Origin of the sequence: Nocardia sp. CA-120079, assembly GCF_050955745.1 — a bacterium.
GTDB lineage: Bacteria > Actinomycetota > Actinomycetes > Mycobacteriales > Mycobacteriaceae > Nocardia.
In genome coordinates, this window is record NZ_CP192088.1 from 457,816 (window position 1) to 573,158 (window position 115,343).

At 64.9% G+C, this 115,343-nt stretch carries 98 protein-coding genes, 2 tRNA genes and 1 riboswitch (2 of these 101 only partly in view); of the genes, 55 read left to right on the forward strand and 45 right to left on the reverse strand.

Annotated elements, in window-relative coordinates; genetic code table 11:
• Positions 1–640, forward strand: partial view of an alpha/beta fold hydrolase gene (locus ACQPYR_RS02155; RefSeq protein ID WP_433626975.1) — the 3' portion only. Its footprint begins 326 nt before the window's first position; only the last 640 of its 966 coding nucleotides appear in the window; the start codon falls outside the window, past its left edge; its stop codon occupies positions 638–640.
• A 107-nt stretch (positions 641–747) separates the two neighbouring features.
• On the opposite strand, the gene ACQPYR_RS02160 is transcribed toward ACQPYR_RS02155, so the two are convergent.
• Complete coding sequence (locus ACQPYR_RS02160; RefSeq protein ID WP_433626978.1) at positions 748–1,302, reverse strand: TetR/AcrR family transcriptional regulator; 555 nt, start codon at positions 1,300–1,302, stop codon at positions 748–750.
• 94 nt (positions 1,303–1,396) lie between these two features.
• Here ACQPYR_RS02160 and ACQPYR_RS02165 point away from each other — a divergent pair, with 94 nt between their 5' ends.
• The 3 genes from ACQPYR_RS02165 to ACQPYR_RS02175 all read left to right on the forward strand — a co-directional run bounded on the left by ACQPYR_RS02165 (position 1,397) and on the right by ACQPYR_RS02175 (position 3,005).
• Positions 1,397–1,816: a nuclear transport factor 2 family protein gene (locus tag ACQPYR_RS02165; protein ID WP_433626981.1), complete on the forward strand. Its 420-nt coding sequence runs from the start codon at positions 1,397–1,399 to the stop codon at positions 1,814–1,816.
• A gap of 67 nt (positions 1,817–1,883) precedes the next feature.
• On the forward strand, positions 1,884–2,795 hold the full coding sequence (locus ACQPYR_RS02170; protein ID WP_433626984.1) for an aminotransferase class IV: 912 nt from the start codon (positions 1,884–1,886) through the stop codon (positions 2,793–2,795).
• A 36-nt stretch (positions 2,796–2,831) separates the two neighbouring features.
• On the forward strand, positions 2,832–3,005 hold the full coding sequence (locus tag ACQPYR_RS02175; protein WP_433626987.1) for a hypothetical protein: 174 nt from the start codon (positions 2,832–2,834) through the stop codon (positions 3,003–3,005).
• Between the two features lies 1 nt (position 3,006).
• Here the strand turns inward: ACQPYR_RS02175 and ACQPYR_RS02180 are convergent, their stop codons facing one another.
• Positions 3,007–4,356, reverse strand: coding sequence for a serine hydrolase domain-containing protein (locus ACQPYR_RS02180; protein WP_433626990.1), 1,350 nt, complete (start codon positions 4,354–4,356; stop codon positions 3,007–3,009).
• Positions 4,357–4,415: 59 nt separating this feature from the next.
• A complete protein-coding gene (locus ACQPYR_RS02185; RefSeq protein WP_433626992.1) occupies positions 4,416–5,546 on the reverse strand; it encodes an APC family permease in 1,131 nt (376 codons plus the stop codon).
• Positions 5,547–6,246: 700 nt separating this feature from the next.
• Here ACQPYR_RS02185 and ACQPYR_RS02190 point away from each other — a divergent pair.
• From ACQPYR_RS02190 to ACQPYR_RS02200, 3 genes are all read left to right on the forward strand, one after another.
• Complete coding sequence (locus ACQPYR_RS02190; RefSeq protein ID WP_433634979.1) at positions 6,247–7,623, forward strand: AAA family ATPase; 1,377 nt, start codon at positions 6,247–6,249, stop codon at positions 7,621–7,623.
• Between the two features lie 474 nt (positions 7,624–8,097).
• Positions 8,098–8,589, forward strand: coding sequence for a Fur family transcriptional regulator (locus ACQPYR_RS02195; protein WP_433626994.1), 492 nt, complete (start codon positions 8,098–8,100; stop codon positions 8,587–8,589).
• The gene (locus ACQPYR_RS02200) at positions 8,540–10,003 is read left to right on the forward strand and encodes a catalase (protein WP_433626996.1); all 1,464 of its coding nucleotides are present in this window, start codon (positions 8,540–8,542) and stop codon (positions 10,001–10,003) included. The genes ACQPYR_RS02195 and ACQPYR_RS02200 overlap by 50 nt, the downstream gene beginning before the upstream one ends.
• A 497-nt stretch (positions 10,004–10,500) precedes the next feature.
• Here ACQPYR_RS02200 and ACQPYR_RS02205 read toward each other — a convergent pair whose 3' ends face one another.
• From ACQPYR_RS02205 to ACQPYR_RS02235, 7 genes are all read right to left on the reverse strand, one after another.
• Positions 10,501–11,853, reverse strand: coding sequence for an FAD-dependent monooxygenase (locus ACQPYR_RS02205; protein ID WP_433626998.1), 1,353 nt, complete (start codon positions 11,851–11,853; stop codon positions 10,501–10,503).
• Positions 11,854–11,950: 97 nt separating this feature from the next.
• A complete protein-coding gene (atzF, locus tag ACQPYR_RS02210) occupies positions 11,951–13,684 on the reverse strand; it encodes an allophanate hydrolase (RefSeq protein ID WP_433627001.1) in 1,734 nt (577 codons plus the stop codon).
• Complete coding sequence (gene uca / locus ACQPYR_RS02215; RefSeq protein WP_433627004.1) at positions 13,681–17,331, reverse strand: urea carboxylase; 3,651 nt, start codon at positions 17,329–17,331, stop codon at positions 13,681–13,683. Before uca ends, atzF begins: the two co-directional genes overlap by 4 nt.
• An 11-nt stretch (positions 17,332–17,342) precedes the next feature.
• On the reverse strand, positions 17,343–18,050 hold the full coding sequence (locus ACQPYR_RS02220; protein ID WP_433627007.1) for a GntR family transcriptional regulator: 708 nt from the start codon (positions 18,048–18,050) through the stop codon (positions 17,343–17,345).
• Between the two features lie 483 nt (positions 18,051–18,533).
• Positions 18,534–18,607: transfer RNA gene (locus ACQPYR_RS02225), tRNA-Pro, on the reverse strand.
• A 60-nt stretch (positions 18,608–18,667) separates the two neighbouring features.
• On the reverse strand, positions 18,668–19,909 hold the full coding sequence (locus ACQPYR_RS02230) for a hypothetical protein (RefSeq protein WP_433627009.1): 1,242 nt from the start codon (positions 19,907–19,909) through the stop codon (positions 18,668–18,670).
• Between the two features lie 282 nt (positions 19,910–20,191).
• Positions 20,192–21,154, reverse strand: a complete 963-nt coding sequence (locus ACQPYR_RS02235) for a metallophosphoesterase (RefSeq protein WP_387294162.1) — start codon at positions 21,152–21,154, stop codon at positions 20,192–20,194.
• A gap of 133 nt (positions 21,155–21,287) precedes the next feature.
• On the opposite strand from ACQPYR_RS02235, the gene ACQPYR_RS02240 reads away from it, so the two are divergent.
• The gene (locus ACQPYR_RS02240; RefSeq protein ID WP_063046865.1) at positions 21,288–21,752 is read left to right on the forward strand and encodes a GatB/YqeY domain-containing protein; all 465 of its coding nucleotides are present in this window, start codon (positions 21,288–21,290) and stop codon (positions 21,750–21,752) included.
• A gap of 61 nt (positions 21,753–21,813) precedes the next feature.
• Here ACQPYR_RS02240 and ACQPYR_RS02245 read toward each other — a convergent pair whose 3' ends face one another.
• Positions 21,814–24,186 (reverse strand): penicillin-binding protein, encoded by a 2,373-nt coding sequence (locus tag ACQPYR_RS02245; protein ID WP_433627012.1) that lies wholly within the window; start codon positions 24,184–24,186, stop codon positions 21,814–21,816.
• Positions 24,187–24,554: 368 nt separating this feature from the next.
• On the opposite strand from ACQPYR_RS02245, the gene ACQPYR_RS02250 reads away from it, so the two are divergent.
• The gene (locus ACQPYR_RS02250) at positions 24,555–24,878 is read left to right on the forward strand and encodes a WhiB family transcriptional regulator (RefSeq protein ID WP_040686051.1); all 324 of its coding nucleotides are present in this window, start codon (positions 24,555–24,557) and stop codon (positions 24,876–24,878) included.
• Positions 24,879–24,991: 113 nt separating this feature from the next.
• Here the strand turns inward: ACQPYR_RS02250 and ACQPYR_RS02255 are convergent, their stop codons facing one another.
• Both ACQPYR_RS02255 and ACQPYR_RS02260 read right to left on the reverse strand, forming a co-directional pair.
• Positions 24,992–26,131, reverse strand: a complete 1,140-nt coding sequence (locus tag ACQPYR_RS02255) for an ArsA family ATPase (protein WP_433627014.1) — start codon at positions 26,129–26,131, stop codon at positions 24,992–24,994.
• On the reverse strand, positions 26,128–27,147 hold the full coding sequence (locus ACQPYR_RS02260; protein ID WP_433634980.1) for an ArsA-related P-loop ATPase: 1,020 nt from the start codon (positions 27,145–27,147) through the stop codon (positions 26,128–26,130). Before ACQPYR_RS02260 ends, ACQPYR_RS02255 begins: the two co-directional genes overlap by 4 nt.
• Positions 27,148–27,710: 563 nt before the next feature.
• Here ACQPYR_RS02260 and ACQPYR_RS02265 point away from each other — a divergent pair.
• The 3 genes from ACQPYR_RS02265 to ACQPYR_RS02275 are packed head-to-tail and all read left to right on the forward strand — an operon-like array spanning position 27,711 to position 29,153.
• Entirely contained in the window at positions 27,711–27,872 is a 162-nt protein-coding gene (locus ACQPYR_RS02265) for a DUF4177 domain-containing protein (RefSeq protein WP_085998464.1), read from the forward strand.
• 18 nt (positions 27,873–27,890) lie between these two features.
• Positions 27,891–28,349 carry a RidA family protein gene (locus tag ACQPYR_RS02270; RefSeq protein ID WP_433600752.1) on the forward strand — a complete coding sequence of 153 codons (459 nt, stop codon included), beginning with the start codon at positions 27,891–27,893 and terminating at the stop codon, positions 28,347–28,349.
• A gap of 9 nt (positions 28,350–28,358) precedes the next feature.
• Positions 28,359–29,153, forward strand: coding sequence for an MBL fold metallo-hydrolase (locus tag ACQPYR_RS02275; RefSeq protein WP_433627017.1), 795 nt, complete (start codon positions 28,359–28,361; stop codon positions 29,151–29,153).
• Between the two features lie 65 nt (positions 29,154–29,218).
• On the opposite strand, the gene ACQPYR_RS02280 is transcribed toward ACQPYR_RS02275, so the two are convergent.
• Positions 29,219–29,893: a Crp/Fnr family transcriptional regulator gene (locus ACQPYR_RS02280; protein WP_011206875.1), complete on the reverse strand. Its 675-nt coding sequence runs from the start codon at positions 29,891–29,893 to the stop codon at positions 29,219–29,221.
• A 148-nt stretch (positions 29,894–30,041) separates the two neighbouring features.
• Entirely contained in the window at positions 30,042–30,284 is a 243-nt protein-coding gene (locus tag ACQPYR_RS02285; protein WP_040686056.1) for a hypothetical protein, read from the reverse strand.
• Between the two features lie 91 nt (positions 30,285–30,375).
• Here ACQPYR_RS02285 and nth point away from each other — a divergent pair, with 91 nt between their 5' ends.
• The 4 genes from nth to ACQPYR_RS02305 are packed head-to-tail and all read left to right on the forward strand — an operon-like array spanning position 30,376 to position 33,747.
• On the forward strand, positions 30,376–31,209 hold the full coding sequence (nth, locus tag ACQPYR_RS02290) for an endonuclease III (RefSeq protein WP_433627020.1): 834 nt from the start codon (positions 30,376–30,378) through the stop codon (positions 31,207–31,209).
• Positions 31,206–31,841, forward strand: coding sequence for a TlpA family protein disulfide reductase (locus ACQPYR_RS02295; protein WP_433627023.1), 636 nt, complete (start codon positions 31,206–31,208; stop codon positions 31,839–31,841). Before nth ends, ACQPYR_RS02295 begins: the two co-directional genes overlap by 4 nt.
• On the forward strand, positions 31,838–32,557 hold the full coding sequence (locus ACQPYR_RS02300) for an NUDIX hydrolase (RefSeq protein WP_433627026.1): 720 nt from the start codon (positions 31,838–31,840) through the stop codon (positions 32,555–32,557). The genes ACQPYR_RS02295 and ACQPYR_RS02300 overlap by 4 nt, the downstream gene beginning before the upstream one ends.
• Positions 32,554–33,747 (forward strand): MarP family serine protease, encoded by a 1,194-nt coding sequence (locus ACQPYR_RS02305; RefSeq protein WP_433627029.1) that lies wholly within the window; start codon positions 32,554–32,556, stop codon positions 33,745–33,747. Before ACQPYR_RS02300 ends, ACQPYR_RS02305 begins: the two co-directional genes overlap by 4 nt.
• A 298-nt stretch (positions 33,748–34,045) precedes the next feature.
• Here the strand turns inward: ACQPYR_RS02305 and ACQPYR_RS02310 are convergent, their stop codons facing one another.
• The 4 genes from ACQPYR_RS02310 to acs form a co-directional block, all read right to left on the reverse strand.
• Entirely contained in the window at positions 34,046–34,981 is a 936-nt protein-coding gene (locus ACQPYR_RS02310) for an alpha/beta fold hydrolase (RefSeq protein WP_084509564.1), read from the reverse strand.
• Between the two features lie 64 nt (positions 34,982–35,045).
• Complete coding sequence (locus tag ACQPYR_RS02315; protein ID WP_433627033.1) at positions 35,046–35,579, reverse strand: phage holin family protein; 534 nt, start codon at positions 35,577–35,579, stop codon at positions 35,046–35,048.
• Complete coding sequence (nhaA, locus tag ACQPYR_RS02320) at positions 35,576–36,835, reverse strand: Na+/H+ antiporter NhaA (protein ID WP_433634981.1); 1,260 nt, start codon at positions 36,833–36,835, stop codon at positions 35,576–35,578. Before nhaA ends, ACQPYR_RS02315 begins: the two co-directional genes overlap by 4 nt.
• 168 nt (positions 36,836–37,003) lie before the next feature.
• Positions 37,004–38,956: an acetate--CoA ligase gene (gene acs, locus ACQPYR_RS02325; protein ID WP_433627036.1), complete on the reverse strand. Its 1,953-nt coding sequence runs from the start codon at positions 38,954–38,956 to the stop codon at positions 37,004–37,006.
• Between the two features lie 458 nt (positions 38,957–39,414).
• Between acs and ACQPYR_RS02330 the strand changes: the two genes are divergently transcribed.
• The 5 genes from ACQPYR_RS02330 (at position 39,415) to ACQPYR_RS02350 (ending at position 45,560) form a co-directional block, all read left to right on the forward strand.
• A complete protein-coding gene (locus ACQPYR_RS02330) occupies positions 39,415–40,989 on the forward strand; it encodes a peptide ABC transporter substrate-binding protein (protein ID WP_433627039.1) in 1,575 nt (524 codons plus the stop codon).
• A gap of 64 nt (positions 40,990–41,053) precedes the next feature.
• Positions 41,054–41,980 carry an ABC transporter permease gene (locus ACQPYR_RS02335; protein WP_433627042.1) on the forward strand — a complete coding sequence of 309 codons (927 nt, stop codon included), beginning with the start codon at positions 41,054–41,056 and terminating at the stop codon, positions 41,978–41,980.
• The gene (locus ACQPYR_RS02340; protein ID WP_433627045.1) at positions 41,973–42,926 is read left to right on the forward strand and encodes an ABC transporter permease; all 954 of its coding nucleotides are present in this window, start codon (positions 41,973–41,975) and stop codon (positions 42,924–42,926) included. Before ACQPYR_RS02335 ends, ACQPYR_RS02340 begins: the two co-directional genes overlap by 8 nt.
• Before the next feature lie 8 nt (positions 42,927–42,934).
• Positions 42,935–44,626: a dipeptide ABC transporter ATP-binding protein gene (locus ACQPYR_RS02345; RefSeq protein WP_433627047.1), complete on the forward strand. Its 1,692-nt coding sequence runs from the start codon at positions 42,935–42,937 to the stop codon at positions 44,624–44,626.
• 187 nt (positions 44,627–44,813) lie between these two features.
• Complete coding sequence (locus ACQPYR_RS02350; protein WP_433627050.1) at positions 44,814–45,560, forward strand: oxidoreductase; 747 nt, start codon at positions 44,814–44,816, stop codon at positions 45,558–45,560.
• 494 nt (positions 45,561–46,054) lie between these two features.
• Here the strand turns inward: ACQPYR_RS02350 and ACQPYR_RS02355 are convergent, their stop codons facing one another.
• Positions 46,055–46,924 (reverse strand): HAD family hydrolase, encoded by an 870-nt coding sequence (locus ACQPYR_RS02355; protein ID WP_433524202.1) that lies wholly within the window; start codon positions 46,922–46,924, stop codon positions 46,055–46,057.
• Positions 46,925–47,291: 367 nt separating this feature from the next.
• Here ACQPYR_RS02355 and ssd point away from each other — a divergent pair, with 367 nt between their 5' ends.
• From ssd to ACQPYR_RS02395, 8 genes are all read left to right on the forward strand, one after another.
• Entirely contained in the window at positions 47,292–48,401 is a 1,110-nt protein-coding gene (gene ssd / locus ACQPYR_RS02360) for a septum site-determining protein Ssd (RefSeq protein ID WP_433627054.1), read from the forward strand.
• The gene (locus ACQPYR_RS02365) at positions 48,398–49,585 is read left to right on the forward strand and encodes a TadA family conjugal transfer-associated ATPase (RefSeq protein ID WP_433627056.1); all 1,188 of its coding nucleotides are present in this window, start codon (positions 48,398–48,400) and stop codon (positions 49,583–49,585) included. Before ssd ends, ACQPYR_RS02365 begins: the two co-directional genes overlap by 4 nt.
• A gap of 8 nt (positions 49,586–49,593) precedes the next feature.
• Positions 49,594–49,797, forward strand: a complete 204-nt coding sequence (locus ACQPYR_RS02370; RefSeq protein WP_433627058.1) for a hypothetical protein — start codon at positions 49,594–49,596, stop codon at positions 49,795–49,797.
• A 191-nt stretch (positions 49,798–49,988) separates the two neighbouring features.
• Positions 49,989–50,585: a type II secretion system F family protein gene (locus ACQPYR_RS02375; RefSeq protein WP_433627061.1), complete on the forward strand. Its 597-nt coding sequence runs from the start codon at positions 49,989–49,991 to the stop codon at positions 50,583–50,585.
• A gap of 41 nt (positions 50,586–50,626) precedes the next feature.
• Positions 50,627–51,244, forward strand: coding sequence for a type II secretion system F family protein (locus ACQPYR_RS02380; protein WP_433627064.1), 618 nt, complete (start codon positions 50,627–50,629; stop codon positions 51,242–51,244).
• 588 nt (positions 51,245–51,832) lie between these two features.
• Positions 51,833–52,018, forward strand: coding sequence for a DUF4244 domain-containing protein (locus tag ACQPYR_RS02385; protein WP_387294274.1), 186 nt, complete (start codon positions 51,833–51,835; stop codon positions 52,016–52,018).
• 62 nt (positions 52,019–52,080) lie between these two features.
• On the forward strand, positions 52,081–52,395 hold the full coding sequence (locus ACQPYR_RS02390; RefSeq protein WP_364479634.1) for a TadE family type IV pilus minor pilin: 315 nt from the start codon (positions 52,081–52,083) through the stop codon (positions 52,393–52,395).
• Between the two features lie 29 nt (positions 52,396–52,424).
• Positions 52,425–53,105, forward strand: coding sequence for an Rv3654c family TadE-like protein (locus ACQPYR_RS02395; protein WP_433627067.1), 681 nt, complete (start codon positions 52,425–52,427; stop codon positions 53,103–53,105).
• Positions 53,106–53,437: 332 nt separating this feature from the next.
• Here the strand turns inward: ACQPYR_RS02395 and ACQPYR_RS02400 are convergent, their stop codons facing one another.
• Positions 53,438–55,756, reverse strand: coding sequence for a DEAD/DEAH box helicase (locus ACQPYR_RS02400; protein WP_433627069.1), 2,319 nt, complete (start codon positions 55,754–55,756; stop codon positions 53,438–53,440).
• A 499-nt stretch (positions 55,757–56,255) separates the two neighbouring features.
• Between ACQPYR_RS02400 and ACQPYR_RS02405 the strand changes: the two genes are divergently transcribed.
• From ACQPYR_RS02405 to ACQPYR_RS02430, 6 genes are all read left to right on the forward strand, one after another.
• On the forward strand, positions 56,256–56,462 hold the full coding sequence (locus ACQPYR_RS02405) for a cold-shock protein (protein ID WP_011206895.1): 207 nt from the start codon (positions 56,256–56,258) through the stop codon (positions 56,460–56,462).
• Positions 56,463–56,815: 353 nt separating this feature from the next.
• The gene (topA, locus tag ACQPYR_RS02410) at positions 56,816–59,614 is read left to right on the forward strand and encodes a type I DNA topoisomerase (RefSeq protein ID WP_433634982.1); all 2,799 of its coding nucleotides are present in this window, start codon (positions 56,816–56,818) and stop codon (positions 59,612–59,614) included.
• Positions 59,615–59,681: 67 nt separating this feature from the next.
• Complete coding sequence (locus tag ACQPYR_RS02415) at positions 59,682–60,185, forward strand: DinB family protein (RefSeq protein WP_433627071.1); 504 nt, start codon at positions 59,682–59,684, stop codon at positions 60,183–60,185.
• 59 nt (positions 60,186–60,244) lie between these two features.
• On the forward strand, positions 60,245–61,450 hold the full coding sequence (locus tag ACQPYR_RS02420) for a DNA polymerase III subunit delta' (RefSeq protein WP_433627074.1): 1,206 nt from the start codon (positions 60,245–60,247) through the stop codon (positions 61,448–61,450).
• Positions 61,451–61,767: 317 nt separating this feature from the next.
• Positions 61,768–65,010 (forward strand): protein kinase domain-containing protein, encoded by a 3,243-nt coding sequence (locus ACQPYR_RS02425; protein ID WP_433627076.1) that lies wholly within the window; start codon positions 61,768–61,770, stop codon positions 65,008–65,010.
• A gap of 404 nt (positions 65,011–65,414) precedes the next feature.
• Positions 65,415–65,490 (forward strand) — tRNA-Thr (locus ACQPYR_RS02430).
• A gap of 100 nt (positions 65,491–65,590) precedes the next feature.
• Here the strand turns inward: ACQPYR_RS02430 and ACQPYR_RS02435 are convergent.
• The 10 genes from ACQPYR_RS02435 to ACQPYR_RS02480 form a co-directional block, all read right to left on the reverse strand.
• Positions 65,591–66,880: a site-specific integrase gene (locus ACQPYR_RS02435; protein ID WP_433627079.1), complete on the reverse strand. Its 1,290-nt coding sequence runs from the start codon at positions 66,878–66,880 to the stop codon at positions 65,591–65,593.
• Positions 66,881–67,183: 303 nt separating this feature from the next.
• Positions 67,184–68,881: a replication initiator gene (locus tag ACQPYR_RS02440; protein WP_433627082.1), complete on the reverse strand. Its 1,698-nt coding sequence runs from the start codon at positions 68,879–68,881 to the stop codon at positions 67,184–67,186.
• A complete protein-coding gene (locus tag ACQPYR_RS02445; RefSeq protein ID WP_433627085.1) occupies positions 68,878–69,105 on the reverse strand; it encodes a hypothetical protein in 228 nt (75 codons plus the stop codon). The genes ACQPYR_RS02440 and ACQPYR_RS02445 overlap by 4 nt, the downstream gene beginning before the upstream one ends.
• Positions 69,102–70,568, reverse strand: coding sequence for an FtsK/SpoIIIE domain-containing protein (locus ACQPYR_RS02450; RefSeq protein WP_433627087.1), 1,467 nt, complete (start codon positions 70,566–70,568; stop codon positions 69,102–69,104). The genes ACQPYR_RS02445 and ACQPYR_RS02450 overlap by 4 nt, the downstream gene beginning before the upstream one ends.
• Positions 70,569–70,713: 145 nt before the next feature.
• Entirely contained in the window at positions 70,714–71,154 is a 441-nt protein-coding gene (locus ACQPYR_RS02455) for a hypothetical protein (protein WP_433627090.1), read from the reverse strand.
• A 990-nt stretch (positions 71,155–72,144) separates the two neighbouring features.
• Positions 72,145–73,332, reverse strand: coding sequence for a hypothetical protein (locus ACQPYR_RS02460; RefSeq protein ID WP_433627092.1), 1,188 nt, complete (start codon positions 73,330–73,332; stop codon positions 72,145–72,147).
• 59 nt (positions 73,333–73,391) lie between these two features.
• A complete protein-coding gene (locus tag ACQPYR_RS02465; protein ID WP_433627095.1) occupies positions 73,392–73,898 on the reverse strand; it encodes a hypothetical protein in 507 nt (168 codons plus the stop codon).
• Between the two features lie 94 nt (positions 73,899–73,992).
• Positions 73,993–74,211, reverse strand: a complete 219-nt coding sequence (locus ACQPYR_RS02470; RefSeq protein WP_433627098.1) for a hypothetical protein — start codon at positions 74,209–74,211, stop codon at positions 73,993–73,995.
• Positions 74,204–74,539 carry a hypothetical protein gene (locus tag ACQPYR_RS02475; protein ID WP_433627100.1) on the reverse strand — a complete coding sequence of 112 codons (336 nt, stop codon included), beginning with the start codon at positions 74,537–74,539 and terminating at the stop codon, positions 74,204–74,206. The genes ACQPYR_RS02470 and ACQPYR_RS02475 overlap by 8 nt, the downstream gene beginning before the upstream one ends.
• Positions 74,540–74,617: 78 nt before the next feature.
• Entirely contained in the window at positions 74,618–75,046 is a 429-nt protein-coding gene (locus ACQPYR_RS02480) for a DNA-directed RNA polymerase subunit beta (protein WP_433627103.1), read from the reverse strand.
• A 394-nt stretch (positions 75,047–75,440) separates the two neighbouring features.
• Between ACQPYR_RS02480 and ACQPYR_RS02485 the strand changes: the two genes are divergently transcribed.
• The 3 genes from ACQPYR_RS02485 to ACQPYR_RS02495 all read left to right on the forward strand — a co-directional run bounded on the left by ACQPYR_RS02485 (position 75,441) and on the right by ACQPYR_RS02495 (position 79,051).
• Positions 75,441–76,712, forward strand: a complete 1,272-nt coding sequence (locus ACQPYR_RS02485) for a helix-turn-helix domain-containing protein (protein WP_433627105.1) — start codon at positions 75,441–75,443, stop codon at positions 76,710–76,712.
• 12 nt (positions 76,713–76,724) lie between these two features.
• A complete protein-coding gene (locus ACQPYR_RS02490; RefSeq protein ID WP_433627108.1) occupies positions 76,725–77,195 on the forward strand; it encodes an SAM-dependent methyltransferase in 471 nt (156 codons plus the stop codon).
• A 710-nt stretch (positions 77,196–77,905) separates the two neighbouring features.
• Positions 77,906–79,051 carry a hypothetical protein gene (locus ACQPYR_RS02495; protein WP_433627111.1) on the forward strand — a complete coding sequence of 382 codons (1,146 nt, stop codon included), beginning with the start codon at positions 77,906–77,908 and terminating at the stop codon, positions 79,049–79,051.
• A gap of 259 nt (positions 79,052–79,310) precedes the next feature.
• Here ACQPYR_RS02495 and ACQPYR_RS02500 read toward each other — a convergent pair whose 3' ends face one another.
• The 5 genes from ACQPYR_RS02500 to ACQPYR_RS02520 form a co-directional block, all read right to left on the reverse strand.
• Positions 79,311–80,264 carry a DUF2971 domain-containing protein gene (locus ACQPYR_RS02500; RefSeq protein ID WP_433627114.1) on the reverse strand — a complete coding sequence of 318 codons (954 nt, stop codon included), beginning with the start codon at positions 80,262–80,264 and terminating at the stop codon, positions 79,311–79,313.
• 1,082 nt (positions 80,265–81,346) lie between these two features.
• The gene (locus tag ACQPYR_RS02505; protein ID WP_433627117.1) at positions 81,347–82,015 is read right to left on the reverse strand and encodes an MspA family porin; all 669 of its coding nucleotides are present in this window, start codon (positions 82,013–82,015) and stop codon (positions 81,347–81,349) included.
• A gap of 310 nt (positions 82,016–82,325) precedes the next feature.
• A complete protein-coding gene (locus ACQPYR_RS02510; RefSeq protein WP_433627120.1) occupies positions 82,326–84,752 on the reverse strand; it encodes a LuxR C-terminal-related transcriptional regulator in 2,427 nt (808 codons plus the stop codon).
• Positions 84,753–84,871: 119 nt separating this feature from the next.
• Positions 84,872–85,654, reverse strand: a complete 783-nt coding sequence (locus tag ACQPYR_RS02515) for a Zn-ribbon domain-containing OB-fold protein (RefSeq protein WP_433627123.1) — start codon at positions 85,652–85,654, stop codon at positions 84,872–84,874.
• A gap of 138 nt (positions 85,655–85,792) precedes the next feature.
• Positions 85,793–88,108 carry an ATP-binding protein gene (locus ACQPYR_RS02520; protein ID WP_433627126.1) on the reverse strand — a complete coding sequence of 772 codons (2,316 nt, stop codon included), beginning with the start codon at positions 88,106–88,108 and terminating at the stop codon, positions 85,793–85,795.
• A gap of 247 nt (positions 88,109–88,355) precedes the next feature.
• On the opposite strand from ACQPYR_RS02520, the gene ACQPYR_RS02525 reads away from it, so the two are divergent.
• The 3 genes from ACQPYR_RS02525 to ACQPYR_RS02535 all read left to right on the forward strand — a co-directional run bounded on the left by ACQPYR_RS02525 (position 88,356) and on the right by ACQPYR_RS02535 (position 91,033).
• Positions 88,356–88,673, forward strand: coding sequence for a hypothetical protein (locus tag ACQPYR_RS02525; RefSeq protein ID WP_433627129.1), 318 nt, complete (start codon positions 88,356–88,358; stop codon positions 88,671–88,673).
• Positions 88,664–89,668 (forward strand): alpha/beta hydrolase, encoded by a 1,005-nt coding sequence (locus ACQPYR_RS02530; RefSeq protein ID WP_433634983.1) that lies wholly within the window; start codon positions 88,664–88,666, stop codon positions 89,666–89,668. Before ACQPYR_RS02525 ends, ACQPYR_RS02530 begins: the two co-directional genes overlap by 10 nt.
• Positions 89,669–89,734: 66 nt before the next feature.
• Positions 89,735–91,033 carry a YhgE/Pip domain-containing protein gene (locus ACQPYR_RS02535; RefSeq protein WP_433627130.1) on the forward strand — a complete coding sequence of 433 codons (1,299 nt, stop codon included), beginning with the start codon at positions 89,735–89,737 and terminating at the stop codon, positions 91,031–91,033.
• Positions 91,034–91,039: 6 nt separating this feature from the next.
• Here ACQPYR_RS02535 and ACQPYR_RS02540 read toward each other — a convergent pair whose 3' ends face one another.
• The 3 genes from ACQPYR_RS02540 to ACQPYR_RS02550 all read right to left on the reverse strand — a co-directional run bounded on the left by ACQPYR_RS02540 (position 91,040) and on the right by ACQPYR_RS02550 (position 94,495).
• On the reverse strand, positions 91,040–91,852 hold the full coding sequence (locus ACQPYR_RS02540) for a transglycosylase SLT domain-containing protein (RefSeq protein ID WP_433627132.1): 813 nt from the start codon (positions 91,850–91,852) through the stop codon (positions 91,040–91,042).
• 60 nt (positions 91,853–91,912) lie between these two features.
• Positions 91,913–93,226, reverse strand: a complete 1,314-nt coding sequence (locus ACQPYR_RS02545; protein WP_433627135.1) for a S1 family peptidase — start codon at positions 93,224–93,226, stop codon at positions 91,913–91,915.
• A 276-nt stretch (positions 93,227–93,502) separates the two neighbouring features.
• Positions 93,503–94,495, reverse strand: coding sequence for an alpha/beta hydrolase (locus ACQPYR_RS02550; protein WP_433627138.1), 993 nt, complete (start codon positions 94,493–94,495; stop codon positions 93,503–93,505).
• Positions 94,496–94,816: 321 nt separating this feature from the next.
• On the opposite strand from ACQPYR_RS02550, the gene ACQPYR_RS02555 reads away from it, so the two are divergent.
• Both ACQPYR_RS02555 and ACQPYR_RS02560 read left to right on the forward strand, forming a co-directional pair.
• Positions 94,817–96,214, forward strand: a complete 1,398-nt coding sequence (locus tag ACQPYR_RS02555; RefSeq protein ID WP_433627141.1) for an FAD-binding oxidoreductase — start codon at positions 94,817–94,819, stop codon at positions 96,212–96,214.
• Between the two features lie 14 nt (positions 96,215–96,228).
• On the forward strand, positions 96,229–97,038 hold the full coding sequence (locus ACQPYR_RS02560; protein WP_433627143.1) for an alpha/beta fold hydrolase: 810 nt from the start codon (positions 96,229–96,231) through the stop codon (positions 97,036–97,038).
• Positions 97,039–97,163: 125 nt separating this feature from the next.
• Here the strand turns inward: ACQPYR_RS02560 and ACQPYR_RS02565 are convergent, their stop codons facing one another.
• Together ACQPYR_RS02565 and ACQPYR_RS02570 are read right to left on the reverse strand one after the other, a co-directional pair.
• Complete coding sequence (locus tag ACQPYR_RS02565; protein ID WP_433627145.1) at positions 97,164–98,219, reverse strand: alpha/beta fold hydrolase; 1,056 nt, start codon at positions 98,217–98,219, stop codon at positions 97,164–97,166.
• 306 nt (positions 98,220–98,525) lie between these two features.
• Positions 98,526–98,795, reverse strand: coding sequence for a hypothetical protein (locus ACQPYR_RS02570; protein ID WP_433627147.1), 270 nt, complete (start codon positions 98,793–98,795; stop codon positions 98,526–98,528).
• Positions 98,796–98,971: 176 nt separating this feature from the next.
• Between ACQPYR_RS02570 and ACQPYR_RS02575 the strand changes: the two genes are divergently transcribed.
• Both ACQPYR_RS02575 and ACQPYR_RS02580 read left to right on the forward strand, forming a co-directional pair.
• Positions 98,972–99,430, forward strand: coding sequence for a DUF2752 domain-containing protein (locus ACQPYR_RS02575; RefSeq protein WP_433634984.1), 459 nt, complete (start codon positions 98,972–98,974; stop codon positions 99,428–99,430).
• Between the two features lie 23 nt (positions 99,431–99,453).
• Positions 99,454–99,642: a hypothetical protein gene (locus ACQPYR_RS02580; protein WP_433627149.1), complete on the forward strand. Its 189-nt coding sequence runs from the start codon at positions 99,454–99,456 to the stop codon at positions 99,640–99,642.
• A gap of 7 nt (positions 99,643–99,649) precedes the next feature.
• Here ACQPYR_RS02580 and ACQPYR_RS02585 read toward each other — a convergent pair whose 3' ends face one another.
• The 3 genes from ACQPYR_RS02585 to ACQPYR_RS02595 form a co-directional block, all read right to left on the reverse strand.
• Positions 99,650–101,005: a M1 family metallopeptidase gene (locus tag ACQPYR_RS02585; RefSeq protein WP_433627151.1), complete on the reverse strand. Its 1,356-nt coding sequence runs from the start codon at positions 101,003–101,005 to the stop codon at positions 99,650–99,652.
• Positions 101,005–105,060 carry a Pls/PosA family non-ribosomal peptide synthetase gene (locus ACQPYR_RS02590; protein ID WP_433634985.1) on the reverse strand — a complete coding sequence of 1,352 codons (4,056 nt, stop codon included), beginning with the start codon at positions 105,058–105,060 and terminating at the stop codon, positions 101,005–101,007. Before ACQPYR_RS02590 ends, ACQPYR_RS02585 begins: the two co-directional genes overlap by 1 nt.
• A 117-nt stretch (positions 105,061–105,177) precedes the next feature.
• Positions 105,178–105,600, reverse strand: coding sequence for a MarR family winged helix-turn-helix transcriptional regulator (locus ACQPYR_RS02595; RefSeq protein WP_433627153.1), 423 nt, complete (start codon positions 105,598–105,600; stop codon positions 105,178–105,180).
• Positions 105,601–105,682: 82 nt separating this feature from the next.
• Between ACQPYR_RS02595 and ACQPYR_RS02600 the strand changes: the two genes are divergently transcribed.
• The gene (locus tag ACQPYR_RS02600) at positions 105,683–107,104 is read left to right on the forward strand and encodes a DHA2 family efflux MFS transporter permease subunit (RefSeq protein ID WP_433627155.1); all 1,422 of its coding nucleotides are present in this window, start codon (positions 105,683–105,685) and stop codon (positions 107,102–107,104) included.
• Positions 107,105–107,148: 44 nt separating this feature from the next.
• Here ACQPYR_RS02600 and ACQPYR_RS02605 read toward each other — a convergent pair whose 3' ends face one another.
• Positions 107,149–107,784 carry a LysE family translocator gene (locus tag ACQPYR_RS02605; RefSeq protein ID WP_433627158.1) on the reverse strand — a complete coding sequence of 212 codons (636 nt, stop codon included), beginning with the start codon at positions 107,782–107,784 and terminating at the stop codon, positions 107,149–107,151.
• A 113-nt stretch (positions 107,785–107,897) separates the two neighbouring features.
• Positions 107,898–108,011: riboswitch (SAM riboswitch) on the forward strand.
• A 46-nt stretch (positions 108,012–108,057) separates the two neighbouring features.
• Here ACQPYR_RS02605 and ACQPYR_RS02610 point away from each other — a divergent pair.
• The 9 genes from ACQPYR_RS02610 to ACQPYR_RS02650 all read left to right on the forward strand — a co-directional run.
• Positions 108,058–109,410: an aminotransferase class V-fold PLP-dependent enzyme gene (locus ACQPYR_RS02610; protein ID WP_433627161.1), complete on the forward strand. Its 1,353-nt coding sequence runs from the start codon at positions 108,058–108,060 to the stop codon at positions 109,408–109,410.
• 265 nt (positions 109,411–109,675) lie between these two features.
• A complete protein-coding gene (locus ACQPYR_RS02615; RefSeq protein ID WP_433627164.1) occupies positions 109,676–110,188 on the forward strand; it encodes a YbaB/EbfC family nucleoid-associated protein in 513 nt (170 codons plus the stop codon).
• 3 nt (positions 110,189–110,191) lie between these two features.
• A complete protein-coding gene (locus tag ACQPYR_RS02620) occupies positions 110,192–110,536 on the forward strand; it encodes a hypothetical protein (protein WP_433627167.1) in 345 nt (114 codons plus the stop codon).
• Between the two features lie 4 nt (positions 110,537–110,540).
• On the forward strand, positions 110,541–111,662 hold the full coding sequence (locus tag ACQPYR_RS02625; protein WP_433627170.1) for a hypothetical protein: 1,122 nt from the start codon (positions 110,541–110,543) through the stop codon (positions 111,660–111,662).
• A 140-nt stretch (positions 111,663–111,802) separates the two neighbouring features.
• Positions 111,803–112,606, forward strand: coding sequence for an ESX secretion-associated protein EspG (locus ACQPYR_RS02630; RefSeq protein WP_433627172.1), 804 nt, complete (start codon positions 111,803–111,805; stop codon positions 112,604–112,606).
• 521 nt (positions 112,607–113,127) lie between these two features.
• Positions 113,128–113,700 (forward strand): hypothetical protein, encoded by a 573-nt coding sequence (locus tag ACQPYR_RS02635; protein WP_433627175.1) that lies wholly within the window; start codon positions 113,128–113,130, stop codon positions 113,698–113,700.
• On the forward strand, positions 113,700–114,014 hold the full coding sequence (locus tag ACQPYR_RS02640) for a hypothetical protein (RefSeq protein ID WP_433627177.1): 315 nt from the start codon (positions 113,700–113,702) through the stop codon (positions 114,012–114,014). The genes ACQPYR_RS02635 and ACQPYR_RS02640 overlap by 1 nt, the downstream gene beginning before the upstream one ends.
• A complete protein-coding gene (locus ACQPYR_RS02645) occupies positions 114,014–114,868 on the forward strand; it encodes a hypothetical protein (protein WP_433627179.1) in 855 nt (284 codons plus the stop codon). Before ACQPYR_RS02640 ends, ACQPYR_RS02645 begins: the two co-directional genes overlap by 1 nt.
• Before the next feature lie 119 nt (positions 114,869–114,987).
• A protein-coding gene (locus ACQPYR_RS02650) for a hypothetical protein (RefSeq protein WP_433627181.1) crosses the window boundary here: on the forward strand, positions 114,988–115,343 show its 5' portion. Its footprint extends 79 nt past the window's final position; the window shows 356 of its 435 coding nt (coding positions 1–356); the start codon lies at positions 114,988–114,990; its stop codon lies beyond the right edge, outside the window.

Sequence of the window (115,343 nt, forward strand, 5' to 3'; positions counted from 1 at the left end):
CGGCGCTGTCGTTCCGGCGGAGGTCGTGGTCCCGATCTATCCGCTGATCCCACACGGCAGCGCCGCGGAGATGGTCGCCACCACCGCCGCGATACTCGCCCGCACGATCGAGCAGCGTGGCTCCGGCAGGACCGTGGTGATGGGCAACTCGGCAGGCGGTCTGCTGGCACTGGCGGCAGCACATGTCCTGCGCGATCAGGGTGGGCCGCAACCATCTCGGGTCGTGCTGATCTCCGCATGGCTCGACGCCACCCTGTCCGACCCGTCACTGCCCGAGCTCGAAAAGGTCGATCCGTTGCATCAGCGGCCCGGAATGGCCGAGGTGGCGCGGATCTACGCGGGTGGCCTCGACCTGCGCGACCCGCGCGTCAGCCCGCTGTTCGGCGCTATCGAAGGACTGCCGCCCCTGACCATCTTTTCCGGCACCCACGAAATGGTCCTGCCCGACGCGCGAACCCTCACTCGCCGCGCCGAAGCCGCCGGGGTACCGGTCGACTACAACGAGGGCCCCCGGCTGCCGCACAACTACGCGCTCATGCCCAGCCCCGAAGGTCGTGCGGCTCGCAAGATCATCGTCGACGCCTGCCGCGCGCCACGTCACGATCTGTCGGCAGTCGATCGGGACAGCGCGAGTCGATAACGGTCCTGCTCACGGCGGCATGCTCGCCCGCTTCGACCATGCCGGGCACTCGAAAGCGGCGAGAGCATCGACGAACACGCGACCGGTGCGGGCTAGCCGGGAACCGCTCAGTGAGGTCGTAGTCCGTCGAACATGATCGCGAACGTGCGGCGGCGTTGGTCGGGGGTGGTGTTGGTGGAGTTGGCGGCCAAGAAGGTGCCCTTCACGACGCGCATGAGATCGTCGATATCGATATCGCGTCGTACGTTCCCGGATTGTTGTGCGCGGGTGAGTAATTGGGCGATGGCCGCCCTCAGCTCGTGGGCGGGTTTGTGGCTTTCGGCGCCTACGGCTTCGGCTAGGTCCCGTTTGACGCTGCCCTCGGCGACCATGCGGTCGAGGAAGTCGAAGAAGGCTTTGCCCGGTTCGGGGGCGGTGGCGAGTTCGCGGGCGTAGGTGATCATGCGCTCGACGCTGTCTACGATCGCGGCTGCGAAAAGGGCTTCCTTGGTGGGGAAGTGGCGGTAGACGGTGCCTGCGCCGACGCCGGCGCGGCGGGCGATTTCATCGAGCGGGACCGAAATGCCCTCGGCGGCGAAGGCCGCCTGGGCGGCGGCGAGTACGCGGTCGCGATTGCGGCGCGCGTCGGCGCGCAGCGGGCGCGGTCCCTCGCGATCGGTCATGAGGGCTGAGTTTACTGGAGGCATTGACAAGCGGGGCGACCGTTCCGGATGATAAGCGGGGTCAACGTTCCGCTTAATTGAAGCAGGTGTTTTCATGATGGAGACTTCGGTGGAAAGCCCTCGTGAACTGGTAGAACGGCTGTTTCGGGAGCTGCCCGCTCGCGATGCCGACGCATTTGTCGAGTTGCTCGCCCCGGATGCGGTGTTCGAGATCCCCTTCGTCATTCCCGGAATGCCGACCCGGCTGGTCGGGCGCGAGGAGATACGCGCGCATCTCGCGCAGCGCTGGTCCGGAATTTCGCGAATCGAGGTGCACGGGATCTATCCACAGGTGTACGAAACAGCCGATCCCGAGGTGGTTTTCGTGGAGAACGAGGTGGATATGACGGTGCCCGGCGCCGAGCGGGCGCGAGTTCGCACCTCCGTCAATGTCGTTCGAGTTCGCGACGGCAAGGTCACGCTGTTCCGCGACTACATGGATACGGCGCGCTTCGCCCGGCTTGTGGAGAACTGACCCAGCAGGCCCGGGCGGGGCCGAAATTCCCTCGCTCCGCTCGGGTGCCCACTGCTAGCCTGCGCCGATGGCGAATCCTTATCCACAGGTGTATTTCGGGGACCGGCTGATCGACGCGGAACAGGCGTCGGTCGCGGTCGCATCGTCGGCAGTGCTGTACGGGCTCAGTGTGTACACAGTGTTCCCAGTACTTGTGGATGGATCGGCACGCACCGCATTTCGGCTCGACGACCATTTCCGGCGACTCGAGGAATCCTGCAAGATCATCGGCATCGACCGGTTCGCCGTCGAATGGGACTTCGCCCGATTCCGCACGGCGATCATCGACTTGGTCGCGGCCAATACGCCGAGCGAGGACGTATTCGTCCGCGCGACAGTGCATGTCGTCGAATCGATTCCGGGCACCCGGGTACGGGGCTGTGCCATCCAAGTCAGCATTTTCGTCTACGACGCGGTGCCGATCGTGCCCCAGGACGGCATGCGACTGAAATCCAGTCCATGGCGGCGCATTCCGGATAATGCGATTCCCTCGCGGGCGAAAGTCAATGGCGCGTACGTCAATTCGGTACTCGCCAAACAGGATGCCATCGACAGCGGCTACGACGACTGCATCTTCCTCGACGGCAACGGCCACGTCTGCGAACTCAGCGCCGCCAATATCTTCCTCGTCCGCAACGGCACCCTGATCACCCCGGATGTGTCCTGCGACATCCTCGACGGCATCAACCGCCGCACCATCCTCACCCTCGCCGCCGAAGACGGCATTCCGAACGTCGAACGCACCATCGACCTCACCGAGCTCTACATCGCCGACGAAGTCTTCGTCACCGGCACCTCATCCGGGACCTCGCCTGTCACCGAAGTCGACGGCCGCCTGATCGCCGGCGGCCACCCCGGCCCCCTTACCCAAGCCCTCCGCAAACGCCACACCGCCGCCCTCCGCACCGACACCAACCACAACTGGCTCACGCCCCTCTGACCGCTCCAGCGCAAGTCGTCACTACTGTGCCCCGGCGTGACCGTGATCCTCGATCGGCGCGAAGGCGAGTGCAAACTGCATATCCACGCCCGCCTCGAACACGACGGTGAACTCGTCGCCGAGGGCAATGCACTGTTCATCGCGGTCTCGCCGGATCACTTCTTCGCACAGGGCGCGAAGGAAGGCGATATCCCTTTCTTCGGTGTGTGATTCAACGGATGCCCGGTGTGCGCGGATCCGGACCGAGGCAGACCAGAATGGCGCAGCCGGGTGGGGTATCGGCGAACGGCGGCGCCAACGGATAGTTCAGGCAGGTGAAGACATCGCAGCCCGGATAGGCCGCGGGTCCGATGCCGAAGACCGCGAGCAGCAGATTCGTATCCACGAACCGCCTCGGATCCAGCCGCAGCGGCGGCTCCACATACGGACCCGGATCGGGCACCGGACGGACTTCGAAGGCCGCGAACAGGCGACGGAAGAATTCGTACGGCAGCTCCGCGGTGTTCTGCACAATCCCGGAAATGCCCTCGTTGCTGACATTTCCGAAGACTCCGGTCCACACCACCGTCAAATCCAGGCTCGGCATGATGAAGACGTTCTGCATGCCGAGTCCCGACATCGAGTAAATGTCGGCGGGTAGGTAGTCGGGGGTCTCGGCACATCCCGGTCCGATCCAGAACAGATAGCCGTAGCACGCGTTCTGCGCTGACGGCTGGCGTGCTTTGTACAGATACGTCCGGGAGACGATTTGCTGCCCGCCCCAGCTCCCGTTATTGCTCACCAGCAGGCCGAGCTTGGCGAAATTGTTCGGTGGGATCATCAGATGGGCGTATCCGTAGGTGTGCCCGGCGCGGTCGCGCGCCCAGTAGTAATCGCCGCGTTCGATGCCGAGCGGATCGAAAAGCTCACGCTGCGCGAACTGCTGCAGCGGTTCCCCGACGGCCAATTCGATGACATAGGCGAGCAGATCGACATTGCGCTGGCTGTAGCTGAATGCCACGCCCGGCGGATTGTCCAACGGCACCCCGAGCGCCTGTACCGCACTATTCGGATCGAGTGGAATCACCCCGGTGACGCCCTCCGTGAGCACGCCCACCTTCATGCCGGAGGTTTCGGTCAGCAGATTCTCCACGGTGATCGACCGATGCTGCGCATCACCGAGTCCGGGCGGCAGGTACCGGTCGATCGGCGCTTCGATATCGAGTTTCCCCTGATCCCACGCTATTCCGGCGAGCAGGGAAACCACGCTCTTCGTCGCACTCCAGATATTCCAGGCGACATTTCCGGTCTGGTCGTTCGTCGGCCCCTCGCCGATCAGGCAATTGTGCCGGAACACCTGCACATTCAACCGATTACGCCCGCCGGCGAACTCCAATGCCTCCGCGAGTCGCCCCGAATCCAGTCCAACCTGTTCCGGCGCCGCCCGTTCCGGCTCTCGCCCGGACGACACCCCACATGACAGCTGCTCGGTATGCGTGGCCTGCGCACTTCCGGCGAAAACGCTTCCCGCAACCAGCGATACCGCGGCGATTCCGGCCAGGAATCCGTAGATGCGCCCCATGCGCAAAGGCTATCGCGACCGACCTCGCCAGACGGGGCAACAGGCTGAATGCGTCTCGGTCAATTGCCGACTCGGCGCGCCGCTCGACGACGTAATGCATCCGCGGCGCACCGCTCACTCAAATCGGTCCGCACTTCGGACGACATCAGCGGCGCGAACGTACCGCGAACCAGCCAGCGCCCACGGCTGGGACGGTGAGTCCGGTCAGCACTGAACACCGCACCGACCGCCGACTCCGCCCGATGCGGCACACCGAATCGCGCATGCACGGCGGCCAGCGAACCCGGCAGATATCTGTCGCGTGCCATTGCAAGTACCGTGCGCGAAACCCCGAGTATCAGCGCGAGCAGCGATCCGGCCGCCGCGAGCACCGCACCGACCCGGACCACCGGGGCAAGCCCGGACACCCCGGCCGTCGAGACGACCCGGGCCAGCGGATCGATCGCATGCGGGAGCCCCGCCGACCCGAGCACCTCCAACGCGGCCACTGCCACCAGTGCATAGACCGCCAGCGCGATCCCGAGCGCGATCATGATGGCCCGGGGAATCGTGCGTCGCGGATCGCGCACCTCCTCGCCGAGGGTGGCGATACGGGCATATCCCGCGAAGGCGAAGAACAGCAATCCCGCGGCCTGTAAGATGCCGCGCGGTCCGATCCGGTCCGGCAGAGTCGTTGCAGCGGAATGTTTTCCGAACAATCCCACCCCGACGACCAGCACCAGCACAGCCAGTACCGCCGCCACGATGATCCGGGTGGCCAGCGCCGATTTCTGCACGCCGGTGTAGTTGATCGCGGTGATCGCGACAACCGCCGCGACCGCGACGATCCGCGAATGTTCCGGCCACGCGTAGCCGCCCACTGTCAGGGCCATCGCCGCACACGATGCGGTCTTCCCCGCGACGAATCCCCACCCGGCCAGATATCCCCAGAACGCACCCAGACGCTCGCGTCCATACACATACGTCCCGCCCGATACCGGATACCGCGCCGCCAGCCGCGCCGAGGACGTCGCATTGCAGTACGCGAGCAGTGCGGCCACCGCAAGGGCAAGCAGCAGCCAACTGCCCGCCGCGCCCGCTGCGGGAGTAAGCGCGGCGAAAATGCCCGCGCCGACCATGGACCCGAGCCCGATCACCACGGAGTCGGTGAGTCCGAGCCTGCGTCGCAGTGCGTCGCCGCGCGTTGCCATGGCTGCATCATCGACCACACCGCGGTCGTTGACGAGTCGAGCCGCTCGGAAATACCAAACGCCGCCAGGTTGGTAAACCTGGCGGCGCTGAGTCGCCGGACGCCACGCCAACGTCACGACTCGAGTGCCGACGTCCCACAAGCGCCTCTCGGCGAGTGGTCGCTCGTAGCGACGAATGAGGTGAGGCCCGGGGCTGTCCGGACGCCGACAGAGGTGATCAACGGTCCGCCGGCCGGATCTATTCCACGAATCGCGATGTGATGCGCACAACGAAAATCGCCGGGTCGGATCCCGCCGCGCCGTCCGATAGCTTTCCGCTGCCTGGGCGGCGCGGACCTGTCTGTGCAGCACGGACGGATGCTGCGGCCCCGGTCACTAAACCGACCGATTGGTATCTATCGAGCTATTCGCCATCAGCGGTGTCTGTCGCCCGGTCTTTGCGATCACGGCAGAAGCCGACGTCCTCTCACCCGAGACCGGATATGCACCGGCAGATTTGTGGGCGGCATGCCGCCGCACGGCGCACCCGGCGACCGTGATCAGATGCGGCACGGCCGCTCGACGGGCAGGTCCCTGGCACTGTCGGCTACCGCGGGTGGTGGTTCGGGCCGCTACGGACTCGCGTGCCGCAATCTAGAATCAACGGGCTCACGAGGTGAAGAGGGGGATCGGCGTGTCCGATGATCTGGTACTGGCCGAAATGCTGGCAGCGTTGGAGCGCAGTCCGGAGGTGCTCGCGCTGCGGGTGCGGGTGATCGAGTTGCTGATCGATCGTGGCCGCCATGCCGAGGCGCTGGCGCAGTGTGCGACCGCGCTCGGTCAGGAACCGGGACATCCGCGAGTGCTGGAGTTGTTGCAGCAGTGCACAATCGCGCTCGCAAGTGGTGCGGTTCCCCCCGCTGCACCGACCCGGCCGACGTCGAGCGAGCCGATGCTCAGCCAGCCATCGCCGACAGAGCCTACGCTGAGTGACCCATCGCCGAGCCAGCCCGCGTCGGCCCACCCATCGCCGACCGAGTCGACGCTGAGTCAGCCCGCGCCGAGCAACACCACGTCAAACGGGTCGGCCCCGGATGAGGCGAAAGGCGATCCGTCGCAATATGATTGGGCGGCCGCCGAAGAACAGGTCGGCGATATCATCGCCCCCGCATTCATCGACGGGGGCTCGCGCGAATTCGTCACCGACTCCGATGTCGGCGTATTCGAGAAGCCCACCGTCAAGCTGGCCGATGTCGGCGGCATGCAGGATGTGAAGCGTCAGCTCGAACTCACGCTGCTCGGTCCGATTCGAAATCCCGGATTCGCCAAGGCTTTCGGCACTTCCGCGCGTGGCGGACTGCTGCTATACGGGCCGCCCGGCTGCGGTAAGACCTTCATCGCCGCGGCGGTTGCCGGTGAACTCGGTGCGAACTTCTACCCGATCGAGATCGCCGACATCCTCGATATCTATCACGGTTCCGGCGAGCGCAATCTGCACGAGGTCTTCGAAATGGCCCGCCGCAATGCGCCCTGCGTGCTATTCCTCGACGAGGTCGACGCACTCGGGCACAAGCGCAGTCAGATGTCGGGTTCGGCCTGGATGCGCAATGTGGTGAATCAGCTGCTCAACGAGATGGATTCGGCCACCCACAGCAACGACGGCGTCTACATCCTCGGCGCCACCAACCATCCGTGGGACCTCGATGTCGCCCTGCGTCGCCCCGGCCGGTTCGACCGCATGATCCTGGTCGGCCTGCCGGATTCGGACGCGCGCCGGGCGATCCTGCACTACCACCTGAAGGGTCGTCCGGTCGCGGGCATCGATCTCCCGGCGATCGTGCGGCGCACCGACGGCTTCTCCGGTGCGGACCTGGCCCACATCTGTACCTCGGCAACACAATTGGCGATGGCCGACTCGATCAGCACCGGCACCGTGCGCCCGGTCGGCATGGCCGATATCGAAGTCGCGCTGAGCCAGATCAAGCCGAGCGCGGGCCCCTGGTTCGAATCCGCCCGCAACGTAATCGAATTCGCCAATAACGACGGAACGTACGACGAACTCGCGAAGTACATGCGAGCCAAGAAGTTCCGCTCCTGAAACAGGCCCGCCCGCCCCGCGAGTCATCTACGTAGGGGTGCGTGGTGTCTGCGTCCTGGGGTGCGGCATCTCCGTCCCGGGCGGTGCGCGTCAGTGGGCGTCCCGGGAGCTGCGCGTCGTCTGCGTCGTGGGTCTGTGTTCAGGGTGTGCGCGTCACCGGTGTCCGTGGAGCCGTGGGTCATCTGCGCCCCGGGGTGTGCGGCATCTCCGTCACCAGATGTGCGCGTGACCGGCGTCCCCGGGAGCTGCGCGTCGTCTGCGCCCCGGGTGTGCGGCATCTGGGTTCTGTAGGCGTGCGGCATCTCCGCGCGGAGGGTGCGCGGCATCGGCATCCCGCTTGCGTTTCGATGCGCCCGACCGCCCAGGTCTTCCATGACCGCCGCCACATCCGCTGGCTGACCGGCGCGATAAAACCATTTTCTAGATCTATCCAAATTCTTGACTAATTCTAGAAAAGGCGTAACCATCGGATGCATGCACACCAACCTCACCGATCCGGGCGAACGACTGCGTGCGGCCGGTCTGCGGGTTACCGCCCCGCGGGTCGCGGTGCTGGCTGCGGTGGCGGCCCGACCGCATTCGGATGCCGATCGGGTGGCCGCCGCCGTCCGCGAAACTCTGGGCTCGGTATCCACGCAGGCCGTCTATGACGTGCTCCGGGCCTGCGTGAACGCCGGAATTCTGCGGCGCATCGAACCCGCCGGTTCGCCCGCGCTGTACGAGGCCAGGGTCGCGGACAACCATCACCATCTGGTGTGCCGAAGCTGCGACACGGTCGTCGATATCGACTGTGTCGTGGGCACAGCACCCTGCCTGGAACCCGAGGACGCGCACGGGTTCGTGATCGACGAGGCCGAGGTCGTCTTCTGGGGTCTGTGCCCGACCTGCCGTACACATTCAGCGAAGGAGGCTGCCGATGACCAAGCCGACCACCACCAACACCGGAACGCCGGTATCGAGCGATAACGAATCGCTCACCGCGGGCACCCAGGGTCCGATCCTGCTGCACGACCACTACCTCATCGAAAAGCTCGCCCAGTTCAACCGGGAGCGGGTGCCGGAGCGGATCGTGCACGCCAAGGGTGCGGGCGCATACGGCGAGCTGGTGGTGACCAATGACGTGAGCCGCTACACCAAGGCCGAACTCTTCCAGCCGGGCGCGCGGACCGAGTCGCTGGCGCGGTTCTCCACCGTCGCGGGCGAACAGGGCAGCCCCGACACCTGGCGCGACCCACGGGGTTTCGCGGTGAAGTTCTACACCGAGGACGGCAACTACGACCTCGTCGGCAACAACACCCCGATCTTTTTCATCAAGGATCCGATCAAGTTTCCGGACTTCATCCGTTCGCAGAAGCGCCTGCCCGGTAGCGGCCTGCGCGATCACAATATGCAGTGGGACTTCTGGACCCTGCGGCCGGAAACCGCCCACCAGGTCACCTGGCTGATGGGCGACCGCGGCATCCCGAAGACCTACCGTCATATGAACGGCTACGGCTCGCACTCCTACCAGTGGATCAATGCCGTGGGCGAGCGCTTCTGGGTGAAATACCACTTCAAGACCGATCAGGGCATCGACTACCTGCCCCAGGCCGAGGCCGACCGCCTCGCGGGTGCGGACGCCGACTATCACCGCCGCGATCTCTACGAGGCGATCGAGCGTGGCGAGTTCCCGAGCTGGACCCTGTACGTGCAGGTCATGCCGGTCGTCGAGGCCGATGGCTACCGCTTCAACCCGTTCGATCTGACCAAAGTATGGTCGCATCGGGACTACCCGCTGATCGAGGTCGGCAAGTGGACCCTGAACCGCAATCCGGCCAACTACTTCGTCGATATCGAGCAGGCCGCCTTCGAACCCTCGAATATCGTTCCCGGCATAGGCTTTTCGCCCGACAAAATGTTGCTCGGCCGGGTATTCGCCTTCGCTGACGCGCACCGCTACCGCATCGGCACCAACTACGCGCAGCTGCCGCCGAACCGCGCACGCGCCGCGGAGGTGAACTCCTACTCCAAGGAGGGCGCGATGCGCTACGACTACAACGACGCGAATGTGCCTGTCTACGCACCGAATTCGTTCGGTGGCCCGCATGCGGATCCGGAGCGGGCGCCCGATGGCGGCGTCTGGGAGTTCGATCCGACCGTGGTACGCGCCGGCTACATCGAGCATGCCGAGGACGGCGACTTCACCCAGGCGGGCACTCTGGTCCGTGAGGTCTTCGACGACGCGCAGCGAGATCGTCTGGTGGACAATATCGTCGGCCATGTGCTCGGCGGTGTGCGCGAGCCGGTGCTGTCTCGGGTCTTCGAATACTGGAAGAACGTGGACGCCGAACTCGGCAAGCGTGTCGAGGAAGGTGTCCGCGCCGGACTGGACGGCTGCTAGCTGAGGTCCGAAAACAGCTCCGCCCCTGACCATTTCGGTCGGAGGCGGAGCTTTTCGTTATGGGGGAATCCACGGACCCCAGGGCTCGGAACTACAACAGGCCCCACCAATAGAGCAGTGTGGCCAGCACCCAGACAACCACGGTTTCCATCGCCGCTCCCATTCTCCTTGGCGCCTCATCCTCCATCATCCGCCGATTCGTGCCACCGCGCCGCAAACTTGTCGGGATCTTCCGCAAATAATGCGACTACCTGTGGTTTTGTTCCTGCAAGGTCTTCTTAAGTGCCCAACAAGCCCGCGACGGCATTGTTTGTGTCAACACCGCAACACAAGCCACCACCGGGGGTGGGGAACCGGACTCGACCTGTTTACGAGGGGTAGCAGGTCGCGTCACGGGGGTAGTGCCAGCCGGGCCGGTCCACGAGGGGTGACCGGCCCGCTGGCGCTTTACCGGGGGCAACCACTTCGGATGGCTCTTCCCGGAGCTGACCGGCGAATCAGTCGCCGCTGCCGAAGGTAACCATTCGGTGCGTGCCGACGATCCCATCCAAGGGTGTATGTGGCCGGGCCGGTTCACGAGGGGTGACCGGCCCGGCCGGGCCTCGAGCGGTCAGCCGAGGCGTCTGGACCGAGTAATCAGGCAGTTCGTAGCTCTCGGTTTTGGTGAGCATCTTCATCATGAGCGGCTTCATGATCTTGGTGGTCATCAGTTTGCTGACGAACAGGCCAGCGCGAATGCCGAAGCGCGATTGGGGCGTCATCGAGCGCAGACCACCCGGCGGCAGCTCCTGCGCGGTAGCGACGAACGGCCGCAGCACCTCTTCGTAGCGAGCCAGCGCCTTTTCGGGATCGGTTGCGTGCGTAGCGATTTCACCGGCCAGGACGTACGCGCCGACGAGTGCCATCGCGGTGCCCTGTCCGGTGAGCGGCGAACCGCAGTAGCCCGCGTCGCCGAGCAGCACCACGCGGCCCTTGGACCAGTTCGGGACGTCGATGCGGGCCAACTCGTCGAAGTAGAAGTCGTCGGCGGTGGCCATGGCATCGCTGACGGTGCTCGCGATCGTGCCGCCCTCGGCCAGCCGCTCGCGGATGAGCTGTTGCTGTGCCGCGACATCGCGACGCAGCGCCGGATTCGCGGCGTCGCGAATGACGACCAGCGCCTTGCAGGTGGTCGGATCGGCGTCCGGGCGCAGGCCCACACCGGTCGCGCCGACCAGCGAGTTCATCGCGATCCAGTGCTGCTCCGCATAGGCGGGCGTCGGCAGCGTGAAGAAGGACATGTAACCGCCGAGATAGGTGGAGAAATCCTCCTCCGGGCCGAAGACCAGGCGCCGGGTCGAGGAATGCAGCCCGTCCGCGCCGATCACGATGTCGAACCGCTCGGTGCTGCCAGAGGCGAAGGTGACATCGGTGCCCGCGTCGTCCTGGCTGATCTCGGTAGCCCATTCGCCATAGCGGTAATCGACGCCGCCCGCCTCCTCGAGCAGATCGAGCAGCACCTGGTTCAGGTCGCCGCGGGTGATCTCGATCTCGGCGACCGCGCCCTTACCCTCGAAAACCTCCGCGGCCATGCGCAGCAGTTCCTTGCCCTCGCTGTCCACGAAAACCATGCCGCGCTCGTCCAGTTGGGATTTGCGAATACCGGGCATGAGCCCCATCCGCTCCGCCACCTCGACGCTCGGACCGCGCAGATCCACAGCCTGCCCGCCGGGGCGAGGCGCGGCCGCCCGCTCGACCACGGTGGCTCGGATCCCGGCCCGGAGCAGTTGCAGGGCAACGGCATTGCCGCCGATGCCGCCGCCGCAGACGAGGACCCGCGGGCGGTTGGTGGCGGGGTTGGTGTTGCTCATGATCTGTTCCTCACTGGCTCGAATGTCTTGCACATATGTCTAACAAAGGCGTTGCACGTTTGTCTAGTACAAATGTGTAAGACGTTTGAGCCAGCGGCTAGTTCTGGTGCTGCAAGTAGGCCTTCCAACTGCCGTAGGAGGTGATATCGGTGGCGGTACCCGCGGCATCATAGGTGCAGGCGAAGCCGATGACCGTACGTCCGTCGGATAGTTCGACACTGGTCAGCGCCATCGGCGCGGGCAGCGCGGCGAGGAAGTGGCCCAGTCCCGCCGCTGATACCCGGAACAGCTCGCCGAGGATCGGCGCACCGAGTCCCGGGCCGTGGCGCACCAGTCCGGGTTTCGCGGGCGTGGTGTCGAGTGCGGTCAGGCGGTAGGCGTCGGTGGTGCGGATCTCGCCGGTGAAGCGCGCGCCGATCTCCTCCAACTGCCAGTGCAGCGGCTGACCGCGCAGGTGCGCGCCGAAGACGGCCAGCTCAACGCCGTCTTCGATCAATGTCGGAGCGTTGTCCGCGCCGATGATGCGGGCGGCGATATCGACGGCGACCTGATCGGCGCAGGCGGGCGTCACGACCATCACGCCGAAGGGCGCGCCGGTCGCGGTGGGTTGGCCGGGGACGGCGACGGCTGCCATATCGAGGAGATTGCAGAAGTTCGTGAAGGTGCCCATCCGTCGGTTGATGCCGAACGGATCCGCTTGTACCGCAGCGATACTCGGATGCTCAGTGGTCGTCGGCAAGAGCAGTCCGGCGAACCCCTGCAAAGTCACCGCCGCCGCGGCCTTGGCTCGCGCCAAGGCGTCCAGATCAGCCGCGAATCCGGGGCCGGTCGTTGCTCGCGCGGCATCGATGATGGCAGTCACGGTGGGATCGGCGCTCGCCGGCGCGGTATCGAGAAATGTACCGACGGCCGCATAGCGTTCCGCGACGATCGCGCCGTCGTAGAGCAGAAGCGCGGCATCGAGCATCCCGGAGATATCGACCTCTTCGGTCGTTATCGCGGCACTCGTCACCGCGGATACGGTGCGGGCGAACGCATCTCGATACGAATCGCTGAGCGCGACGAGATCCTCGGCGCGCGGGACCGCCAGCCGGATGTTCTGCGGCGCGGCCAGCGGAACATCGGCGGGCCAGGACCGGCTGCGCGGATCCCGAGGCTCCGGTCCGGCCATGACCGCGGCCGAGGCGACCGCGCTGTCGAGGTCGGTGGCGAATACCGTCACCGCGTCGTAGTCCGCACAAGCCGGAACCACGCCGTGTGCCGGAATGATCCCCAAAGTGAGCTTGATACCGACGATTCCGTGCAGCGCGGCCGGTACGCGTCCGGAACCCGCTGTGTCCGTTCCGATTCCGACATCGGCGATACCGAGAGCTACGGCGACTGCCGATCCGGAACTGGACCCGCCGGAAATCAACTCCGGATTGTGCGCGTGGCGAACCGCGCCGTATGGGCTGCGCGTGCCGACGAGCCCGGTTGCGAACTGATCCAGATTGGTCTTGCCGAGAACCAATGCGCCCGCCGCGACCAGGCGCTCGATCGCCGCAGCGGTGACCTCGGCGGTGTAGGCGAATTCGGGGCAGGCCGCGGTGGTCGGCAGCCCCGCGACATCGATATTGTCCTTCACCGCGACCAACACCCCTGCCAGCGGCAAGGATTCACCCGCGGCGAGCCGCTGTTCGACGCTCGCGGCCTCGGCGGCGACGTCGGCCTCGGCACGCAGCGTGATCCACACCTCCGGCCGATCGACCTCCGCGATGCGTCGATACGCGGCGGCGACCCGCGCGGTCGGCGTGCCGTGTACTTCGATATTGCCTAGGACGCCTGCGGTCATTCGGTGGCTCCGATTACTGCTAGTGGGGTTCCCGGTTCCACTTTCGCGCCGGGGGTGGCCAGTACCTTCAGTACCGTGCCGGTGCCCGGGCTGTGCACCGGCAATTCGAGTTTCATCGCCTCGAGGATGGCCACCGGATCGCCGGCGCCGAGACGCTGGCCCACCTCGATTTCCACCCGCCAGACATTGCCGATCATCGGTGCGGTGACCACCGTTGCGTCCGGCGGCAATCCGGCCAGTGGATCGGTTGCGGGTTCCGGCACACTCTCGACGATCGTGCTCTGCTCGAATTCCCCTGCGGCGCGCCAGGCCTGTTTCTCTGCTTCGAAGGCGACGGCCTGTTTGGTCTCGAATTCCGCTATGGCCTCGGCATTTTCGGCGAGTACCCGCAGGTGGTCGGCGAGTGCGAAGGTGCCATCGCTGACCTCGGCGTCGAAGCGCCCGGCAGCGGCGGCCGCGCGCTGTTCGAGCAACTGCTCGGGAGTCACCGGCTCCCAGACGATGCGGTCGAAGAATCGGAACAGCCACGGGGTGCCTGTTTCGAATGGTGCGGATTGTCGGTAGCTGGACCAGATCGGCACCGTCCGGCCGATCAGCTGATAGCCGCCCGGTGATGCCATGCCGTATACGCAGAGGTACTTGCCGCCGATGCCGACGGCATCCGCTGGTGTCCAGGTGCGCGCCGGGTTGTATTTGGTGGTGACCAGCCGGTGCCGCGGATCGAGCGGAACCGCGAGCGGCGCACCGAGGTAGACGTCACCCAGGCCGAGCACCAGGTATTCGGCGTCGAAGACCGCGGCACGCACATCCTCGACGCTGTCGAGTCCATTGATGCGGCGGATGAATTCGGTATTCGAAGGCAACCACGGCGCGGTATCGCGGATTCCGCTGCGGTATCGATCGATGGCCTCGTCAATCGAGGGATCGTCGAACGACAGCGGCAATCGAATCGTGCGACTGGGCACCACGAGGTCATGGGTTGCGGGCAGTTCGGATTCGAGGTCGGTCAGCGTGCCGAGCAACCGATACTGCGGCAGCATCTCGGGATCGAAATGGATATGCAGTGAACGGACACCCGGCGTCACATCGATGATGCCCGGGAGACCGGTGCCCGCCAATGCTTCGGCGAGTGCATGTACCCGCATGCGCAAGCCGAGATCCAGCACCATCTCGCCGTATTCGACCAGAATATTGTCATCGCCGCCGCGCAGATAGGCGACTTGCGGGCGATCCGTACCCGCCGCAACGGTGCCGAGGATGCCGCGATCGGCCGGTCCGACCGGCGCGCGGGAACCGGTGAGCGGGCTCAGCGCCACAGTTGGGGCCTCGGCCTTGGCGCGAGCGGTGTTCGAACGGCGCAGCGCGGTGGCACGGTCATCGTCGACCGGCGCGAAGCGGACGGTATCGCCCGGACGCAACTGGCCGAGTTTCCAGCGATGCGCCGAGATCACAGTGAGCGGGCAGGCGAAGCCGCCGAGACTCGGACCGTCCGGCCCGAGCAGGATCGGGGTATCGCCGGAGACATTCAATGTTCCGACGCTGTACGGGTTGTCGTGCAGATTCGACGGATGCAATCCCGCATCGCCACCGTCGGTGCGCGACCAGGTCGGCTTCGGACCCTCCAGTCGAACGCCGGTGCGATTCGCGTGACTGCCGACTTTCCAAGGGTGCGAATAGAATTGGTTCATATCCGCATCGGTGAAATAGGCGGGTGTGGTCTGCGGTCCGATACCGACGGCCAGTTCCCACACGTGCGTGAATTCGGGTCGCTCATCGAACGGAACCACTTGTGGCTCAGCGAGTTCGGGCCGATTCCTGACGATTCCCAGCACGTCCCCCGCGACAATGGCTTTGCCGGTGCTGCCGCCGAAACCACCGAGAGTAAAGGTGGCGGCGCTGCCGTGATAGAGCGGCGCGTCGATGCCGCCGCGTACCGCGAGGTAGGTGCGCAATCCGGCGTCCGACGGTGCGCCGATATCGAGCACCGACCCGGCCGGGACGGTAACCGGCTGCCACATCGGGACCGGCTGTCCGTCCACCGTGACCGGCGTCGCAGCACCTGTCACGCAGACCACGGTCGTATCGGCGAAACGCACCTGTGGACCCTGGAGCGTGCATTCCAGCGCGGGCACACCTGCGGGGTTGCCGACGGCGATATTGGCCAGGGTGAACGACAGATCGTCCATCGGACCCGACGGCGGAATTCCGACCTGCCACAGGCCGATTCGCCCCGGATGATCCTGAATCGTGGTCATCGTGCCACCGCGCAGCACATCGATGCGATGGCTGGCGGGTCGGATATCGGCCAGTGTCGTCGTGACGTGGTCCGCGTCGAGCACCACGGCATCGGCAATCGCCGCCCGCAACTGGGGCAGATTCGTTTGGACCCCGTAGATCCTGGTCGCGGCCAGCGCATCACTCGATCCCGCGAAGGCCGCGTCGCGAGTAGGTCCCGACGCGATCACCTTGGCCAGCAGCGGGTCGTAGTGCGGACTGACCTCGGTGCCCGTCGCCACCCAGGTGTCGACCCGAACCGCCGCATCCACCGGAAAGGTCGCGGCCGTGATCAACCCGGCGCTCGGCCGGTACTGGTGTACCGGATCCTCGGCATAGACCCGCGCCTCTACGGCCCATCCGCTGATCGCCGGTCCGGTCTCGGGCAGGTCGTCGACCATCGAGCTGTCCCCGCCCGCCAGCCGCAACATCCACTCGACCAGATCAACCCCGGTCACCGCCTCGGTCACCGGATGCTCGACTTGCAGCCGGGTGTTCATCTCCAGGAACGAGGCCGCAGCGCGCTCGACGTCGTAAACGAATTCCACTGTGCCCGCCGATCGGTACCCCACCGACCTGGCCAACTCCCGCGACGCCGCGAGCAACTGCTCCGACAGCTCCGGCGCGAGTCCGGGTGCGGGCGCTTCCTCGATGACCTTCTGATTGCGCCGCTGCAGCGAACAATCCCTGGTGCCGAGGCTCACCACACGCCCGCAACCGTCACCGAACAGCTGTACCTCGATATGCCTGGCCCGCGCCACGAACCGCTCCAGGAAAACACCGGTCGAGGAGAAATTCGTTGCGGCCAAACGCTGCACGCGCAGGTATGCCGACCGCAGCTCATCGGCATTACCGCAGGCCTGCATGCCGATGCCGCCGCCGCCACCGACCGCCTTGAGCATCACCGGATAGCCGATGCGCTCGGCCTCGGCCACCGCGTGTGCTGCCGATTCGAGCAGTCCACTACCCGGAATCAGCGGCACCCCAACGACCGCGGCGGTCTCGCGAGCGCGGTGCTTGTCGCCGAAGATGCGCAATTGCTCCGGCGTCGGCCCGACGAATGCGATCCCGGCATCGGTCACCGCCGTGGCGAAATCCGCGTTCTCCGAAAGGAATCCGTATCCGGGATGAATCGCGCCCGCACCCGTCGACAGCGCCGCCTCGACAACCAGGTCGGCACGCAAGTAGGACGCCGCAGCCGGACTCGACCCCAGATGCACTGCGACATCAGCGATTTCGACATGGGCAGCACCGACATCGGCATCGGAGTACACGGCGACGGTTTTCAATCCGAGCGCACGCGCCGTCCGCATGATCCGGCAGGCTATTTCGCCGCGATTGGCGACCAGAACTGTATCGAATTCCAGTGTCACCGGAAACTCCCCTATTCAGTTGCCAAGGACATCGCGGCGATGGCCCGCGTGACCCGATCGAGAACGACATCCAGCGATTCACCGATGTGCGTGTGCAGCAGCCGGTATGCCAGCAGAAGATCTTGTGCCAGCACGGCATCCAGAATTCCCAGATGCTCGGCGATGGTGGTTTCGATGCGATTGTTGACCATGAAGTCGTACATCCGCACATGCCTGATCCGCGAATTCACCGCCTTCAGCGAGCGCACCAGCTCGGCATTGCCCGCCGCCGTCAGCAGCGTGACGTGGAACTCCTCGTCGCGGACCACGAAACCGGGCTCCTGCTCGGGCGGATCCGCGCGCAGGGCCAGCCAGGCCTCGCGCTCGGCCGCCAGCAGCGCATGATCGTGCACGACCGCCGGATTATCGATGGCGCGCTGAATTCCACCGAGCTCCAAGGTAATTCGCAGCTCATACAGGTCCCGGATCAACGGAATGCTCGGCCGCACCGGAGTGAAGCCGTATTCCTCCCGCTGCAACAGTCCGTCCGAGCACAGCATGGTCAGCGCCTCCCGGACCGGCGTCCGCGAGATTCCGAACCGGGTCGACAGTTTGGGCTCGGTCAGGCGCTCGCCGAACCGGATATCCCCGTTCATCAACTCGCCGCGCAAGGTCGTATAAACAACGTCCCGCAGCGGCCGTCCCGCTGCATCCGCCAGTGTGGCCACCCGTGTCGACATGGGTGTATACGCTATGGACCTCGCGTTTCGTCGAGATGACCGCACGTTAGCAAGCGGTAAGAGTCTGCTCACCGCCCATATCGGACGACCGGGGACATATCGGAACATCGCGCGTTCCTTCGGCGTGCCGCCTTCCGGAATTTCGCACCGGCGGTGCACAGTGAGGGGGAGCAGACAGCAACACTCGGCAACGTCGCCGCACCACCGCAGGACACATTGTCCCCGCAGGCTGATGACAGCCGGGCACTTCCGTGCCGGTCGGTGCCGATCCGTCGCGACGCCGGGGGCACCTACGAGAAGTCTCGGGAGGTATGGATGGATGCGTTCGTGATCGTTGGCTTGCTCGCCCTGGTCTGCGGGCTACTAGCGGTCATTGCCTGCGCGGTGTGGTGGCCGACCCCCGACCGCCGGGCCAACCAGCGAAAACGGTTCCGCCCCCGACCTGTGCGGGCCGGGGGCGGAACCGTTCGTCTCAACCACGAGTCGGGGTGACAGGATTTGAACCTGCGACCTCTTCGTCCCGAACGAAGCGCGCTACCAAGCTGCGCCACACCCCGTGAAGCGAACCTGGAGTAGCTTACAACAGCTCATGTCCAGACGTTAAACCCGCAGGTCAATCAGCCTCCATGGGGGCGAATGCTGGTGAAGATGCGCATCGCGGTGGCCGCGTCGAGGGCATTGGGGACGCCGGTGTCGGCCGCGATCACCATGACGAAATTGCCGCTATCGGTGGGGGTGGCGAAGGTGTAGATCGAGTAGTCGGTTGCGCAGCCCGGATTGACCTTGGTCGCAGTGCCCTTGGTCTCCACGAACATGCCCTGCTGGGAGCCGTCGAGCGAGCGGAGCGGCTGCGCGGCGCTCGGGATACCGCCCGGTGAGTTGGTGTAGGCGATCTTGGCGGTCCTGGTGCCGAGTTCGGTTGCGGCGGTTGCCGAATCGGTGTCCTTGGAGCCGGTCAGGAAGGCCACGGTGCGGGTCGAACCGGGGCAGTAGCTCTTTCCCTCGGTGGCCAGCCCCTTGCCGGTGACAGCGTCCGGCGGATCGCCGAAGCCGCCGACCTTGCCGTCGGGGGCGACTGTCCAGTCGGCGGGTACGTCATAGGCGGCCCCGAGGTCCGAGGCCACCACAACCTGGTAACCGGGTACGACGGGGGTCTCGTTATTCGCGGGGGCGTGCTTGGTGGTGGTCGGCTGGGTCGAGGTATGTGAACCCGTGGGGGTGAGTGCGCTCACCATCGACGGAACCGGATTCTGCGCCGCGGTGTCCTCCGAGCCGTGGCCGGCCGTGACTATCGCCGCCGTCGCCCCGCCCGCGACCACGAGCGTCGCGACCGCGGCGGCGATCCATGCGGTGCGGCGCCCGTGGCCCGGTCGGTTCGCGCTCGATGCGGCGGCCAGGTCCGAGGCGAATCGGTCAGCGAAGAACGCATTGGAGCCACCGCTCGGCCCATGGGGAGCTTGCATACCGCCGTGCGGTCCGGAAGGCGTTGCGCCGGGCTGGAATTGCATCGGCGAGCCCGGCTGCCATGCCGGCGCGGGTTGCGGCGCCCACTGCAGGGTCGGATCGAATTGACCAGGGGCGCTTGCTGTTTGCTGCTCGGGCTGCCACGGCATGGGCAGCGCCGGTGCGACGCCGCCGTGCCACGGTGTGGCCGTCGGTTCGGGGCCGAACGGCGACAGTGCGGCCGGATCGAGCTCGACCGGCGCACCGAATGTGCCGTGCGCCGCGTCGGCCCCCGACTGCGTGGGAGTGGACTGCCCGGATCCGGGCAATCCGAGCGCGGGGCCGAATTGCGCTGCCCCATAAGGCTGTTGCTGATACGGCGTACCGGTTTCGCGCCGGTCGTCGAAATCACTCACACTGTCCCCTGCCTGATGTCAGTCAGTCTCGGCAAAGGACCTTACAGCGTCTCTGGAAACCCCTTGTCGATGGTTCCCACACCATGTAGTGCACACCATCTGGTGTGCACGTCGGTTCCCACTTCATCCGGGCTGGTTTGAACCACACCGCGATGCAGGCCCGAGCCCTCCCGTCCATGGGTACTGTCACCGGGGCTCGCGCTTCGGCCACTCGGACCAGAGGCAGTGCTGCTCTGCGTCCCGGATGAGATCAGTCTGCGACAGAGAGTTCTCGACGCGCTCTCAGCGGGCGATGGCTTCCGAGGGTGAAACGCCCTGTCCGCTATCGGCATTGGGACGTTTCGGCGGTGCGGCGACCAGCGTCAGCAGCGTCGCCTCGGGGCGGCAGCAGAAGCGGTACGGCGCCCACGGGGAGGTACCGAGACCCGCGGAGACGTGCAGTTGGGTGTGCGCGCCCCACTTGGACGAGCCCTTCACCCGCGAGCGATCGATACCGCAGTTGGTGACCAGCGCGCCGTATCCGGGCAGGCACAGCTGGCCGCCGTGCGTATGTCCGGCCATGACCAGGTCGTAGCCGTCCTCGGCGAAGCGGTCCAGCACCCGGGGTTCGGGGGAGTGGGTCAGGCCGATGCTCAGCACGGCGAGCGGGTTGGGCGCACCGGCGACGGTGTCGTATCGGTCGCGTTGCAGATGCGGATCGTCGACGCCCGCGCTCGCGATTCGAATGCCCGCGACCTCGACATCACGGCGGACATGGGTCAGATCGAGCCAGCCGCGCTCGGTGAAGGCCGCGCGCAGGTCCTTCCACGGCAGCGGCGCGCCATACACCCGGCGGTGATCCTTTTTGAAGTATTTCGCCGGATTCTTCGGCACCGGCGCGAAATAGTCATTGCTGCCGAAAACGAAAAGGCCCGGGCGGGAAAGCAATCCGCCGAGGGCCTGAACCACCGCGGGCACCGACTTCTGGTGCGAAAGATTGTCGCCGGTGTTGACGACCAGGTCCGGCTCCAGCCGGTCCAACTCCCGCAGCCACTGCTGCTTGAGCTTCTGACCAGGCATCATGTGCAGATCGCTGATGTGCAGCACCCGTAGTGACGACGAGCCCGGCTGGAGCACGGGCATCGTGGCCTCGCGCAGTACGAAGGCGTTTCGTTCGATCAGCGAGGCGTAGCCGATACCGGCCACCGCGGCCCCGGCAGCTCCCAACGCGGTTCGTCGGATGGCGGAGGTCGAGATTACGGGCATTTGCCCAGCATAGGTGACCCCGGTGCGGAACGCCGAGTGTGTTTCCGCACAAGCGGTCGGGCCGGTGTGGTGAATCCGGGTCGAACGCCAAATGTAATGGGCCGGGAACAGGGAAAGGGCTACCGTGTGGCACATGTCGGAACTCAAATCGCAGCTGCGTGCGGATATGACCGCCGCGATGAAGGCCAAGGACACGCTGCGCCTCGCCACCCTCAGGATGCTGCTCGCCGCCATCCAGACCGCGGAGGTCGCGGGCTCGCAGGCACGTGAGCTCTCCGACGCCGAGGTCATCGCCGTACTGCAGAAAGAGGCGAAGAAGCGCAGCGAGTCGGCCGAGGTCTATGCCCAGGCCGGACGTGGCGAACTGGCCGCCAACGAACACGCCGAGGCGCGCATCATCGATGAATATCTGCCGACGCAGCTGACCGACGCCGAGGTCGCCGATGTCGCCGATACCGCGATCGCGCAGGTCGCCCAGGAACTCGGCGAGCGCCCGGGCATGCGGCAGATGGGCCAGGTCATGAAGGCCGCCACCGCGATCGCCGCCGGTAAGGCCGACGGCTCTCGCATCTCGGCCGCCGTGAAGTCGCGTCTGTAGCCGTACCGAAGAAAGCCGCCGATCCGGGATCCGGATCGGCGGCTTTCGTATTTATGAGGAGTTATCGAGGGGCAGGGAATCCCGGAATACTCGGTAATCCCGGAATACCTGGAATGCCCGGAATCGGAAGACCGGGTGCCGGCGCCGGTCCGGGTGCCGGCGCGGGTGCCCGTTCCGTCCCGTCGCTGATATAGATCGTGATCACCGACCCGGGAATCGCCGACCCATTCGGCGCTGTCCCCATCACCGTCCCCTTCGGCGGTGCACCGGTGCCGTTCACCGGCGAGACCTGGAAGCCCGCGGCGACCAGTGCGGCAGTCGCCTGCCCCTGGGTCATGCCCGCGACATCGGGGACCTGGGCCTGGTTGGACCCGCGCACATACTTGTCGTCCAGTGGTGGCAGTGCGGGCGGCGGGAAGTTCCCGAGCACCGGCCTGACCGCGTTGAACCAGGTGCGAGCGGGTTCATTACCACCGAAGAGATTGCCGTCGCCGCAGCCGCGCAGCGGGAACGAGCAGATCTCACCGGGTGTCGGGCTGTCGCCGTAGACGTAGGCCGCGGCCGCCAGTGAGTTGGTGAAGCCGAGGAACGCCGAGGAGCGGTGGCTCTCGGTGGTTCCGGTCTTGGCCGACAGCGGCGCGTTCCAGCCGGTCGCCCGCGCCGCGCCGGCCGCGGTGCCGCTGATGTCGTCCTGACTCATGGCGTTGGCCAGCGTGTTCGCCAGTCCGGGATCGACGACCTGCTCGCACGCCTGCTGGGTGAGCGGCACCGTCTTGCCGGAGCGGTCGATCACCTCCTTGATCGGCGATGGCGGGCACCACCGGCCGCCGGACCCCAAGGTGGCGGCCACATTCGACAGCTCCAGCGGGTTGATCGCGACCGGGCCCAGGGTGAACGAGCCGAGGTTCTGTTCCTTGATCATGTCCGCCAGGCTCTGGTTGCCGTGGCCCGAGCTGCCCGACTCGGTGTAGGAGCGCATGCCAAGGCGTACCGCCATATCGACGGTCGGGGTGACCCCGACGGCCTGGATCAGCTTGACGAACGCGGTATTCGGCGAGGTGGCCAGTGCTTCGGTCACCGACATCGGCGACTTGTAGTTACCCGCGTTCTGTACGCAGTAGGTGGCAGGCGGGCAGCCACGCGCACCACCGTTACCCATGCCCTTCGCCTCGAATCGGCCCGGCACATCGAGCTGGGCGTTGATACCGAGGCCCTTTTCCATGGCCGCGGCAGTGGTGAAGAGCTTGAAAATCGAGCCCGCGCCGTCGCCCACCATCGAATACGGCTGCGGCTGCACCGTTTCGTTGGCATCGCGGTTCAGGCCGTAGGTGCGGCTGCTGGCCATGGCCAGCAGCGGATGCGAATCCTGTCCCGGGGCGACCACCGACATCACCTGGGCGATGTCGTCGAGATTCGGGTTCGCGGCCTCGGTGACCGAGCGTTTCACCGAGTCCTGCAGAGCCGGATCGAGCGTGGTCTTGATCGTGTAGCCACCGGTATTGATCTGCTCGCGGCTGATACCGGCATTGGCCAGATACTGCAGCGCATAGTCGCAGAAGAAGCCGCGATCGTTGGCGGCGATGCAGCCGCGCGGCAGGCCCTTGGGTTCGGGGAGCACGCCGAGCGGTTCGGACTTGGCCTTGCGGAATTCCTCGGCGCGGCTGGGGATGTTCTGGATCAGCGTGTCCAACACGGTATTGCGCCGCTGCAGCACACCCTCGGGATTGGTGTAGGGATTCAGCTTCGAGCTGGACTGCACCATGCCCGCGAGCATCGCCGACTGCGGCACATTCAGATTCGCGGCGTCGACGCCGAAGTAGGTCTGCGCCGCGTCCTGGATGCCGTAGGAGGAGTTACCGAACGGGACGAGATTCAGGTATCGGGTGAGGATCTCGTCCTTGGTCAGCTCCCGGTCCAGGGTGAGCGCCATCCGGATCTCGCGCAGTTTGCGCGCGGGAGTGGTCTCGATGGCGGCCCGGCGCTCGGCGTCGGTCTTGGCGACGACGAGTAGCTGGAAATTCTTCACATACTGCTGATCGAGGGTGGACGCGCCCTGTTGCACCTCGCCGCTGCTCGTATTGGTGACGAAGGCGCGCATGGTGCCGGTCCAGTCCACACCCGCGTGCTCGGCGAAGCGCCGATCCTCGATTGAGACGATCGCCAACTTCATATCGTTGGAGATCTTGTCGCTGGGGACCTCGAAGCGGCGCTGCTCGTACAACCAGGCGATGGGCGTTCCATTCGCGTCGACCATGGTCGAGACGGCGGGGACGGTGCCCTCCACCAGCTCTGCGGACACATTGTCGACGGCGTCGGCGGCGCGGTTGGAGACGAACCCGAAACCGCCTGCGAGAGGGAACAACAACCCGGCGACGAGCACGGCGGCCAGCGCGCAGCTGCCGGCCAGCCTCGCGAGCGTATGTGTGATCGGCACGGACCCAGACTACGGGGTGCCGATCCGGCGCTCTCGGGTGTGTTTGCGAGTAGCTCGGATCCTGGAGTTCGCATGCCGGATTGGGCGTGTCGCGGGATGGATTCCGGCGTGTCGCGGAGGGGCGGACCGCAGGTCGAGTCGACCGCCCGGTTCTGGATCACGGTTGCAGGGACGGACGTACCAAAAAGTCTCGGGACGGTCTTGCGCAGAAGCCATACCTTTACCTAGATTGAGAACCCAGTGTGATAGAGCTAACACTCAAAGTGGAATGTGGTGCAGTTCGCAGCGGGGTTTGGGTTGCTGCGACACTGACACGCGATTCTGGAGCGCCGTTGACCCGGTGTTCGGACTGCAAAGGGGCACACCAAATGCACATGACAACCCCCATCGCTCGATTGGACGTAGAGCAGGCCGAAGCAAGGATCGCCTGGGTAGCCCAGGCCCGATGCAAGGAAGTAGACCCTGATCAACTGTTCGTCCGCGGCGCGGCGCAGCGCAAGGCGGCGACGATCTGCAGGCACTGCCCGGTGCTGATGCAGTGTGGGGCCGATGCACTCGACAATCGAGTCGAGTTCGGCGTGTGGGGTGGAATGACCGAACGGCAGCGTCGTGCGCTGCTCAAGCAGCACCCGGAGGTGACGTCCTGGGCGGACTTTTTCCAAGCCCAGCGTCAACATCAAATCGCAATCTAACCCTGGAACTGAAGCCGAGCCCGCGATTGCGGGCTCGGCTTCGTTAACGGGTCTATATCAAACCGGCATCAGAATGACACAGTCGCTCGAGCGATTTCGCCGCCGATAACGGCTCAGGCGGTCACCTCGACCGGGTGCGCATCGGTGAGTTGCGCCGCGACGGCACGCAGCGCCTCCAGATCGGAGACCTCGAAGGGCAGGGCGGTCACCGAGGCGATCGGCACCCGTGGATGCGCACCGGTGAACCGGTGCAGCAGATGCTGTTCGCGCTTGGCGGTAGTGACCCGCTGGGCGTGAATACGCAGCACCGCGGCGGTCAGCGGATCGGATTCGGCGAGCTGATCGGCGGCAGTCAGCGCATGATCGGCCGACAGTGAACTGAGCATCGGGTGGGTCCGGTTCAAGATCAGCCCGGCCAGCGGCATGCGTTCGGTCGAGAGCCGGTCGACGAAGAAGGACGCCTCGCGCAGCGCATCCGGTTCGGCGGCCGCCACCACCAAGAAGTGCGTGCCCGGCTTGGACAGCATCGCGTACGTGCGGTCCGCGCGATCCTGGAAACCACCGAACAACGACTCCAGCGACTGCAAGAAATTCGACGCGTCCTTGAGCATCTGGCCGCCGACAATGGTCGAAACCCCGCGCACGGCCAGGCTCATCGCACCGGTCACCAATCGGGTGACACCGCGACCGGGAGCCATGATGACCCGGATCATCCTGCCGTTCAAGAAGTTTCCGAGCCGCTGCGGAGCATCGAGGAAATCGAGCGCATTGCGCGACGGGGGAGTGTCGACCACGATCAGGTCCCACTCCTTGCGTCCGGCCAGCTGACCGAGCTTCTCCATCGCCATGTACTCCTGCGTACCGCCGAAGGAGGAGGCGACCGTCTGATAGAAGGGATTGGCGAAAATCTGCTCCGCCTTCTCCGGACTGGTGTGCTCGAGCACCATATCGTCGAAGGTGCGCCGCATATTGAGCATCATCGCGTGCAATTCGCCCTTGGCGTCCGGACCGAGCGCCACCCGCTGCGGGGTGTTGTCCAGATCGGCGACACCGAGTGACTGGGCCAGCCGACGTGCCGGGTCGATGGTGAGCACCACGACCTTGCGCCCCTGCTCGGCCGCGCGCAATCCGATGGCCGCCGCGGTGGTCGTCTTGCCGACGCCGCCGGAGCCGCAGCAGACCACCACCCGCGCGGAGGGATCGGCGATAATGCTCGAAACATCTAGTGGCGTGGCCACATTCGGACTACTCATCGGACCCCCTGCTTGCTCAGATGTTCGGCAAGTTCATAGATGCCACCGAGATCCATGCCGTCGGCGAGCGCGGGCAGATACATCCGCGATACATCCACCTTCGCGAGTTCGGCGGCGCTTTCGTCCTGTGCCCGCAAAGTGGCCGAATGCTCGACGGTTTCGGTGATCAGGCCCTGGAAGTCCTGGTCCGACAGGGAAATTCCGGTCTCGGTGAGTCCGGCGCGAATGGCATCGCGATCGATATCGCCCTCTGCGGCTTTATTACGCACGTCGGCCGGCAGTTGGCCCTTGGTCGCCCGGTTCACGATGACGGTGCCGATTCGCAGGTCATTGGCGGTGAGTTCGGCGACGGCGTCGGCGGTTTCCTGCACCGGCAGCGCCTCGAGCAGGGTGACCAGGTGGATCATCGTCTGATCGGAGTGCAGCAGCCTCGAGACGCCCTCGGCCTGCGAGGCGATCGGCCCGCCCTTGGCCACCTCGACCATGGCCTGGGTGACATCGAGGAAGCTGGCGATCCGTCCGGTCGGCGGTGCGTCGACAACGATTTCGTCGAATACGGGCTTGCCCTGCTTATCCACCCGGACCGCGCATTCCTTGATCTTGCCGGTCAGGATGACATCGCGCAGACCGGGTGCAATCGTGGTGACGAATTCGATGGCGCCGACCCGGCGCATCGCCCGCCCGGCGAAGCCCAAGTTGTAGAACATATCCAGGTATTCGAGGAAGGCGTGCTCGATATCGAGTGCGAGCGCGACGACTTCACCGCCGCCGTCCGCGGTGGCGATCCTGGTTTCGGTGGGCGGCAGCGGCGGCAGATCGAACAGTTGGGCAATGGACTGCCTGCTCTCCACCTCGACCAACAGCACCCGCCGTCCGCCCGCGGCCAGCGCGAGTGCCAGCGCGGCGGCGACCGTCGACTTACCGGTTCCCCCCTTGCCGGAGACATAGTGCAGGCGGGCCTTATCCGCGCGTTCCGGCCAACCTGCTTCCGGCGCCGGCTCCGCCGAAATAGGCACTGCTGTTGGTACTCCCACGATCGCGAGCCTATAACCCGTTCTGACATCGCGTCCCAGCGATATGGTCAGCGCCTCATTTTCCGGAGATTCTGCCTCAGACAGTGGGAGCCGAGTTTGCCGCAGAGTCGGATACCTGCTCTACCAACCACCATGGAGCGAGTCTTACGAGCGACCCGTTCGCGGTCCGGCTGGCGTCCGAGTCGTCGAAGCGCATGCGACGCAGGCCTGGGATTCGACCACCCTGCACGCGTGCACCAAGTGCCGAACGCCCCGCCATCACCGACCACCACGGAGCGAGTCAGTTCGCGGCCCGTCTCGCGTCTGAGTCGTCCAAGCGCATGCCGCAGACCGGCACTTGACCACCCAGCACGCGTGCACCAAGTGCCGAACGCCCGCCCTCGGCGACCACCACGGAGCGAGTCTTACGAGCGACCGTTCGCGGCCCGTCTCGCGTCCGAGTCGTCGAAGCGCATGCGACGAAGTCGCGAGTCTCGACGGCTCGGACGCGAGACACCGGGGGGCCGCGAACACGCCGCGCCGAAGGCGCTGCAAAATGTCACAGCATGAGTGATTCGAAGGTGTGGGAGTACGCCACCGTTCCGTTGCTGACGCATGCGACCAAGCAGATCCTGGACCAGTGGGGCGCCGACGGTTGGGAGCTGGTGACCGTGCTGCCCGGTCCGACCGGTGAACAGCACGTCGCCTACCTCAAGCGCCCCAAGTAACCGAAGGGACTTGCACTTATGACCCAGTGGGAGAAGAACCTCGCCCAGCTCGGCCTGGCCCTGCCGCCGGTCGTGGCGCCGGTCGCCGCCTACATTCCGGCGATCCGCACCGGATCGCTGGTCTACACCTCCGGTCAGCTGCCGTTCGTGGACGGCCAGTTGTCGGCGACCGGCAAGGTCGGCGCGGAGGTCTCGCTCGAACAGGCCAAGGAGGCGGCCAAGTTCTGCGCGCTGAACGCGATTGCCGCGGTGCACGATCTGGTCGGGCTCGATGCGGTGGTGCGCATTGTGAAGGTCGTCGGATTCGTCGCCTCCGCACCGGGATTCACCGATCAGCCGCAGGTCGTCAATGGCGCCTCGGAATTGCTCGGCGCGGTCTTCGGTGATGCGGGCGTACACGCGCGCTCCGCGGTCGGCGTCGCCGAACTGCCCCGCAACACCCCCGTCGAAGTCGAACTGATCGCCGAAGTGCGCTAGACAGGATCGATGACGCTCACCCATCCCGCATACGGCCGGCTGCGGCAGGTCACGCCGACCGCGGCCGTCGTGCTCGCGGACAATCCCGGCCAGATGACGCTGGAGGGGACCAATACCTGGCTGCTGCGTGCGCCGGGGCAGTCGGAATACGTCCTCGTCGATCCGGGACCGAAGGACAAGGCGCACAGCGAGACGCTCGCGCGCGTCACCGACGGCAATATCGCGCTCACCCTGATCACGCACCGGCATCACGATCACACCGGCGGTATCGACCGGCTGGTCGCGCTGACGGGTACGCCGGTGCGGGCCAGGACCGCCGAATTCCTGCGCGGTTCGGATGCGCCGCTGGTCGACGGAGAGGTGATCGAGGCCGCCGGACTGCGGATCACCGTCCTCGACACTCCCGGCCACACCAAGGATTCGGTGAGTTTCGTACTCGACGACGCGGTGTTGACCGGTGACACCATCCTCGGCTTCGGCACCACCGTCCTCGATTCCACCGACGGCGCCCTCGCCGATTACCTGGCATCGCTGGACAAGCTGGTCGAGGCGGGTGCGGGACGTGCGCTGCTACCCGCACATGGTCCGGATCATCCCGATCTGGAACCGGTGGCGCGGTACTACATCGCGCATCGGCAGGAGCGGCTCGATCAGGTGCGGGCGGCATTGCGCGTGCTCGGGCCGAACGCGGGGGCGATGTCGGTTGTGCGCAAGGTCTATGCCGATGTGGACAAGCGGCGGTGGCCGGCGGCACGCAGTTCGGTGCAAGCGCAGTTGGAGTACCTGCGCGCCGAGCAGAACTAGAAACACCGAAAGCACGCTGAGTTCATTCGGTAGCTGAACTCAGCGTGCTTTTGCGTTCGGATGCGTCAGCGCGCGCGGCGGGCCAGGCGCTCGGAGTCGGAGATCAGCACGCTCTTGCCCTCCAGCCGTAGCCAGCCGCGGTGCGCGAAGTCGGCCAGAGCCTTGTTCACGGTCTCGCGGGAGGCGCCGACCAGCTGCGCGATCTCTTCCTGGGTGAGGTCGTGGGTGACCCGCAGCGCACCGGCCTCCTGGGTGCCGAACCGCTGCGCGAGCTGCAGCAACGCCTTGGCGACCCGGCCGGGGACGTCGGTGAAGATCAGGTCGGCCAGGTTGTTGTTGGTGCGGCGCAAACGACGGGCGAGAACGCGCAGCAGTTGCTCGGCGATCTCGGGCCGCTGGTCGATCCAGGACTTGAGTGCGTCACGATCCATGGTGACCGCACGGACCTCGGTCACGGTGGTAGCGGTCGAGGTGCGCGGACCCGGGTCGAAGATCGACAGCTCACCGAACATGTCCGACGGACCCATGATGGTCAGCAGGTTTTCCCTGCCGTCCGGGGAACGTCGTCCGATCTTCACTTTTCCGGAGGTGATGATGTACAACCGGTCGCCGGGCTCGCCCTCGTTGAAGATGACATGGCCGCGCGGAAAATCCACGGGCTGCAGTTGTTTGGCGAGAGCCGCCACCGCGGTGGGCTCTACGCCTTGGAAGATGCCTGCTCTGGCGAGGGCCTCGTCCACGAATGTGCTCCTTATGGGAAATGGCTCTGTCCTGGACCGAAGCGATTCGGCCAACAGCGCAGTCTACGCGGCATTACAGCAGCGTAGTGACAGACACCACGTAACGAGTCGATTGCGCGGCGTGCCAGGTACCGGTTGATAGGGGGATTCAGCTGGCGCGTGCGACGTCCAGCTCTTCGCCACGGGACCGACGCCTGCGCATCCGTGCCACCGCGGCGGGCAGTCCGAGCTTCGTCAGCTCCTTCACTTCGGCGTTGCTTGCCTTGTCCAGGTACTGCTGAACCTCTTCGTCGGGTTCGAGAAGTTTGCGGAGCCGATTCTCGACCCGCTCCATGCCCAGTGCAAACAGCATCAGCACCACTGGGAAGAGCACCACAGCGAGTCCTTGCATGACGAGCAGTAAACACGGTCTAGGTCTCAGATGGAACACGGCAAGAGATCTAGGAGGGCACCGTTGTGGGGTGGTTCCGTATGGTGGACGCGTGCGTGTCTCCCCCTCCACTGCTGCCGTGAGCGGGCCTGCGCCTGCCGTCGAGGCGACCGATGCGCAACCCGCCGCGGTCCCCGCGCCGAAGCGCAAATCCCGAGCGCGACAAGCGGAAACCCAGCTCGGCCTGACCCGAAGGGCCCGCCGGATGAACCGCACTCTCGCGGTGGCTTTTCCGGACGCGCACTGTGAGCTGGATTTCACCACACCACTCGAATTGGCGGTTGCGACAATACTTTCCGCGCAGTGCACCGATGAGCGGGTGAATCTGACCACACCCGCGCTCTTCGCAAAGTATCCGGATGCTCGCGCCTATGCCGAGGCAAACCGCGCCGAGCTGGAGGAATACATCCGGCCGACGGGCTTCTTCCGCAACAAGACCAGTTCGCTGATCGGGCTCGGGCAGGCGCTGGTCGAACGCTTCGATGGTGAATTGCCTCACACCCTCGACGAACTGGTGCAGTTGCCGGGCATCGGCCGCAAGACTGCCAACGTCATCCTCGGCAACGCCTTCGGTGTGCCCGGCATTACGGTCGACACCCATTTCGGCCGGCTGGTGCGCCGCTGGGCGTGGACCACCGAGGAAGATCCGGTGAAGGTGGAACACGCCATCGGCGCGATCATCGAACGCAAGGAATGGACGATGTTGTCCCATCGCGTGATTTTCCATGGGCGCCGGGTCTGTCATTCCCGCAAGCCCGCATGTGGTGTCTGCATTCTGGCCAAGGACTGCCCGTCGTTCGGGGTCGGGCCGACCGATCCGGAAACCGCGGCCAAGCTGGTGAAGGGTCCGGAGGCGGAGCATTTGCTCGAGCTGGTGGGCCGGTGAGACGAATACCTGTCGCGGCGCGTTTGGCGCTGGCAGGGTTGATCACCGTGGTGGCCTTGGCGGTCGCGCTGTGGCCCCGCGCTGACGACGACACCGCGACGAGCGGCGACCACTCGGCGAATTCCCTTGCGAGCGCATCGGTCGAGGCGCGCACTGCCGCCGGGCTCGCGAATTGCCCGGCGCCCGCAGCGGATACGGTGGGACGCGGGCCGCTTGCCGGACTCGCCCTGACCTGTCTGGCCGACGGCAAACCGGTCGACCTGGCGGCCGCACTCGCGGGCAAACCGGCACTGCTGAACCTGTGGGCGTACTGGTGTGGACCGTGCGCCAAAGAGTTGCCAGATGTGCAGGAGTACGCGCGACGGGCCGGAAACGCGATTACCGTGCTGACCGTGCACAGCGATCCGGATGAGGCGAGGGCGCTCGCGCTGCTGACCGACCTGAAGGTGACGTTGCCCAGCGTCCTCGACCCGCGCACCAAGGTGCGAACCGCGGTCGGTGCGCCCGCGGTGCTGCCGGTATCGGTGCTGTTGCGTGCCGATGGTTCGATCGCCGAGGTGGTGGTGCGGGCATTCAACGGCGTCGACGATATCGCCGATACGGTCGCGAATAATCTGGGAGTTGCGGCATGACCGAGAGCACCGTGCCGGGCAGCATCCCGAAATGGCTGCGCCGAGCGGCGGACCCGAATACCGATTCCACCGACACGCTGTCCTTGGCGCGGGCGGTCCGGCGGGCCATGACGATCAGCACCACACCGCGGCAGGCGGCGGTGCTCGTACTGTTCAGTGGTTCGCCCGAAGCCGATCCCGAGGCGCCGGGCGGGGTGCCCGCCGATGCGGATGTGCTGCTCACCCAGCGCGCTTCCACCATGCGCCAGCACCGCGGTCAGGTCGCCTTTCCCGGCGGTGCGGTCGATCCCGGCGACTCCGGTCCGATCGATACCGCCCTGCGCGAGGCCTGCGAGGAGACCGGGCTGGCGCGCGAGGGCGTCGAACCATTTGCGGTGCTGCCGAAGCTTTTCGTGCCCCCGTCCCGCTTCGACGTGACACCGGTGGTGGCCTACTGGCACACCCCGAGGGCGGTCCATGTGGTCAACCACACCGAGACCGAACGCGTCGTGCGGGTGCCGCTTGCCGACCTGCTGGACCCGGCGAATCGCTTCATGGTGCGCGGCAGCCTCGGCTATCAGAGTCCGGCGTTCCAGGTGGACGGAATGCTGGTGTGGGGACTGACCGGCGGCATTCTGGCGGGCATCTGCAACACCGCCGGGTGGGAACGGGACTGGGACCACAGCGATGTTCGCGATCTAGAGTCCGCGCTGGCGGCCGTAGGGATGACGTTATGAGTTCATCGGCTTGGCTCGATATCGCTGTGGTGCTGCTCGCGCTGCTGGCCGCCTCCTCCGGTTGGCGGCAGGGCGCGGTGGCCTCCGCGCTGGCCTTTCTGGGCGTCGTACTCGGCGCGGTCGCGGGCATTCTCATCGCTCCGCACATCCTGATCCATGTCAACGAGGGCAGACCGCGGGTGCTCACCGGCGTGCTGTTGATCGTGCTGCTGGTCATCGTCGGTGAGGTCGCGGGCATGGTGCTCGGCAGGGCCGCGCGCGGCGGTATGCGACATCCGTTCACTCGCAGTGTGGACAGCGTCGTCGGCGCGGTGCTGCAGGCGGTCGCGGTGCTGGTCACCGCATGGCTGCTGGCGTTGCCGCTGGCCACCTCGTCCCAGCCGGCCATCGCCGCGGCCATCAACGGTTCGAAGGTGCTCGCCGACGTCAACGATGTCTCCCCGAGTTGGCTACGGCGGCTGCCGAACGAATTCTCCAAGCTGCTCAACACATCCGGGCTGCCGGATGTCATCGGACCGTTCGGTCGCGCGCCGATCGCGGCGGTCGAACCGCCGGACCCCAGCGTGCTCGCCAGCCCGGTCGCGGCCTCGCTGCAGCAGAGTGTGCTGCGCATCCGCGGCGTGGCGCCGAGCTGCCAGCGGGCGCTGGAGGGGTCGGGCTTCGTGATCGCACCCGAACGCGTGATGACCAATGCGCACGTGGTCGCGGGTACGACGAGCGTCAGCGTGGATACCGCGCGTGGCCCGCTCGAGGCGACGGTGGTGCTGTTCGATCCGTCCAAGGATGTCGCGGTGCTTGCGGTGCCCGGCCTCACCGCCCCGATCGTCCCGCAGGCGCCCTCGGCCGCGCACTCCGGCGACAGTGCCATCGTGCTCGGCTACCCGGGCGGCGGACCGTACACGGCCAGCGCGGCTCGGGTGCGCGAGACGCTGGATCTGACCGGGCCGACCATCTACCGCAACGGCACGGTCGAGCGTGAGGTCTATACCGTCCGCGGTTTGGTGCGGGCAGGCAATTCCGGTGGGCCGCTGGTGGATACCGAGGGGCAGGTGCTCGGTGTGGTCTTCGGTGCGGCTGTCACCGACGATGACACCGGTTATGTGCTGACGCTGAACGAGGTGCGCGCGCAATTGGAGGCCGCGCCCGGTTCGAATTCGCCGATCCAGACCGGAGCCTGCGTACTGAGCTGAGACCGGGTGGGGCGACCGACTATGCGAGCCGGTCGCCCCGATCGGACCCAACTCGGACACAGCGCCCAAGGTTCCGGCGGTCTCAAAGGCGTGATTGCGGGCCGCCGACGCTCGAACATCGGTCCTGTTGCATGCGGCGCCGACAATGACCGGATCGGTCGGGGCTGCGCGGCCCATGGTTGCGATCAGACGGTCCGGCGTGAAATCGGTGTCGACGCTGAGCATTGCTCGGACGTATCGCAGTGGCGCGGTATGTCCGGGACCATCTGCTCGACGAATTGTCCGGGCTGGAACCGGCTTACCCGAGCAGCTTGGCCAACTCCATCGTGACGGCTTCCGGGTTCTCTTGGTGCGCAAAGTGACCCGCGCCGGGAATCACGACCTGTCGCCGCTGCGGTGACAACCGGCGGCCGCGCTGGAAGGTCGCGGGCAGGATGTAGCCGTCGAGTTCACCGCGCATGGCCAGCACCGGAATGCGGATCGGCACCCGCATGGTGGCCATGAACCGCCGACCATCCGGACGCCACTGACTGCGGAAGGCCCAGCGCTGGTATTCCAGCGCACAGTGCGCCGCACCGGGAATCTGGATGGCCGAGCGCATCCGATCGGCCGTCTCGATGAATTCGGCGGTGCCCGACCAGGTTCGGCTCACTCGCTGGCGCAGCAGCCGTTCGACCTCGAAGCCGTTGCCGGTGGTCAGCAGATGTTCGCCGTAGCGCGGCAGCTGATAGCGCAGGAAATTCGGCAGCCAGGTGCGCCGCTGACGCCGGTCCCGCAGTACCGCGCTCTTGAGTGCGGCCGGATGCGGGGAACTCACCAGTGCGATCGAGCGCACCAGCCGTGGATGCAGCACCGCGGTGGTCCAGCACACCAGTCCGCCGTCGGCATGTCCGACCAGCGTGGCCTCGGAATAGCCCATGGCGCGGATGAGGCCGGCGATATCACCGGCCAGCGTCCAACCGTCATAGCCGCGCGGCGGTTTATCGCTGTCGCCGTAGCCGCGCAGATCCACCGCGACCGCGCGATAGCCGAGTTCGGCGAGTCCGGTCAGCTGATGCCGCCAGGACCACCAGAGATCGGCGAATCCGTGCAGCAGGACGACCAGCGGTGCGTCCGGGCGGTCCGGTTCGGCCTCGACGACATGGAAGCGAATGCCGTTTGCGTGCACGTCCCGATGCGTCCACGGACCGTCGTAACGGACGCTGGACGGATCGGGAAACGAGTTCGACGACACGCCGACCGAGCCTAGTAGGGGTCCGGCCAACCGCCTAGTCGACGCTGCCGTGCCGCTCCGGCTGCTACCCGAGCGACTTCGACTGCGTCGGCTCCGCGAGCGTGAGGGGCTGCTCGTGCGAGCCGAATCCGCTCGGCAGCACGGTGCGCGCCTGCTTGAGCGAATCGATCGTCTTCTCCGGCGCCCGCAGTTTCTTGACCCGCAGATAGCCGAGCAGGGCGAGCACCGCCGTCGCGACGATCATCAGCAGGAACACGATCAGGAACGCCGCCCAGCGCGCCAGCCAGACATCGAGCAGCTCGCCGAGGAAGAAGAAAAAGAAAAAGGTGCTGAACAGCAGCACGGTCAGCGCGAGGATGAAGTAGACGCTGCCCTGCAGGCCCTTCTTGATCTCCCCGGTCACCTCGGCCTTGGCCAGTTCGACCTCGGCCCGCACCAGCGTCGACATCTGCTCGGTGGCATCGCGGACCAGGGTGCCGAAGCTCGCCGACCCGGCCGGGTCGGCGTCCGAGAGGGGAATCGAGGTGACGGTGCGGTCGCGACGCGACTCATCCCCGTTACCGCGCTGCGTCCCATTCCTATCTTGGGCGAAACTCACTTGGTCGACCCTTCTCCCTGTCCCGGCACTGCTTCCGCCTCAGTCTCTCGTTCTATCGCACGCGCGTCCCGCCGCGCCTGGTGGACACGCCCACGCCGCAACAGTAGCGCCGAACCCGCGAGCGACGCCGTCATCGACGTCACCAACACCGCGGCCTTCGCCAATTCGACGGCCGAGCCGTCACCGACGTCGGTCAGCGCGAGTTCTGCCACCAGAAGGCTAACGGTGAAGCCGATCGCGCCGAGCACCGAGAGGGCGAACATGTCTCGGTAGCCGAGGCTGACCGGACGCTTCGCAATGCCCAATCGGATTGCCACCCAGCTGATTCCGAAGATACCGACAGTCTTGCCGAGCAGTAATCCGAGAATTATGGCCAGCGGCAGCCTGTCACTGAACAGGTGTTGGAAAACCTTGCCGTCCAACGGAACTCCGGAGGCGAACAAGGCGAACAGCGGCACGCAGAGGCCGGCCGAGATCGGCTGGATCATATGCTCGAGCCGCGTTGCCGGGGCTTCGGTCTCGCCCGGATCCTTGCGCACCCTGGTGAGCAGGCCGAGCGCGACACCGGCCAGCGTCGGATGGATGCCCGCCTCGTGCAGCGCGTACCAGGAGACCAGCGCGAGCGGCACATACAGCAGTGGTGTGGATATTCGCCTGTGCTGGGCCAGTGCCCACATAGCGAAGCAGGCCGCCGCGCCCAGCAGCCACAGCGCCGAAAGCGTCGTAGTGAACAGCACCGCGATGAGGATGATGGCGAGCAGATCGTCGACCACCGCGAGGCTCAGCAGAAAGACCCGCGCGCTTGCCGGAATCCGGGATCCGGTCATGGCCAGCACAGCCAGCGCGAACGCGATATCGGTCGCCACCGGAATCGCCCAGCCACGGTCCATCCCGTCGACGCCGAATCCGACCGCGAATGCGATCAGCGCCGGGGTGACCACGCCGCCGACCGCCGCGATGATCGGCAGTAGGGCCCGTTTCGGATCGGCGAGCTCGCCGACCACCAGCTCGCGTTTGAGTTCCAATCCGGCGACGAAGAAGAAAATGGCGAGCAAACCGTCCTTGGTCCAGTCCGCGACGGTGAGATCCAGATGCAGTGCTTTGATCGGCAGGACGTACTCGGTGACGGTCAAGTAGCTCTGGCCGCACGGCGAGTTCACCCACAGCAACGCGGCAGCAGCCGCGATCAGAAGTATCGCACCGCCAACGGTTTCGGTGCGTAGATACCGCGTCAGCTCCGAGCGCACTTGGGTGATCACGGGAAACCTTCCGCCAGGGTGGACTCCGACCGCGGGCGCGCAATCCCACCGATCCGGCTTTCAGGTACGCGACCGCATGCCGACCAGGCTTCCCGGCACACCTTACGCAATTCTAACGGGTACGGCCGGTGACGAATTCCGTCACCGGCCGTACGACGTGCCGATTCAGGCGCGGCTGGCCCGGATCGCCTCGAAAACGTTCGGATCGACCAGCGTCGAGGTGTCGCCCAATTCGCGGCCCTCCGCGACATCGCGCAGCAGTCGCCGCATGATCTTGCCGCTGCGGGTCTTGGGCAGCTCGGGTACCACGTGGATCTCGCGCGGCCGGGCGATCGGGCTGATCTCCCGTGACACCTCCGCCTTCAGTTCGCCGATCAGCGCGTCTCCGGTGTCCTTGGCCTCGGCCGTCAGGATCACGAAGGCGACGATGCCCTGTCCGGTGGTCGCATCGCTGGCGCCCACCACCGCGGCCTCGGCGACGCCGGAGTGACCGACCAGCGCGGATTCGACCTCGGCGGTGGAGATGCGGTGACCCGACACATTCATCACGTCGTCGACCCGGCCCAGCACCCACAGGTCGCCGTCGGCATCGAGCTTGGCGCCGTCACCGGCGAAGTACCAGCCCTGTTCCGCGTAGCGCTCCCAATAGGTGGACCGGTAGCGATCCATATCGCCCCAGATGCCGCGCAGCATCGACGGCCACGGCTGATCGAGCACCAGATAGCCATTGGCCTCGGTCTCGCCGAGCTCGACCGCTTTGCCTTCTTCGTCGACGACCATCGCCGAAATTCCGGGCAGCGGGGTCATCGCGGCGCCGGGCTTGGCGGCGGTGACACCCGGCAGCGGGGAGATCATGATCGACCCCGTCTCGGTCTGCCACCAGGTGTCCACGATGGGCGCGGTGTTCGCACCGATTACCTCGCGGTACCAGCGCCAGGCCTCCGGATTGATCGGTTCGCCGACGCTGCCGAGCACCCGGATGCTGGACAGATCATGTGCGGCCGGAATCTCCCTACCCCACTTCATGAATGTGCGAACCAGCGTCGGTGCCGTGTAATAGATTGTGACGCCGTACTTTTCGACGATATTCCAGTGCCGGTGCTCGTCCGGGAAGTTCGGCGTGCCCTCGTAGACGACCTGGGTGGTCCGGTTCGACAGCGGTCCGTAGACGATGTAGGTGTGCCCGGTGACCCAGCCGATATCGGCGGTGCACCAGTAGATGTCCTGTCCGGCCTTGTGGTCGAAGACATTGTGGTGGGTGTAGGAGGCCTGGGTGAGGTATCCGCCGCTGGTGTGCAGGATGCCCTTGGGCTTTCCGGTGGTGCCGGAGGTGTAGAGGATGAACAGCGGGTGCTCGGCGTCGAAGGCCTGCGCCTGGTGTTCGGGCGCGGCCTGCGCGACGGTCTCGTGCCACCACAGGTCGCGGCCCTCGGTCCACGGCACCTCGATATCGGTGCGCCGCACCACGAGTACGTGTTCGACAGAGTGCGGCACATCGCCATTGGCGTAGAGCGCCTCGTCGACTGCCTCCTTGAGTGGGGCGGCCTTACCGCGACGCCACTGACCGTCGGTGGTGATGATCAACCGGGCGCTCGCGTCGTCGACGCGCTGGCGCAGCGCCGTGGGGGAGAAGCCCGCGAATACCACCGAATGCGTGAGCCCGAGTCGGGCGCAGGCCAGCATCGACACGATCGCCTCGGGCACCATCGGCATATAGATGGCGACCCGGTCGCCCGCTTCGAGCCCGAGTTCGGTCAGATAGTTTGCGGCGCGGGAAACTTCGGTGAGGAGTTCGGCGTAGGTGATGTCGCGGGAGTCGCCCGGTTCGCCCTCCCAGTGGATGGCGACCTGATCGCCGTGTCCGTCGAGCACATGGCGGTCCACGCAGTTGTAGGCGACATTGAGCTTGCCGTCGACGAACCACTTCGCGACGGGCGCGTCACTCCAGTCGAGCACCTGTGTCCACGGCTGCTCCCAGTGCAGCCGGTCGGCCTGCTCGGCCCAGAACGCGTCGCGATCCGCCGTGGCCCGCTGGTACAACGACGCGTCGGCATTCGCCGCCGCGGCGAATTCCGCGGTCGGCGGGTACGAGTCCCGGTGGTCGGTGGTTTCGGTCATCTCGTCTCTTCCTCACGTAGCCCCGTGGTGCTGGCAGTCGCAGTCGATTTCGACAGTAACCAACTGTGATCCGGCCCGCGCCTGCTGTGTCCAATGGGTTTCCATCGCGTCACCGCGGCGGGTATCCTGCGCGATCCGCTGACAAACCGAGCCTTCGGTAGCTATCGTCATAGATCAACCAGCTCCGGATCCCGGAAGCCCCAACGGAGGCATACTTCCGGCGGATGGCTGTCTTCTCCTTAATGTTTAGCGCGTTTCGACGATGTTGCCGGATTGGTAACAAGTGGAACGAACCTCTGTCAATCCGGTGACAAGGCTGCTTCGAATAGCTAACGTCCCAGGCATTCCAAGGCGGATCGAGTCGAGGCACGCTGGGCAGATACCCATGCGTCGTCGCGGATCCCCTTCGCCTGTCTCGAAATCGGGAGAACGCGTTGAGATTCAACAGAGCTACAGCGTTGACCGCGGCAGTCCTGCTGGCCACAAGCCTGGGACTGTCCGCATGTTCGTCGAGCGATAGTGCCGACGCCGACGTAGTCACCACCAACGGTGGCGAACCGCAGAATCCGTTGGTGCCGACCAACACCAACGAGAACATGGGTGGCCGCGTCGTGGACCGGCTGTTCGCGGGTCTGAAGTACTACGACGGCAAGGGCGTGGCACACGACGAGATGGCCGAGTCCATCAAGACGAACGACCGCAAGACCTACACGATCACCATCAAGCCGGACTGGAAGTTCACCGACGGCAGCACGGTGACCGCGAAGTCGTTCGTCGACGCCTGGAACTACGGCGCCCTCGGCACCAATGGTCAGCTGCAGAGCTACGCGTTCACCCCGATCGTCGGATTCGACGAGGTGTCGGTGGAAAAGCCCACGGCGCAAACGATGTCGGGGCTGAAGGTGGTCGACGACCGAACCTTCACCGTCGAGCTGAAGTCACCGTCCATCGACTTCGAGACCGAACTCGGCTACGCACCGTTCTATCCGCTGCCCGATGCCGCGTTCAAGGATATGAAGGCCTTCGGCGAGAACCCGATCGGCAACGGCCCGTACAAGTTCCAGACCTGGGAGCACAACGTCAAGATCGACTTGGTGCCCAACCCGGACTACAAGGGCGGCCGTGCGCCGAAGAACAAGGGGCTGCGCTTCGTCATGTACCAGTCGTTCGATACCGCCTACTCGGATCTGCAGGCAGGCAATCTCGATACCCTCGACACCATTCCGGACAGCGCACTGACTTCGTACAAGAAGGACCTCGGCGATCGCGCGATCCTGGAGCCGTCCGCGCAGAACCAGCACATCGGCGTCCAGTCCAATGTCCCGCATTTCGGCGGTGAGGAAGGGCTGCTGCGGCGCCGGGCCATCTCGATGGCGATCAACCGGCAGCAGATCTGCGACACCATCTTCAACGGCACCAAGATTCCGGCGCGCGACTTCACCTCGAGCACCCTGCCCGGATTCAACGGCAACCTGCCCGGTTCGGAGGTGTTGAAGTACAACCCCGAAGAGGCGAAGAAGGTCTGGGCGCAGGCCGATGCCATTTCACCGTGGTCGGGACGCTACGAAATCGCCTACAACTCCGACGGCGGCCACCAGGCGTGGATCGAAGCGGTGGCCAACAGCATCAAGAACACCCTCGGTATCGACGCGGTCGGTGCGCCGTATCCGACATTCAAGAACATCCGAGATCTGGTGAACCAGAAGACGATCGGCAAGTCGTTCCGCTACGGCTGGCAGGGCGACTACCCGACCATGCTGCAGTTCCTCACCTCGCAGTATTACAGCTACTCCGAGACCAATAACGTCGACTACAAGAGCCCTGAATTCGACCACCTGCTCGACGCCGCACTGGCCGCGCCGACGCTGGACGAGTCGTACAAGATCGTGGCGCAGGCGCAGGCGTTGCTGATCAAGGATATGGCCGATATCCCCGTGCTCGATTATCTTGCCGCGGCGGGACGTTCGGACAAGGTGAAGAAGGCCGACCTGGCCTGGAATGGTCTGTTCGACTTCGAAAACATCGAGAAGTAGCCGCTCGGCGCGGTCGTGCCGCACATTCCGACGGCACGACCGCACCGCTCACCCAGGAGATGAAATGGCCTGGTATGTCGTGCGGCGTCTGCTCCAAATGATCCCCGTCTTCCTCGGGGCGACGCTGCTCATCTATGCACTGGTCTTCTTAGTTCCGGGCGATCCGATCCACGCGCTGGCCGGTGACAAGCCGATGACGCCTGCCGTCGAGGCCCAGTTGCGTGCGCGCTATCACCTGGATCGTCCCTTCATCATGCAGTACCTGCTATATCTGAAGGGCATTTTTACGCTCGATTTCGGGACGGCCTTCTCCGGCCGCCCGGTGCGCGACGAACTTGCCCGCGCCTTCCCGATCACCATCAAATTGGCGTTCATGGCCGTGCTCATCGAGGGCGTCTTCGGTGTCGTCTTCGGTCTGATCGCTGGACTGCGCAAGGGCAAACTGTTCGATTCCACGCTGCTGGTGGTCAGTCTGATCATCATCGCGGTGCCGATCTTCGTGATCGGCTTTCTGGCCCAGTTCGTACTGGGTGTGAAGTGGGGGATCGCGCCGGTGACCGTTACCGGTAAGGCGAGCGTCGGTGAATTGCTCGTGCCCGCATTCGTTCTCGGGTCGTTGTCGTTCGCCTATGTACTGCGGCTGACCCGAAATTCGGTGGCGGAGAACATGTCCGCCGATTACGTTCGCACCGCGACCGCGAAGGGCCTCAGTCGCCCGCGCGTGGTCACCGTGCACATTCTGCGTAATTCGATGATTCCGGTGATCACCTTCCTCGGCGCCGATCTCGGTGCGTTGATCGGCGGCGCGGTCGTCACCGAGGGCATCTTCAATATTCCGGGCGTGGGTGGGACCCTGTACCAGGCGATTACCCGGGGTGAGCCGCCGACGGTGGTCTCGTTCGTGACCGTGCTCATCGTGATCTTCCTGATCTCGAATCTGATCATCGATCTGCTCTATGCCGCGCTCGACCCGAGGATCCGATATGCCTGAGCTCGAGAAGAAGATTCCGGACAGGCAGCAGCATTTCGTCGCACCGCCCGATGAGGTCGAGGTGCTGGCCACCGATCAGGTCGTCGATACCGGTTCGCCGACCAGCATCTGGCAGGACGCGTGGCGGCAGTTGCGCCGCAATCCGATCTTCATCGTGGCCGCGGTGCTGATCGTGTTCATCGCCATCGTGGTGCTGTGGCCCGGCCTGTTCTCCGATCAGGATCCGCGCTACTGCAACGGCGATTTCAGCATGGATCCGCGCGGGCCCGGACATCCGTTCGGTTTCGATAAGCAGGGTTGTGACGTCTACACCCGAACCGTTTACGGCGCCCGAGCTTCCGTGCTGGCGGGCTTGGGCGCCACCACGGTATTCCTGCTGGTCGGCGGCACACTCGGGGCCCTCGCGGGCTTCTACGGTGGGTTACTCGATTCGGTGGTGTCGCGCATCGCGGAGATCTTCTATGCGATTCCGCTGATGCTGGCCGCGATCGTCATCATGCAGTTGCTCGATTCGCGCACGATCTGGACCGTCATCCTGATCCTGGCCGCATTCACCTGGCCGCAGGCCGCACGCATCGCGCGCAGTGCGGTGATCGAGGCGAAGAACAGCGAATATGTCACGGCGGCAAAGGCATTGGGGGTCTCCCGAATACGCACGCTGCTGCGCCATGTGCTGCCGAATGCGGCCGGACCGCTGATCGTGGTCACCACGATCTGGCTCGGTGCGTTCATCGTCACCGAGGCGACACTGTCCTACCTCGGTGTCGGCCTGCCGCGCACGATCGTGTCCTGGGGTTCGGATATCAATACCAACCAGCACGAACTGCGCGGCGGGTCGCCGATTCTGTTCTATCCCGCAACGGCTTTGGCGCTCACCGTGCTGAGCTTCATCCTGCTCGGCGACGCGCTGCGGGACGCGCTCGATCCGAAGGCGAGGAAGAGGTGACCGCGGCGATGTCGGATAAACCATTGCTCGAGATCGAGGATCTCAACGTCTGCTTCTCCTCCGAGGGCAAGAAGATTCCGGCGGTGCGCGACGTCAGCCTGACGGTGTATCCCGGCCAGACCGTCGCCATCGTCGGCGAATCCGGATCCGGGAAGTCCACGACCGCGCACAGCATTATCGACCTGTTGCCAGGCACCGGACAGGTCACTTCCGGCTCGATCAGGTTCGACGGCAAGGATCTGGCGAAGGCGTCGAAGCGGGAGGTCGTCGCGGTCCGCGGTAGCGGTATCGGATTGGTGCCGCAGGATCCGATGTCGAATCTGAATCCGGTGTGGAAGATCGGGTTCCAGATTCGAGAGACCCTGGCGGCCAATGGCATTGCCAAGGGCAAGGCGGCCGAGCAGCGCGCCATCGAACTGCTCGAGGAAGCCGGGATGTCGGATGCGGCGCGTCGGGTGAACCAGTATCCGCACGAATTCTCCGGTGGTATGCGCCAGCGCGCGCTCATCGCCATCGGATTGGCCTGCCGACCCAAACTGCTGATCGCCGACGAGCCGACCTCGGCCCTCGACGTCACGGTGCAGCGGCAGATCCTCGACCATCTCGACGGACTCACCAGCGAACTCGGTACCGCGGTCCTGCTCATCACCCACGACCTCGGCCTGGCCGCCGAACGCGCCGAGCACCTGGTCGTGATGTATCGGGGCAAGGTGGTGGAATCCGGTCCGGCACTGCAGATTCTGCGCGAACCGCAGCACCTGTACACCAAGAAGCTGGTGAATTCCGCACCCTCGCTCGCCTCGCAGCGGCTGTCCTCGGTGCGTGAGCGCATAGCGGTGCGTAAGCAGGCCGTGCAGGTCGCGGAAGAGGTCGCGGCGGCCGATGCCGAAATCGCGGCGGTCTCCGATGACGTGGTGGTCGCACAGAATCTGACCAAGGCGTTCAAGATTCGGGGTAGCACGCCGTGGAAATCGACGGATTTCGTCGCGGTAGACGATGTGTCGTTCCGGCTGAAGCGCGGCACGACCACGGCCATCGTCGGTGAGTCGGGTTCGGGCAAATCGACTGTGGCACAGATGGTTCTGGGTCTGCTCGAACCGACGTCGGGTTCGGTGACCTTCGACGGTCGCGAAGTGGCGAAACTCGATCGCAAGGGCGCGTTCGCTTTTCGTCGTCGAGTGCAGCCGATCTTCCAGGACCCTTACGGTTCGCTGGATCCGATGTACTCGATCTACCGCACCATCGAGGAGCCGCTGCGCACGCACAAAATCGGCACCGCCAAGGAACGTGAGGCGACGGTGCGCGATCTATTGGACAAGGTGTCGCTGCCGTCCTCGGTAATGCGCCGCTACCCCAATGAACTCTCCGGTGGCCAGCGCCAGCGCGTCGCAGTGGCGCGTGCGCTCGCGCTCTCCCCGGAGGTCGTAGTGTGCGACGAGGCGGTTTCCGCGCTCGACGTCCTCGTCCAGGCCCAGATCCTCAAGCTGCTCAACGACTTACAAGCCGAGCTGGGTCTGTCCTATCTGTTCATCACCCATGACCTGGCCGTGGTCCGCCAGATCGCCGACGACGTCCTGGTCATGCAGACCGGCAGGATCGTCGAAGCGGCCACAACCGACGAGGTCTTCCAGAACCCCGAGGAGGAGTACACCCGCCGCCTGCTGGACGCCATTCCCGGACGGGACCTGCTGGCGGGCTGACCAGGGGAGATAGATACCTCGCTGACCCAACCCAGACGGAGCGAGTCTTACGAGCGACCCGTTCGCGGCCCGTCTCGCGTCCGAGCCGTCGAAGCGCATGCGACGCAGTCGCGAGTCTCGACGGCTCGGACGCGAGACACCAGGGGGCCGCGAACACGCAGCGCCGAAGGCGCTGCAAAATGACACAGTGACCGATCCGCTACAGCCCCTCGTCGATCTGCCAGGTGTGCGCGAAGCCGCCGATAAGGCGCGTGACGCGCTCGCCGCGGTGCACCGGCACAAGGCGAACCGGCGGGGCTGGCCGACCACCGCCGCTGAGGCGGCGGTGCGTGCCGCGCGCTCATCCGCCGCCATCGAGGGCGGCAGTACCGAACTGCCCGCCGACGGCCGGGTCGCGGATCCGATCCTGGCCGGCTCGCTGCGGGTCGGGCAGGCACTCGACGGTGACGCGTTGCGGAATCTGGTCGGCACCTGGCAGCGCGCACCGCTGCAGGCGCTGGCCCGGCTGCATCTGCTGGCCGCGGCCGATCTGGTGACCGACGAGGCGCTGCTCGGACGGCCACGCGCTGACGGCGGTGTGGCCGAACGGCTAGACCTGCTGGTGCAGACCGTGCTCGGCTCCAAGGCGCCCGCGCCGGTTATCGCGGCGGTCGTGCACGGTGAATTACTGACCCTTCGGCCGTTCGGTACGGCCGACGGCATCGTGGCGCGGGCAGCATCTCGACTGGTGGCCGCGTCCAGTGGACTGGATCCGCACAGCCTCGGCGTGCCGGAGGTGTTCTGGTTGCGGCGGCGTCAGCAGTATCTGGATGCGGCGGCCGGATTCGGCTCGGGTGCCCCGGATGCGGTGGGCGGCTGGGTGATCCTGTGCTGCGGCGCTTTCGAAGACGGTGCGCGAGAGGCGACATCGATCGGCGACGCGGCATCCGGATAGGGGTCTGCACACATCAAAGCGGGCGGCGTTGTCGTTGACGACCTCACCGCCCGCTAGCACGGATACCCGGTTACCAAGCGTGCTAGGTGGGTTGTGTTCTGCGGCCTCGGCGATTATCCGAACTCCGCCGGTTCATCCCCGCAACCTGTGCGAGGCCTTCGCCGTCGAAAACCCGGATCTCGCAGGCCCACAACGCTTCTGCCCTTGTCGCGGCGCGCTCCGCGTGGGTGCCTGGTGCCCGTGCTGGGAAGGGGAGGTCGGGGAGCTGAACCTTCTCTTCCGGTTCCGCTCAGGCCTTCCGCCCTTCCGTAGTTACCTTTCTACACCTGTGACTGCCCTCACATCAAGGCTTGGAAAAACATTAAATAACCGGCGTGTCTACCGGCATTTCATGGTTAAATGCCTGGTCGCGGCGGCCTCGGTCTCATGTCCGCAAGCCCTCCGTCACGCCCCTCGACAGCCCGGCGACGCGGTCCGCGCCGGGCGGCAATAGCTCAGCGGCGTCGACGCAACAGCCGGTAGCTGATCGCCCCGGCCAGCACCGCGCTCAGCCCGACCGCCGCCGTCGCGGCAAGGGTGGTCGACGACGGACTCTGGAAACGCGCCCACAGCGAGACCGGGTTGGAGAACGTGAGAATCGGCCAGCCCTTGGCCACCGCTTCGCGGCGCAGATTGCGATCCGGGTTCACCGCCGTCGGATGCCCTACCGCGCTCAGCATCGGTAGATCGGTCACCGAATCGGAGTAGGCATAACACCGCGAGAGGTCGTAACCCTCAGCGGCGGCGAGCTTTTCGATCGCGGTCACCTTACCCGCACCGTAGCAATAGAATTCGACCTCGCCGGTGTAGCGGCCGTCCTCGACCACCATCCGGGTCGCCGCGGTATGTGAGGCGCCGAGCACCTCGGCGATCGGACCGACGATCTCCTCGCCCGAGGCCGAGACGATCACCACATCGTGTCCCCGGATCTTGTGGTCGGCGATGAGATCCGCCGCCTCGGCATAGATCAAAGGGTCGACGAGTTCGTGAAGTGTTTCGGCAACAATGGATTTCACCTGCTCCACATCCCAGCCCGCGACCATATTCGTCAGATTGGCGCGCATGCGCTCCATCTGATCGTGGTCAGCGCCCGAGAGCATGAACAGGAAGTGGGCGTAACTGCTCTCCAGTACCGCGCGCCGGTTCAGCAGGCCCTGTGCGTAGAAGGGCTTACTGAACACGTAGGTGCTCGATTTCGCGATCACCGTCTTGTCGAGATCGAAGAAGGCGGCCACGCGCTCGCCACCGGCGCTCGGTCGCTTCGCCGGCGTCGCGTCCCGTGCCGTCTGGTCCTCGAGCTCTGTCTGGTCGCCATCGGCCGTCACCCGTTCAGAATATGCATGCCGCCGCGAGACTGTCGGACGGGTCGGGCGTCTGGTTCGTTCGGCGGGTTTGCCCCGGAGACGCCGGGCCGGTGGTGGCCACAAAGTTCTCCGTCGACAGACTTGCGTTGTGGCCCCGGCTTGGGTGTAGTATTGCTGGCACCTGGACATAGTCCAGGCGCGTTCAGCCCGACCCCCCGGGGCTGAACCCGACGGCCCCAGCCTCCTCCCCCCCCGGCTGGGGCCGTCCTCTATTTCGGGGTAGGTTCCCCCGGTTTCGGGCCTCCGGATTTATCCACACCCCCCGAGTTATCCACATTCGGCATATTCCGTCTTCTGCTCGGCTTCGTATTCGAGCACGCTGACCTGCATGAATCTCGAAGCCGCCCCGGCACTCACACCGCCGCCAGCGCTCGTGCTCATCCAGGACACCCGGCTGTGCGATGAGGTGCGCCGGGTCGCGGCGGCCGCCGAGCGCGAGCTCGACGAGCGCGCGCTCTCGGTCGGTCGGCACGCCTGGGTGGCGGCACCTCTGGTGATCCTCGACACGGTGGCGGCCGAGAGCTGTGCGCGGGCCGGTTATCTCCGACGGATCGGCATCGTGCTGGTGACAGACGGGGAACCCGGATTGACCGATTGGCAGGCCGCCGCGGCTGTCGGTGCCGAGCGCGTCATCGCGCTGCCCGGTGCCGCGGTCGGACTTATCGAGAAGTTTGCTGAGCACGGCGAATACCGCATGGGCGATGGTGTTGTCGTCGCGATCGCGGGTGCCGGCGGCGGTGCGGGCGCCTCCACATTGGCCGCGGCGACCGGACTGCGATCCGCCGCCGAGCGGTTCCGCCACGACACTGTGCTGGTCGACGGCGCACCGCTCGGCGGCGGTCTCGACCTGCTGCTCGGCATCGAGAACGGGGCCGGACTGCGCTGGCCGGATCTGGTGATCGAGGACGGCCGGGTGTCGGCCGCCGCACTGCACAGCGCACTGCCGGCAGCCGCCCCCGGACTGGCGGTGCTGTCCTGCGGCCGCGGCGGTGCCGGACGCTTGCCCGCCGAAATCGGCCCTGCCGCCGTGCGCGCCGTCATCGAAGCGGGCCGTGCCGCAGGCGATTTGGTGATATGCGATATCTCGGGCGAACGCGGCCCACACGCCGACCAGATGCTCGACGCGGCCGACCTCGTCGTCCTGGTCGTCCCAGCCCGCCTGCGCGCCGTAGCCGCCGCCGAAGCGGTCGTCGCCCATATCGGTAAGCGAAATCCCAATCAGGGCTTGATAGTCCGCGGCCCGGCACCCGGCGGACTCCGCGGCCCGGAGGTCGCCGAGGTCCTCGACCTCCCCCTCCTGGCCGCCGTCCGAGCCCAACCCGGACTGGCTGCCCGCCTCGAACGCGGTGGCCTTACTTTGCGCCGCGGGCCTCTCCGCGACGCTGCGGACGCGGTGCTCGGCGTGCTCGGCGCTCCCGCCGGGAAGGGGCTGCGATGAGTGCGCTGGTTACGTCGGAGTTGTTGGATCGGGTGCGCGAGCGGCTGTCCGGTGCGTCGGGGGATCCGGATCCTGCGCAGGTGGCGGCTGCTATCCGGGCCGAGGCGGGTGGCGTGCTCGGTGATACCGACCTGCTGCGGGCATTGCGGCTGTTACAGACCGAGATGACCGGGGCTGGGCTGTTGGAGCCGCTACTGCACGATCCCGGGGTCGCCGACGTGCTGGTGACCGCGCCGGATGCGGTGTGGATCGACCGAGGCCGCGGGCTGGAACGAACCTCGGTCGTCTTCCCCGATGAGGCGGCGGTACGCCGCTTGGCGCAGCGGTTGGCGCTGTCGGCCGGGCGGCGGCTCGACGACGCGCAACCCTGGGTGGACGGCCGCTTACCCGGAAGGGAAGCGGCACTGGGGGATTCGTTCGGAGTCCGGCTGCACGCGGTATTGGCGCCGCTGGCACACGGCGGCACCTGTCTGTCGCTACGCGTGCTGCGTCCGGCGACACAGGGATTGGATGCGCTCGCGGCAGCGGGCGCGGTACCCGGCGACGCGAAACTTCTACTGGAGCAGATCATTCGGGCCAGGCTCGCCTTCCTGGTGGTCGGCGGCACCGGCGCGGGCAAGACAACGCTCCTGTCCGGCCTATTGGCCAAGGTCGCTGCCGACGAACGCATAGTGTGCGTCGAAGACGCCGCCGAACTGGCACCCCCGCATCCCCACGTCGTGCGCCTGGTCGCGCGCACGGCGAACGTCGAGGGCGTCGGCGCGGTAACCGTCCGCGATCTGGTCCGGCAGGCCCTGCGAATGCGGCCCGACCGAATCGTCGTCGGCGAGGTCCGCGGCGCAGAGGTGGTCGACCTCCTGACCGCCCTGAACACCGGCCATGACGGCGGCGCGGGCACGGTCCACGCGAACTCACCCCGCGAAGTCCCCGCCCGTCTGGAAGCCCTTGCCGCGCTGGGCGGAATGGACCGAGCCGCCCTCCACAGCCAACTCGCCGCAGCCGTTCAGGTCGTACTGCACGTCCACCGCCGAGCCGACGGCTCCCGCGGCCTCCGCGAAATCGGCGTCGTAGACCGCGACCCACAAGGCCGCGTCGCCATAACCGCCGCCTGGCACGCCGACCGAGCCCCCACCCCGGCCGCATCCACTCTCACCCTCCTGCTGGATGAACGGCTCGGCCGGTGAATGCGGGCATGGAGCGCACGGCGCTCGCAACCCGGACCGCAGCGCTGTCGCGCATACTCGCGGTCCCGTCGTCGGATGTGGTACCGGTGCTCCTCGAGGAAGTGACTCCGGCGGCGTTGCGGTCCAGCCTGATCGAGGCAGCGGTGTACTCGGGAATTGCTGGTCGGATGGCGCCGGTGCGGTGCCTGGTCGGTGAACGGCTCGGTCGATGATCGCGGGATTGGTGTGTCTGGCGCTCGCGGTTCTGCTGGCGCCGCCGCCGAGTTCGCGACGTCGGTTCGTCAGGCTGTTCACGGCGTTGGGCGGCGCCCGAAAGTTCCGGCGGAGCAGTGGATTTCGGGTGATCTTCGGTGTTGTCATCGTGGGGGCGTCGGCCGTTGGTGTAGGTCCGTTGGCTGCGGCGATGTTGATTGCGGGAACGGTCGGTATTCGGGGGCGGTGGGCGAGCCGGGAGCGGCGGCGCAGTGCGGAGTGCGCCCATCTGTTGGACGCGCTCGAGGCGGTGATCGGGGAACTGCGGGTGGGTGCGCATCCGAGTGCGGCGGCGGAGGTAGCCGCGCAGGAGTCGCGCGGGGAGGCGGCACGCGTCTTCGCGGTGAGCGCGGCGCGCAGCAGACTCGGTGGTTCCGGCGCGGACGGGTTGCGCGATTCCGATTCCATCGTCGACGCGGAACTCGCCAGGATCGCCGACGCATGGGAGGTCGCCGAGCGCCACGGTCTAGCTCTCGCGGAACTACTCGTGGCTGCTCGCACGGACCTGTTGGGGCGCATCCGTTTTCGCACGCGCACCACAGCCGCACTGGCCGGTGCTCGCGCCACAGCGGCGGTCTTGGCGGGCCTACCGGTCCTCGGTATCGGCCTTGGCCAACTGATGGGTGCCGCGCCACTGCACGTGCTGCTGAGCCCGGGTGCCGGAACCGTACTGCTGCCACTCGGCGCGGCACTGGCGTGCATCGGCTTGCTGTGGACCGACGCGATCACGCGAAAGGTCTTCGTATGAAACAAATCTGCTGGTCGTTCACGGATTCGAAGGGGTTGCGAATGGTTGGAATTGCCAGTGCGCCACTGCTTTTGCTCGCGATGGCGTTGGTCGTGCTACCTGGACGAGTCGCGACGAATCGGCGATTGCGGGCGCTAGGAGAGTCGGGTCCACAGCCGGTCGCCCTGGTATCTCCCCGCAGCACCGACAGCGATCCGATGGCCATAGCCTCGGTATTCGACCTGCTGGCCGCCTGCCTACGAGCCGGATTGCCGATGGCATCCGCAGCCCGCGCAGTGGCGCCGAGCGCCCCGACGGCCCTCGGCGCGGCATTGCGCAAGGCAGCCGACCTGCTGGCACTGGGTGCGGACGCGGCAACCGCCTGGAATCAGGTGGCCCGCGACGGCGCAGACCAACCAGGCGCCGAGGAGGTCGATTCACTGGCCCGGATGGCCCGGCGCTCTGCCCGCTCCGGCGCGTCGCTCGCCACCGCCATCGGCGAACTGGCCGAACAGCGCCGCAGCGGAGTCGAGGATGCGGCCGCCGCCCGCGCCGAACGCGCCGGAGTCCTCATCGGCGGCCCACTGGGCCTCTGCTTCCTCCCGGCCTTCGTCTGCCTAGGGATCGTCCCCGTAGTAATCGGCCTCGCGAGCCGCGTCCTCGGAGGCGGACTGTTGTGAGAACCACACGGCAGGGAAGTACCGCATCACGAGCGACGGGTTCGCGAACGATCGAGTTACGAACGACCCAGCGAGGCGTTACCGGTTCCGGCAGTTCTCCTGCCCCGGACAGCGCAGCACGGGGCGCTACCGAGCTGGGAATGTCCACTCGGAGCAGGACCTACCCGGGCGCGATCGCGCCGGACTTTGTCGGGCCGGAGACCGCCGCGCGAGGCTCTGTCGATCACGGCTCTGCCAAAGGTGGCGTTGCTGAGCTGCTGGGTGCTGCGCTCGGGAGCGTTGAGCTGTGTGGTGCGGTGCCGGGACGCGCGCGGCCGGGAAGAGTGTATGCGCGCGGAGTGCGCGCGCGGGACATTGTCGACCCGGTGCAGGGCGCGCACGGTTCTATCGAACGCGGCCGTGTTGAAGGTGCCGTCGCGGAGCTACCGAGTGCGTTGCTCGGGACGCTTGGGCTGTGCGGCGCGGTGCCGGGGCGTGCGCGACGGGGAAGAGTGTGTCGGCGCGGAGTGGCCGCGTGGGCGGGAATGAGAGGGGAACACGGTGCGAATGATGCGGGATCAGGTGGTGCTCCGGCTGGGGGCCATCGGCATGGAGTTGCGGGCCCGGGTGCTGCGGGTGTTGGTCGCGGACGACGGGATGAGTACGGCGGAGTATGCGATCGGGACTATTGCGGCCGCGGCGTTCGGGGCCGTGCTCTATGGGGTGGTGACCGGGGACAGCATTGTGAACGCGCTGACGAAGATCATCGACAAGGCGTTGAATACCGCGGTCTAGCGCGGGGTAGTTGTCGATTAAACTACTGTGGTGCAACGCATCTCGGTGACGATCGGGGTGCGGTGACGGTTGAGGCGGCGATCGCGCTCGCCGCCATCGTGTTTGCGGTGGTGCTGTGCGTCGGTGCCTTGCTCGCGGCGTCGACGCAGGTGCGCTGTGTTGACGCCGCTCGCGAAGCGGCCCGGCTGGCTGCCCGCGGTGATCAAGCGAATGCGGTGTCGGCGGCGCGGCGGGTAGCTCCGCCGACCGCCGACATCTCGCTGCGCAGTGAGGGCGACCGGGTAGTCGCGGCGGTCTCCGCCCATGCTCCCCTGCTGCCCTTACTGGTCCTGCACGCCGAGGCCGTCGCCACCCGCGAGCCAGGAGCCGAGCCGTGACCAGCAACGGCCGACTAATCGACCGCGACGTGCCACCGGGCACCAGGCAGATGAAGGACAGCGACGTGCCGCGCCACCGAACCGCGGCAGTAAGGATGCCCAGTGACCGAGCAGTAGAAGCAGCTCCGCCGAACAGCCGGCCCTGCCGATCAGGCGACCACAATCACAGCGACATCGTCGACCGGAGCGCAGCACGTCGCCGCTGCGCCACCGCTGCCCGCTGGCTGGAACGCCGGTCTAGCGCGCTTACATGGACGGACAATCGAGCTGACCACGGGCGCGATGCGATTGCTTCCAAGGGTGCGGCCCGCCTCGATGAAGTGGAGCAGGCCCGCAAAGCGAATGCGGTCGGTGTGGTGCGGCGGGATGAGGGCGTTGCGACGGTGTTCGCCTGCTCGGCGCTGGCTGCGCTGATCGGCGCGACGCTATTGATCGCTCAGGTTGGGGCGGTCGTTGTGGCGCGACATCGGGCGCAGGCTGCGGCGGATTTGGCGGCATTGGCGGCGGCAGGGGAACTCGCGCGCGGGGCCGATGTCGGATGTGCGGAAGCCGGGGAGATTGCGCGACGGATGGGTGTGCGGATTCAGCAGTGTGAAGTCGTGCAGTGGGATGCGACCGTCACTGTTGAAGGGAATGTACCAATGGGTCTGTTAGGAAAGCGGACTGTTCGCGCGGTTGCTCGTGCCGGACCTGTAGAAGTCGAAGCGTGACCGGTACGTACTTACACTCGCCAGTGGTACTTCACGATGCCGGAATTCGGTAATTGCGATGCTCGAATAAATACGCCATTGCCTCAATTTACTTGGTAACCGCAGAACGCAATCGAATGAATCTGCACGTCGGGTGGTAATGGCCGTGGCAATACCTCAGTTAACATGAATCTAATCCTCTTTATTCGGCGGTCCGACACGCCCGGCGCAGCACGGCGAGGCACGCCGACACGCGCCTATAACCCCTGGTGACCACCCGGAAACGTGGACAAGTGATCGCGTTCTGGGGTCGGCGCTGTCACGAATCGAGCGCGGCGCGTTCGCCGTGCCGCTCAGTTGCCCGTATCGGCGGCCAATTCGCCCAGAACCGCGGTCAGCAGGCGGGCCGCACCGGCCTTGTCCAGTGGATGGTTGCCATTTCCGCACTTGGGCGACTGCACGCAGGACGGGCACCCGACCGCGCAGGTGCACGTCTCGATCACCGCGAGTGTGGCCGACAACCAGTGCTGTAGCTGTGCGAACCCGCGTTCGGCGAAGCCCGCACCACCGGGCTGTCCGTCATAAACGAACACTGTCGCCAGTCCGGTATCCGGATGTTCGGCGGTCGAAACACCGCCGATATCCCACCGGTCGCACGTCGCGACCAGTGGCAATAGGCCGATCGCGGCATGTTCGGCGGCGTGCAGCGCACCCGGCACCCGTGGCGTATCCAGGCCTGCTGCGGCCAGCAGCTCGGGTGTGACCGTGTACAGCACCGCGCGCGTCGGCAGCGTCTGCTCCGGCATATCCAGCTCGACGAGGTCCAATACCTCGCCGGTGCGCAGCGTGCGCAGATACCCGATCACCTGACTCGTGACTCTGACCTGCGCCAACGCGGTCGTCACCCGGCCGTGGCGGCGCTGTTCGGTCACCGTGTCGACGGCGATGGAAGTGACCTGTCTGGCGCTGGTGGTCCAGCCGGGATCGGTGCTGCGCACGAAGGCCACTCCGCCCTCGAGATCCAGCTCATCGACCAGGTAGGTATCGCCTTGATGCAGGTGAACGGCCCCCTCGTGCAGCGTCGCCCGCGCGCGCCCGGCATCGGCCGTGCCGAGCAATCTGCCGGTCTCGCCATCCACGATGGCAATGGGTGTGCCGATGCCACCGCGCACGTCGACGGCATCGTGCGGCTGCGCCTCGGCCGTCGCGAACCAGCGCGCGCTACCGTCGCGCACCGCACCGTTCCGGCGTCGAATCAACCCCTGACCTGCGAGATCGGCGAGCACCCCACCCGCCCCGAGCTCGTCGACCTCAGCATCGGTTAGCGGGAGTTCCAGCGCCGCGCACAGCAATTGCGGACCAAGTACATAGGGGTTGTGCGGGTCGGTGATGGTGGCCTCGATCGGCTTGTCCAGCAGCGACTCAGGGTGGTGGACCAGGAAGGTGTCCAGCGGATCGTCCCTGGCCACCAGCAGCACCAGCGATCCCTGCGTGCGCCGGCCCGCGCGCCCCGCCTGCTGCCAGAACGAGGCGACCGTGCCCGGAAAACCCGAGATCACGACCGCGTCCAGCCCCGCTATATCGACGCCGAGCTCCAGCGCGTTCGTAGTGGCAGCCCCCAGCAGCGAACCGTCCGACAGCGCGGCCTCCAGTTCGCGCCGATCCTCCGCGAGATAACCCGCCCGATAGGCGGCGACCCGTTTGCTGAGCTCGGGATCGACGTCGGCGAGCAGCCTGCGGGCCTCGATCGCGGTCAGCTCGGCGGCCCGCCGTGACCGGACGAATGCGAGCGTGCGCGCGCCTTCCACCACCAGATCGGCCATGATCCTGGCCGCCTCCGACGTGGCGGATCGCCGAACCGGCGCACCGTTTTCGCCGGTCAGGGCGGTCAACAGCGGCGGCTCCCACAGTGCGATGGTGCGCGAGCCCTGCGGCGATCCGTCCTCGGTGACCGCGACGCAGGGCGCGCCGATCAGCCGGGATGCCGCGGCCGCGGGCTCGGCCGTGGTGGCCGAGCACAGTATGAATACGGGATCCGCGCCGTAATGTGCCGCGATCCGCCGCAGCCTGCGCAGCACCAGCGCCACATGCGAGCCGAATACGCCCCGGTACGCGTGGCATTCGTCGACCACCACATAGCGCAGCCTGCGCAACACCCTGGCCCAGCGCTGATGTGAGCGCAGCATGCCGACGTGCAGCATGTCCGGATTGGTGAGGATCAAGCGGGCATTGGCCCGCACCCATTGCCTGACCTCGGCCGGTGTGTCTCCGTCGTATGTGGCCGGATGGACATCCCGCAACGGCCCCTCATGCGTCAATTCCGCTATGGCCCGCAGCTGATCAGCACCCAATGCCTTGGTCGGCGCGAGATAAAGGGCAGTGGCGAGTGGGTCTTCGCGCAATGCGGTGAGCACCGGTAGCTGGTAGCCGAGCGATTTCCCGGATGCTGTGCCGGTGCTGACGACAACGTGCAGGCCGCTCGCGGCTAGGTCGGCGGTCTCGGTCTGATGAGTCCACGGCGCCTCGACGCCGGTGGCTCGCAGCGCGGCGACGACGTCGGGTGCGGCCCAATCCGGCCAGGTAGTCGCGGCTGCGGGCCGGGCGGCGAGTTCGACGACATGAGTGAGACGGGGGTCGTCATCGGGCACCCCGTCGAGGACACGATTCAGCAACGATGCCCCGTAACTTCGGCCGTTGCTGGCGCGTGGCCGCGTCGCCGGTTCGGTCGGATTCACGACTCGGACTCCGCGACACGCGCAGAAAGTGTGAAACGTGTGCGCTTGGGAAGCCCCACCTGCCATTTCGATACCAAATAGCGACCTGGGTCACAGGCTGTTTGCCAGACACTGGCTCGGTTATCCGTAAGCAAACGAACCACAAGTCTGGATTCCGGCATTGTGTCCCTCACCTGCGCATTCGCAAGATCAACTTTTTTGCAAATTGTCGGTAACTCGACTGTTGAATTGCTCGAAGACATGGTTCACTAGTTCCTGGTCGCAAGCTTCTGTGTTCGAGGGACGGATCCAAAGTCCAAACCGTCAGCAGGATCGATGTTGCGAACGCTGTGCTTGGTGCTTTCCTGCAGGGGGAACCAACAGTACAACGGTCGGAACGGACCCGGTGGATGAACCTACTTGTCCGCCGTTCCGGTAAGAAAAGAGAAGGAACAGAATGGCACAGGGAACTGTGAAGTGGTTCAACGCGGAGAAGGGGTTCGGCTTCATCGCGCCCGAGGACGGCTCCGCTGACGTCTTCGTCCACTACTCCGAGATCCAAGGGTCGGGCTTCCGCACCCTCGAGGAGAACCAGAAGGTCGAGTTCGAGGTTGGCCAGGGCACCAAGGGCCCGCAGGCCACCGGAGTTCGCGCGCTCAGCTGAGCGTCGAAACAATTCGCTCGTCCCTCACCACCGGTAACGGAGGTGAGGGACGAGCTATATCTGGGGTAAGACAAAACCGGCGTGTACCTGCGGTGCGGTCGTATCGCGATAGGCACTGCATACTGATCACCAGCGACGCAGGTACGCTCTGTGGTTCGAGTCGCAAGCGCTCGGCCACACGTCGGGTCAAGGTATAAACGTGTCTGGTGGCAACGTCCTCCCCGTCGCCGCCGCTTGCCCCAGCCGCGCACAGCGCGAAAAAGCGCCGCGCGGGTCGATAAGGAAAGGTGTATTCGCCGGTGGCAACACGAGACCGCGGTGCAGCCGACCAGGGCCGTCCCCTGCGTCGTCTCGTGATCGTCGAGTCCCCGACCAAGGCCCGCAAAATAGCGCCCTATCTGGGCCGCAATTACACGGTCGAGGCCTCGGTCGGTCATATCCGGGACCTGCCGCGCGGTGCGGCGGACGTGCCCGCCAAGTACAAGGGCCAGTCCTGGGCGCGCCTGGGCGTCGACGTCGACAACGACTTCGAACCCATCTATGTGGTCAGTCCGGATAAGAAGGCCAAGGTTTCCGAGCTCAAGAGTCTGCTGGCCGATGCCGACGAGCTCTACCTCGCCACCGACCCCGACCGGGAGGGCGAAGCGATCGCCTGGCACCTGTTGGAGACGTTGAAGCCCAAGGTGCCGGTGCGACGAATGGTGTTCCACGAGATCACCGAGCCCGCCATTCTGGCCGCCGCGGCCGATACCCGCGACCTGGACAACGATCTGGTCGATGCGCAGGAAACCCGGCGCATCCTGGACCGGTTGTACGGCTACGAGGTCAGTCCGGTGCTGTGGAAGAAGGTCATGCCGCGGCTGTCGGCGGGCCGGGTGCAGTCGGTCGCGACCAGGGTGATCGTGCAGCGCGAGCGCGAGCGGATGGCGTTCCGCTCGGCCGAGTACTGGGATATCGCGGCGAAGCTGGATGCGGGCGGGGACAACGGCGACGCCACCAATCCGCGGACCTTCGGGGCGCGACTGGTCAGCGTCGACGGGACCAGGGTCGCCACCGGCCGGGACTTCGGACCGGACGGGCAGCTCAAGGGCAATGGCGTGGTCGTCCTCGACGAGCCGTATGCCCGCCGCCTCGCCGAGGCGCTCGAGGGCGCCGATCTGGTGGTCTCGTCAGCGGAGGCAAAGCCGTATACACGTAAGCCGTACGCGCCGTTCATGACCTCGACACTGCAGCAGGAGGCGGGCCGCAAGCTGCGGTTCAATGCCGAGCGGACCATGCGGGTCGCGCAGCGGTTGTACGAGAACGGCTACATCACTTACATGCGTACCGACTCGACTACGCTGTCGGAGTCGGCGATCGCCGCGGCCAGGTCGCAGGCGACCCAGCTGTACGGCGCCGAGTATGTGCACCCGACGCCGCGGCAGTACACCCGCAAGGTGAAGAACGCGCAGGAGGCGCACGAGGCGATCCGCCCGGCAGGCGATACCTTCGCGACCCCGGGCCAATTGCATGCGCGGTTGGACAATGACGAGTTCCGGCTCTACGAGCTGATCTGGCAGCGCACGGTCGCCTCGCAGATGGCCGATGCCAGGGGCACCACGCTGACGCTGCGGATCACCGGTGTCGCGGGTACCGGCGAGGAATGCGTGTTCTCGGCCTCCGGTCGGACCATCACCTTCCCGGGCTTCCTCAAGGCCTACGTCGAGAGTGTCGACGAGGAGGCGGGCGGTCAGTCCGACGACGCCGAATCCCGGCTGCCCGCGCTCGACGAGGGCGAGCGCGTCACGGCGGTGGAGCTGAATCCCGATGGGCACAGCACGAATCCGCCCGCGCGGTATACCGAGGCCTCGTTGATCAAGACGCTCGAAGAGCTCGGCATCGGTCGACCTTCGACGTATTCGTCGATCATCAAGACCATTCTCGACCGCGGATATGTGTACAAGCGCGGCAGTGCGCTGGTGCCGTCGTGGGTCGCCTTCGCGGTCGTCGGTTTGCTGGAGGCGTACTTCGGTCGGTTGGTCGACTTCGACTTCACCGCCGCGATGGAGGACGATCTCGACGCCATTGCCGGTGGGCGCGAGCAGCGCGGAAATTGGCTGTCCAGCTTCTATTTCGGCGGCGATCACGGTGTCGAGGGTTCGGTCGCACGCTCCGGCGGTCTGAAGCGGATGGTCGGTGAGCGGCTCGATGATATCGATGCCCGCGAGGTCAACTCGATCAAGCTGTTCGTCGATGGCGAGGGGCGCGACGTCGTCGTTCGGGTCGGTCGTTTCGGACCGTATCTGGAGCGGCTGGTCGCCAATCCCGATGACCCGGAAGGGGATTCGATTTCGCAGCGGGCGAATCTGCCCGATGATCTGCCGCCGGACGAGCTGACCCCCGATGTCGCCGAGAAACTTTTCTCGACACCGCAGGAGGGACGTTCGCTGGGTACCGATCCGGCGACCGGGCACGAAATCGTCGCCAAGGAAGGACGTTTCGGCCCGTACGTCACCGAGATCCTGCCGGAGACCGCGGCCGAGGACGGACCCGCACCCGCGAAGAAGACCGCGAAAAAGGCTGCGGCGCCTAAGCCGCGAACCGGATCGCTGTTCAAAGATATGGATCTGGCGACGATTACGCTCGACGATGCGCTGAAGTTGTTGTCGCTGCCGCGCGTTGTCGGTGCCGACCCGGTTTCCGGCGAGGAGATCACCGCGCAGAACGGGCGTTACGGCCCATATCTGAAGAAGGGTACCGACTCTCGTTCGCTGCTCAACGAAGACCAGATCTTCACCGTGACCCTTGACGAGGCGCTCAAGATCTACGCCGAGCCCAAGCGGCGCGGACGCCAGGCCGCCAGTGCTGCGGCGCTGCGCGAGCTCGGGAACGATTCGGCCACCGGTAAGCCGATGGTGATCAAGGACGGGCGTTTCGGTCCGTACGTCACCGACGGCGAGACCAATGCCAGCCTGCGCAAGGGCGACGAGGTCGAATCGATCACCGATGAACGGGCCTCGGAATTGCTCGCCGATCGGCGCGCGCGTGGTCCGGTGAAGAAGACGGCCAAGAAGGCGGCGGCGAAGAAGACTCCGGCCAAGAAGGCGACGGCGGCGAAGAAGACCGCCGCCAAGAAAACCACCGCCAAGAAGACGGCCGCGAAGAAGTCCTGACGGTTTTCGTCGGTGCCTTGCCGTAGCCTCGCCCCGGTATCGAAGCTCGATCGGGAAGGGGACCGCCATGGCCATCGATCAGGAACGCGAAGATCTCATCCTCGCACTCGACAGTCAGCGCGAGCTGTTTCGAATCACCCTGCGTGGTCTGGACGAGCAGCAGGCACGGCAGCGCACCACGGTCAGCGAGCTGACTCTCGGTGGGCTGCTGCACCATGTCGTCAACTGCGAGCGGCACTGGACAAAGGTCATCGTCGAGCGCGATGAAACGGCGAAGCAGGAACTGGCCGAATTCGAGGGCGAGTATTCGATGGCGCCCGACGATACGGTTGCGGGACTGCTGGCCACTTGGGACGAGGTGGCGGAGGCGACCGCGAAGCTGATTCGCACCGAGCCGGATCTGAGCACGTCCATCCCGACCCCGACGACACCGTGGACGCCCGACCGCGTGTGGTGGACCGTGCGGTTCACGCTGCTGCACGTGTTGCGCGAGATCACCCACCACAGTGGGCACGCCGACATCATTCGGGAGGCGCTCGACGGTGCCAATACCACCTACCAGCGAGCTTGATGCGGATCCGTTCAGCCGTCCGGCCGGGGCTGTCGGGCGGGGCGGCTAGGGTGTAGCGCGTGGCGGGTGTCTTCGATCGGCTGGTTGGGCAGGATGCGGTCGAGTCCGAATTGCGGGCGGCCGCGGTCGCCGCGCGCGGGGGGACCGGCAATGGCGCGATGACGCATTCGTGGCTGTTCACCGGACCGCCCGGATCGGGGAGATCCGTTGCGGCGCTGTGCTTTGCGGCTGCGCTGCAGTGCACGGACGAAGGGGAGCCCGGATGTGGTCGGTGCCATGCGTGCACGACCACGATGGCCGGAACGCATGGTGATGTGCGGCGGGTGATTCCGGAAGGGCTGAGCATCAGCACCAAGGAGATGCGCGAGATCGTGCAGATCGCCTCGCGGCGGCCGAGTACCGGTCGATGGCAGGTGGTGCTGATCGAGGACGCCGACCGGTTGACCGAGGCGGCGGGCAATGTGCTGTTGAAGGTGGTCGAGGAGCCGCCGGATCGAACGGTATTCCTGCTGTGCGCGCCGTCGGTGGATCCGGAGGACATCTCCGTGACGTTGCGGTCGCGCTGTCGGCATGTACATCTGGTGACGCCCTCGGTGCCCGCCATCGCGCAGGTGCTGCGCGAGCGCGACAAGCTCGATGAGAAGACCGCCACCTGGGCGGCATCGGTGAGCGGCGGTCATGTGGGGCGGGCTCGGCGGTTGGCCACCGACGAGGAAGCGCGTGCTCGTCGGCAGCGGGCGTTGGCGTTGGTGGGTGCTGTCTCGCGGCCGGGTGCCGCCTACGCGGCCGCGGATGAATTGGTGAAATCCGCCGACGACGAGGCCAAGCAGATGAGTGCGGCCCGCGACGAACGTGAGCGCGAAGAATTGGCGACCGCACTCGGTGCGGGCGGCACCGGCAAAGGCGCAGCGGCTGCGACCCGAGGTTCCGCCGGTGTCCTCAAGGACCTGGAGCGCAGGCAGAAATCCCGCGCCACCCGCACCGGCCGCGATGCCCTGGACCGCGCGCTGATCGACGTCGCGGGCGTCTACCGTGACGCTCTGGCTGTCGGCTTCGGCGCCGCCCGCAACGGTTCCGGTGTCACCCTCACCCACCCCGATATGTCCGACCAGATCCACGATCTCGCCGACCGCGTCCGCCCCGAGGGCCTGCTCCGTTCCATCGAAGCCGTCCTCGCCTGCCGCGAGGCCCTCGACCTCAACGTCAAACCCCGCTTCGCCCTCGCCGCCATGGTCGCAACCCTCATCTCTGCCCAATCCGCGTGACCGCTACCACCCGTTTTCGCGATCCGACACTGAGACGACAGATTCGCCGCGCCGCCTCAGCTCAGTCGGTAGAGCGCTTCACTCGTAAGTACTAACGGTGACCAACGCATCACCGTTGGTGGCCGGGCCGGCCTAGGCCGTTCTCAGCCGGTCAAGGACAGCCCGTTCAGCACGCCACTCTGGGGCTTGGTTGCAGTCGATCGCGGAGCATATGACCGCGGTGCGAAACGACCACGAGAATCCAGTCGGTCGTTCGGCCGACATGGACCGGTCGGGATATTCTGGCAGGTGCCCGCTGGGTGAGTCATGAGTAGCCGATGGTCAAGATTGATCCGTTCAAGACGCAGCGTGATGTTGGTTTTGATGTCGTCACGGAGTTGAGGGCTGCAGGTTTCGAGAACCCGGAGGAGATCGGGCGGGGCGGATTCGGGACGGTGTATCGGTGTACCCAGCTCTCCGTGGATCGCGCCGTCGCGGTGAAGGTGCTCACGGGCGAGCTCGACGAGAATCGGGAGCGTTTCTTTCGCGAGCAACGTGTGATGGGACGGTTGACCGGGCACCCGAATATCGTCGACATGCTGGAGGCTGGTGAGACCGGAAGTGGTCGCCGGTATCTGGTGATGCCATACCATGCTCGCGGCTCCCTCGACACGCGCATTCGTCGCGATGGTCCGTTATCGCTCGGCGAAGTGCTGCACCTCGGGGTGAAGATCGCCGGTGCGCTGGAAACGGCGCATCGGGCAGAAGTCCTGCACCGCGATGTCAAGCCGGGCAACATCCTGCTCACCGAATACGGTGAGCCCGCGTTGGCGGACTTCGGGATCGCCCACGTCGCCGGTGGATTCGAGACGGCGACCAGCACGGTCACCGGTTCACCGGCGTTCAACGCGCCGGAGGTGCTCGGTGGGGACGCACCGAGCCAGGCCTCGGATGTGTACGGGCTGGGAGCGACGTTGTTTTGTGCGCTGACCGGGCATGCGGCCTTCGAGCGCCGCAGCGGTGAGCAGGTGGTCGCGCAATTTCTGCGGATCACCCAGCAACCGATCCCGGATCTGCGCGAGCAGGGAATTCCGGACGATGTGTGCGCGGTGCTCGAGGCGGCGATGTCCCGCGAACCGCGGGAGCGCCCCACCGCCGCGGTGTTGGGCGAGCAACTGCGTCAGGTGGAGCGCAATCATGGTTTCGCGGTCGACGAGATGGCATTGCCGGCCGAACCAGGAGCCGAGCATGCGGCGGTTGTGACGTCGGTGCCCGCGGCATGGGATCGTACTGGGAACCTGCCACTCGAGCTGACCAGCTTTGTCGATCGGCGGATCCAGGTAGCCGAGGTCAAGAACCTGCTGGCGGGGTCACGTCTGGTGACGCTGACCGGTATCGGCGGGGTCGGCAAGTCACGGCTGGCACTACAGGTCGCCCGCAAGGTGCGGCGGAGTTTCGCCGACGGCGTGTGGCTGGTCGGCTTGGGTGATTTGCGGGATGCGGCATTGTTGGTCGATGTCGTGGCCGCCGCCCTCGGCCTGCGAAACCAGGCTGCCCGACCGGTACTCGAGGTGCTGATGGGATTCTTGTCATCGCGCAATCTGCTGCTGGTGCTGGACAATTGCGAGCACATGATCGAGGCGGTCGCGGAGCTGACCGAGTCGCTGCTGCGAACCTGCCCGGAGGTGCGGATTCTGGCGACCAGTCGGGAGGCTCTCGGCGTCGGCGGGGAATCCATATTCGCGGTGCCCCCGCTGGGGATTCCCGATCCGACCGACAAGCCGACGCCGCGAGCGGCGGCCCGCTACGACGCGGTGACCTTGTTCGCCGAACGAGCTGCCGCGGCCGTGCCGGACTTCGAGATAACTGACGAAACCAGGCTGACCATGGCCCGGATCTGCGCCCGGCTGGATGGGTTACCGCTGGCGATCGAGCTGGCCGCGGCCCGATTGCGGACGATGTCGCCCGCGCAGATCCTGTCCCGGCTCGACGACCGGTACGCCCTGCTGACTCGTGGGAGTCGCAGTGCCCCGATGCGGCAGCAGACCCTGCGGTGGTGCATCGGCTGGAGCTATGACCTGTGCACGCCGGTCGAGCAGCGATTGTGGGACCAGCTGTCGGTGTTCGCCGGCAGTTTCGAACTCGATGCCGCCGAGCAGGTATGCGGCGCAGACCTGACCGAGGCGGAATTGCTCGACGCATTGTCCGCACTGGTCGACAAGTCGATCCTGATACGCGAGGAAACCGACGGGACGGTCCGCTTTCGAATGCTCGAGACCGTCCAGGAATACGGCAGGGAGCAAGCCGAGGGCCGCGGAGCATATTCGGAATACGTTCGGCGGCATCGGGATTGGTGCGAGCGGTTGGCGCTCACGGCAGAGGCGGAGTGGATCGGTCCGCACCAGCTGGCGTGGGTTGCGCGGTTGGAGCGGGAGCTACCGAATCTGCGGAAGGCGCTGGAATTCAGCCTGTCCGAATCGGACGACGGCGGGTTGCGGATCGCCACCGCCCTGTACCTGTTCTGGATGTTGCGTGGGCGGCAGGGCGAGGGACGCCGCTGGTGCGAACGCGCGCTCGCCCATTCGACCGGCGCGCAGACCACTATCCGCGCCAAAGCGCTGCACGCCCTGTACACGTTGGTCGTCACACAGGGGGACGTCCCGGCCGCCGCCGACAAACTGGCACAGCTCGAGAGCCTGGCCGAGCAGACAGCCGACCCGCTGGTCAGAGCCCTGCTCGCTAATATCGAGGGAGCCAATTGTCTTGCAGGCGGTGATGCCGATCTGGCTCGCGCGGCGACCCTCCTGACCGATGCCATCGACTACTACGAGGCATCCGGTGACCTCAGATTGCAGCTGGACGCCCGGACTCCGCTCGGCTGGGCTTATGCACTGAGGGGAGATATCGCGCGGGCCATCGCTTGTCACGAGAGAACACTCGCGATCACCGAATCAGCTGGTGAAACGATATTTCGGTCGTGGGAGTCGTGGGCGTTGGGTTTTGCCGTGTGGCGAAACGGGGAGCCCGACCACGCTGAACACCTTTTGCGGGAGAGTATTCGAGCGGGCCGACTGGTGTCCGATCCGCTCGTCGTGACGGCCTGTTTGGAGACATTGGCCTGGATCGCGAACCAGCAGCACCATGCCCGGCGCGCCGCGGTACTGCTGGGCGCCGCCGATACGCTGAGCCGCATCGTCGGCAGTGTCACCTTCATGTTTCCCAGTTCGCGTGTCTATCACGAGGAATGCACGCGCAGTAGTCGCGAGACGCTCGGCGCGCGAGCATTCGAGGCGGCCCATCAGGAAGGCGCCGCGATGAGTTTCGCTGCCGCAGTGGGCTTCGCGCTCGGCGGGCGTGCCGAAGCGACCGCGCGGCCCTCTCGCTCGGGAGGAAACCTGACCAAGCGTGAGCGCCAGGTCGCCGATCTCGTTGCGCGCGGTCTGACCAACAAGTCGATCGCCGCGCGGCTGGTGATTTCACAGCGCACCGCCGATGGACATGTGGAACATATCCTGACCAAGCTGGGCTTCACCTCGCGCGCACAGATTGCGGCCTGGGCCGCCGAGCAGCCCGAATTCTGACCCCCTCGGTTTCGCGGCGGGTCGGATTCGGCGATCGGGCTCGAACCGGGAAACCGACGCGAACACCTAGTTCAGTGCGAGTTTCGTCGCCGGCGTCCATGCGGCGCGGCGCGTGCGACATGATGCGGGACGCACTGGCGACGAGGTGCGCGTCGCGAGCGCAGCGGTCGCGCAATCGCCACCGATTGCGGTTTCGCAGACGGTCCGCGGAGATTCCTCTAGAGCGAGCCCAAACGGCTTGAAGGACGGCTGAGGCCGACTTGCGCCCGAATGTCGACCGGCGGGTATGGATCCGACCGAGAACTGGCCGGCCGCCCCGGCCTGGTCCGCCGTTCGCGCTCCGATGACCTCCCGTTTTCGCGATCCGACCGCCGAGACGATAGACTCGCGTGGCCGAAAGGCACGCCGCCTTAGCTCAGTCGGTAGAGCGCTTCACTCGTAATGAAAAGGTCGGGGGTTCGATTCCCCCAGGCGGCTCCATTTTCCCAGGTAGAGGCTGCTTTCAGTGGCTGTCAAGTTCTACCCATCTGGCTGAATCTCCCAACTAAGTCCCAACAAAATCGCCCAACGTGGCTGCTGATCAGCCAGGATTGCTCACCGCACGGTTCAACGCATCCGCCGCCGCGTGATGCACTCGACCACGGGCCATATACCGCCGCTGTGTCATCGCAGGATCGACGTGCCCGAGGACATCCGCCGTCACTCGCGCCGAGAGCCCAGCATCATCCAGAATCGTCGCCACAGCGCCACGGAAGCTGTGTGCCGTCACATCGTCAGGGATGCCGAGGGCATCACGAACACGCTGCCACTCGTGCCCGACGTTCTGCGGATCACGCAACGTCCACACGGCCGAGGGAAACACCAGATCCAGGTCGGCGGGTTTCCCCTCATCGGCCTTCTTCGGCGGTGACGCCAGTTTCCGCGCCGCCAAATCCTTGCGACGCCGCTTCAGCATCTCCACCACGAAGTCGGGCAGCGCAATAGCGCCCTTCCGATTCTTGGGATCATCGTCGCCGACAACGCGCACCAGGCCCTCACCCTTGACCCGCACGACCTTGCCCGTCGTGCGCAGCGTTCGGCCCGCCAGGTCGACATCCGACCACAACAACCCGAGCGCCTGACTACGACGTAGACCGGTGCCGGCGAGCAGTGTCACCCAGTCGGCCAGGTCGGCACTCTCGCAGAACTCCGCCACGGTCGGCGGGGTATATGACTTGACCGGGGTCTCCCGAATTCGCTCAGCCCTGGACAACTTTCGCGGGCAAGCTAGTTTCGACGTTCGAACAGCCGCCAGGATGAATCGGAGCTCATCCACGGTGATGTCACGAGAACCACCCGTACGGCCCTTCGGCTCGACGTTTTGCGCCAACTGAGATTCGCGTACCGGGTTCACGCTCAGGGCATCCTTGCGCACCGCATACCGGAACATCCCCGACAGAACATTACGCCCCGTCCGCATCGTTCCCGGCCCCTTGGCCTTGCCCACATCCTTCAGGAACGCCTCAACGCTCGAGGTCGTCACCTCCAACAGACGCCGACCGCCGAATGCCGTGTTGAACATCTCAGCCATGAGGTCGTAGCGCTCAACCGTCGCCGACGCGCGGCCTTGTTCGACCAGGTAGTTGCGGTACAGCGCCCACAGTTGCCGAACGGATGTGGAGTCCGATAGTTGCCCGCCAGCATCGACACGGATGGATCCGGCGACCGCCAGCACCGCATCCACGGCCCGAGACCCGTTGCGGTCCGGGATGTTCCGTCCGCGCGAGTCCAGTTTGACGGGTGATACGCGAACGACATCGCGACGTTCACCAGAGGCATCCCGAACCAACACCCGCGCTTTCCACCGGCCAGGGGAGAGTTCGGTCAGCATCAACTTGCCCGGAACACCGATCGGGCGCGCTGGCCTGCCGCGCCTCACAGGGCTGTCAGTTCGCGCGGTCGTCCTGCGCGTCGAGCGCTGCGTCTAGCGCGTTCAGGTCCCATCGGAAGTCCTTTCCGACCCGCTTCGGTCTCGGTAGCCATGGGTGCTTGCTGCGTTGACGGTTCCAGCGCCGAAGGACTTCCGGGTTCACACGGATGTGGGCGGCTGCGTCCTTCGTCGTGGCCCAGCGCCGGACTGGCTGGGAGGGTGAATCGGATTGAGCAGACACGGGATTCTCCTTGCGGGTCAAGATCAATTTTGTTGCTGACCGATAGCTGTGATGGAAGTTGCCGAAACATTTTGGTCTCCGGCATCAGGGGGAGGCGGTGCGGTGAGGACGGCCTGTTCGTACTCGGCTCGCCACGCAATCCGTTGTGCGACACCGGTCATCAGCAGGTACGCACGCGAGGGGATGCGGGTGCCGGGTGCCAGCGTCGACCACTCGTAGCGGCCCGGCTCCGGTTCGGGCTTATCGATCCCGACTGCTTTGAGCGCGCGTTGTACAAATTCGATGCGTTCGGTCTTGTGGTCGCCGAGGGTCTTTCCGGTCCAGCGTTGGGAGTTGAGTACTCGTCGTCCTGGTAGGCCGAGAGTGGTGCGTCGATGGGCGCGGGACTTGCAGCTACCGGGCACCATTCGGGATTTCGCGCCCTTGGGCACGATCCCGTACAGCAACCAGACCGCGCACCGCGGCGAACACGGTGTACGGCACAGCGCCTCATGTAGCCGGTCGTAATGGGTGTGCTGGCGTGCCGTGGTTGCGTCCAGCGCTTCGCTGACCGATTTGGTGAGGTACTTGCACAGATACCCGATATGTCGGTCTGCTTCCTTGGTCCCGGCAAGGATTCCCCGATAGTGGACTTGCGTCCCGAAACGAGCGACATGTGCGGGTTCGTCGTCGTCATCGATCGCGGCGATTGCTTCGTCCCAGGGCTGCAACGGGGTGTGGGTGTGTGGGTCGACGAAGGTCCTGCGGTCGCGGTCCCAAAGCGGTAACCGGCCCCGGTTCGGGCTGTAGAGCATCGTGGTTGGTTTGGGCCACCAGATATGGCGGTAGGTGGCTTTGGTGACCTGCTTGATGATGCGGCGGGGCACGGTGCCGCGTAGTGCGATGTGGATGTGAGGTGCGCCGCGTCGTTGGGGCTCCACAGCCGCGAAATATTGGATGTCCCAGCCGATCACGCGGCGCAGATTCTGTATCCACCGATCCACCAGGGCGGCGAAGGTGATCGCGTCCCACGCGGCCCGCTCGTAGTCGTAGGCGTCGGGATCGACAGGTGTGCCGTCGTCGCGGTGGACTGGTCCGTAGGAGTCGAGAGTGAGCGTGATGAACATCGAGGGCCGGAATCGTCCCGCGTACTCACGTCCGATCGTTCGGGTTTTGTCGATCGGGTTGCGTGGCAGGTCCGCCACATCCGAGCGTCGCCGTGTCGATCGGTTCGGCTTGTCCGGGGCGTCGGCGCCGCTGGAGTTGGGCTGCTCTGGTGCGGGTGTATTCCCGCGCATCCCCAGCGCGGTCAGTTGTTTATCAATCCAACCGATTTCGGCGTGTAGTTCGGCGGCGTCGGAATCAGCGCCAGCGTCGCGAGCGCGGTGGTGCTCGGCTACCTGGTCGGCCCGGTACTGCATCAGCCCTTCCTGGTCGAAGGTCGGCGGCCGAGCTTTGATGTCGGGTTCATGGTCGAGGTGCCAGCCTTCACGACATTGGATCGCCCGCAAGGCACGTGCTTTCCGCGCGCATGGCCCGCAGACCGATTCCATCGTGTTGCCGCACGGCACCGGGATGTATTCCACGCGTCCGGTGTGAGTGTCGGTCTGTTGCAGCACCATCGGCCGGATACACACACCGTTCTTCTCAGCGGTGGCGATCGCGATCTCATCGAAACTGGGGAGCCGTGGCGGTGGATCGGTCACCGCGGATTCGGTGTCCGTCTCGGGGTTGTCGCTCATTGACGATCACCACCGACCAGTTCGCCGCGCCCTGATCGGTGCAGAGCCGCCAGTACCGACAGCGCGTGCTCATGGCTACTTTGCTTAAATTCGGTGAATTCTGTTGCCTCACTGCCATTTTCAATGCACGCTGCTGGTGCAGTGGCTCTGATTCGTACGCGGCCTTCGCGAATGCCTGCCGCGAGACTGGCAACGACCATCCACGCGAGATCGGTGTCGTTCATGCCGCCCCGCCCTGGTCTTCGTCCGTCTCGGCAGGCTTGGTCATATCCACGATCGGTCTACCGTCCGGATCGCGGAGTAGCGGCGGGTAGGTGGCCATGATCCAGCGGATATCGTCATCAGTCACGTGGTGGGCACGGACCCTGGTGATGTCGGTGGAGCCTTCTTCTTGGACGTAGGCGACACCTGGTGTCGTTTCCGGGATTTCGTCGCACAGTGCGCCCCTGTCACGACCGGACGGCCCGAACAACATGTTCGGCTGAGTTGGTTCGGCCATACGCAGCCCCAACCGGCACGGAAACAGCTGCCTCATTTCGACCACGTCTTTTCCGGCGTCCTGGACGCACGCCACGACCGGAGCCGCGACCGCGCGAGACTGGGTCAGCACCACACCCAACAACCGCGAGATTTCGTCTTTGATCTTGCGGTCGCTGTAGTAGGCGGTCAGACTCGCGGCCTCATCGATGAGCACCACCACCAGCGGCTCATCCACGGTTGGGGAGATCTTGCGTTCCCACTTGTCCATGTAGATGTTTCCACGTTTCTGCACCAACTCCACCGCGTCCCGCAGGATCGCGACCGCGCCAGGACCGTTATCGGATGCAAAGCGCGCCAACCATTTTCGGGCGGCACCGTATTCCATACCGCCCTTCGGGTCGATCATCCACAACACCACCCAGCCTTCCCGGATAGCCGGACCCAACGCGGCGATCAACGACCACACCACCGAGCCCTTACCCGAGCCGGTCTCGCCGGCCACCAAGATCTGATTGCCCAGCAGCCGCACTTGCCATGGCGTGCCCATCTCGGTCAACCCGATCGTGAGTGCTTCCAGGTCAACGGTTTTCGGTTCCTCCCGAGGAAACGGGATCGGTTCCAAAAGTCGATCGGTGTGGATGACCTGCACCCGCACCCAGCCGGGTTCCGCGAGCCGCACGCGGACCCGCAGCGCGCCGAACGAGTGCCGCAACGCATCGGCCTGCTTGGCCCACTGCTCCGCGGTCTGCCCCTTCAACAGCTTGATCAGCAACTCATCGGCGGTATCACCGATAGTGACCGTCGCCAGCCGTGGTGTCAGCACTCCGGTATCGAGGATTGTGGTCAGCTTGTGCAGCGCGGTGAGTGTCTTCCACCCGCGCCTATAGCGCTTCCACGACAGATACCGCGACCGCATCCGCCCCCACACCCACCGCCGCCACGAGTTCGGCCACCACGCCCACCACAACACCCAGCCAGCTACCGACAACGCCGCCACCCCGACCGCGTACGGCCATCCCAGCCACCACCACACCGCCCCGACCCCCGCGACCGGGAGCGAGATCATCGGGAACAGCAACGCCCACCACAGCACATGCACCATCCCCAGCACCGCCGCTTCGAGGGTGAACATCAACGCTTGGCCGACATCGTCGAGCACCGTCGGTGTCCCATCAGGAGGTTTCTGATACTCCGCAGAACGAACCATGAGTGAACCTTTCATCAGGAAATGTCGTGAATCGCATTGCCCTACAGGCGATTAGGAAGCCGATCCGTAGGGTTATGCGCGGGGTGGGTCCGCTCACGCAGACGAGAGGACCCACCCGTCTTTGTTTGGAACTCAGCGCCGTCGATCAGGCGCTCTTGGGACCCGGGCCACCCGAGCGAGCACTGGGAGCCGGGGCGTACCCGGTGGCGCGCACGGTGTAGGCGAGGTACTTGAACTCACCCTGCCCAGCCACCCGAGGCTGAACAGTCACCCCGGTCAAGGCGATCGGACGCACAAACGGCGCGATCTCCGCCGTCGTGGGCTCGGGTTCCTCATCGGCCAGCAGCAGCACGTCATAGCTGGTGCGTGTGGCCTTCTCCTCGGCCGCATCGGTGACCTTGATCTTCCAGACCTTCGTCTTCGTCACCGGATCGAACTTCTGGGGCCCCGGCCTGTTCGGATCACCGGTGTACTCGGTGTCGGCACGAACCGGCCCGATCTGATACAGGCCCATCCGAAACCAGTCCTCGAACGACACCGGGAACCGGACCTCTTTGCGGGGGTCTTTCTGAGCTTCATTTGCCATTGGCAATCACTTCCTAGGTAAGGGGCAACAAACCCGTAGAGACACGACCGCCAGGACCGCGCCAGCAGTCAGGGACGCGGCAGCACGCACCGACCGCGCGGGGGCAACTCGCCTGGCGAACTGCGGAAACGGTCGGATCACGACCGCCGACGTAACCTGGCGCACCATGGACGCTGAGGCGCCCGATAACGTCGCGATGCGTCTCAATACGTCGTGAAAACACCTGTAGTGGTGTAGATCTGCGTGCTTATGCACTACTCTGGACACAGCAGAAACCCGTTTCTGCACAAGAATGAACAGGGGACTCTGAATGGCTGGGCTGCTACCCGTATGCCTTCTAGAGTTGTGTTTCGTTCACGCTGTCCCCTCGTTGGCGCGGGGGGACAGCCACGAAAATGTTCGGCTTAGCCGATACTCACTTCAGCGAATCTGCTTCACCTGCCTCTCATTTCAGTAATCAACATTCCATGCTCGCCCCGCGCACCCGATCTGTCCAGGCTCCCGATTTGACTATTTTTGCGTTAACGATGGGAGTGTCAAATTGCTATTCAGGACGGAGATGTTGAAAGCTATTGTGCCGCAAGCATTTTCGCCAGGGCGATGCTGACCCTCATCGCGATTTGACGATAAAATCGTCAAAATATTTGAATGCCCCCGCGGGGCAGTATGGCGGCGCTCAGCACCATTCGGTCCACCCTCTCGGGGCATTGGTCATCCTTCATCGAGTCGGCGACCGCGCCGTACATCCTTGAGGACCTGTATGATCCAGAGCACCATCGCCGCAGCACGCTATGGGCCGGACCATGTTCGTCCCGCACGAACCCCGCCCCTGGGCCGCAGTACCTGGCACATCCGCGACCAGCCGTGCCGGGGAGCCGGAATGGTGCAAACGATGTAAGTCGACACCGCCTGTCTGCCGACAGACCAGTGGTCAGGCCGGGGATGGTTGCACCGGGGATAGCAAGAGTGCGCTTCGCTCGCGTAGACGCGCTAGCCGTCCCGGTGTCGTCCTTCTCGTTCACGCTCGGAGCGTTCACGTTCGCGCTTCTGATGTATCGACCGATCCCGTTCCGCCTCGGCGCGCGTTCGCGCATGGTCGACATCGATCATCTTGGGTGGGCTGCCGCTGTTGAGCCCCAGAATGCCCATGATCTCGGGCGACAGCCCAGCCTCTTTCGCTGCCGCTCGGGCGTTCTCGCGTTCCTGTATAGCGCGCGCTAGAGCGTTTTCACGTTCCTGCTGCGGCGTTCGCTGCGGTACGTGTGGCATCGAGGGTTCTTGGACGCGTGAGGGTTTCATCTCGAGGACTACGTCTTGGCTTTCGTTGTCTCGCTCTTGCCTCAGCGCCGCCAGCACTTGTGCTTTCTGCGCATCGCTGAGGTAGCCGCCCAGGCGATCGACCATCTCCCGTGCTTGCGCTTCCTCGCGCTCGCGTGTCTCCCTGGCTTTCGGCGTAGGTTCGGCGCGTTCTCTGGCGACGGCCGGCGGTGCCGCTGGATCCCGCTCGCTTTCTCTGGCGCGCGGGTCCAGGGGATCTCGCTCAAGTGCTTTGCTCTTCGGCGGGTTCTCCCGTTCCCGCTGCTGTGGTTCCTTCTCCTGGGCCGGTTGCTCGCGTAACCGCGCTTCCCGTGCTGCCTGTTGGCGCGCCTGCCGCTGTCGCTCCTTTTGCAGGCGCGCTTGCTCACCAACGCCAGGCAATTCGAGTTGCGGACTCGGCTCCCGTTTCAACCCGCGCGCCCAAATCTCGCGGGCATCGCGCCGCGGAATGATCTGATGCGTGAACCTATCCGGGTAGTCTCGGGCCAATCCGTCGATCAGTTCCCGCACTTCTTTCGATTTCGGTTCGCCCTCAACGGTTCTCAGTAGAAGATGGTCGACAATGCCACGCTCGAGCAGGAATCGGTCCTTCTCCAGCTCCTTTCTGTCGTTATCGCCGGTCATCGACCCGGATTTATCCTCGACGCCGCGAACATGACCGTTGTCGTCGACTCTTTCCTTGTCGTAGCGACGGTAACCTTCCGGAGTCCAATACTGGCGAGACTGCGGTGGCTTGTCGTAGCCGTTCTCTCGGTCGCGGAAGAATCTGTCTGTACCGTTCTCCCAGATTCGTCCTCGGTCGTTGTTCTTGAAGTTTTCGCGGTCTCTGTCGTAGCCGTCGCCAGGCATGGCGGTATCCACCCCCGAATATGAGACTTTCTCAGGAGAGGAGGGTTGGACCGCCGCTAGTCACCTGTCGGTCAGTGGCGGTCGGCTCGCTCCTCTGCATACCGGTCGGCGAAGTCCCGCAGCATTCCTGCGGTGCGGGAAAAATTGCCACCGGCAACGTCTTTCATCAAACCCCACGCGGTATCGGCCTCCGCACCAGCGAATCCGTATTGCAGCGCGGGGTTTACGTGGTCATAAAATGAATATTCACGGCCGAACCATGGTGCATCTATCCATTCCGCGCCAGTGAACTTGATGAAGCATTCACCCAGAAAGCAAATGAACGCGTCGGCCATATCAGCGTTCTTAGGAGCCATCGCGGTAGCCAGATCCGGAAACAGCTCAGCGACAACACCATCGAGCTGAGCCAATTCCGGCGCGCCCTCTGACCACGGCTTTGCCGGAATGGCACGCAGTCCGGCTCGATCGAGAAACTTCCGGACCTGCTCCTTCCGGCGCTCCGGGTCAACCCATTTACCCCATTCGGTCTGCTCAACCGGAACGCCGAGATCCAAACCGAGCTGCTCGTCACTGCCCACGATGATTCCTCCGCTTCCGTCGCTTCTCATTCACTATCCGGCCAAATCGCGTTGACGCTCTTGCGTTTCGGAAACCGCAGGTCAGTGTCTCATCTCATGGGCCAAGATAAAGCCGCTCGCACGGAAGGCGCTGGTAGCCGCTGGTGTCGCCGAGGTCGATCGTTACGGCGTCGGCGTAATGCCGCGCCTGGTGTTCGTGCACGAAGGTCAACGCGGCGGTGAGGCAAGCCACGAAGTCGAACCGTGCACCGTGCAGGAACACCGACAAATGCACGTCCGGATCACCCGGTAACGGGGACGCCCGCTCATCCATGATCCGGCTTCCGTCTATCGGTGCTCGTGCAGGCCACGAAGTTGGTCGGCGTGATCAGGTCACACACCACAGTGATGGCCCGCACACGGCTGTTGAAGTGGGCCATGCTTGGCGCGATGACCGCCGCCGCGCCCCTGCGGTGGGCTGTCACGACAATGAGCGTGGTCGGCATGAACGTGTCATCGCCGATCCTGACCAGCTCGCTCAGGGTGTAGCCGCGTCGCTGCGCCAACTCGGCGATCACGCGTTCATCCCGCAACAGATGCGGACCGGTCACAGCCAGCGAGAGAACACCGATTGCTTTGGAAGCAAGGGTATTTGGGTTCATGATCGCCGTACCTTCGTCACGTGGTCGGGCTCAATGTCATTGATGACCCGCACGCCGATCAATACCCCGCAACCACATTCAGACATGAGCGACCCACCGCCTTACCGGCCGATACTGTGCCGAGCAAGCGCGGATCGCGTCGACCACCACAAGCCCGGACGGCCGGAACGTGCATCGCGGCGGTTCGATCCAGCGCCGGAACTGCGCGCCGTGGTCAGCGGGCGATGGTAACGCCACGGTGCCGCCTGTTCGTACTACCGACACGTTCAGTCGGAACATTTCAGCGAACAGGCGCACGTCATCAGGGATGTCCGGCCGCACCAAGTAGGCCCAGCGGTTCGAGCGGGGATGGGACAGAATCGGACCAATATCCGAACCATGCTGCTGCATACGAGCTTTCACGGTCTGGCCGAGATGGGCCGGGAGCACCATCGCCCACACGTGTTCGGCCTTCATGACGATGCGGCCCAGGTGCGGCGGATCGACATTCGCGGGCAGATCACACACCCGCCGATAGAAGTGGCAGCGCGATACCGGGGTATCACTGAAAGGGATGTGGTCCATGGGTTCTAGGCCCTTTGGTCAGGTTGCTCAGTGCGGGTTTGCCTGGGTTGCCACTCGCGCAGGGCGTCTAGGTACCGATCGAGAACATCGGCAGGGACATCAACAACGAGTGCGGCAGGCGGACCTACGAGTGGCGTGCGGTGCGGTAGTTCTGGGTTCAACGTCGTGCCCCCTCAGTACGGCGACGGCTAAGGTGCGCCCGGCCCCTGAAACAAACTCCCTGATGAAAGGGAAGAAGAGTTGTCTCTCCGGGCGCACATCTAGCTGACCACGGGAAGTACCCGGAGAAATATGGGTTGGCATCCACACTGCGTTCACAAACGCTAGATTCGACGGCATGGACGGTCCTGCCGTTATCGTCGGCGCGCAGCTCCGAGCGGCCCGCGAAGCCGCTGGGGTATCCCTCGCTGTGCTGGCCGGTCAGATCCCATACAGCAAGTCCGCGCTCTTCTACTACGAGACCGGAAAGCGCTCACTGACGCCGGATGTCATAGCGTGGTACGAAAGGCGTTTTGGTGGCATCCAAGACCCGGTAGCAACCTTGCTCAACCTCGGAAGGGCTGATGTGGAACGGCGCTCTTTTCTACGGGTCGGATACTCCACAGCTATCAGCGCGTCCGTATTGCTCCCAGGGTGGCTCGACGGGGCGGCGTCGAGGGGGCCGTGCAAAGACGCGGGCCTTCGTCATGTGGGCCAAGCCGACGTAACCGCTGTGCGAGACGTGATGTCGTTGTTCTCCCAGATCGACCAACGGCTCGGCGGTGGTCATGGACGGACGGCTGTTGCTCAGTATCTGACCAACGAGGTAACCGGCTATCTGAACGGCTCCTTTGTCAGCGAAGCTGTCAGACGTGAAATGTTCATAGCGGCAGGCGAATTGGCGTATCTGGCTGGATGGATGGCGTTCGACAACGACGAACATGCAGTGGCGCAGCGCTACTTCACCACTGCGACAAAGCTTTCCGTCGAAGCGAACGATGGCCCGCTGACGGGACATGTGTTGCGCGCTATGGCACATCAAGCCGTCGACCTCGGCCATCCTCAGCAAGGGCTCCAACTCGCCGAAGCATCGGTGAGCGGGACCCGTTATCGAGACGCTTGCCCACGTGAGCGCTCGCTCCTGAAGGTTGTACACGCCAAAGCGTTGAGCGCGGCCGGTCAGAAGGCCGAGTCCGCGAAAGCCCTGTTACAGGCTGAACGCGACCTTGCAGCCGCTTCCGACTCCGATCATGAGCCCGCTCGGGTGTTCTTCTTCTCCGAAGCGAGCCTTGCTCACGAAACCGCTTGCGCACTACGAGATTCGGGTGACCTAGCCGGTGCTGCCGACCAATTCCAGCTCAGCGTCCGCAAACGCAAAGCCACAACGTTCACCCGAACCCACGCGGTAACCCTTGGCTACCTCGGCACCGTGCAGGCCCGCAGTGGCGAACTCGAGCAGGCATGCACCACATGGACATCCGCGCTCAACGCAATGGACGGCGTCCAGTCAGGTCGCACCCGCAACGTTGCCCGCGACATTCGCACAACGGTGGCACCGTACCGACAGACCGCGGGAGTCAGCGAGATCGATCGGCGCGCTGCGGACTATCTAGCCGTCAGCGGAATGTAGGACAGGGGCCAAATGGCAGACGAAGTGTTCGAAGTTACGCCGATCGCCCACGTGGTCGGCGGTCGTCGCGAACCCACAGATGATCACTGGGGCGGTACCGAGGCGATCATCCGCATAGATGACCCGCGGTTCACCGAAGAGTCCGTGCAGGGGTTGGACGCGTTCAGCCACCTCGAAATCATCTTCCGGTTCCACTTGACCGACCCAACAGACCTGCACTTCGGGGCACGCAGCGCCCGCGACAACCCCGCATGGCCCAAGGTCGGCATCTTTGGCCACCGGAACATGCGACGGATCAACTGGCTCGGGGTGTCGCGCACTCGACTGCTCCGCGTCGACGGCTTGGATCTGCACGTAGCCGAGCTCGACGCGGTCGACGGCACACCCGTGCTGGACATCAAGCCGTGGTTCGCGGAGTTCGGCCCGCGTGGAGAGATTCACCAGGCTCCGTGGTCAACCGAGATGCTCAAGGACTACTTCTAGACAGCGCAGAGCGATAACCCTGACGTCCCAAAGGGATTGGTAACCCGGTCTCTGCGTGTGCTAAGCCCCGTCGTGCCGGATTCGGTGACCCAACCCCCGGTATCCGCACCAGCGTGCCGCCCAGAAGGGGCGCAGATGGAGCAAGCACTGGTCAGATCCGCGAAAGTGTGAGGTGCCGGAGGCTTGATGAGCCAGGTAGAGAGTGTGAAAAGTTGGGAGCCCCCGGAAGACAAGAAAAGGAAAAGGGTCCGGAAACCCAACTGGAGAACTTGCCGAATTGCCCTCTACAGAATCAAGAGCGGCGCGCATGCGCGCGCCGCCCGGTGCGCCCGCCCTCCCGCTCCGCTCCCGGGCAGGCACCCCGGCGCAGAACCAGTATGGAGGACCCAACCACCACAGCTTCCCGGCGCACACCATCAGCGCCGAGGTTGATGCCGTGAGTAACCATCGTCGACCACTCTCGGGTACTGCCGCGCCCCTGCGGGACTTGCCACCCAGACCCATATCAGCCGTATCTCGGTGACCGCATCACACCCAAGTTGATTGCTCTCTCATCAGGGCTGTGGGTCTCCGAATGGGCTTGCTAGCCAACTATCCTAGGTAAAACACCGTCTGCGCAATGACTGTCATCCGCGTTAAGGGGAGGTTCGGTTTTGGGCAAGAAGCAGTCGCGTGGCGTCCCCAAAGATCGGACGATCACACGTATGCACATGACTGTGGCAGTTGCTCCCTCCAGTCCTGACCGAGCCGATGCTGAGTTACGGCTCAGTCGCTCGGCACTGCTCTACGCAGACACTGTCACGCTGATCAGTCCCAAAGCGTCGGCGCTGCACAAACTGGCGAAGTATGGCACCGCAAGCGAGCTCGAACACATGCGTCTCGCTGCCGAGGCAGCCCCAACCTTTTTTCCCGAGCATGCAGACCTACTTCGACAGAAGGTTGCGGAAATAGAAGCAACCTCACGTGCCGAGCGCCGCGCACAAAAAAGACAATTACAACAGATCTACGAGTGGTTTCAGCCCGTCAAAGAGCGCCTGACCGCGAACATAGATGGGCTTCTCGAAAAGTTTGGCTATGAAGAATTGAAGCTTGCAATCGACGAGGGAATTCTTGCCGTAGAACCAATTGAGCACGCCGACTTCGGAGCGTTTGGCGATCTGGCCCGTGAAAATACCGACGCGCTGCCATTCGAATACATAGGCCGCGTGCAGAGAAGTCTGCTTACAGGCGACAGCTATCCGCTCTTTGACAATGTTACAGGCAATATCATAAAGAAAGGCGTTGATGCTGGGATTCTAGCCCCTGTCCCTACAGCGCGCCGCCGTGGTCGAAATGCCGCCTTGGCGAATGGGTTCTTTGACGAACTGCCGTTCATCGAGCGAGCGACTGTCGACGAGGTGCTCGATATACGAAAGGATCTGCGTAAACCTCTTGGTAATTTTCGCCGAGGCGTGGAAGAGATCGCAAAGGATTTAGGTATAAATCCAGAGGATCCTGAGTTTCCATCTGCAATAGAGGATGCATGGACGTTGAAGGTTGCCCCTGCTCTAGATGAGTTGCAGACGATAATGGCTGAGAATACCAGCTACCGTGACCTACTAAAGCGCGCCGTCAACGATCCCGCGGGCCTTATGGGAATGGGTGGATTTTCAGGAATGCTTGTTGCTGCCGGGCCTGGCAGCGGTATGCCAGCTGCCACAGCTGCAATCCTTACCGGCGCTGCCGCAACGGCAGGAATACCCTATGCTGCCGTTAGAGCGATGATCGGACAATGGAGCGATATGGAAAATGCGAAAACTGCGCAATTTTATTTTTTGTATGCCACTAACTCTCGGCTCGCAATGCTTGATAGCTGAAGCTACCTAATCCACGAGTAGCCGACGCTGCTTGGTCTGCACTAATCTAACTTGCCGCACTGGCGGGTCTAGTCGGTCACTACCCAGGTGAAGCGTGGATCGCATGGGCCGCTGCTCAGCAGTCCCCCCCGGAACCGCCGGGGATCGCCTGCGCGTGGCTTCCCAGCTGCGCATCATGGCACAGTTGTGTCCGTGGGTGTTCGTCCACCACAGCAGATTCTGGTGTTCAAGCGTGTCGGCGATTGTCGATTTCAACCACTCAGACTTCTCGGTATGGGATTTCCGAATGAGTGACCGTAACGTCGCCAAAATCGTCTTTTCTTTCCGCGAAATAGCGCTCAAGGGACGCTTTTCGTAATTCTCCGAACGCACCGGGGCCGACAATCACCTCTTGTACGGCCTTCCTATCATAACTTGTCTTTGCTCGGGGTATCAGACCCAGGCCGGAGGGGGTGAAGAACGATTCGCGACACCGGGAAACGATGCGATATTCGTGCTCCTCAAAGAACTTCTGATGTTTAAGGATGCTAACTAATTCAATGATGGAGTCCGTGAACTTCCGAGCGGCTTCCTCTTGCTTGGCATCGTCTTTCGCTTTGACCGCTTCTGCCGTGTCGGTCACGCGGGCCTGAACGATCTTGTCGACGCGCTCGGTCACCGTATTTCTAAGATAGATCGCCTCGGCTACCTGCGGCTTCTCATGGCCAGGGATCGCTGCGCCGGTTTCATCGATAATCGCGAATGAATCCCTAAGTAATTCTGGATCGAACGCAATAGCGTAACCCCCATTCGCATAGCCTCGCCATTGGCTAAGCTGATCGCGAGACCTTGAAAGACATGCAATAAATGGCGCGTGCGCATTCTTAAGGAAATCGGCATTGCTGGCTAGTCCTGAGGCCATCGCACGGTAAAGCTCGGAAATGAACTCGACGCTTTCCGGGTTGGTTGTCTTATCTGGGTTCTCGTTGAACCAGTCGGCTTGAGATTCGATCATTTCGCATATAACGCCAATGCCGTACTCGAATTCCTGAGAGTCGTTGAGGTACGCCATGTGCGTCAGCCATATTTCACCTGAATCTAGAATTCCTTTTAGTCCGTATATGTCTGTGTAGTGGTACCACTGCTGGTCATCCGAGTACTTGGCATTGAGAGCCCGCCACGAGATATTCGATGCAAGCGCCAGGTCCTCAGGCCAAGAGTCTGCGTCAGTCACGCGCCAGAGGCTACAGCGCAGCAGATTCCTGCGTCACCTGCAACGGCCCGAGCTGGCCGCTGAGGGCGTAGGAGTGTTTAACCAACTCTCACGCCCGCGAGCTGTGCTCCACCCGCCCTTGCAAAGCCGGTGGGGGCCTTGGTTTCGGTGAGTCCCACGTCGCGCGGGCCACCTTCAACATGATGGTGCAGCCGTACTCTGCGCTTACACCAGCGAACTCGTCGTCAACCGTCACCACCAAACCGCCGCATCTACCCGCATTGACCGCTGCCTATCGCCGCCCCGGCAACCGGGTGAGAAACCCGGTCCGCGTAGCTGATGGTTAACCGATGGTGGAAGGTCATGGCGTGTCATGGATTAGACACGCCGATGTCAGCCGGAGGATGCTCCCAACTAAGTCCCAACAAATCCCACCAATGTGGCGATCTGCCGAATGTGTGTTCGATGGTCCTGGGCAGTTGATTGTCGTCGTATGGGCTGGTCGGACCAATTTTTCCGACGGTAGAGTCGTTCGGAGTCGTCTGTGGTAGTCATGAGTTCTCGTAATGAAAAGGTCGGGGGTTCGATTCCCCCAGGCGGCTCCATTTTCCCAGGTCAGAGGCCTTTCAGCGATCCTTGTACGTTGTACGGATGCCCAGGGTGTCAAGGATGAGGTCGGTTGCCCGGGCGGGCGAATACGCCCAGGCGGGGGCACGACGGTCAGGCTCACGTCGGTGCACAGACAGCGGTGATTCACGGCAGATCATCGATTGCTCATACTTCGTCGCGGATCGGGTGGCCGTATTGCGCCGATCGGCCACACACCGTCGGCGACAACCGTTCGCGGACGGTGCCCAACCGAATAGGCGGTCTGTGCAGTCGGTGGTCATTCTCCTTCCAGGAGTGACCAGATGGTGCTGTCGTGGAGGTGGCCGTCGTCTTCGAGGGAGTAGTCGCGCAGTACCGCGTCGGCTCACCGCCACGCGTAGGCGGTGGACTCGCAGGTGTCAGGGCGCTCCCGACGACGGGCGCCGACCCCCGGATCCCTTCCTGGCGGTCGCTGAGTCCGAGAAGCGGGGTCGGCGTTTGTGGCGGCAGTGTCCCTAGAACGTGAATTGTGTTCCGTAGCCGGTTGTTTGGGCGGTTCCGTTGATACCGTCGACGCGCGCGGTGACGAACGGCATGGCTGATGCGGGCGACAGGCATCCGTTGACGTTCAGTGGCGTGTTGGTGTGACTGAATGTGTAGGGGTACGTCGCGTCCTGATCCAGGCTGGCCGCACCGATAACCGCCGCCGTGACCTTCCCCGGTACGACGGTCACCGAGATCGCTCCGGCGAGACCGGCATTGACGCCGAAACTCGGTGAAATTGCGACGGTGACGCTGGTCGAGTCGCCCATGGTCAATGCGAGCGAGGGTGCGATACCCGCGCTGACGCCGACGCTCGGAGCAATTCCGATGGTGACGCCTTCGGAGATATCCACGGCGCAACCGATCAAGTATCCGATCGCAATTTCCCCGTCGCGGACTGAACCGCCGCTGACAGACACCGAATAATCCCCGGACACTTTGGCTGCGTGCACGAACGGGATTCCTTGTGTCACTTCGTCTCCGGCCAGGACGAGATTGCCCACATCCACCGCCGCGACGAGGTGCATGCCACCGGCACCGGCTTCGCCAGGTGCCGCATCGGCGGGCACGTTCGCAATGCAAGTCACTGCACCGACCATCGCCGTGAGCGATGCAATAATCCTGAGATATTTCCTGGTCATACCACTCCAGTCGAATAATTACCGACACAGACTGTTCCGTAGAAATAGATCGCTCGCGACACCGCGCTCGAAGTGTCTAGCCGCGCAGGAGGTTCGATACGGGACCAGCACTCGAACCTTCCGGCAGACCCTACCGCATCTACGGGACAACTGATCTCATGCGCCCTATTACTCATCCGGCCTGTCGACCAGCCGGGCATCGGCATGGCGCGACTCGAGAATCGCAGGGACTGACAGGATCGTCGCGACAATAGCTGATTGTGCTGGGCCCCAAGGGGTTTCGATTCGCCGGGGCGGCTCCACGCAACCGTCAAGAACCCGCGTGCTTGGCCTCGTCCGCGATCCAGGCGGCGATCTGGGTGCGGGAGGTGAATCCGAGTTTGCTCAGGATGTGTTCGACGTGGTGCTGTGCGGTCCGTTGGGAGAGCACCAGTTTTGCGGCGATCTGTTTGTTGGTGAGCCCCTGGGCGACAAGGTGCGCGACTTCCAGTTCGCGCTTGGTCAGTGTCGTTGCTGCATTGCGTGGTGTCGTGGATGGTGGTTCCCGCAGGGCATAGGACACCGCGGCACTCAACCCCATCGCCTGGCCGCGGCGGTAGGCGGCATCGAATCCTCGGTCACCGAGTGCGCGGCGGACCTTGCGCTCGCATTCGTCATGAAAGTGGGATAGCTCGTTGAAGAAAGTTGTGACACCTGAGGCGGAGCGCAACAGGTATTCCGCGGCACCCATCAGAATGGCCGCGCGTTCACCATTGTCGGCGGTCCAGGCCAGTGCCTCGATGGCAAGTGCGGCTACGAGGGGGCTGGGTATGTGTCGGCTGGTTCGCAGCGATTCCAGCAGCACTTCTTCTGCCTGCGAACGGTCGCCCCGCTGCCATGCGGCAATGCCGCTCCCCCACAGCGTGGTCGACCGAAACAGCGATTCGCCGCACGCTTCGGTGATGGAAAGTATCTGCTCGTGATATTCGATCGATCGCTTTGCATCTCCCAGGAGTCCGTGTGCCCAGCCGAGCATCGACAATGTGGAGATATACCAATGACTTCGCGTATTCGATTCGAACACCGCGAGCGCGGGCTCGAGCACGGATACCGCCCGAGCGTGTTCACGTCGATACAGCGCCAGGGCTCCCTCGGCGGCTGCGGCCAGCGCCTTGGTGGTGGGCGCGGGGTCCTGTTCGGCGAGCGTGCGCGCCTGCTCTACAAAGCCGGCCGCACGCTCCAGGTTTCCCTGCACCGCCGCCATGATCGTGCTCGCGAGCAGAGCTTTGACGCGATCGGGTATCGAGTGCGCGGCGGGGTGGGACAGGATGCGGTCGAGCCAGCGTCGGCCTTCGCCGTACTGGCCCCGGAAGCTCCAGAACAGGTATAGGGCGGCGGCGGTGCGCAGTCCGGCTTCGGCGCCCGCCGCGCTGTCTTCGGCCAGGCAGAACTCGAGCGCGTCCCGGAAATTCGGTTGTTCACGGTCGAGACGCGCGAGGACGTCGAGCTGCCGGTCACTGATCCACCCGGCCTCGGCGTCCAACGCCAACCGCAGATACCAGTCGCGGTGTCCTCGGCGCAGATCCTGGTATTCGCCGGTCTCCCGCAGCTTCTCGCGACCGTAGTCGCGCATGGTCTCGAGCATCCGGAAGCGCACGACGCCATCGGGTTCCTCCCGGATCACGATCGACTTGTCCACCAGGGAGGACAATGCGTCCAGCAGACTCTCCGGCGCCAGGTCGGCACCGCACACCTGCTCGACCGCATCGAGTTCGAAGCCGCCGGCGAATACCGATAACCGGGCCCATATCCGCTGCTCGACCGGTGTGCACAGCTGGTAGCTCCAGTCGATGCACCACCGCAGCGTCTGCTGTCGCGTCGGCGCGGTGCGGCTACCGCGGGTGAGCAGCGCGTACCGGTCGGTGAGCCGCTGCAGGATCTGTTCGGGCGACATGGCGCGCATCCGAGCCGCCGCGAGCTCGATCGCCAGCGGCAATCCGTCCAGCCGGGAACAGATCCGCGCCACGGTGGTCTTGTTGTCCTCGGAGAGTTCGAAGCCCGGCACCACCGCGGCGGCGCGGTCGGCGAACAATGTCACGGCGTCGTATTTGGGCAGGCCGCGAAATGCGGGTTCGTGGTCGGGATCCGGGACCGTCAGCGGCAAGACCCGCACGGTCGCTTCCCCGGCGATGTCGAGCGGCTCGCGGCTGGTGACGAGAATCCGCAGGTTCGGACAGGCCAGCAACAGCGTCTCGACCAGATCCGCCGAGGCCGCCACCACTTGCTCGCAGTTGTCGAGAACCAGCAGCATTTCCCGCGGGCTCAGAAACTGGACCAGCACGTCGAGCAACGGCTGGTCGGACTGGTCGAGCAGGCCAAGGGTGGCTGCCACGATTTCGACCAGCATCGACGGCTCGCGCACATCGGCCAGTTCGACAACCCAGACCCCATCGGCGAAATCTCGTCGAGCATTCGCCGCCGCTCGCAGCGCGAGCCGGGTCTTGCCGACGCCACCGATCCCGGCCAGCGTCACGAGCCGGTGGGTGGACAGCAGATTTTTCACCTCGGCCGTCTCGGTGCGGCGGTCGACGAAACTGGTCAGCTCCAGCGGCAGCTCGCCGGTGTGGCCGCCCGCCAGTGGTGGCGGCGGGGCCCACGCCCGGAGCTGCGACGCGTCCTCGAACCGGGACGCGCTCGAATCGGCCGTGGCGGGTGTGATCGCGTCGCGGCGGGTTCGGAGTGGATCCTCCGTTGTCATCAGCGGCGGGCAATCCACTCGGCATGTGCGCGAGCACCGGGCGCCATGCGCTCACCTTTCGACAATGTCAGCGTATCGCCGACGAAGGTGAGCGGATCGCGAGTTCGTAGGTGTCTACATCAGGCGGTGGGGAGCGCGGTGGGACTCATCTGCCAGGCCTGTGCCAAGGCGTCGCGCAAATGGTGCTTCAACCCGCGCACCTTGACGCTGTCGGTGCGCCGTGGCTCCAGTGCCTCGTCCACCATGTGCAGGAACCGCCGACGGGTCACGCCGAAGGTCACAAGCAGTTCGCCTGCCGTGGCGCCGCCGAACGGCGCCCAGCGGATCGCAAAGCTGATCAGGGCTTTCGCCGCCGCGTCGAGGGCCTTCGCGCTTTCCATGAGCTCACACTCGCGCAGCGAGGTCCGCACCCACCACGCGTCGTAGCGATGTTCGACAGGGAGGCGATGGGTAGGGCGCATATCGTTCGCAGCACACACACGCTGTGCCGCGGGACGAACGCTGTCATCCGGCTCGGGCGTCGCGCGGCAGACGGTGAACACCGGGAATCGATCGATCCGAGGGCGCGGCTCGAACCGTACCCGGACCGGCAGTTCCGCAGACGGTGCGACGTCACCGTCGATTGTCGCGTACACCCACGGCCCCTCGTCGAGTTCCACAATGGCGATGGTCAACGGCACCACCTGGGCGTGCGGACGGCTCACACTTCGGTGTACGAGCCGCCACGACACGATCGAACCGAGACCTGACGACGGCGACCACTCGAGATCCCAGGACCGGCACGACGAACATTCGGCGGTCAGCGGCGGGAACAATTTGTCACAGCGTCCACAGCGCCGGATCATCATTGCGGTATCGGTCCCGGTGGGTCTGCCACCGGATTCGTATGTTTGCTCGGACATGGGAAACCTCGGTGTGGTGATAGCCATGGATGCTGTCCTCACCAAGGGTCGCCTTCTCGGCGCCCGAACACGACGGTAGAACTACCACAGGTATACCCATTTCTGCCGACTGGTCCGTATCGCGACCCGGTCGAGGGGCTAGTGCAGGCGATGCGTACGCGCGGTCCAGGCGGCTATCTGTGCCCGAGACGAGTAGCCGAGTTTGCAGAGGATGTTTTCCAGGTGCCGGTCGACGGTGCGCGTCGACAGCACGAGCCGTTCGGCGATCTGCCGGTTGCTGAGGCCCTGTGTGACGAGTTCGGCCACCTGCCGCTCGCGGGCCGTGAGCATGGTGTCTTCGTGCTCGTCCGGCTCCTGGGCGCGCTGGCTGGGATCGAGTGCGTATTGGATCGCGTGTGCGTGATCCAGTGCCGCACCGTGCCCTCTTTCCGCGTCCTGCTCCGCCTGCCGCAGTGCCTTGCTGAGGGTGTGTTCGCAGGCCGAGTGCTGTGCGCCGAGATGTGGTCCGAACGCTGCGAGCGAGGTGCCGATGCGCCGCCATACCGATCCGACCGCGCCCATCAGTCGCGCCGCGTGCCGATATTCGCCGCGGGCGGCGGCGATCCAGGCCAGCAATTCCATCATCAGCGCCGCGCCGACATGGTCGTTGAATTCGCGCTGGATCTCCAGGGCGGCACGCGTCGACTCGACCGCACTGCCGTATTCGCCGCGTACGTACTGGTCGTAGCCGAGGGCCATAAGTGAATAGGATTTGGTCAACCGTTCGCCCTGCTGGTCGGCCAGTTCGATGCCGCGGCGGGCGGTCGCACCCGCACGGTGGTCACCGGCGTGTGCCATGGTCATGGAGAGTTGGAACAGGGTCATGCGGACCACCTCGTCGTCGTCCGGGTAATCCTCGGCGGCCTGTTCGAATGCCGCGATGGCCGGTTCGAGATGGCCGGGGAACAACTGGGCTGTGCCGCGCAGACAGGTCACCCAGCCCAGCGCGTGGCGATCGCCCACCGCCGCGGCGCGCTCAGCGCATTCGTCGAGCGCCACAGTGGCCGCATCGATGTCGCCAAGCAGCAACCGCGCCCAGCCCGCCACCCCCAGTGCGGAGATTCGCTCCGGGCCGGAGTAGTCGGCAGTGTGCAACGCCTTATCGATCCATCGCCGTCCTTCACCGAGGAACCCGTCGGTGCACCAGTGATAGCGCAGGGCGGTGACCAGCGCCAGCGCTTCGCGGACGGCGGCCGGTGTGCTTGTCGCCCAGTCCAGCGCGGCTTGCAGATTGTCGCGTTCGGCGCGCAACTCGGCCAGACCGGCCGCTTGGCCGGGGCCGTTCCAGGCTGCGGCGATCTGCTCGGCGAGTGCGAGGTAATGGTCGCAATGCCGCTTGCGCATGGCGCTGGTCTCGTCCCGCTCGGACAGCCGATGCGAGCCGTATTCGCGGATGGTTTCCAGCATCCGATACCGCGGTGGGCCGACGGTTGGTACGGGCGCCAGGATCGACTGCGCGACCAGATGGTCGATCAGGTCCAGAATGCGTGCACGCGGCAGGTCGGGACCAGCGCAGACGCCCTCGGCCGCCGCGAGAGTGAATCCACCGGAGAACACCGACAGCCGTGCCCACAGCAGCTGTTCGGTCGGCAGGCACAGCTCATAGCTCCAGTCGATCAGGGCCCGCAGCGTCCGCTGCCGTGGCACGGCGGCCCGGACCGAACCCGCCAACAGCAAGAATCGGTCCTCGAGCCGGTCCAGAACGGCGGGCAGCGATAGCGACCGTAACCGGGCCGCGGCGAGCTCGATGGCGAGCGGAATCCCGTCCAGACGCTCGCAGACCCGCACCACCACATCCGCGTCACGCTCGGTCAGTGTCAGGTCCGGGCGCACCGCGCGAGCCCGCTCCACCAGCATCGTCGGCGCATCGTAGGCAGTCAGCCCGCCGAGCGTCACCGGATCGTAAGGGGTCGGCATCGACAGCGTCGGAACCGTGTACACGTGCTCGCCAGCGACGTCGAGCAACTCGCGACTGGTGGCCAGGATCCGCAGCCCGGCACAGGATCGCAGCAGCACATTGCAGAGCGCGCTGCACGCATCCACCAGGTGTTCGCAGTTGTCCAGCACGATCAACGCCCGCAGATCCGCCAAGTACTCGACGAGCTGCTGCTCGATGGCCAGGTTCGACACGTCCACCATTGCGAGGCTGGTCAGCACCGTCTGTGCCACCAGCTCGTCATCGACGACGGCGGACAGGTCGACCAGCCACACTCCGTCCGGGAACGCCCGGCCGGAAACGGCCGCTACCTCGCTGGCGAGCCGAGTCTTTCCGACACCGCCCACACCGGTGAGCGTGACCAACCGAGCCGTCGCGAGCAACTCGCGGACCTCGCGGATCTCTCGTTGCCGTCCGACGAAACTTGTCACCGCGAATGGCAGGTTACCGGCCACGCGAGTGGGCTTACTTCGCCCCATGAGACCTAATCTAACCGTGCCGGGGGCCCTGTAAGGGCCTGGTTTGCGAAGGTCGTTCCCGAAGCGGTTGGTGCCGGAGCGCTACCCATCGGTGCGTACGAATGCGGTCTCAACATGCGCGAACTGCGGATTTGGGTGGAGAAGTGGGTGTTTCTACCCATGTCTGTGTGTGCCGGATCTGTGAGGCTCGGTCTATCAGTTGTGAGCAGGAGGTCGACCTTGACATCTCACCGAGCGTGCCCGATCGATGAGGGTAGCCAAAGGCACCAGCTACATCCGCGACAACCGGGGGTCAGCGATGGATGACGTATGTCGCACCGAATTCGACGGACTGCGCGTGACATGGCGTTTGATCCAGAATCGGCTGATCTCGATCGTCGCCGTGCACGACACATCCGATGCTTCGCCGGTGCTCTCGTTCGGCCCGGCCGCCTATCCGGATCTCGTGCAAGCACGAGAACTCCATCCGGGTCTGACCAAGCTGTGGGACGCGGTGCGCCGCGACTTCTGGACCACCCTCATTCCGCCATGCCCGAATAAGGGCAGACAATGGCAATGGTCGTGACCGCGGCAGTTGCGCGGCCCGAAGCATCCTTACCGACTGTCGAACCAGCCAACCAGGCAAGTATCGGAACTCGAATCGCTCATCCGCTGCTGCGCGGCACAGTCGGGTTGGGGTTGGCAACACTGGCGCTGATAGGTGGCCACGACCGGCTCGGGCACGCGCTCTGGCTCAGCCGACTCATCGAGCTACCGGCTGCCGCACTCGTGCCTCCGAAAGGCACCAAACGCTGGACCGTTCAGTTGGGTAACTTCCGCGCCGAATGGTTGTGGCACGAAGATCTGCCCGCCCCGTGGCAGCGACAAGATTCGGCGCTGCTGTACTTCCACGGCGGTGGGTTTATCAGCGGCGGCTTGAATACCCATCGGCGCCTCGTCGCCAAGATCGGACGCGCGAGCCGGATGCCCGCATTCAATGTCGACTACCGGCATTTGCCCGGTGCGCATTTCACCGAGACGCTCGACGACGCCGTCGAGTCCTATGTCTACCTGCTCGAGCACGGCTTCCAACCCGAGCGCATCATCGTCTCCGGTGACTCGGCAGGCGGCGGGCTGGCCTTCCGGCTGGTGCTGGCAATCCGGGAACGTGGTTTGCCGATGCCCTGCGGCATCTCCGCGATCGCACCGTGGGCCGACTTCGATTCGACGACCCGAAACGCCCACCCCAACCGGCACCTCGATTCCTATATCCCCACTCGGATCCTGGAAACGATCGTGCGACGCGGCGTCGCCCTCGACGGCGAACTCGATCCGATATGGTCGCCGGTCAACCACGACTTCACCGGTCTACCTCCGGTCCTGATCCAGGTCGGCTCCACCGAATGCCTGCTGCCCGACGCGGAAATGCTGGCCCGCCGCTGCGTAGAAGCGGACGTCCCGGTACAGCTGCAGGTCTGGGACCGCGCGCCGCACGTCCACCACGTCGCCTCGGATTTCCTTTCCGACGCCCGAGCCGCGATCGACGACCTGGGTCTGTTCCACCGCCAGATTGTGGCCTGACCCGCCCGCCGAGACACAGTCCGGCAATCACCCTATTCGGCTCGATCCAGCCATTACGGTGCTGTCATGACGAACCCGGAAGAGGTCGAGCAGACCAGTCCTCGTCGATCGCGCGTACGCGTGTGGCTCGCACCGGCGGTTGTGGTGTCGCTGCTCATGGCCCTGCTGGCCACGATGTATCTCGCGTATGTGGTCGATCCGTCGAAGCATCTGCACGGCTTTCCGATCGCACTGGTCGATCAGGACAGCGGGGATCTGATCGGCGGGAAGCCGACCAATGTGGGCAGGCAGATCAGTGATGCGCTGGTGCAGCAGATGCCGAGCGACAAAATCGATCTGCGGGTGCTCGGCATCAGCGAGGCGCAGCAAGAGTTGAACTCGGGCAATGTGTACGGGGCGATCGTCATTCCGAGCGACTTCACCAAGCGGCTCGGAATTTTCGCCACCGCCAGTGTGGTGCCCGGCGATGTCAGCCGGCCGATCATCACCGTGTACACCAATCCGCGATCCGGTGCGTTCTCATCGCAGGTCGTGCAGACGGTGGCCGGAAGCGCACTCGCGCAAGCGAATCAGACGGTCGGCACGCAGCTCACCGAGACCGTGCAGACCCAGCTGCAATCGTCCGGATCCGCGCCGGAACTGGTCGGCCTGAGTCGGCTGATGCTGGCCCAGCCGATCGATGTGGTCGTCACCCCGTTCCATCCCCTGCCCTCGGGTACGGGCGGCGGTCTGACGGCCTTCTTCTACACGATGATGGTGCTGCTGGCCGGATTCACCGGCGCCATGGTGATCAACGGGATGGTCGATTCGTCGCTCGGTTTCGCACCGACCGAATTCGGTCCCTGGTATGTGCACTATCCGCCGACGCCGATTTCCCGGCTGGGTACATTGCTGCTGAAGTGGGGCGTGATCACCGGTACCGCGCCGGTTGTGGCCGGGATATTCATGGCGGTCGGGCATTGGCTCGGCATGCCCATCGAGCGGCCGCTGCTGCTGTTCCTCTACAGCACGTTCGCGATCATCGCGGTCGGCGTCACCGCGCTGTCGATCGTGTCAGCACTCGGTACCGCTGGTCTGCTGGTCAACCTCATCCTGTTCATCGTGCTCGGCCTACCGTCCTCCGGCGGCACCATTCCGATCGAGGCAATCCCGAAATCCGTTGCCTGGCTTGCCGATTTCGAACCGATGCACCAGGTGTACCTCGGCATCAGGGCCATCCTGTATTTCAACGCCGACGGCTCCGCGGGTCTGAGCCGCGCGATCTGGATGACGCTGCTCGGCCTGGTCATCGGACTCGTCGTCGGCGGCGTCGTCACTCGCTACTACGACCGGAAGGAACTGCACCGCGCACCGGCAAAGAGCTGATGCTGGTCAGTACCAGTGGTGTGCCTGCCAGAACGCCCAGGCGCCGTCGGGGCTGCCGTAGCGCTCGTTCATATAGTCGTAGGTCCAGCGGATTTGCGTCAGCGGGTTGAATCGCCAATCGGCGCCGTGGGTTTGCATCTTTTCGGCCGGCAGTGCTTGGCCGAGGCCGTAGGCGCCGCTTTTCGGGTTGATGGCGAAGACGTCCCAACCGCTTTCGTGGGTGATGACGGCGTCGAAGGCGGGGAACTGGTGCAGCGGTACCACTGTCAGGGCAAGGGCTCTGGTGCCCAAGCGGATCAGTGAGAGCGCGAGTCCGGCAGGGGTTGTTCCACTGTCGGGCGGGCTGGCGGCGGGCGTGAGGGCGACTGCGTCGTCGCTCTCGTCGCCGGGTGCAAAATTGTCGCTCTCCTCGGCGGAAAGGGCGAGGCTGTCGTCCAGACCGTCGGTGGATGGTGTAACGCTGTCGGCGGATGCGCTGTCGCTCTCGCCGAGACTGTCAGCGGACATGGCGGCGCCGTTGTCGGGGGCATTGGCGGGCGTGGTTGTGCTGCCGTTCAACCTGTCGGTGGGCGTGCTGTCGCTCTCGCTCGGCCCATCTGTAGGCGTGGCAAGACTGTCATCCGGGCCGTTGGCGGATGGTGTGACGCGGTCGGTGGATGTAGGGCCGCTATCGGCCAGACTGTCAGCGGAGGTCGCGGCGTCATCGTTCGGGGCATTGGCGAACGTGACGACGCTGTCGCCCAACCCCTCGGCAACGGCTGGACCGGCACAAAACATGAGTGCTCCGACCGCGATGGCGGCCGCGACAACGCGCAGCATCGATTCGCTCCTTAGATGTATTTGCCTTCCATATCGATGGGTGTCATGAACTCGCGTGCATCAGTTCGTCCGAATGGTCAAACCCGGATTGTCTTGCAGCACATCGCTGATCGGCTGGCCGAGCAGCAGTGGGACGTGACCGCAGCCGAGATCGAAGGAGGAGCTCACCGTGACGATGGCGCTGCTGAGGCCGAGTGCCTTGGTGCCAGCGAAGATCGGTCCACCGCTGTCACCGCGCTGGCCGCAGAGGGCGGCATAGAACATATTCTCGATCTTGACCGGTTGGTCGCCGTGGCCGCGTAACAGGCCCTTTTGCCCGGTCGCCAGCACCGTCCCGCACGAATATCCGGATGTGAAGCCGGTTTTGCAGACGGCCGCTCCGACAACCGGTTCCGTGATTCCGTCGATGCGCAGGACATCCGGACCGGCAGTTCGCGACTGTCCCGCATTGCTGCCGTTCACATTCACGTCGGGCGCCTGCGCCGGTGAATCCAGTTTCTGGGTGGACACCAGGTTGTTCCGGAAGCGCGGCGCGAATGTCTCGTCGATCCGCACGATCGCGTAGTCCTTGGGGGCGAACTGGGAGACCGTGAAGTTACCGATCTCCTTGCCGAGCTGCCCATCTTTGAATTCGTAGACACGTTGGGGCTCGGTGGTTTTCGCGGATGGTTCGACAACGTTGTTCGGGTCGCAGTGCCCGGCGGTGATATTCACGGCATTACCGCCGGCATCGGTGGCATTGAAGCCGAACGAGCACCTGTGCGCATTTCCGTCGACCTTGATGCCGAACGGTTGACCACCGATGATGTCGCCTTCGGTTTGGATTCCCGCGATCGCCTGGGTGCCGACGGAGGTGTCGTCGGGTCGGGCTTCCGGCAGCACTGCCGTCACCGACTGGATCGGCCCGATATCGGTCGGCAACTGCACGTCATCGGCGAGGCGGACGGCGAAACTGTTGGTCACCACGTCGATGCCGTAGGCGACAATCGAGTCGACGACGGTGTTCGGCTGACCGGATAGCCAACGTTCGAAGGCGACGCGGCGGGCATCGAGGGTGCGCTCACTGTCGGTAACGGTTTCCACGCTGAAGCCGGCCTTTTCGGCGATGGATTTGGCGTCCGCCGCGCGCTCACCTTCGGCGAGCGAGACGATCGGACGGTCGTCACTCATCCGGATCCCGGCGAATACGGCCGGGTATGCGGCGCGGGCCTGCTGTGCGAATTCGGCCAGCCGCCGGGCGGTTTCGGCGCGTACGAGATATTCGTGCGCATCCATTCCGAGGTCACTCGCGACGGCCGCGATCAGTCCGGGCGGCAGCGGGGCGGTATCGGGCCTTGGTGCGGCCGATGCCGGATGCGCGATCGAACCTGCCATTGCCAATGCGGCACAGCAGCCGAGCGCTGCCCGCCGTGTACGAATACCCGACCTCACCGAGCCGCCTCCTGACCAAGCGCCGAAGTATTCGATGACGCTATGTCACATGCGTCACAAAACGGACTATTTGGTCCCATAGCGTGTCGGTGTCCGCGCCGGTCGACGCCCGATGGCTACGTCGGAGAACTTGCGACACGCCGAGACTGTTGCGGAGGCCATTACTTCCGAACGCGGGGCGGACGCCGAAAGCCTCCGCCCCGCGTTCGGTTCCATGCACTATGTCAAGCCGAGTCCGTGCTCGAGCACCGGCCACGATCGCTTCAATTCGTCTTCCCAATAACCCCACGAGTGCGTGCCCTCGTCGAAGTTGTACGTTGCCGGAATGCCGAGCGATATCAGCTTCGCCTGCAAATTCTTCATGCAGTAGTTGGCCGCTGCTTCGATCGCGCCGCCGAGCAGAACCTGATTTGTCAATCCGTCGAGGCCGGGTTCGGCATGTGCCCCGTTCAGCGTGTCATATTTTCCGGGCAGGCCATTACCTGAAGAAAGATAGAGATCTATGCCGCGCAATTTATCGGCGTGCAGGTACGGATCGTTTTCCGTCCATTCGGGCGAACCGACCGGGCCCCACATGTTGTCGGCGTTTCCGCCACCCCAGGCGATCACGAGCTTCAGGAACTTGGAACCGATCGGATCGCTGGTCTGTGCGCAGCCGCTATATGCGGCTGCCGCCCGGTAGAGGTCGGGTCGGGCAATTGGCAATGCCAACACCGTGGCGGTCGAAGCGGAAATTCCCGCGATCGCGTTGACTCCGTTGGTGTCGAGTGCGGAATTGATCAGCGGTGGCAATTCATCGGTCAGGTAGGTCTTCCATTTATTGCGACCCAGTACCGGATCGTCCGCGAGCCAGTCGGTGTAGTAACTGAACCTGCCGCCGATCGGTTGGACCAGGTTGACGTCTTTGTCCGACATGAACTGCCGCGCATCGCTTTGTGCCTGCCACGATGCGTCGTCCTCACCGCCGCCCGCACCGTTCAACAGGTATAGCGTCGGCCGGGGAAGCGAGTCATCCGCGGCCCGCTGGATCTCCACCGGAAATTCAGCGCCCATCGCCGCGGAATAGACCTGAAGTCGGATATTTCGGTCGTCGATGTACTCGACGTCGGTTATGTGCGAACCGTCGTCCGACGCCGTATCCGTAGAAATCTGCGCGGATGTGGTGACCTCGGCAAAGGCTGACGGCGCACCTAGCGTCGTGCCGACGAGCATCCCCACCATCGCGATGCCGACTACCGATCTATGTATTCCTCCGATTACGCCCCTGTCCATACCCAAGCTTTTAGCACCAAGATTCCGGCCGGTGCCGCACCGACACGTCGCCGGTAGGTCGGCACCGGACCGAAACCAGGTACGGCTGCCGTGCACCAGCGTTAATATGTCAAGCGCGCCACATCATCCGGATGGGCTGGTCGTGTGCGTGGCATTCGGATAGCACCACCTACGTGTCGGTGCCGCAGCAAGAGTCGGCGACGCGGACAGCGTGACCCGCTCTTCCACGAGTGGTCGGGGACCGGTGGCTGGAGAAATGCCATGACCCAAACAATGAGTTTCGACTTCAGAGCACTGAGATCCGCGATCGGCGGGCCGGTATTCGCTCCTGACGACGCGGGTTATGACCATGCCCGTGCCATCTGGAACGGGGCCATCGACCGGAGACCCGCGGTGATCGCCCAGTGCCTTTCCCCCGAGGACGTGGCCGCGGCCTTGGCTTTCGCGAGAGAACACGACTTCGAGGTAGCCGTGCGCGGCGGTGCGCACGCCTACAGCGGCACGGCGGTCTGTGACGGCGGCCTGATGATCAATCTCGGGGTGATGAATCGCGTCGTGGTGGACCCGATGGCCGGGAGAGCTTTGGTCGGCGGCGGCGCGACGATGGCGGATATGGATGCCGCGACCCAGGCATACGGGCTGGCGGTGCCCGGCGGCGTGATCAGCGATACCGGCGTGGGTGGCCTCACCCTGGGCGGTGGCATGGGTTGGTTGACCCGCGTAGCCGGACTGTCGATCGACAATCTCGTTTCGGCACAGGTCGTTCTTGCCGATAGCCGGATCGTGCGGGCGTCCGCCAGTGAGCATCCGGACCTGTTCTGGGCGTTGCGTGGTGGTGGCGGAAATTTCGGAATCGTCACCGAATTCGAATACCGCACGCATCGGATCGGGCCCGAAGTGCACGTCGGATTCTTCTTCTGGCCGCTGACGGATGGGGATGCCGCGCTACATCTGATTCGTGCGTTCATACCGACGATGCCGCCCAGGTCGGGAGTGCTGGTCGGTGTCGCTCTATCCGCGCCGCCGGAGCCTTTCGTGCCGCAGCAGTACCACTTCGTGCCCGGTCATGCCCTCATCGTCGCCGGCTACGGCACTGCCGAAGAACATGCCGAGATGGTGGCGCCGATCCGCAGCGCGCTCGCCCCGCTCTTCGAATTCATTGCCCCGATACCCTTTACCGGATTGCAGTCGATGCTCGATGTCGCGGTGCCATGGGGCATTCACGGATATGAGAAGGCGCTCGATCTCGACGACTTCTCCGACTACGTGATCGCGATTCTGACCGAGCGGGCGGGGCAGAAGACATCGCCGCTCTCGTTCATGCCGATCTTCGTACTCGATGGTGCCTTCACCGCCGTCGGCGAGGACGACACCGCATTCGGCGGCGCGCGCTCGGCACACTACGTATGCAATATCGAAGCTGCCGCCCCTGACGCCGAGATATTGGCCGCCGACAGGGCGTGGGTGCGCTCGACCTGGGAAGCGCTGTGCCCCTTCGCCTCCAACCAGGGCGGGTATGTCAACTTCATGGCGGAGGCGGGCGAGGACCGGGTACGCGCATCCTATGGACCCGCCAAATACGCGAAGCTGGCCGATATCAAGACCGAGTACGACCCCGAGAATGTTTTCCACCGCAACGCCAATATCAGGCCGGGCTGATCGCGATGAAGGTTGTGGCCGATTCAGCTCGGATCGAGGTCGATGGGCAGTCGATCGCCTACCGGATGGTGGGTGCCGGTCCACCGCTGATGTTGCTCCACGGCGGATGGGAGGACAGCCGATCGTGGCGGCTGCAGTTGGAGTCGCTCGCCGATGAGTACACGGTCATTGCCTGGGACGCACCTGGCTGCGGCAGGTCCGGCGATCCGCCGGAGGGTGCGCGTCTCGGCTACTACGCCGACACACTGGCGGGATTGATTCGAGAACTCGGGATCGAACATCCGCATGTGCTCGGGCTGTCGTTCGGTGGCGGCCTGGCCATCGAGCTGTATCACCGCCACCCTGATGTGCCGCGCTCGTTGCTCCTCGTCGGCGCATACGCCGGGTGGGCGGGATCGCTGCCCGCGGATGTGGTGGACGAGCGCGTGCGGCGGATACGGGAGCAGACCCAGCGGCCACCGGCCGAGTGGGCCGAGTCCTACCTCCCGACATTTTTCGCCACACCGATACCGCGGGAGTGGATCGACGAGATGCTGGCGATCATGTCCGATTCGCGACCGAGCGGCATGGTCGCGATACTTTCGGCATTCGCGGAGGCCGACCTGCGCGACGTGCTACCCACCATCGCCGTCCCAACGCTGATCCTCAACGGCGAGCTCGACGAGCGAGCGCCGCTGCGCATCGCCGAGGGATTGCACGCGAGTATCCCCGGCTCGCAGTTGGTCGTGATTCCCGGTGTCGGCCACTGCTGCAATCTCGAGGCGCCGAAGGCGTTCGACGCCGTCGTCCGCCATTTCCTGCGACAACATCCGATCGGTAAGTAGTTCCCGTCGCGGCGCGCACCTCGTCGAAGGTTTGCTCGTGGATGCCGGTGCAGCGGGTGGCCGTGGTCGATAGGGCGCAGATGCTGGGGCCGGGCGCCGTCGACCAGCCCCAGCAGAGGTCCGGGTCAGCCCGCCGCGGCGCTGCGTGGGTTGGCGCGCTGGACCACGTCCGCGAGCAGGGTGTTGAAGCGGTCCGCGGCCTCGATATTGCCCAGGTGGCCGGTGGGCCAGACCTGGTAGTCGGCAAGGTGACCTGCCTTGGAGAGAGCCTCGACGACCGGGCGGGACATGCGCTCGGGCAGCAGGTGGTCTTCGGCGCCCGCGATGACCGTGGTCGGCACCGTCAGGTGCTTCGCGGCATCACCCAGGTCCAGATCGGCGAGAGCGGCGGCGTGCAGGCCGCGTGTGAGCGGGCGACACGAGCGGACGATGCCGAGCGCGAAGTCCACCTCGTCACGGGTGGCGGGCTTGGACATGACGCGGGCCTTGAACACCGCGCTGACCGGCCACCCGCCCGGCAGCGGAATCGGCGCGGCGAGTGCGGTTTCCGCGAGGATGAGCGGGACGCGGACGCTGGCGCCGAGTACGGTCACCGGGCGCTCGGCCACCATGAGCGGCTTGTTGAACAGCGGCAGCAGATCGGTTTCGTACCGGATGTCGCTGGCCGCGGTATTGGCCATGACGACCGCGGCGGCGCGGCGAGTGACCTGTTCCGGATAGCGAGATGCCCACGCCTGCAGGGTGATTCCACCCATGCTGTGGCCGACGAGGACGGCGCGCTTGCCGGGCGGGAGAGCGGCCTCGAGCACAGCTTCGAGGTCGTCGGCCAGTGTCTGCGCGCCCGGGCCGATGCTCCCGAGGGTGCTCGCGCCGTGGCCGCGCTGATCGTAGGCGAGCACCCGGTAGCGGTCGGCGAAGGCATTGATCTGCGGATTCCAGTACTCGATGCAGCAGCTCCAGCCGTGGATCAAGACGATGACATCGCCGTCGGCGGGACCGTAGGCATGGACCCTGAGCTTGGCCCCGTCCCCGGTGGTGACCGGGATGATCTCGGGTGTGGCGGCGGGCTTGTTGAGCGACGCGGTCCGGTATGTCCGCGACCGTAGTCCAGCACGGTAGGCGGCGGTCAACGGTTCGTCTCCGCGCACTTCCGCCAGCGTCCTCATCGACTTGACCAGCATTCGAGCACTCCTTTGTGTCTGCCGCCACAGTACAGTGCAAGCTGAGTGCTTGCTACTGCTAGCGCTCCAGTGGCGGAAATCCTGGTTCTATCGGATGGATACCCGAAATTAGGTCGGCCAATAGTCTTGCCTGAAGAAACATCGGGCACGAGCTCTTCTTCCTGGATATCGCCTGTGCCCGAGGCAGCCGTTACCCCCGTCGTCCACCCTGTCCTGCCCCCGATCCCCCTGTCTCACCCCACAATCGCGCACTCGTTCTCGGGACGGCCCGGTTCTGCGGCGCGGATCCCGACAAAGGGGCGGCGGTCAGCCGGTGGTCAGGAAATCGGCGATATCCTCGGGCATCACCAGGCAGACCTGGTCGTCCGGATGGAAATCACCGGGGATGTCGCGGCGGTTGGGGGCGCGCACGAAAACGACAACGGACGAACCGTCTCCGGGGTCTATTTCGACCGCGACCGAGCCGGAGAAATCGCTGTCCGGGGGTGCGTACCAGTGGCCCACATGCCCGAATTCGAGCCTGCGAGCCGCGCTGACCCCGAATCCGTCGAGCCGGGTAACACCAGCGGCATCCACGTCGCGAAATTCTACTCTAGCTGCGGAAACGCCGGACCGAATCGATCATGTCGGTAGCTGCTGCGATGATTTCGGCCCGATCCGTTCGCAATACATTGCGGTTCGCCCAACCCGAATAGCCGGCACGAGCTGTGGCGGCTGTGGGGCGGCCGCGGCTACCGTTGGTGCTTGTGGAGATGAGTCATGCGGTACCGGTCGCACACCAGGAAGCGGTGGCGGAACAGCCGAGGCGCAGCGGCCTGCGCGCCATGGGGTGGCCGCTGGTGGCGGCGGGCGTCGGGGTCGGTGCCGCGGTCCTGCTGCATTTCCGGGATCCGCACGGCGAAGGCTCCTATGGAATCTGCCCGGTCTACGCACTGACGGGCTTGTATTGCCCCGGCTGCGGCGGCATGCGGGGCATGCACAATCTGACCGACGGCCGAATTCTCGATGCGGTACACAGCAATCTGCTCGTACTGCCGCTGGTGCTGGCCTTCGTGTTGTGGATCGGTGACTGGTCGATCCGTGCCTGGCGCGGTGAGCGGATGCGACTACCTCGGATCGGTCGCACCACGATGTGGGTGTTCTTCGCGCTGCTCATCAGCTATACGGTGTTGCGAAATACGCCGTGGGGGGCCTGGCTCACCCCCGTCTAGCGGTTTTCAGGCAGGCTTCGTATATGAGTGATTCGCTGAAGGAACGCGTGCGGGCGAAGCTATTGCGCCAGCTCGCCGAGGACGGCACGCCCGACTCCGAACAGGATGATCCGCGCTTGATCTCGGTCGAGTCCGATCTCGATACGCTGAACAGCGTCGCCGATGACGATCCGTTGGTCGAGGAATTGGCCGCCCGCTACTTGGTCTTCTGACGGCGCTTCAGCGCGATTTCGTATCGACCTGCCCGCCGGAGGGCGGCAGTTGCGGCAGCGGCTCACCGAGCAGCCACGCATCCCAGAGCGGCCGCAGCGGCACCAGACTGTAGTGGCCCGCCAGATCGGTGAATTCCTCCGTGGTGACCGAGCCGTGCCGGTAGCGGATCGTCCACTCGCGCAGCAGATCCCAGAAGGCGAGTTCGCCGAGTTCCAGGCGCAGCGTATGCAGGGTAAGTGCGCCGCGTTTGTACACGCGGTCGTCGAACATACGTCGCGGGCCGGGGTCGCCGATGATGATGTCCTGCGGTTCGCGGGACAGGTTGTGCCGGGCGGCGCGGGCCAATTGGTCCGCGGTGGGCCCGCCCGCGGCTTCGGACCAGATCCATTCGGCGTAACAGGCGAAGCCTTCGTGTAGCCAGATGTCACGCCACTGCCAGATGGTGAGGCTGTTGCCGAACCACTGGTGCGCGAGTTCGTGTGCGACAAGGCGTTCCGCGCCGCGGCGGCCGTCGCAGTGGTTGGCGCCGAAGACGGAGATGCCCTGGGCCTCGATCGGGATCTCGAGATCGTCATCGGTGATCACGACGGTGTACGCCTCGAACGGATACGGGCCGAACTTCTCGGTGAACAGCTCCATCATCTGCGGCTGGCGCTCGAAATCGTGTTCGAAATTTGCGCGCAGTCGCGGCGGGATCACCGCCTGCATCGGTACCGAACCGCGCGGGCTGCCGATCCGGTGTTTCCGGTACTGCCCGATCTGGATGGTGGCCAGATAGGTCGACATCGGCTCGGACTGTTCGTAAACCCAGGTGGTCTGGCTGGCCTTGGTCTGCTTGCGCATCAAGGTGCCGTTGGCGAGCGCGTAGTACGGGGTGTCGGTGGTGATCGAAATCCGGTAGCTGGCTTTGGAACTCGGGTGGTCGTCGCAGGGGAACCAGGACGCGGCGCCGTTGGGCTGGCTGGCCACCAGCGCGCCCTCGGTCAGTTCCTCCCAGCCCACCTCGCCCCACGGCCCGCGCACCGGCTTCGGCAGCCCGGCGTATTGGATGACCAGCTCGAGCAGCCCACCCGTGGGGATGCGGTGCTGCGGCGTGATGACGAGCTTGCCGTGCTGGTGGGAGTATTTCGCGGCCTTGGTGCCGTTGACGAGCACCTTGGACACGGTGAGCGACTGGGACAGGTCGAGCGCGAAACGGTCGCGGACGGCGTCGGTCACCGCGATAATCCGAGCTCGGCCTGCCATGCGATTACTGGCGACCTTATAAGTGATCTCGAGTTCGTACCGCGATACCCGGTAGCCCCAATTTCCGTTCTGCGGTAGGTATTCGTCGACGGGCTCTTCGTAGTACTTGCCCGCCATCAGGAGGTCGCTCCCGCCTCGCTGAGGCTCGGCGCCGCACTCGACCACGGCGCGATCGGATTGCCCCACCAGCGGGTGGACGGCGGCACGGTGTCACCGCGCATGACCAGCGAGGCGGGGCCGACGGTCGCGCCCGCGCCGATGCCCGCGGCGGGCAGGGCGACGCAGTGCGGACCGAGGGTGGCGCCCGCGTCGAGGGTGACGGTGTCCATGGCCATGATTCGATCGTGGAAGAGGTGGGTCTGCACCACACAGCCGCGTTCCACGGTCGCGCCGTCACCGAGTGTCACCAGGTCCGCCTCCGGTAGCCAATAGGACTCGCACCATACCCCGCGTCCGATCTTCGCGCCGAGTCCACGAAGCCACAGATTCAGTACGGGTGTACCGGTCGCGGCGCGCGCGAACCACGGCGCGGCGACGGTTTCGACGAAGGTGTCGGCAACCTCGTTGCGCCACACGAACGAACTCCACAGCGGATGCTCCTCGGCGCGAATTCGCCCGACCAGTAACCACTTCGCGGTGACCGCACTGGCCCCCGCGATGGCACCGGCGGCCATCAGGACAAAACCGCAGAGCAGTCCGGCGACCAGGTAGCCGGCCGATTCCGCGATCCAGGCCAGCGTGAACAGCACCCCGAGGCCGATGGCGAAGCTCACGAGCACCGGGACGAGCCGGCAGGTCTCGACTATGCCGCGGAACACCTTCAGCCGCAGCGGCGGATCGAAGGTGCGTTCGGTATCGCCGCTTTCGGAGGCGCGCCGCAGTCGCACCGGTGGGCTGCCGAGCCAGGACGAACCCGCCTTAGCCTTGGAGGGTGCGGCCGAAAGCACGGCGACCAGCCCGTTTTTCGGCACCCGTCGACCGGGTGCGGTCATACCGGAATTGCCGAGGAAGGCGCGCTTGCCGACCTTCGCGTCGCCGATGTGCAGCCAGCCGCCGCCGAGTTCGTAGCTGGCGATCATGGTGTCGTCGGCGAGGAACGCGCCGTCGGCGACCGTGGTGAATTTCGGCAGCAGCAGCACCGTGGACGCCTCGACGCTCTTACCGATCTTCGCGCCGAGCAGACGCAGCCACGGTGGGGTCAGCAAGCTTGCGTAGAGCGGGAACAGGAAGGTGCGCGCCGAATCCAGCAGCCGCTCGGTGGCCCAGGCCTGCCAGCCGACCCGGCTGCGCACGGGATGATGGCCCTCGGTGAGTCCGATGCTGAGCAGCCGGACCGCGATGACCGTGGCCACCGCGTACACGGCGAGGCTCAGCAGCGTTGCGACGGGCAGGATGGCGAAACCCTTGCCGAGCGCACCCGCGAGTGTGCGGGCGTCGCGGATGAACCAGGCGATGAATGCGCCGCCGGTGGCCAGACCGAGAATGGGCATGGCCGCCAATGCCATCGAGGTCACGCCGAAAATCGCGACCCAGTGCGCGGCCCGCGCCGGAGTATGCGACGGCCAACGATGCTGGGCCTTACCGACTTTCGTGGCGGGCGAGCCTGCCCACTCCTGTTCGGCCTTCACCCTGCCCGATACCGAGGATCCGGCCGCGATCTCGGCATTCTTACCGATTTTGCTGCCGGGCAACAGGATCGAGCGGGCGCCGATCACCGCGCCCGCACCGATGGTGATCGGTCCGATGTGCACCACATCGCCGTCGATCCAATAGCCGGACAGGTCGACCTCGGGCTCCACACTGCACCCGTCGCCGAGTTCGAGCATGCCGGTGACCGGCGGCAGGGTGTGCAGATCGACGCCTGTGCCGATCTTCGCGCCGAGCGCCCGTGCGAACGGCACCATCCACGGTGCGCCGGAGAGACTTTCGGCGCCGCTGGCCTCCGAGAGCCGCACCGCCGCCCACAGTCGCAGGTGCTCCGATCCGCCGCGGGCATAACTGCCGGGCCGCACGCCGCGCAGCAGAATCCGAGCGCCGGTCGCGCAGATCACCATGCGACCGGGCGGCGAGATGAACAGCAGGAAGGCGGCCAGCGTCCACCACCAGGACAGATGCGGCAACCACGGCAGCGAGCCGGACCAGCCCGCGATATTGCCGACAATGGCCAACCAGGTGAGCCACTGCAGTCCGGTGAGGGTCGTGAGCGGGATGGTGGCCAGCACCTGGGTCCACTGGGCGCGCAGCGGCGTCGGGCGCACGATGCGTTCCTCGACGGAGGCGCTCGGCGCGGTCTCGTCGAGCAGTTCGGCCAGTGCGCCGAGGCGAGGATGGTCGTAGAGATCGGCGACGGTGATCTGCGGATAACGTTCGCGCAGTGCGGTGACCAGTTGCGCCGCCGACAGCGAGCCACCGCCGAGATCGAAGAAGTCGGTATCCGGACCGGTGACCTCGGCGCCGAGTATCGAATCCCACAGTCCGGCAATCCATTGCTCGGTTTCGGTGAGATCGCCGGTCGCGGTTTCGGTTGTGTTCGGCAGCGGCCACGGCAGTGCGTCGCGATCGACCTTGCCCGAGGTACGGGTGGGCAGGTCGGCGACGATGGCGAGCCGGGGGACCAGCGGGGCCGGAAGTTGTTCGGCGAGTTGGGCTCTGGCGGCCGCGAGGTCGAAATCGGGTCCGGTGCCGGTCAGGTAGCCGACCAGGATCTTATTGCCCGCCTTGGTGGTTCGGATGGCGGCCGCGGCACCGGTGACGCCGGGTAGGTGCTGTAGGGCGTTGTCGAGTTCGCCGAGTTCGATGCGGCGGCCGCCGAGTTTGATCTGATCGTCGGCGCGGCCGAGAAAGACCAGACCCGCGCTGTCCTTGCGAACCAGGTCGCCGCTGCGGTAGGCGCGCTCCCAGCCGAGTGACGGTAGCGGAGCGTACTTTTCGGCATCCTTGGCCGGATCGAGGTAGCGGGCCAGGCCGACGCCGCCGATCACGAGTTCGCCGGATTCGCCCTCGTCCACCGGATTTCCGGCGGCATCGACGACGGCAAGATCCCAGCCGTCCAGCGGTAGTCCGATCCGGACCGGGAAGCCGCCGTCGAGCAGCGCCGCACAGGCGACCACGGTTGCTTCGGTGGGGCCGTAGGTATTCCAGACCTCGCGTTCGGAATCTGTGTCTGATTTGCGGCGTTCGCGGGGCCCTGCGTGCGCGCGCACTCCTTGCGGAGTACCGCCCTGACGGCCCCCGCTAGGTTCCTCCGGGCCCGTCGCTCGCGCCGCGGGGTTTCCGGCAAGGCGTTCGGCGAGTTCGGGTGGCACCGCCTCACCGCCGAAGATCAGCAGTCGGACCGGGTCGAGCGCCTCGGCCGGCCAGGTCGCGGCGAGTGTGGGAACCGTCGAGACGATGCTGATTTCGCGGCGCACCAGCCAGGGACCGAGATCCGCGCCGGTGCGGACCAGGGCGCGCGGCGCGGGCACAAGACACGCGCCGTTGCGCCAGGCCAGCCACATTTCCTCGCAGGAGGCGTCGAAGGCGACCGAGAGTCCGGCGAGAACCCGGTCGTCCGGGCCGATCGGGGCATCCGGCAGGAACAGGCGCGCCTCCGCGTCGACGAAGGCGGCGGCATTGCGGTGGGTGACCGCGACGCCCTTCGGGGTTCCGGTGGATCCGGAGGTGAAGATGATCCACGCGTCGTCGCCGGGGGTGGGGCGAACGCTCGAGCCGTCAGCGGGCGCCGGCCGTTCTACGGCCGTCGGCTCGATGCCTACCGCGGTCACGATCGCGGTGACGCGGGCCTCACCGAAGACGAGCCGGGCGCGCTCGTCCGGATCGTCGGCGTCCACCGGGACGTAAGCGGCACCGGCAAAAAGAATCGCCAGAATAGTGACGTAAAGCTCATGTGTGCCGGATGGCATCCGCACGCCGACGCGGTCGCCGGGACGCACTCCCGCCGCGGTCAAGCGCACGACTCCGGTGTCGATTTCGGCCAGCAATTCGGTGTAGCTGAGCACTACGCGGCCGTCATCGATCGCGGGCGCCTCCGGGTGCGCTTGCGCGGTGCTGTTCAGGATGTCGACCAGGGTCCTGGCCTGCGGTGCGAGTGCGGCGCGTAGCAAGGGGTCGGGGAGGCGGAGCCCGTCGGTCGGGTCTGTGCCCGCCGCCGTGTCGACCTGCGGCCGCAGCATCACGTCCTGCCCACCTCTCATTGACCTGCCTTGCGCTTCCTCGTTGTTGTTTCACAGCAGGGTTACCAGTGGGCAAACGCCATGCTGACCAACTGTCTACGGTACCTGCGGTATCGGTCAGAGTTCTTCGCCCAGTGCTTTCAGCGCAAGGCGGTGCAGGGTCTGTCGCTCGTCCTCGTCGAGGCGGTACAGCACCCGTTCGGCGGCCTCTTCAATGAGTTCGTCGGTCTTGCGGCGCTCGGCGCGTCCGGCCTGGGTGATGGACAGCCGGTATTTGCGCCGGTCCGTCGAATCGCGGGTGCGGATGACGAAACCGGACTCCTCGAGGCCGTCGATCAGCCGGACCACCTCGCTGCGGTCGATGCCGAGCGCGGTGGACACCTGCTGCTGGGACAGGTCGTCGAATTCCTCCAGACAGACCAGTACCCAGTGTTCTCGCAACGACGTGCCCATTTCGGCGTGTACGGCCTTGTGCAGCTTGCCGAGCGCGTACGTCGGGAAGCGGAGCAGGCCGCGGGGGTGAATGGGGTCAGCGGGCATTCGGTAATCATATCTATTGTTGATGGGCCAGATTGTTGATAACCTCCGCAATCTAGGTTGTCTACAAATAGCGGAGGATCCCATGTCGGATACTCGAACGGCCGCCACCGCGCCCGCACTCGAACCCATTCCCGCGCCGGTCTGGCGGGTGGCCGGTGTAGTGGTCTTCGGCGCCGTCATGAGCATGTTGGACACGTCGCTGGTGAATATCGGGCTGAACTCCATCGCGACGGATCTCGGTGCCGCACTGGACAGTGCCCAGTGGATCGCGAGCGGTTATCTGCTCGCACTCGCCGTCACGCTGCCGCTGTGCGGTTGGCTCGGGCGGCAATTCGGAATGGACCGGGTCTGGTTGACCGCGCTCGCCGGATTCACGGTGACCTCGGCACTGTGCGCGCTGGCTCCGAATATCGGCTGGCTCATCGGTTTTCGGATCGCGCAGGGTCTGGCCGCGGGGCTATTGGTGCCCGCCGGGCAGACGCTGCTCGGGCAGGTCGCGGGTCCGCATCGGTTGGGCCGGGTGATGAGTGTCGTCGGCATCGCGGTGGTCGCCGCGCCCGCGATCGGACCGACCATCGGCGGCGTCATGCTGGCGAACCTGGATTGGGAGTGGTTGTTCCTGATCAATATCCCGTTCGGGCTGGTGGCGTTCGTCCTGGGGCGTCGGTTGTTACCGCGGGCGCAGGCGTCGGGCAACGGCGGTCGATTCGATGCCACCGGATTCGCATTGATCGCGGTCGGGCTGTCGGCGCTGGTCTACGGACTGGGTGAATTCGGCAGTCGCGGTAGCGTTTCCGCGCCGACGGTGTGGGTGTCGGTGGTGGTCGGGGTGTTGGCGCTCGGGGTGTTCGTGGTGCGGTCGGTGCGCGGCGGCGGCGCGAGCCTGCTCGATGTCGGACTGTTCCGGCATCCGGTATTCGCGACGGCGAATGTGGCGAACTTCTTCGCCGGTGCGTCGCTGTTCGGGGCAATGCTGTTGTTGCCGTTGTACTTTCAAGTGCTGCACCGCGACGATCTCATCGCGACGGGTCTGCTGCTCATGTCCTTCGGGATCGGCGGCATCATCGCGCTGCCCGTCGGCGGCCGCTTGACCGACCGGTACGGCGGGGGAGTGGTCGCGGTGGTCGGCAGTGCGGTGACAGCCGCGGTCACCGTGCCGTTCGCGTTCGGCGATGCATCGATGAATCCCGTTGTCGTGCAGGTACTTCTGTTGATCCGCGGGGTTGCGACCGGATTGACCGGGGTGCCGATCGTCGCCGCGGCCTATGCCGCGGCGCGGCCCGAGCAGCTGCCGGATGCGGCATCGTTCGTGAATATTCTGCAGCGGGTCGGCGGGTCGATCGGAGCGGCGCTGCTCGCGGTGGTGCTGTATCGCGCGGCTGCTGCGGGATTGTTGGTGGATGCCGGGTTCCGGCAGGCGTTCTGGTGGCTCACGGCCGCGTCGGTCATCTCGTTGATCGCATCACTATTGTTGTGGCGCAAGGAGATTCAGCAGAACCGGTAACACTTTGCGTCTGGTCGGTGGCGACCGGCCGGGCGCATTTCGGATTACGCGGCAGACGCGGCCGTGCCGATGCCGAGCGCGGCGAGTACGGCCGCGCTGATCTGTTCGAGCCGATCGCGAACCCGTGGGCGGCGCAACATGGCAACCGCTCGTGACGCCAGCATGGCGAGCAGGATCATCTCGACGGCGGCAATGCAGCATTCGATGGCACCAAGGGCGAGGGTGTTCAGAAATGTGACATCGGTGAGGAATTGCGGCAGTACCGCCAGGTAGAACAGCCCGACCTTCGGGTTGAACATGCACGACACCACGCCCGCGGCGAATGCCGAGCGGATCGAGGCGGGAGCCTGGGCGGCCGACTGTCCGGCCGCCGCGGCGGTGCCCGCCCTGCGCTGCTTGCGGTGATCGATCAGCGCGCGAATTCCCAAGTACACCAGATAGATTCCGCCGATGACCTTGAGCGTTCGGTAGGCCGTCGCGGACTGTTCCAGCAGCGCGGCGACACCTGCCGCGACCACCACCGCCCACCCGATCCCGCCCAATGCCGAGCCGATCGCCGCGGCAATGCCGGGTCGCGCGTCCACGATCGAGAAGCGCAGCACCAGGAACGAATCCGGGCCGGGCGTGATCGACAGCAGAATGCACAGGCCGATAAAGCTGAGCAGCAGGGAAAGCGTCACCTCTCGATCAGAGCCCACATCGGTCGGCATTGCAAGGTTATTTATTCGACTGCATGTATATGCGGCAACGGACAGGTTGACAGGGCGGCGTGGTATCTGCCAATCTCGGTTCAGGTCATGAGTACCAGCGTCAAGCCCCGGCTAGCTGGTCGGCAACCCTCCTCCGCGGTGGGGTGCTCCGGGTGACGACCGGGCCGCAGCCCGACCGGGTGCGGCAAGCGCGGACTCGGATGATCACCTGATTTCGGGTCCCACAGCCGATGGGATTTTGTGATGACCGCTGTAATCGAGCAGAGCTGTGTTTACCCACGCCGACTGCCGTCCCCCTGTGCCGCCCTCGCCCGGGTTTCCGGCGACGACCTCCAGGTGCCGCTGGTACAGGGCGGAACGACCACCTACGCGAACTTCGACTACGCCGCTAGCGCACCGGCATTGGCGCAGGTCGCCGACCGCGTGCAGCAGTTGCTGCCGTTCTACGCGAGCGTGCACCGCGGTGCCGGTTACGCCTCGCGGATCTCCACCGAGTGCTACGAGGCCGCGCGCGGCTCGGTCGCCCGCTTCCTCGACGCCGCCGACGACCAGGTCGTGGTGTTCACCCGCAACACCACCGATTCGCTGAATCTGCTCGCCGCCTGTGTGCCCGGCGACACCGTGGTACTGGATATCGAACATCATGCGAACCTCCTGCCCTGGACCCGGCACGGTCGTCGCGTCGTCAAGGCGGCGGCGACCGTCGAGGAGACGATCCGTCAGCTGATCGCCGAATTGTGCAGTAAGCCTGCGGCATTGCTCGCGGTCACCGGTGCGTCCAATGTGACCGGCGAGGTGCTGCCGCTCGAGCGTCTGGCCACCATCGCGCATCAGTGCGGTGCGCGGATACTGGTCGATGCCGCGCAATTGGCACCGCATCGTCGAATCAGCCTGCGCGCCACCGGAATCGACTACCTTGCCTGCTCGGGTCACAAGCTCTACGCACCGTTCGGCGCGGGAGTGCTTGTCGGACGCCGGGATTGGCTCGATGCCGCCGAACCGTATCTGGCGGGCGGCGGGGCGGTCCGCGAGGTCACCACCACCAGCGCGGAATGGGCATCGGCGCCGCAGCGTCACGAGGGCGGTTCGCCGAATGTCCTGGGCGCGGCCGCACTCGCCGCCGCATGTGAGGCGCTGTGCGCGATCGATCCGAAAACCCTTGCCGCGCATGAGCGACTGCTCGCCGATCGCCTGCGCGCCGGGCTGTCCGCGATTCCGGGCGTCAACCTGCTGCGCATCTGGGACGACAGCCCCGACACCGTCGGCATCGTCGCCTTCACCCTGGACGGATTCGTCCCCGGACACGTCGCGGCCTATCTCTCCGCCGAACACGGCATCGGCATTCGCGACGGCCGCTTCTGCGCCCACCCGCTGCTCGAGCGGCTCGGCCTCGACGGTGCGCTGCGTGCCAGCATCGGCCTCGGCACCAGCTCCGCCGATGTGGATCGGCTGGTCGAGGCCATCGCTACTCTCGTCGACAAGGGTGCGTCGTGGGATTACGCCAGTACCGACGGACTTTGGAACCCGACACCGGAGACCCGCCCCTTCGCCCACCCCGAAACCGACGACGGCGCCGCGCCCTGCTCGATCGGCTGATCTGAGCCATCCGCTCAGTCGTAGCTGCCACCCGGCATTGGGCTGACGCGGTCCGAGGACCGATGAATTAATGCGCAGCGGACGAACGTGCGCGGAGCCTCGGCGGCGGATTCGGCCAGGTTGGCATGATCCGCCGGCGTGCAGATTTGGCTCTGAAGAATTCACCAAACAATTTGCGGTACCGCGGAACCGCCGCTCCAGCCCTTGCGTCTAGAGATGTGATGGCACTCGTCCGGCCGGGGCGGGGGAACGGAAAGGCGGCTGAATGAATTCGGCAGAGCGGGACGCGCTCCAATCCTGGACGGACGGGATGCGCGGCCGAGTCGACCAGATGACCGATGTCTACGAGCGGCAGCTAGAGCAGTTCGGCGCGGCGAAATCCGAGCTGGCCAACCTGACAGTGCAGGGCTGGTCCCAGGATCAGCTGGTTCGGGTGACTGCGAATTCGGCGGGGATTGCGCTGGATGTGTGGGTGGCGCCGGAGGCGTTCAAGCGCTCGAGTCCGGAGCGGCTCGGTGCGGCGATGACCGAGGCGGCGCAGGCCGCGGCCCGGGCCGCCAAGGAGCAGCTCGACGCGCGCCTGGCGCCGGTGCTTGCGGCGGTATCGGAGGTCGGGCTGCCCGAGGATCCGTTCGGCGAACTGCCGACGGTCGCCCGGCCCGACGGAAATATCCTGCCGCCGCCTCCGCCGGAGCCCGAACCGGAGCCGCAGATCGAGTTCCCTCGGCGGCTGGACGAGGATCCGGACGACGAGGGCCCGCATTGGAAGGGCTGGTAGGTCATGGGCAACAGCAACTTCCGGCTCGATCCGGAGCAGTTCCGTTCGATCGCGACCGAAATCGGATCGCTGGGCACCGAATTCGCCGCCGAGGTGGCGGAATTCACCAGCGCGCTGAGCGAGGACGGCGACGGCATCGGCGATGACGAATTCGGACAGGCCTTCCTGCAGAACTTCCTGGGCCCTGTCGAGGATGCGACCGAGATGCTCGACGGTGTGATCGGTCTGCTCGGATCGGTCCAAAAGCGTTTCACCGCCGTCGCGGACGCCGTGACGACGACCGATGGGGACTTCGAGTCGGCCGTCGAGAAGATCACCGGCCTGCTCGACGAGAACGGCAAGGGGTAGCCGCATGGGATTGCAGATACCAGCGGCGCTGGAGCCGGTGGCGGCGGTCGTCGTCTATCGCTGGCCGAAGGCGGATGAGACCAAGCTGTTCAGTTTGGGCAACAAGGCCGAGGCGATGGCGAATACGCTGGAGAAGTACTCCGGCAAGATCGATACCAAATTCCAAGAGGCACTCAGCCATATCGAGGGCGAGACCCACGACGCGATCGAGCGCTATCGGCAGCAGACGATGCAGGCGGTCGAGACGCTTACCGATCTGCTCCGCGATATCGCCCTGGCGCTGCGGATCTACGCATCGCTGATTCTGGCCATCAAGCTGTACATCATCTCGATGCTGATCTACACCGCCATTCAGTTGGCGGCCGCCGCCGCGGCAGCGGTGCCGACTCTCGGCGCGAGTACCGCCGAGGCGGCGGCGATGCAGGTCGCGATTCGCACCGCCATCACCCAGGCGCTGCGCAAGCTGATCCAGCAGATCCTCACCCAGACCGTGATCAAGGCGGCTACCGGCGCATTGACAAGTACCGCAATGGAATTCCTGCGACAGACTATCGGGATCGAGATGGGTACGCGTGACGGTTACGACGTCGATCGGCTGGTCGAATCGGGTGAGCGTGGGGCACTGGATGGGGCGATCCAGGGGGCGCTGAACAAGCTCGGGTTCAATAGCACCGATACGAAGAAGTTGGCCGAGCAGCTCACCACCACTGCGTTCGGGCCGGCGCGCAATTACAAGGCGCTGCACGATGGTTCGCAACAGACCAACACGTCGGACACGACAACCCCGCAGCACGCGCCGTATGTGAGCCCGTCGCCTGGAGGCACGACCTTTACCGCCGGCACGTCGACCGATGATTCTTCGCCGCAGCACGCGCCGTATGTGGCACCGTCGACAACGCCGACGCCCACTTCGATCGACGACACGACCGTGCCGACGTCGACGCACGGTCCGTATACCACGAGCACCTCGCCCGCGAGTCCACCCGAGCAGACCACCGACTCACCCCTGAAGGAACCCAGCCAAGACGAGCTGACCCCGAATTCGACCACGCCCTCATCACTGGATATGGGTGCGGGTGACACCTTCCACATCGAGGTGCGCACCGGCTCATCCCTCGATCTATAGCGTTGCCGCGCAGGTGAATCCGCAAGGCCGCGTTCGATGCGTGGTGGCAGCCCGAGCGAGGCTGGTCGGCGGAGCCGACAGAGTAGGTAAGCGCGGGAATGGCAATCGGTGAAGGTGGCAGAGTGGGTAAGGACAGCGGGATGGCAGTCGACGGAGGCGATGGGGTGGGTGCGCACAGGCTCAGCGGTCTGGAGTTCGAAATGCTTTGGGCCGCATACGGTCGCGATCGCTTGCCCTATCCGCTGCACTATCGGACCGACATCGCCGACTTCGATGAGCTGAAGCGCCACCGCGAAGCCGCCGTCAGTTCCCTGCTCGCGAAGTACTCGCCCGAACTCGAACGCGCCATCGAGGTTCTGCTCGAGCCGGATGTCCGTGTCGAGTCGAAAGGGTTCGACGGTACCGACCTATCGCACACCTACCGGTTCCACGGCGCGGTTCGCGCGCAAGCCGGTGCCGCCCTGCGCCAACTCCCCGGCCCGAATCCGGAAACCGGCGGCGATGTCCTCGTAACCTATTGCGCCGCAGAGCAAGTCGCCCGGCATGCGGTGATCGCACTCCCCGCGTGCGGCCCCGGCACCCACCCGCCGCTGGAGATCCGGCGTGCGGAAATCGCCGCCGACCGCGACCGCCACATCCGCCACGCCCACGACCTCGGTCCCATCGACCAACTGGACCGCATCTTCCAGCGCCCCCGCTCCGCCTTCGGCGAAATAACCATCTGCTTCGGCCCCGCCCTCGACGCCCGCCCTACTCCCGCCCGCGGCTTCTGGTGGATGGATTACCCCGACGGCCGCTACTACGTAAAAACCGGCGACCCCATAATCGCCAAACCCATGGCCCCCCAAGCCATGGCCACCGAAATCCACCGCCTCACCACCCTCACCCAGCGTTACCACCAAGAAGACCGCGAACACGACGAATACCTCCGCACCCGCCACTGACCCCCGCTGCTCGGGCCTCCGCAACTTCGAGATCATTGCTTTCACCGCCCGTCATATGCACTGTCAGCATGTATGGGTCCGTCGGGTCGACACCAACCAGCGACGCAAGAACTGGACAGCCCAGTCTCGCTGCCGATCGATTCGCCTATCGGCCCGTCGAGCTCAGGCCGCTCGACGAGCGTAGCGATATGGCGGTCGAATTCGGCCGTGGGCGACCATCATTCGACTACGTTCGACGGGATTCCCCGGCCGCAAGCTCGATGTAGCAGAAGCTAGCTGATCGCCGCGCTAGCCTGTTGATTTCTCGATAGGATCGGTGTCGAAGATCAAATGAGGGGGAACAGTTGGCCTATATGCGCCGGACTGATAAGGACGCGTCCGCGTCTGTCATTCCCTCGCAGTGCGGGATCACCACCGGCGCTGGCGAAGTCAGGTACCGAGGTCGTCCACGCGGCCAACCGGACGCTCGAGCAGCGCTCGACTGTACGAGAGATTCGATAGCAAGGGGAGTGCATAACAGCATGAATAATTCTTTGATCGGGGTGGGGCTATTCGAGATTACACTCGACGACGGCCGCCTTCCTGTCCAGGTCGATGTGAACCGAAACCTGCACAGCCACTTGGATGCACGAGACTTCTCGACTGCCGCTATGACCGGCTACTACAAAGCGCTGTGGATACGCGATGCGGACATCATTGCTACAGGAAACTTCAGCGCGCTCAGTGCCCGCCCGTCCCGTCGCGCCGAGATCATCACGTTGCTGGACACGCAATCGCTGGCAGAGTTCGAGATGATCGAACGGGCCGCTCGAGGGCACACGGAGTTTATTGGAACCGCGGCGACGACAAGTTTCGGAATGCCTTCCGTAACCGTGACCGCGAATCTTTCTCGCGTTCTCGGTATTTCGATTGATGCCAGATGGGCGGCGTCTACGCAGCCATCTTACATTGCGTACGACATCGTCGAGTGCGCAAACCGAATCCGTCAACAACGGCCGCGCTTCCACGAAAGTGGATCTTGGGCTGATCGTGACGACGAAGATCTCGAAAATGAACTTCGAGAATACAAGAACTATCTGACAGGGAACCTCTGATGACTAATTTCCAGGTGGACCTGGATCATTTACGATCTGCCGCGAGCGCGTGGCGGGATGCAAGCAGCGCACTCAGTCAGGCCGCAGCACAGGCGGACACAATCAAAGATAGCCACAAAGAAATCAAATGGTCGGCATTTCAAGATGCATGGAACGCGCAGGTCGAAGCTGCAAAATATGTGTCCGATCGACTTACAGAGGGCAGTAATGAGGCGCACTCGATCGGTTCTGTACTAATGCATGTTGCCAATGTCTACTATGAGCAAGATAGTAGGTTCGCGGGCACATTGATCAAGCTCGACGGAGGGCAGTAATGGGGGCCGACAAGACTCTGAAGGATATCAACGACGCGCTGCAGACCTTCTCGGATAAAGTCGAGGAAATAAAGAATCAGCCCGACAAGGTAGATGATGCGTTCAATACAGCCGCGATAGCAGCCGCCGCAAGTGAGGGTAGTGCGATCATCCCCATTCCAGGCGTGGGAGCAGTAATTGGCGGAGTTTATGGCGCAATCACCAAGGATGACTTCTCCGGTTATATGAGCGATAACAAGGAAGAGATAAAGAAGAAGATCCGGGATCTTCTCCAAGATCTCTCCGATGCCATCGAAGCAACAAAAGCGCCTATCGCCTTTTTGCAAACCAGCGGAGAATGGCTGCAACTCAAGTCCAAGATCGGAGAGGCACAGAACGACGAGGTGAACAGCGGCAACCTGACCGGCTACTGGAAAGGCACGGCCGCTGATCGGTACCTCAACAAGCGGCTGCTCCAAGACACTGCCATGGACTCGGTAAAGACTATCTGTGACACATTGAATACAAGCCTCGTTTCGGTATCCAACGCGGCGTGGCAGTACTACACCGATGTGGCCGGGCAATTGGCCGGTTTCCTGGCTTCTTTCGCGGCAGCTTTGACCAAGATAGCCAGCTTCTTCGAAACGCCTTGGGGAATTTCGGATGCGATAGATCTACTTAAGGTTGCAACCAACAATGTAGTGACGTTCATGACGACCCTCACAACTGCCCTCAGAGTCGAAGTGGAAAGTATTAATAAGATAAAGTTCGCTATAAACAACCCGAAGGGGATATATAACGACCATTGGCCGCAAAGCGCCTCCACCGAATTCGATGCCAATAATCCGACTCCAGCGTGGACGGCGGCAGAATGAACCATAGACTGAACCCGAGATCCATACCTTTGGTAATGCTTGCGCTTATTCTTTCGAGCTGCGGGCTGTTGCCGAAATCGCACACAGACAGTCCCAGCGAAATCAAAAGAAGCAGTCACATGCTCCAGGAATTGTGCGACTTCCCGAAGCAGTTCTATGCTGCGAAGTATCATGAAGAAAACCTTCGCGTGGGCGTCATTGCGACAAAGCCATTGACCGAGAAGATCGGTGCCGCAAATGGGTGTGATTACAACACTGTGGACTCGGTATATCTTGGATATATATTCCTCTATGCTCCTCCTGCGGTCACGCCGTCTGCTGCCGCCGGATCCGGTACTCCACGCACCTTGATGGTTGACGGTGTTTCCGTCACCGATACCCCGGAGTCCCAGCCGGCTTTACCTCCGTTCACAAACGCCCCGACGCAATACGCGCTGCTGTCCGCAACTATTGACGGCTGGCGAGGCGAGTTCGA

Bases quoted from the DNA above. Each gene is read 5' to 3' on its own strand.
- ACQPYR_RS02585 (WP_433627151.1), bottom strand. From the start codon at position 101,005: ATGGCGGGCAAGTACTACGAAGAGCCCGTCGACGAATACCTACCGCAG.
- ACQPYR_RS02340 (WP_433627045.1), top strand. From the start codon at position 41,973: ATGCCTGAGCTCGAGAAGAAGATTCCGGACAGGCAGCAGCATTTCGTC.
- ACQPYR_RS02190 (WP_433634979.1), top strand. From the start codon at position 6,247: ATGCTGGCAGCGTTGGAGCGCAGTCCGGAGGTGCTCGCGCTGCGGGTG.
- ACQPYR_RS02305 (WP_433627029.1), top strand. From the start codon at position 32,554: ATGAGTTCATCGGCTTGGCTCGATATCGCTGTGGTGCTGCTCGCGCTG.
- ACQPYR_RS02195 (WP_433626994.1), top strand. From the start codon at position 8,098: ATGCACACCAACCTCACCGATCCGGGCGAACGACTGCGTGCGGCCGGT.
- ACQPYR_RS02415 (WP_433627071.1), top strand. From the start codon at position 59,682: ATGGCCATCGATCAGGAACGCGAAGATCTCATCCTCGCACTCGACAGT.
- ACQPYR_RS02630 (WP_433627172.1), top strand. From the start codon at position 111,803: ATGGCAGTCGACGGAGGCGATGGGGTGGGTGCGCACAGGCTCAGCGGT.
- ACQPYR_RS02270 (WP_433600752.1), top strand. From the start codon at position 27,891: ATGACCCAGTGGGAGAAGAACCTCGCCCAGCTCGGCCTGGCCCTGCCG.
- ACQPYR_RS02220 (WP_433627007.1), bottom strand. From the start codon at position 18,050: ATGTCGACACGGGTGGCCACACTGGCGGATGCAGCGGGACGGCCGCTG.
- ACQPYR_RS02365 (WP_433627056.1), top strand. From the start codon at position 48,398: ATGAGTGCGCTGGTTACGTCGGAGTTGTTGGATCGGGTGCGCGAGCGG.
- ACQPYR_RS02540 (WP_433627132.1), bottom strand. From the start codon at position 91,852: ATGCTGCGCGTTGTCGCGGCCGCCATCGCGGTCGGAGCACTCATGTTT.
- ACQPYR_RS02520 (WP_433627126.1), bottom strand. From the start codon at position 88,108: ATGGGGCGAAGTAAGCCCACTCGCGTGGCCGGTAACCTGCCATTCGCG.
- ACQPYR_RS02565 (WP_433627145.1), bottom strand. From the start codon at position 98,219: ATGCTGGTCAAGTCGATGAGGACGCTGGCGGAAGTGCGCGGAGACGAA.
- ACQPYR_RS02385 (WP_387294274.1), top strand. From the start codon at position 51,833: ATGGAGTTGCGGGCCCGGGTGCTGCGGGTGTTGGTCGCGGACGACGGG.
- ACQPYR_RS02205 (WP_433626998.1), bottom strand. From the start codon at position 11,853: ATGAGCAACACCAACCCCGCCACCAACCGCCCGCGGGTCCTCGTCTGC.
- ACQPYR_RS02555 (WP_433627141.1), top strand. From the start codon at position 94,817: ATGACCCAAACAATGAGTTTCGACTTCAGAGCACTGAGATCCGCGATC.
- ACQPYR_RS02380 (WP_433627064.1), top strand. From the start codon at position 50,627: ATGGTTGGAATTGCCAGTGCGCCACTGCTTTTGCTCGCGATGGCGTTG.
- acs (WP_433627036.1), bottom strand. From the start codon at position 38,956: ATGACCGAAACCACCGACCACCGGGACTCGTACCCGCCGACCGCGGAA.
- ACQPYR_RS02495 (WP_433627111.1), top strand. From the start codon at position 77,906: ATGACTGTGGCAGTTGCTCCCTCCAGTCCTGACCGAGCCGATGCTGAG.
- ACQPYR_RS02625 (WP_433627170.1), top strand. From the start codon at position 110,541: ATGGGATTGCAGATACCAGCGGCGCTGGAGCCGGTGGCGGCGGTCGTC.
- ACQPYR_RS02265 (WP_085998464.1), top strand. From the start codon at position 27,711: ATGAGTGATTCGAAGGTGTGGGAGTACGCCACCGTTCCGTTGCTGACG.
- ACQPYR_RS02620 (WP_433627167.1), top strand. From the start codon at position 110,192: ATGGGCAACAGCAACTTCCGGCTCGATCCGGAGCAGTTCCGTTCGATC.
- ACQPYR_RS02475 (WP_433627100.1), bottom strand. From the start codon at position 74,539: ATGAACCCAAATACCCTTGCTTCCAAAGCAATCGGTGTTCTCTCGCTG.
- ACQPYR_RS02525 (WP_433627129.1), top strand. From the start codon at position 88,356: ATGAGGGTAGCCAAAGGCACCAGCTACATCCGCGACAACCGGGGGTCA.
- ACQPYR_RS02180 (WP_433626990.1), bottom strand. From the start codon at position 4,356: ATGGGGCGCATCTACGGATTCCTGGCCGGAATCGCCGCGGTATCGCTG.
- ACQPYR_RS02590 (WP_433634985.1), bottom strand. From the start codon at position 105,060: ATGCTGCGGCCGCAGGTCGACACGGCGGCGGGCACAGACCCGACCGAC.
- ACQPYR_RS02505 (WP_433627117.1), bottom strand. From the start codon at position 82,015: ATGACCAGGAAATATCTCAGGATTATTGCATCGCTCACGGCGATGGTC.
- ACQPYR_RS02375 (WP_433627061.1), top strand. From the start codon at position 49,989: ATGTTGATTGCGGGAACGGTCGGTATTCGGGGGCGGTGGGCGAGCCGG.
- ACQPYR_RS02160 (WP_433626978.1), bottom strand. From the start codon at position 1,302: ATGACCGATCGCGAGGGACCGCGCCCGCTGCGCGCCGACGCGCGCCGC.
- ACQPYR_RS02255 (WP_433627014.1), bottom strand. From the start codon at position 26,131: ATGAGTAGTCCGAATGTGGCCACGCCACTAGATGTTTCGAGCATTATC.
- ACQPYR_RS02440 (WP_433627082.1), bottom strand. From the start codon at position 68,881: ATGAGCGACAACCCCGAGACGGACACCGAATCCGCGGTGACCGATCCA.
- ACQPYR_RS02435 (WP_433627079.1), bottom strand. From the start codon at position 66,880: ATGCTGACCGAACTCTCCCCTGGCCGGTGGAAAGCGCGGGTGTTGGTT.
- ACQPYR_RS02250 (WP_040686051.1), top strand. From the start codon at position 24,555: ATGCACATGACAACCCCCATCGCTCGATTGGACGTAGAGCAGGCCGAA.
- ACQPYR_RS02445 (WP_433627085.1), bottom strand. From the start codon at position 69,105: ATGAACGACACCGATCTCGCGTGGATGGTCGTTGCCAGTCTCGCGGCA.
- ACQPYR_RS02170 (WP_433626984.1), top strand. From the start codon at position 1,884: ATGGCGAATCCTTATCCACAGGTGTATTTCGGGGACCGGCTGATCGAC.
- ACQPYR_RS02200 (WP_433626996.1), top strand. From the start codon at position 8,540: ATGACCAAGCCGACCACCACCAACACCGGAACGCCGGTATCGAGCGAT.
- ACQPYR_RS02485 (WP_433627105.1), top strand. From the start codon at position 75,441: ATGGACGGTCCTGCCGTTATCGTCGGCGCGCAGCTCCGAGCGGCCCGC.
- ACQPYR_RS02615 (WP_433627164.1), top strand. From the start codon at position 109,676: ATGAATTCGGCAGAGCGGGACGCGCTCCAATCCTGGACGGACGGGATG.
- ACQPYR_RS02275 (WP_433627017.1), top strand. From the start codon at position 28,359: ATGACGCTCACCCATCCCGCATACGGCCGGCTGCGGCAGGTCACGCCG.
- ACQPYR_RS02610 (WP_433627161.1), top strand. From the start codon at position 108,058: ATGACCGCTGTAATCGAGCAGAGCTGTGTTTACCCACGCCGACTGCCG.
- ACQPYR_RS02515 (WP_433627123.1), bottom strand. From the start codon at position 85,654: ATGTCCGAGCAAACATACGAATCCGGTGGCAGACCCACCGGGACCGAT.
- ACQPYR_RS02510 (WP_433627120.1), bottom strand. From the start codon at position 84,752: ATGACAACGGAGGATCCACTCCGAACCCGCCGCGACGCGATCACACCC.
- ACQPYR_RS02530 (WP_433634983.1), top strand. From the start codon at position 88,664: ATGGTCGTGACCGCGGCAGTTGCGCGGCCCGAAGCATCCTTACCGACT.
- ACQPYR_RS02235 (WP_387294162.1), bottom strand. From the start codon at position 21,154: ATGCCCGTAATCTCGACCTCCGCCATCCGACGAACCGCGTTGGGAGCT.
- ACQPYR_RS02600 (WP_433627155.1), top strand. From the start codon at position 105,683: ATGTCGGATACTCGAACGGCCGCCACCGCGCCCGCACTCGAACCCATT.
- ACQPYR_RS02185 (WP_433626992.1), bottom strand. From the start codon at position 5,546: ATGGCAACGCGCGGCGACGCACTGCGACGCAGGCTCGGACTCACCGAC.
- ACQPYR_RS02345 (WP_433627047.1), top strand. From the start codon at position 42,935: ATGTCGGATAAACCATTGCTCGAGATCGAGGATCTCAACGTCTGCTTC.
- ACQPYR_RS02240 (WP_063046865.1), top strand. From the start codon at position 21,288: ATGTCGGAACTCAAATCGCAGCTGCGTGCGGATATGACCGCCGCGATG.
- ACQPYR_RS02490 (WP_433627108.1), top strand. From the start codon at position 76,725: ATGGCAGACGAAGTGTTCGAAGTTACGCCGATCGCCCACGTGGTCGGC.
- ACQPYR_RS02635 (WP_433627175.1), top strand. From the start codon at position 113,128: ATGAATAATTCTTTGATCGGGGTGGGGCTATTCGAGATTACACTCGAC.
- ACQPYR_RS02545 (WP_433627135.1), bottom strand. From the start codon at position 93,226: ATGGCAGGTTCGATCGCGCATCCGGCATCGGCCGCACCAAGGCCCGAT.
- ACQPYR_RS02300 (WP_433627026.1), top strand. From the start codon at position 31,838: ATGACCGAGAGCACCGTGCCGGGCAGCATCCCGAAATGGCTGCGCCGA.
- ACQPYR_RS02550 (WP_433627138.1), bottom strand. From the start codon at position 94,495: ATGCTCGTCGGCACGACGCTAGGTGCGCCGTCAGCCTTTGCCGAGGTC.
- ACQPYR_RS02405 (WP_011206895.1), top strand. From the start codon at position 56,256: ATGGCACAGGGAACTGTGAAGTGGTTCAACGCGGAGAAGGGGTTCGGC.
- ACQPYR_RS02640 (WP_433627177.1), top strand. From the start codon at position 113,700: ATGACTAATTTCCAGGTGGACCTGGATCATTTACGATCTGCCGCGAGC.
- ACQPYR_RS02335 (WP_433627042.1), top strand. From the start codon at position 41,054: ATGGCCTGGTATGTCGTGCGGCGTCTGCTCCAAATGATCCCCGTCTTC.
- ACQPYR_RS02575 (WP_433634984.1), top strand. From the start codon at position 98,972: ATGAGTCATGCGGTACCGGTCGCACACCAGGAAGCGGTGGCGGAACAG.
- ACQPYR_RS02535 (WP_433627130.1), top strand. From the start codon at position 89,735: ATGACGAACCCGGAAGAGGTCGAGCAGACCAGTCCTCGTCGATCGCGC.
- atzF (WP_433627001.1), bottom strand. From the start codon at position 13,684: ATGACCGCAGGCGTCCTAGGCAATATCGAAGTACACGGCACGCCGACC.
- ACQPYR_RS02425 (WP_433627076.1), top strand. From the start codon at position 61,768: ATGGTCAAGATTGATCCGTTCAAGACGCAGCGTGATGTTGGTTTTGAT.
- ACQPYR_RS02450 (WP_433627087.1), bottom strand. From the start codon at position 70,568: ATGGTTCGTTCTGCGGAGTATCAGAAACCTCCTGATGGGACACCGACG.
- ACQPYR_RS02165 (WP_433626981.1), top strand. From the start codon at position 1,397: ATGATGGAGACTTCGGTGGAAAGCCCTCGTGAACTGGTAGAACGGCTG.
- ACQPYR_RS02580 (WP_433627149.1), top strand. From the start codon at position 99,454: ATGAGTGATTCGCTGAAGGAACGCGTGCGGGCGAAGCTATTGCGCCAG.
- ACQPYR_RS02285 (WP_040686056.1), bottom strand. From the start codon at position 30,284: ATGCAAGGACTCGCTGTGGTGCTCTTCCCAGTGGTGCTGATGCTGTTT.
- ssd (WP_433627054.1), top strand. From the start codon at position 47,292: ATGAATCTCGAAGCCGCCCCGGCACTCACACCGCCGCCAGCGCTCGTG.
- ACQPYR_RS02470 (WP_433627098.1), bottom strand. From the start codon at position 74,211: ATGGATGAGCGGGCGTCCCCGTTACCGGGTGATCCGGACGTGCATTTG.
- ACQPYR_RS02645 (WP_433627179.1), top strand. From the start codon at position 114,014: ATGGGGGCCGACAAGACTCTGAAGGATATCAACGACGCGCTGCAGACC.
- ACQPYR_RS02370 (WP_433627058.1), top strand. From the start codon at position 49,594: ATGGAGCGCACGGCGCTCGCAACCCGGACCGCAGCGCTGTCGCGCATA.
- ACQPYR_RS02455 (WP_433627090.1), bottom strand. From the start codon at position 71,154: ATGGCAAATGAAGCTCAGAAAGACCCCCGCAAAGAGGTCCGGTTCCCG.
- ACQPYR_RS02595 (WP_433627153.1), bottom strand. From the start codon at position 105,600: ATGCCCGCTGACCCCATTCACCCCCGCGGCCTGCTCCGCTTCCCGACG.